This is a genomic window from Pseudomonas sp. xss_4 (assembly GCF_043104125.1).
Lineage (GTDB): Bacteria > Pseudomonadota > Gammaproteobacteria > Pseudomonadales > Pseudomonadaceae > Aquipseudomonas > Aquipseudomonas parafulva_B.
In genome coordinates this window covers 1-114015 of sequence record NZ_JBICKJ010000068.1, presented here as the reverse complement: position 1 = coordinate 114015, position 114015 = coordinate 1, and the positions used below count along the sequence as shown (strand labels likewise).

Below are 114015 nucleotides of genomic sequence, written 5' to 3'. Positions count from 1 at the left end.
CTTGCTCCCGGGAGGACCGCGCTGCAGGCCCCATCCTGGGGCCCAGCGCTTGACAGGCATCCATGCCTGTCACCGCCCTCCGCAAGCCCTGCATTCGGCCTTCTGAAGTCGCGAAGATCAAAAGCCAAAGCAAGATCAAGATCAAGATCAAGATCAAGGTCAAAACCGCTTCAGCAGTCCCTGGTTCTCCTCTATTCAATCGGGCTGAAGCACCGTATCCCTGGCCTCACCAAGCATCGCCGGATAATCCAGCGTGTAATGCAACCCACGGCTCTCCTTGCGCTGCATCGCCGAGCGAATCATCAACTCCGCCACCTGCGCCAAATTGCGCAACTCGATCAAATCCCGACTGACCTTGTAGTTGCTGTAGAACTCATCGATTTCATCCAGCAACAACCGCACGCGATGCTGCGCCCGTTGCAAACGCTTGCTGGTCCGCACGATCCCCACGTAATCCCACATGAAGCGCCGTAGCTCATCCCAGTTATGCGCGATGATCACATCCTCGTCCGAGTCCGTGACCTGGCTGGCGTCCCATCCCGGCAAGGCCTCAGGCATGCCCACATTTTCGAGGTTCGCCTGGATGTCGGCCGCCGCCGCCCGGCCGTAGACGAAGCACTCCAGCAGCGAGTTGCTGGCCATGCGATTGGCGCCATGCAGCCCCGTGAAGCTGGTTTCGCCAATCGCATACAGCCCCGGCACATCCGTGTGTCCTCTGTCGTCCACCATGACGCCACCACAGGTGTAATGCGCTGCCGGCACGACAGGTATTGGCTGGCGCGTGATGTCGATGCCAAAGCTCAGGCACCGCTCGTAAACGGTGGGGAAGTGGCTCTTGATGAACTCGACAGGCTTGTGCGAGATATCCAGGTAGACACAGTCCACCCCCAGGCGCTTCATTTCATGGTCGATCGCCCGCGCCACGATGTCGCGCGGGGCAAGCTCCTCGCGCGGGTCGAAGCGGGGCATGAAGCGCTCGCCGTTGGGCAGGCGAAGCAGGGCGCCTTCGCCACGCAGGGCCTCGGTGATCAAAAAGCTCTTGGCCTGCGGGTGATAAAGGCACGTAGGGTGGAACTGGTTGAATTCAAGGTTTGCGACCCTGCAGCCGGCCCGCCAGGCCATGGCGATACCATCGCCGCACGCGCCATCCGGGTTGCTGGTGTACAAGTACACTTTCGCCGCACCCCCCGTGGCCAGCACCGTGAACCGCGCACCGAACGTGTCCACCTGGCCCGTGTTGCGGTCCAGCACATAGGCGCCCAGGCAGCGCTCACCGTCCAAGCCCAAGCGCCGCTCGGTGATCAGGTCCACGGCCACACGCTGCTCCAGCAGCTCGATGTTCGGGCGCTGCCTGGCCTGGGCCAGCAAGGTGTTGAAGATGGCCGCGCCCGTGGCATCGGCGGCATGGATGATGCGCCGGTGGCTATGGCCACCTTCACGCGTTAGATGAAATTCGAAGCCTGCGTCGACCAGGCCGTGGGGCTCGTCCCGGGTGAACGGCACGCCTTGCTCGATCAGCCACTCGATGGCTTCGCGGCTGTGCTCAACGGTAAAGCGAACGGCGTCTTCGTGGCACAGGCCGCCACCGGCATTGAGGGTGTCCTCTACATGAGACTGAATCGTGTCGGCGCCATCGAGCACCGCCGCTACGCCCCCTTGGGCCCAATAGGTCGAGCCGCTGGCCAGGTCACCTTTGCTCAGCACCGCAATGCGCAGATTCGCAGGCAGGTTCAGGGCCAGGCTAAGGCCCGCTGCGCCGCTGCCGATAACCAAGACATCATGTTGGAATTGTTGGCTCATGTCAGGACACTAGTAATCTTCGGAAGGGGCACGGCACAATAGCCACGCGTCGATGGCATTGTGAAACTATCGTTTACTGGCCGGGTAGCCTTTATAGCAGCCTCGGGTGGCCCTTTTCCATGCCGCTCGCCCGGTAACGGCAGGCATTGTGGGAACTTTCCAGCGTGCCTGGAAATCCTATGAAGGCTGCCCGCACGCCAACAATTTGCCGCGGCGACGCAGGGCGGTAGCTCGACATTGGGCTCACCTGCGTATTCGTAACCTGATTATCGACGTTGTCGGCTGCTGCCGTACCGCGTCTTCCGTGCACGCCGCTCAAGGTCTGCAGGAAACTTGCTTGGAGGGGAGAACTTTTGCGCAAAGCCCGAGTCTATGGTTGCAAGCCTGAGCAATGGCCGCTGCAACACTCCTTCGAGTTCACCGAGGAGTGTTCATGCTAACCCAGGAAGAAGATCAGCAACTGGTCGAGCGCGTACAGCGCGGCGACAGGCGAGCTTTCGATCTATTGGTGCTGAAGTACCAGCACAAGATTCTCGGGTTGATCGTGCGGTTTGTCCATGACACCCACGAAGCCCAGGACGTAGCACAGGAAGCGTTCATCAAGGCGTACCGTGCGCTTGGTAATTTCCGCGGTGACAGTGCGTTTTACACGTGGCTGTACCGCATCGCCATCAACACGGCGAAGAACTACCTGGTGTCCCGTGGAAGACGGCCGCCAGACAGCGATGTGAGCTCCGAGGATGCGGAGTTTTACGACGGCGATCATGGCCTCAAGGATCTTGAGTCCCCGGAGCGCTCGTTGTTGCGGGATGAGATCGAAGGCACTGTCCATCGCACCATTCAGCAACTGCCAGAAGACTTGCGTACGGCGCTGACCCTGCGAGAGTTCGATGGCCTGAGTTACGAAGACATTGCCAGCGTCATGCAATGTCCAGTGGGTACCGTGCGCTCTCGGATCTTCCGCGCTCGGGAGGCCATTGACAAAGCCTTGCAGCCTTTGCTGCAGGAAACCTGAGACAGCGGCTACAGCCAAAAGAGGAACCGCCATGAGTCGTGAAGCTTTGCAGGAATCGCTGTCCGCGGTAATGGATAACGAAGCGGACCAACTGGAATTGCGTCGGGTATTGAACGCCGTCGACGATGCCGAAACCCGTGCCACCTGGTCGCGTTACCAGGTAGCCCGCGCAGCCATGCACAAGGAGCTGCTGCTGCCTAACCTGGACATCGCCTCGGCGGTATCCGCGGCACTGGCCGATGAGGCCGTACCTGCCAAGGCCAAGCAAGGCCCATGGCGCACTGTAAGCCGTGTGGCCGTTGCCGCGTCGGTTACCCTCGCCGTACTGGCAGGTGTGCGCCTGTACAACCAGGACGATATCACCGGTGCTCAGCTGGCTGCCCAGCAGCCTGTTCAGCAGGGTGTGACCGTGCCTCAGGCCCAAGGCCCTGCCGTGCTGGCCGGCTACAGCGAAAGCAGTGATCAGCCGACCGGCCCAATGGCCAACGGCGTGCTGCAGAACCAGGCTGGCTGGGATCAGCGCCTGCCAGGTTACCTGCGTCAACATGCCCAGGAGTCCGCTCTGAAGGGTTCTGAAACCGCTTTGCCTTACGCCCGCGCCGCCAGCCTGGAAAACCGCTAATTAGGGAGGCTCATGCGCGCGCTACCTCTCCTGTCGCTGCTGCTCGGCAGCTGCATGACGGTGCCAGCATTGGCAGCCAATTCTTCGCCAGAGGCGAACGAGTGGCTGAACAAGCTGGCACAGGCCGAGCAACGACAGAGCTACCTGGGCGCCTTCGTTTACGAACGCAACGGCAGCTTTTCAACCCACGATATCTGGCACCGTGTCCAAGAGGGCAAGGTCAGCGAGCGGCTGCTGCAGCTCGATGGCACCGCCCAGGAAATCGTGCGCGTCGATGGCAAGGTACAGTGCGTCAGTGGCGGGCTTGCCGAGGGTATCTCGGCGCCGCCCGACAGTGCGCCACGCCGCCTTGACCCCCTCAAGCTCATGAGTTGGTATGACCTGTCCGTGTCCGGCAAATCTCGCGTTGCAGGCCGGGACGCGGTGGTCGTGTCACTCTCACCGCGTGATCAGCACCGCTACGGTTACGAGCTGCACCTGGACCGTGTGACGGGCTTGCCGCTGCGCTCGCTGATGCTCAACGAGAAAGGTCAGTTGCTGGAGCGCTTCCAGATGACTCGGCTCGAAGCGCGTGTGCCAACCGACGACGATCTGCGCCCCAGTTCCGCCTGCAAGCCCGTGGTGGCGGCAGCCCCTGCCGGCGGGGCTGTGTCTGGGTGGCGTTCCGATTGGCTGCCTTCAGGGTTCGAAGTGGTCAATAGCACCATCCGCCGCGAACCTGGGCAGGGTGGCCCGGTCAGCACCTTGATGTATGACGACGGTCTGGCGCGGTTCTCTGTTTTCATCGAGCCTGTGAAAGGCGAGGCTGGCGCTGATGTGCGTACCCAGTTGGGCCCCACATCGGCGGTATCAAGGCGTCTGAGTACACCCAAGGGCCAGATGATGGTGACCGTCGTTGGCGAGATCCCGCTCGGCACGGCCGAACGCGTCGCCTTGTCGATGCGTCCTCAAGATGCCCAGGCGAGTCATTGATCGAAGGCTGATGGCGAGCGTTCTTGTGCAGAGCGTGGCTTTTTGAAATGAAATTAAAGCATTGTCATTTGCAATCTGACGGCAAATTTTCTATAGGTCAGGCTTCTGGGAGCCTGGCCATTGCTGCGTTGTGCAGGGTCGTTTTTTAATTACCGCTCGTTGTGACGGGAGCCGTATGTCAATACCTCGCTTGAAACCCTATCTATCGTTCTTCGCGGCCGTGCTGATGCTCGGGCAAGTGCTGACGGTCCAGGCTGAAGAAGCCTTGCCGGATTTCACGACACTGGTCGAGCAAGCCTCGCCTGCGGTCGTGAACATCAGTACCAAGCAGAAGCTTCCGGACCGTCGCATCGCTGCGGGCCAGATGCCAGATCTCGAAGGCCTGCCGCCAATGTTCCGCGAATTCTTCGAGCGCAACCTTCCGCAGCAACCGCGTGCGCCGCGTGGTGATCGCCAGCGTGAGGCGCAGTCATTGGGCTCGGGCTTCATCATCTCCAGCGACGGCTATGTGCTGACCAATAACCATGTAATTGCCGACGCCGACGAAATCATCGTGCGCCTGTCCGACCGTAGCGAATTGCAAGCCAAGCTGGTCGGTACCGACCCGCGCACCGACGTCGCGCTGCTGAAGGTGGAAGGCAAGAACCTCCCTACCGTCAAGCTGGGCGATTCGGAAAAGCTCAAGGTCGGCGAATGGGTATTGGCCATCGGCTCGCCGTTCGGCTTCGACCATTCGGTGACCAAAGGTATCGTCAGTGCCAAGGGCCGTACGCTGCCTAACGACACCTACGTACCATTCATCCAGACCGACGTTGCGATCAACCCGGGTAACTCCGGGGGGCCGCTGTTCAACATGAACGGCGAAGTGGTGGGGATCAACTCGCAGATCTTCACGCGCTCCGGTGGCTTCATGGGCCTGTCGTTCGCGATCCCGATCGACGTGGCCATCGACGTCTCGAATCAGTTGAAGAAGGACGGCAAGGTCAGCCGCGGCTGGCTGGGCGTTGTCATCCAGGAGGTCAACAAGGACCTGGCTGAATCCTTCGGTCTGGACAAACCGGCCGGTGCGCTGGTCGCCCAGGTGCTTGAAAACGGCCCGGCTGCCAAAGGTGGCTTGCAGGTCGGGGATGTCATCCTGAGCATGAATGGCCAGCCGATCATCATGTCGGCCGACCTGCCGCACCTGGTAGGTGGCTTGAAGGATGGTGCCAAGGCCAAGTTGGACATCATTCGCAACGGTAAGCGTCAAACCCTCGATGTCAGCGTTGGCGCACTGCCAGACGACGATGCCGACATCGGTGCCGGTGCCGGCGACAGCAATGTCGAGCGCAGCAGCAATCGCCTGGGCGTCTCGGTGGCCGACCTTACTGCCGAGCAGAAGAAGTCCCTGGAGCTCAAGGGCGGCGTGGTCATCAAGGAAGTGCAGGATGGTCCGGCCGCGATGATCGGCCTGCGTCCGGGTGACGTCATCAGTCACCTGAACAACCAGGCCATCGGTTCGGCCAAGGAATTCACGCAGATCGCCAAGGAACTGCCGAAGAACCGCTCTGTGTCCATGCGCGTGTTGCGCCAGGGGCGCGCCAGCTTCATTACCTTCAAGCTCGCCGAGTAAGCGCGGCGGATACGGGAGGAGGGCAGCGACAGCTGCCCTTTTTCATGTGCAGTGAGACTTCCTTGCCAAGCTGCAGGTGACGGCCGGGCAGAGGAATCTCCCACATCCTGGCAGCTTCAGGTACAATTGCCGGCTATTTTTCGGCGGGCGTCCGGCTCGCAGCCTTTTCCGAGTGTTGACCCGTGAGTGATTTGAGTCATATCCGCAATTTCTCCATCATCGCCCACATCGACCATGGCAAGTCGACGCTGGCCGACCGTTTCATTCAACTGTGCGGTGGCCTGACAGCGCGCGAAATGGAAGCCCAGGTGCTCGACTCCATGGACCTGGAGCGCGAACGCGGGATCACCATCAAGGCCCACAGCGTCACGCTCAACTACAAGGCCCAGGACGGCAAGGTCTACCAGCTCAACTTCATCGATACCCCCGGCCACGTCGACTTCACCTATGAAGTCTCGCGCTCGCTGGCGGCGTGCGAAGGGGCGTTGCTGGTGGTCGATGCCGGTCAGGGCGTCGAGGCTCAGTCCGTCGCCAACTGCTACACGGCCATCGAGCAAGGCCTGGAAGTCATGCCGGTCCTGAACAAGATGGACCTGCCACAGGCCGATCCCGATCGCGTCAAGGACGAAATCGAGAAGATCATCGGCATCGATGCCACCGACGCTGTGGCCTGCAGTGCCAAGAGCGGCATGGGGGTGGACGAGGTGCTCGAGCGCCTGGTGCATACCATTCCCGCCCCGACTGGCGATATCGACGCGCCGCTGCAAGCCCTGATCATCGACTCCTGGTTCGATAACTACCTGGGGGTGGTCTCGCTGGTGCGCGTGCGCCACGGTCGCGTCAAGAAAGGCGACAAGATTCTGGTCAAGTCCACCGGCAAGCTGCACCTGGTCGACAGCGTGGGCGTATTCACGCCCAAGCACACCCAGACCGCCGACCTCAAGGCCGGCGAAGTAGGCTTCATCATTGCCAGCATCAAGGACATCCACGGTGCCCCGGTTGGCGATACCCTGACCCTGTCGTCCACTCCGGAAGTCGAAGTGCTGCCTGGGTTCAAGAAGATCCAGCCGCAGGTATACGCCGGCCTGTTCCCGGTCAGTTCCGATGACTTCGAAGACTTCCGCGATGCCCTGCAGAAGCTGACCCTCAACGATTCGTCCCTGCAGTACATGCCCGAAAGCTCCGACGCCCTGGGCTTTGGCTTCCGCTGCGGGTTCCTGGGCATGCTGCACATGGAGATCATCCAGGAGCGCCTGGAGCGCGAGTACGACCTGGACCTGATCACCACCGCGCCCAGCGTGATCTACGAGCTGGAACTCAAGACGGGTGAAACCATTGTCGTCGACAACCCGTCGAAGCTCCCAGACGTCTCGTCGGTCACCGACTTCCGCGAGCCGATCGTGACCGCGACCATCCTGGTGCCGCAAGAACACCTGGGTAACGTGATCACCTTGTGTATCGAGAAGCGTGGCGTTCAGCGCGACATGCAGTTCCTGGGCAGCCAGGTGCAAGTGCGCTACGACATGCCGATGAACGAAGTGGTACTGGACTTCTTCGACCGCTTGAAGTCCACCAGCCGTGGCTATGCTTCGCTGGACTATCACTTCGATCGTTACCAGTCGGCCAACCTGGTCAAGCTGGATGTGTTGATCAACGGCGACAAGGTCGATGCCCTGGCATTGATCGTGCACCGCGACAACGCTGCCTACAAAGGCCGCGCGTTGACCGAGAAAATGAAGGAGCTGATCCCGCGGCAGATGTTCGATGTGGCGATCCAGGCAGCCATTGGTGGCCAGATCATCGCGCGTACCACTGTCAAGGCGCTCAGAAAGAACGTACTGGCCAAATGTTATGGCGGCGACGTCAGCCGTAAGAAGAAGCTGCTCGAGAAGCAGAAGGCCGGTAAGAAACGCATGAAACAGGTGGGCAACGTGGAAATTCCACAAGAAGCCTTCCTCGCCGTGCTCAGGTTGGATAGTTAGGTCCTATGTCGCTAAATTTCCCGCTGTTGCTCGTCATTGCCGTGTTCGTGTGCGGTCTGTTGGGCCTGATCGACCTTTTGTTCCTGGCGCCGCGCCGACGTGCGGCGATCGCCAATTACCAGGGCAGTGTCAGCCAGCCGGAACCGGCGGTGGTCGAGCGCTTGAACAAGGAACCCTTGCTGGTCGAATACGGCAAGTCGTTCTTCCCGGTGCTGTTCATCGTGCTGGTGCTGCGCTCGTTCCTGGTCGAACCGTTCCAGATTCCGTCGGGATCGATGAAACCCACGCTGGAAGTGGGTGACTTCATCCTGGTGAACAAGTTCTCCTACGGCATCCGCTTGCCGGTGATCGACAAGAAAGTCATCGAGGTGGGCGACCCGCAGCGCGGCGACGTCATGGTGTTCCGCTATCCCAGCGACCCGAACGTCAACTACATCAAGCGCGTCGTCGGCTTGCCCGGTGACCAGATCCGCTACACCAACGACAAGCAGTTGTTTGTCAACGGTCAGCGGGTCGCCGAGCAACTGGTGGGTACCGAGCCTGGGACCCTGGGCAGCGCTCAGCTGTACAAGGAGAAGCTCGGTGCTGCAGAGCACCTGATTCGCAAGGAGATGAGCCGTTATCGCATGCCGCCGGACCAGCAATGGACGGTGCCAGCCGGCCATTACTTCATGATGGGCGACAACCGCGACAACTCCAACGACAGCCGCTACTGGGATGACCCCAATATTCCCAAGGAACTGCACGGCATGGTTCCGGACCGCAACATCGTCGGCAAGGCCTTCGCCGTATGGATGAGCTGGCCTGAGCCGAAACTCAGCCACCTGCCTAACTTGTCGCGGGTCGGACTGATCCATTGATACCCTTCGGCGCTGTCCATACAGCGCCGAATGCTTTTCTGACATAGGCTGTGTCTCAGGGATGGGAGATTCGCCGCCCAGCGTGCGGTGACCATGGCCAAACCGTCTTTCAGGATGCTGATTTGAACAACGCGTTTAACAACGATCGGGTGGCCGCATGACTGCTTCCCTTACCCGCCTGGAGCGAAAGCTCGGTTACACCTTCAAGGACCAGGACCAGATGCTCCTGGCGTTGACCCACCGAAGCTATGCCGGACGCAATAACGAGCGTCTGGAATTCCTCGGTGACGCCATTCTCAACTTCGTCGCCGGCGAGGCGCTGTTCGAGCGCTTCCCTCAGGCCCGTGAAGGGCAGCTGTCACGGCTGCGCGCCCGCCTGGTCAAGGGCGAGACCCTGGCCCGTCTGGCCCGCGGGTTCGACCTGGGCGAATACCTGCGCCTGGGTTCCGGCGAGCTCAAGAGCGGGGGCTTTCGCCGCGAGTCCATTCTGGCCGATGCGCTGGAGGCCTTGATCGGGGCCATCTACCTGGACGCCGACATGGACACGGCCCGCGAGCGCGTGCTTGCCTGGCTGGCCAACGAGTTCGAAGGGCTGACCTTGGTCGACACCAACAAAGATCCTAAAACGCGCCTGCAGGAGTTCCTGCAATCGCGCAGTTGCGAGCTGCCGCGTTACGAAGTGGTGGATATCCAGGGCGAACCTCACTGCCGTACGTTCTTCGTCGAATGCGAAGTGGTGCTGCTGAACAACAAGAGTCGTGGTCAGGGTGTCAGCCGGCGTATCGCCGAGCAGGTAGCCGCTGCGTCCGCATTGATCGCCCTGGGCGTGGAGAATGGCAATGACTGAGAACACCATCACCCGTTGCGGCTACGTCGCCATTGTCGGTCGCCCCAACGTCGGCAAGTCCACCCTGTTGAACCACATCCTCGGTCAGAAGCTGGCCATCACCTCGCGCAAGCCACAGACCACGCGCCACAACATGCTCGGCATCAAGACCGAGGGCCAGGTCCAGGCCATCTACGTCGATACCCCCGGCATGCACAAAGCCAACGACAAGGCCCTGAACCGCTACATGAATCGCAACGCCTCGGCGGCCTTGAAGGACGTCGACGTGGTGATCTTCGTGGTGGACCGCACCCGCTGGACGGATGAGGACCAGCTGGTGCTCGAGCGCGTCCAGTACGTGACCGGCCCGGTGATCCTGGCGGTGAACAAGACTGACCGCATCGATGAAAAGGCCGAGCTCATTCCGCACCTTCAGTGGCTGCAAGGCCAGCTGCCCAATGCCGAGATCGTGCCCATTTCCGCACAGCAGGGCCACAACCTCGAGTCGCTCGAAGCGCTGATTGCCAAGCACCTGCCGGAAAACGAGCATTTCTTCCCGGAAGATCAGATCACCGATCGCAGCAGCCGCTTTCTGGCTGCCGAGCTGGTGCGCGAAAAGATCATGCGGCAACTGGGCGCCGAGCTGCCTTACCAGATCACGGTCGAGATCGAGGAGTTCAAGCAGCAGGGGCATGTGTTGCATATCCATGCACTGATCCTGGTCGAACGCGACGGGCAGAAGAAAATCATCATCGGCGACAAGGGTGAGCGCATCAAGCGCATCGGTTCCGACGCGCGCAAGGACATGGAAGTGCTGTTCGACGCCAAGGTGATGCTCAACCTCTGGGTCAAGGTCAAAGGCGGCTGGTCCGACGACGAGCGCGCCCTGCGCTCGCTGGGTTACGGCGACCTCTAAGGCTCACGCGGCCTGATGCGAGTACGCCCCGGTCGGTGCGTCTCGCCAGCGTCTGCCTCACGCGGGCTGGTGAATTTCATGGAACAACCTGTCGGTCAGCCAGCCTACGTGCTGCACAGCCGTGCCTACAAGGAAACCAGCGCGCTGGTGGACTTCTTCACCCCCCAGGGGCGCGTGCGTGCCGTGTTGCGCCGTGCGCGTGGCAAGGGTGGCAGCCTGGTGCGCCCCTTCGTGCCACTGGAGCTTGAGCTGCGCGGGCGAGGGGAGCTGAAGAACGTTGGCAGGCTGGAAACGGTCGGCATGGCACCCTGGCTGCACGGGGACGCTGTCTTCAGCGGTTTGTACCTCAATGAGTTGCTCATGCGCCTGCTACCGGCAGAGGCACCTTCGCCTGGATTGTTCGATCATTACGCGCAAACCTTGCAAGCCCTACTCGCCGGCCGCCCGCTTGAGCCGCTGTTGCGGGCTTTTGAATGGCGGCTGCTCGATGAGCTGGGTTACGCCTTCTCGCTGCACAGGGATGTCGTTGATCAGCCCATTGCCGCCGAGGGGCTGTACCGCCTGCGCGTGGACGCTGGGCTGGAGCGGGTCGAACTGTCCCAGCCTGGGCTGTTCGGTGGCACCGAGTTGCTGGCCCTGGCCGAGGCGGACTGGGAAACGCCAGGTGCTTTGCTGGCGGCCAAGCGCTTGATGCGCCAGGCCTTGGCCGTTCATCTGGGTGGCAAGCCGCTGGTCAGCCGCGAATTGTTTCGCAAGCGCTGATCACGACGTATGCTGTAGGGCTCAATCCAAGGAGAGCCTTTCGTGACTCACAGCAACCGCATGCTTCTCGGCGTGAACATCGACCATGTGGCCACCCTGCGCCAGGCCCGGGGTACGCGCTATCCAGACCCTGTCAAGGCGGCGCTGGATGCTGAAGAGGCGGGTGCCGACGGCATCACCGTGCACCTGCGCGAGGATCGCCGCCACATCCAGGAGCGCGACGTGCTGCTGCTCAAGGATGTATTGCAGACGCGCATGAACTTCGAAATGGGCGTCACCGAAGAGATGATGGCCTTTGCCGAAAAGATCCGTCCTGCACACATCTGCCTGGTACCTGAAACCCGTCAGGAACTCACCACAGAAGGTGGGTTGGATGTGGCAGGCCAGGAAGCGCGGATCAAGGCGGCCGTCGAACGCCTGTCGCGCATCGGCGCAGAAGTGTCGCTGTTCATCGATGCTGACGAACGCCAGATCGAGGCCTCGCACCGGGTGGGCGCGCCGGCCATCGAGCTGCACACCGGCCGTTATGCCGACGCGCAATCACCTACCGAAGTGGCCGAGGAGCTCAAGCGCATTGTCGATGGCGTTGCGTTTGGCATCGGGCAGGGCCTGATCGTCAATGCCGGTCACGGTCTGCACTACCATAACGTCGAGGCCGTGGCGGCCATCAAGGGCATCAACGAACTGAACATCGGCCACGCACTGGTCGCCCACGCATTGTTCGTGGGCTTCAAGGCCGCCGTTTCAGAAATGAAGACGTTGATCCTCGCGGCCTCGCGTTGAGCCAGTGGTTACTTGCGCGCCACCAGCGTGGCGCGACGCGGGGCAGGCAAGCCCTCGATGGTTTTGCCTGAATCGCTGGGGTCGAGGAAATCACTGAGCGACTGGTAGCGCATCCATTCGGTGCTGCGCTGTTCTTCCAGACTCGTGACACTGACATCCACGCAGCGCACATCACTGAACCCAGCCCGGCGCAGCCAGCGCTCCAGGGCTGGGACCGAGGGCAGGAACCACACGTTGCGCATCTGCGCGTAACGGTCTTCGGGCACCAGCACCTGTTGTGTGTCGCCTTCGATCACCAATGTTTCCAACACCAGCTCGCCGCCCTTTACCAGGCAGTCCTTGAGCGCCAGCAGGTGCTCGATAGGCGAGCGACGGTGATAAAACACCCCCATCGAAAACACCGTGTCGAAGCCTTCGAGGCTGGCAGGCAGGTCTTCCAGGGCGAAGGGGAGGTGCCAGGCGGGCAGGTCCGGCAAGTACCGTTGCACCGCCTGGAACTGACAGAAGAACAACCAGTTCGGGTCGATCCCGATGACCATGTCGGCGCCGGCGCCTAGCATGCGCCACTGGTAATAGCCATTACCGCAGCCAACATCCAGTACCCGCTTGCCCTTGAGGTCCAGGTGCGGTGCGACGCGCGACCACTTCCAGTCCGAGCGCCATTCGGTATCGACGTGCACGCCAAACAGATCGAAGGGGCCCTTGCGCCAGGGCGACAGCCCCATCAATGCCTGGCGCATCTGCACACGGCTGGCGTCATCGCAGTCGCAGTCCAGGCGCAATCCATTTACCAGGTCGATTTCGCTCGGTTGCAGCGCCGGAAGCGCATCCAGTGCACCGCGCCAGCGGTCCAGGTCGCCATGACCTTTTTCCAACTTGGCATCGAGTTGCGCCTGCAGGCCTTGCGACCATGCAGCCAGGGGGGTGCCCGCCAGGCGGCGCGCCAGAGGAGAAAGGTCGATCATGGTAGGGCTATCAACGAGGCAAAGTTAAGGCATTGGAACCAGGGCACCACCGTCGAGAACCCTGCATCGAGCAAGCGCTGGCGGTGGGTTTCCAGGGTGTCGGGCTTCATCACGTTATCGATGGCGCTGCGTTTCTGGGCAATTTCCAGTTCGCTGTAGCCGTTGGCACGCTTGAAGTCCAGGTGCAGGTCATTGAGCAGTGCCTGCGCGGTGGTGTCGGCAAAGCACAGCTTTTCCGAAAGAATCAGGGCACCGCCGGGTAGCAGTGACTGGCGGATGCGCGTCAATAGCGCCAGGCGCTGAGGGGGTGCGATGAACTGCAGGGTGAAGTTCATCGCTACCACCGAGGCCGGTTCGAACGCCAAGTTGAGGATGTCCGCTTCCAGCACCTCGACAGGCAACAACTCCTGGAACATCGAATCCTGGGCCGCGAGGTATTCCCGGCAGCGCTCGACCATGGCGGCGGAATTGTCCACGGCGATGACTCGGCAACCTTCCCCGCGCACGTGCCGGCGCAAGGCCTGCGTTACCGCACCGAGCGAGGCGCCCAGGTCATACAGCGCCGTACCGGGCTTGGCGAAGCGCGCGGCCAGTACGCCCACATTTTCGACAATGGTCGGGTAGCCCGGCACGGAGCGCTTGATCATGTCCGGGAACACGCGCACCACATCCTCGTTGAAAACGAAGTCGGGGACCTGCGCCAACGGTTGGGCGAAAAGACGATCGGGATCTGTGGTCACGGCGGGCTCGGGGCTGGGTAAAACGGGGCGCGCATTTTATCGAATGGCGGTTGATCTTGCCATGCCAGCTTGGCGCCGATTGGCCTGAACCATGCGTATGTAAGAGCAGGCACGCCCACGTACGTCAGCGCCGAGCGTTAGCGCACGACGACAGTGCAATCGAAGGTTTGCACAGGCGCCACCTGCGTAGCCCAGGGCTGCTGGTAGACCAGCTTCAATGCCGCCTTGCCGGGTTGATCGGCCTGATAGCGCCACGTCGAGAGGCCTTCGTTGCCGACCACATCCTCCTGATCAGGCGCGCTGTAGACCTCAGGCCCGAGACTGACGAGCACAGGCGTGGCTGCGGCTTCCACGCGCCAGCGGTAGCCAGTGGAAGGGTTGCTGGGTAGGGTCAAGTTCAACACCTGCCCTTTTTCAAGGTAGACCGGGCACTCACTGTCGGCATCCAGAGTGACAGGCTCGAACCCATGTTGGGCGCAGGCGGTTAGCAGGGTCAGCCCCAATGGGGCAAGAAGGCGTGAGGTGGACATAGGGGCTCCACGGGTTGTCGAACGCCCGAGGATAACCGATTAAGCGCCACGGCAGTCATACCAAGTTACGAATGAACCAGGGGCTGTGGCACAGCCCCTGTTCCTGGGCTTTAGAAAAGCACTTTCGCGACATCTGCAAAGCGCTTGGCGAAATGCACCGTCAACCCTTCACGCAGGTATTCGGGCAGCTCCTCGAAATCGCCGCGATTGGGTTCGGGCAGGATCAGCTCGTGGATCTTCTGCCGACGGGCCGCGATGACCTTTTCGCGCACCCCACCGATAGGGAGCACCTGCCCAGTCAAGGTCAGCTCGCCGGTCATGGCCACGCCTTTCTTCGGTGCCTGATCCCTTGCCAAGGACAGCAACGCGCTGGCCATGGTGATGCCGGCGCTCGGACCGTCCTTCGGCGTGGCGCCCTCCGGTACATGCAGGTGAATGAACGCTTCGTTGAAGAACGCCGGGTCGCCGCCAAACTGCTTGAGGTTGGAGCTGACATAGCTGTACGCGATTTCAGCCGATTCCTTCATGACGTCGCCGAGCTTGCCGGTGAGTTTGAAACCGCGGTTTAGCGTATGAATGCGCGTCGCTTCGATCGGCAGGGTCGCACCGCCCATGCTCGTCCAGGCAAGGCCTGTGATCACACCCTTGCCCGCCAGCACCTGCTCGCTGCGGAACACCGGCATGCCCAATGCACCTTCAAGGTCCTTTGGTCCGATCTTGAGCTTAGCGGTAGGGTCTTCAAGCAGCTTCACCACGGCCTTGCGCACGAGTTTGCCCAACTGTTTTTCCAGCTGTCGCACGCCGGCTTCACGGGCATAGCCTTCGATCACCAGGCGCAAGGCGCTGTCGGTGATGCTCAGGCTGCTTTTGGCCACGCCCGCCTTGGCCAGTTGCTTGGGCCAGAGGTGGCGTTTGGCGATCGCCAATTTTTCTTCGGTGATGTACCCGGACAGGCGAATGACCTCCATGCGGTCAAGCAGCGGGCCGGGGATGGAGTCCAGGGTGTTGGCGGTGCATACGAACAGCACTTTGGACAGGTCCAGGCGCAGGTCCAGGTAATGATCGAGGAAGTCGACGTTCTGCTCGGGGTCCAGGGTTTCCAATAGCGCCGAGGCAGGGTCGCCCTGGTAGCTTTGTCCCATCTTGTCGATTTCATCGAGCATGATGACCGGGTTCATCACCTCCACATCCTTCAGGGCTTGTACCAGCTTGCCGGGCTGGGCCCCGATGTAGGTGCGGCGATGCCCCTTGATCTCGGCTTCGTCGCGCATGCCGCCCACGCTGAAGCGATAGAATGGGCGGCCCAACGATTCGGCGATGGACTTGCCTACGCTGGTCTTGCCCACGCCTGGCGGGCCTACCAGCAGCACAATGGAGCCACTGATCTCGCCTTTCCATGCCCCAACGGCCAGAAACTCGAGGATCCGTTCCTTGATATCGTCCAGTCCCGCATGATGCTGGTCGAGCAGCTTGCGAGCGTGCTTGAGGTCGAGCTTGTCATCGCCGTAGATACCCCAGGGCAGGGCTGTCGCCCAATCCAGGTAGTTCCGGGTCACGGCGTATTCGGGCGAACCTGTTTCCAGGATCGCCAGCTTGCCCATCTCTTCATCGATGCGCTTGCGTGCCTGATCCGGCAGGGTCTTGCCTTCGAGTCGCTGCTCGAACTGCTCCAGATCCGCGCTGCGATCATCCTTGGTCAACCCCAGTTCCTGCTGGATGACCTTCAGTTGTTCCTTGAGGAAGAACTCGCGCTGATGCTCGCCGATCTGCCGGTTCACCTCGGCGGAAATTTCATTTTGCAGGCGAGCGACTTCGACTTCCTTGCGCAGCATGGGCAGCACTTTTTCCATGCGCTTGAGCATGGGAACGCAGTCGAGCACCTCCTGAAGCTGGCTGCCGGTCGCCGAGGTCAGTGCGGCGGCGAAGTCGGTCAGCGGGGAGGGGTCGTTGGGACTGAACCGGTTGAGGTAGTTCTTCAACTCTTCGCTGTACAGCGGGTTGAGGGGCAGCAGCTCCTTGATCGCGTTGATCAGGGCCATGCCATAGGCTTTGACCTCGTCGGTGGGGTCGGCCGGTTGGCGCGGGTAATCGACTTCAACCAGGTAGGGCGGACGATGGTGCTTGAGCCAGGTCCGAATACGTACCCGCGTCAAGCCCTGGGCCACGAACTGCAACTTGCCGTTTTCCCGGCTGGCATGGTGCACCTTGACCAGGGTGCCGTACTCCGGGAGGGCCTTGGTGTCGAAATGGCGGTGGTCTTCAGGCGGCGTGTCCATGAAGAACAGCGCCAGGCAGTGGTCGGGAGACTTGGCCACCAAGTCCAGCGTCTCGGCCCACGGCTCTTCGTTGACGATGACCGGTAGCACCTGTGCCGGGAAGAATGGGCGGTTGTGAATGGGGATCACATAGACCTTGTCCGGCAGTTGCTGTCCAGGCAGGGCCAAGGCATGGCCGGTTATCGGCTGGCTACTGGTGTGTTCGACTTCGTTGGAATCGTCGGCGTGTTCAGGGTAATCCTGCTGGTCGCTCATGGGGCACCTGCGTGAATGACTATGGTGCTTAGATGGGGCAAGGCAGGAAGGGTTTCAAGCCGCTGCCGGGCAGTGGCGCGCGCGCATGAAAAAGCGGAGCCCGTCAGGCTCCGCTTTTTGTGACACCGTGCCGGTTACTCGGCGAGTTTGTAGGCGATGATGTAGTCGCCCATCTTGGTGCCCAGCGAGCCGTGACCGCCGGCCACGATCAGCACGTACTGCTTGCCGTCCTTGCCGGTGTAGGTCATTGGAGTGGCCTGGCCGCCTGCTGGCAGGCGGGCTTTCCACAATTCCTTGCCGTTGTTGACGTCATAGGCGCGCAGGTACTGGTCCAGCGTACCGCTCAGGAAGCCTACGCCGCCGGCGGTGACGATCGAGCCGCCCATGCTGGGTACGCCAACCGGCAGGCCGATCGGCACCGGCGTGCTGTCGCGGGTGGTGCCGTTCTTGTGCTTCCAGACCACCTTGTTGGTGAACAGGTCGATGGCCGCTACATAGCCCCAGGCAGGCGCCTGGCACGGCACGCCCAGCGGCGACATGAACGGGTGCATGGTCACGGCATAAGGTGCGCCGGTGTTCGGTTGCACGCCGCTGGTCTCGCTCTCACGCTTGCTACCGTCAGCAACCTGCTCACGGGGGATCATCTTGGAGACGAACGCCATGTAGTTGGGCGATGTGAACAGCAGTTGGCGCACCGGGTCGACCGAGACACTGCCCCAGTTGAACACACCTACGTTGCCTGGGTAGATCAGCGAGCCCTGCTCGGACGGCGGGGTGTACTGGCCTTCGTAGCGCAGTTCGCGGAACTGGATGCGGCACAGCATCTGGTCGAACGGCGTGGCGCCCCACATGGCCTGTTCGGTCAGCTCAGGGCCGAGCAGATTGAGGTCCGAACGGGCCTGAGTTGGCGAGGTGTGATCGCCCTTGACCGCGCCTTGTGGCGTCGGGATTTCACGGATCGGCACGATCGGCGTACCGTCACGACGGTCCAGCACGTACAGGCTGCCCTGCTTGGTCGGCACGATGACCGCTGGCTTGACGCCATCGTCGGTCTTCAGCGATACCAGGGTAGGCTGGCTGCCCACGTCCATGTCCCACAGGTCATGGTGGGTGAACTGGTAGTTCCAGCGTGCCTTGCCGGTCGCCAGGTCCAGTGCGACCACGCCGGCGCTGTATTTCTCGGCGCCTGGCGTACGGTCAGCACCCCATTGGTCCGGCGTCTGGTTGCCCAGTGGCAGGTAGATCATGCCCAGGTCTTCGTCGACGCTGGCAATCGACCACATGTTGGCCGAGTTGCGGCTGTACATCTTGCCCGGTGCCAGTGGTGCGGTGTCGTCGGGGTTGTTGCTGTCCCAGTTCCACACCAGGCGGCCGTCGTGTACGTCGTAGGCGCGGATCACGCCGGACGGCTCGCTGGTCGATTCGTTGTCGGTCACGTGACCGCCAATGATCACCAGATCGCGAGTGATGGCCACAGGCGACGTGGAGTAGTAGCCACCTGGCGTGAATGGCCCAAGGCCGGTGGTCAGGTCGACGCTGCCCTGGTTGGCAAAGCCTTCGCAGACCTTGCCGTTGTCGGCATTGATGGCGATCAGGCGTGCGTCGGCAGTTGGCAGATAAAGACGGCGCGGGCAGGCCTGAGCCACGGCCTTGCCAGCCTCGCTGATAGTAGGCGCAGGGCTACCGTCAAGGCTTACGTAGCGGTTTTCGTCATAGTACGAAACGCCACGGCAAGTCATGTGGGCGAAACCCTTGAAGGTGCCTACCGGGCTTTTGATCTGCGGGTCGTAGCGCCAGATTTCAGCACCGGTATCCGGATCCAAGGCCAGCACGCGGCTGTGCGCGGTGCAGGCATAGAGCATGCCGTTGGCCTTGAGCGGCGTGTTTTCGTTGGTCAGTTCCACCGGGTCGTTGTCACTGGGCAAATCGCCGGTGCGGATACGCCAGGCCTCTTCAAGGCGATGGGCGTTTTGCGCGGTGATCTGGCGCAGCGGTGAGTAACGGTCGCCGTGCTCGGTGCGGCCGTAGGCATGCCACTCGCCGTCGGGCATGGCCGGGGCGGTGCTGGCCATTTCGCTGGTGTCGCGACCCAGTTCGCCATACACCTCACCGGGGTGGGTGAACTGACTGGCGACGGCGCAGGCACCCGAAGCCACCACGGCAACGGTGAGCAGCGCCGTGTTGGCTTTGCTGGCTGGCCCGATCAACGGGCGGCGCGACCAGGGCAGCAACAGCACCACGCCGATGGCGAACCAGAGGGCCAGACGCGGCACCAGTTGCCACCAGTCCAGGCCCACTTCGAGCAGTGCCCAGACCGTACTGCCCAACAATACGACGGCGTAGACACCCAGGCCGATACGGCGCTGGGCCAGCAGCAGGGCGCCAGACACGGCAAAGCCGATGCCGGCGATCAGGTAATACAGCGACCCGCCCACCTGACTCAACTTGATGCCGCCGGCCAGCAGTGCCAGCCCCATCAACAACAGCAGGACGCCGATCAGGCGGGGGAGCCAGCGGCTTCCCGTTTTGGCACCTTCAGTGCTCATCGCATGTTCTCCGTTTGGTATGTGTTTTTAGAAAGTGCTTTGAATCTTCAAGCCGCCGACCAGGGCGTTGTCGACCTGCGACACGCCTCCGGGGTGGCGGATGTATTGCAGGTTAGGTCGCACCGTGAGCCAGTCGGCAAGATGGATGCCGTAATACAGCTCAGCGCTGTATTCGGTGTCCTGTACGGGTAAGAAGCCTGGGTTGTCATAGTCGTAAAGCCCAGCGGCCTTGTTGGCCAGCCGAGCATTCTTGCGATAGGCCGGGTTGACATGCACACGGGCGATTGCAAGGCCGATGTCGTCCTTGGCCCGCCTGTCGAACGGCCCTTTGAATACCAGTCCAGCCTGCACATAGTTGTCGATGGCATTGGTTTTCTTGTCATGCATCGTGGCGTTGGCGAATACGCTCAAACCACGCGAGCCGTCCGATGCCAGCGCAGTCACCTGCTGCTGGGCGCCCAGCCACACGCCGTGCTTGCTTGAGCTGCTGCGGTAGGCGGCACCGCTGATCGCTGCCGCCTGCCCGTCGTTATCCTTGAGTACATCGCTTGCCTTGGCATTACTGTAGTAGTACCCGGCGCGATATTCCCCCTTCATGCCTTTGATGCGCGGGCTCCACACCAGTTCGATTGGCATGACGGCGCCCTGGGTGCCACTGCCGCTGAGTTTGAAGCCGTTGCCCGAATCCAGGTTGGACGGGTTCTGCTCGAATACGCCAACCTGGGCGAAGAGGCTGTCGCTGAGGTTGTAACGCACGCGCAAGGCCCACTGGCTGACGGGCCAGTTGTACCAGATGCCGCCTACCCAGTTGCCCACCTGAGAGCCACAGAAGGCCAGGTTCTGGAAGTCGCAGGGGAAGCTATTGAAGTCTTCGCCTTCGCCAAAGCGGCCAAACTTGACGTCCAGCGCGCCGTCGAAATAGTTCTGCTTGACCCATAGCTGCGTCAGGCGCCAAGTCTGGCCGCGGCCCCATACCTCCTGCGCCGAGGTGAAGCCACCCACGCGGGGGTCATTGATGCGGTCGTTGCTGATGTTCTGGCCGTGGCGCTCGGTGACCGTGAGCTGGAATTCGGCGTCGTGCCAGCCGAAGATCTTTTCCAGGTCCATGTGGCTGCCGAAGGTGAACTGATCACTGTAGCGGGCAGTGCGGTCGTGGTCGTAGCCACCGCGCAGGTTGCTACCCATTTCGCCTGTGTAGCCCAAGGTGAAGTCGTAACCCTGGTCAAGCAAGGCGGTACGGTGCCCGGCCCAGTCACCAAACATCCAGGGAGAGTCACTGGCAAATGGCTCGTTGGCATGGGCTGCGTTGGCCAGGGTCGCCAGGGCGAGGCCGAGGTAGCAGGATTTTGGCAGTTGAAGCATGAGGTAGCGCTATCTTCTGGTTGTTGGAAAAACGGCAAGCGCATCGACAGGCAGCCCTGGCAATGGGTTGACGAAAAAGGGGGTTGGGTGAAGCGATTCAGCTTGCGGCGGGGAGGATATAGGGTAAAGCGCGGGAAAAAAAGACAAAATGTCGCAGTGCATTGTTACCCCTTGAGTAACAGTGCGGCTGAATGGGGCGGATGACGCCCCATGCGTCCCATCATGGCGAGCGGGCTACCTCAGAAGGTGGTGCGCAGGCCGACTTCCACGCTTCGTCCCGGCGCAGGTGCGATATCGCGCAGGATCGAGCTGGCATAACGCACCGTCTGATCCGTCAGGTTCTCGCCACGCACGAATGCCAGCCACTGGCTGTGGCCCACGTCGAAGCGATACCCCACGCTGGCGCCCAGGGTGGTATAGCCATCGGTGCGGGTTTCATTGGCCGGCTTGCGGTGTTGAGCGGCGGCGTGCTCAACGTCCACCCGCGCCTGCCAGCGGTCAAGCTCCCACACCAGCCCGCTGTTCAAGCGCAACGGTGCGATTCGTGGCAGGGGCTCGCCGGAATCGAGGTTCTTGGCACGGGTATAGTCACCCGACAGCTCAAGCGCAAAGCTGCCATAGCGGTTCTGCGCCAACTGCCACCGGTCTTGCGCTTCGATGCCGTAGAAGCGGGCTCGAACACCTTGGTACTGGTATTCGGGAATGCCGTCATGGTCATGATCATGGTCTTCGCCTTCATGCTCATGATCGTGACCTTCGCGCAGGTTGCCGGTGCCGATCAGGCCGATATAGTTGCGAAAATGGCTGTAGAAAACGCCCACGCTGCCTTTGTGCGTGCCGTTGTCAAAGCGCAGTGCCAAGTCCCCCGAGAACGCTTTTTCCTTGCTCAGGCTGGCATCGCCCACTTCATAGGCACCGGTGGCCACATGCGCGCCGTTGGCATAGAGCTCATAAAAGGTGGGCGCCCGCTCGGTGTAGCCCAGGTTGGCGGCGAGCGACCAGATCGAGTCAAGTTGATACACGGCGCCCGACGACAGGCTAAAGGCATTGAAGCTACTGGCGCTGTCGGCTTCTGCAAACTGCGCGTTACCCTTGCCGTCCGGGTCGACGCGGGTGTGTTCCATCCGAGCCCCGAGGCTCAAGTCCAACCGATCAGTGGCGTGCCATTGCTCCAGCAAGAACAGTGCAAAGGTGTCGGTATCGGTATGCGGCACGAACGCTTCTTCGCCCAGGGCTGAGAATTCGTTGCGGCTGACTTGCGCGCCCAGCACGCCTTCGACGGGACCCAGGGGTTGGTGGCGGGCCTCGACACGGGCCTCGTAGCCCTTGTTCTTGAACGTGGTGTGGACTTCGCCTTCTTCGATTTCACGGTGCTGGTAATCGGTATACCCGGCATCGAGCTTCACCGAGCTGAACGGGCCGTCCAGGTCGCGAAACTGCGAGGCGAAAGCATAGTGGTCCTGCTCCATGTCCAGCCGAACGCCGGGCTCGGCCACCGAACCGTAGTTACTGTCATAACGGCTGTAGGACAGGCCAGCATAACCGTGGTCCCAGTGATAGGCACCGCCCAGCGCGCCGCCGTCCTGGCGACCGTCGCTGTTTTCCAGGCGATGCTTGCTGCCTGGGGTGTCGGCATCGCGTACCTGAGCGCTGCGAGCAAAGCCTGGGATGCGCAAGTCATTGTACTGACGGGCATTGGCATCCACGTGCAAAGCGAAGGCGCCGTTGCCGGCCTCCAGCTTGCCGGCACTGCTGCGTGTGGTGTCGGCGCCACCGTAGCGCAACTCGCCGGCTCCCTGGATGCCGTCGATAGGGGTATCAGGAATGCGGTTGTCGAACGTGTTCACCACGCCACCAATGGCATTGCCACCATACAGCAGGGCAGCGGGGCCCCGGACGATCTCGATGCGTTCGACGGTGACGGGGTCAAGGGGCACGGCGTGGTCGTAGGACAACGACGAGGCATCCAGCGCGCCTACGCCATTGCGCAGCAGGCGAATGCGATCCCCGTCCAGGCCTCGGATGATCGGGCGGCTGGCCCCTGGCCCGAACCAAGTGGAGGCCACACCTGGCTGTCGGTTCAGGGTTTCCCCCAGGCTGCTGTGCTGTTGTTGCAGCAGGTCGGTGCCTTCCAGCACCGTGCTGGGGCTGGCCAACTGGGCGCTGCCTAGCGGGTTGGCAGTGATGACTTGGGGCGAAAGTTCAACCCCCTGACTGTAGGAGGTGACCATGCAAAGTGCGAGTGCAAGCGGAGACAGGCGAAGCGGTGAGTGCACCATGAGCTGTAGCGATCCTTGGCAGAGATGTTAATTGTTACAATATAACATCTCTATTTCAGCACAGCCGTGTCCCACGCCGCCAGCCTTATTTGTCCAGCGCAGGGTGCGCGACGATGCCTGCACTGGTGTAAGGTGCGCATCTTTGTACCGGAGCCTTGGCATGAGCACTGCCCAACACAACGCGTTGCACGGCAAGACCCTCGAGCAGATCCTCACCGAGCTGGTCGCCCACTATCAATGGCAGGGGCTGGCCGAGCGCATCGATGTGCGCTGCTTCAAGAGCAACCCGACGGTCAAGTCGAGCCTTACCTTTCTGCGCAAGACCCCATGGGCCCGCGAGAAGGTCGAGCAGCTGTACATCAAGCTGCAGCGCCAGGCCTGACATGCGGCGTCACCCGTGGTTGAGCACCCTGGCCATGCTGGGCTGGCTGGGCCTGAGCGTGCAGGTGTACCTGGTGTTGTGGGGGCGATGGCAGGAGCAGGCGAGCCTGATAGGTGGGCTGATCAACGTGTTCGGCTACTTCACGGTGCTGACCAATACGCTGGTGGCCACTGTCCTGAGCTACGCCGCATTTGGCCGGGAAGGGGCGAGCAAGCGCTTTTTCCTGTCTCCTGTGGTCAGCTCGGCAGTGGCGGCGAGCATCGTGCTGGTGGCGTTGGCGTATAGCCTGTTGTTGCGCCATCTGTGGCAGCCGGAGGGTTGGCAATGGTTGGCAGACGAGCTGTTGCATGACGTCATGCCAGCGCTTTACGTCTTGTATTGGTGGTTCGAGGTGCCCAAGGGGCGGTTACGGCTGCACCACCTTGGGTTATGGGCGTTCTATCCTGCCGTCTATTTCGCCTATGCGTTGTGGCGCGGCAGTGAGATTGGCGTCTACGCCTATCCTTTCATCGACGTCGCCACCTTGGGGTACGGCCAGGTGATGATCAATGCGCTGGGTGTGCTGGCAGGGTTTTGGGCAATCGCCGGGGTGCTGCTCATTCTGGACAGGTGGCGGGCGGGGTGAGCAAGGGCATGCCGTCATTCAAGCTTCTCAGGCTGCCCTGGGGTTTGAGCTTCGCAACGAACATTGCCGAGGCGCCGGACCGGCCGGCCCGGCCCCTTTCAGTCATCGCTCGCTGAACCTTCCGCGCGCCAGTAGGCGGCGGCTTTGAGGGCGTCTTGAGCTACGCCTTTGCTGATCAGCAGCGTCTTGACCTCACGCGTCAGGCTCTTTTCCAGCGCCACCCAGGCGTACAAGGCCCCTTCGGGTAATGGCAAAGCCTCGACCGTGGCCACCAGGTCGTCCCGCCCCCGTACCGACCAGATCACGTCCACCTGCGCCTGGCTCGGCAAGGGCTGACGCTCCTGCTCATCGTGAACCTGGATGACGGCCACCACCCGTCGCCCCGCAGGCAGGGCTTCAAGACGGCGGCCGATGGCGGGCAAGGCGGTTTCATCGCCGATCAGCAGGTAGGCATCGAAAATGTCCGGGACCACCATCGAGGCGCGCGGCCCGGCGATATCCAGGGTTTGCCCCGGTGCCGCTTGCGCCGCCCAGGTCGAAGCAGGGCCATCGCCGTGCAGCACGAAGTCGATGTCCAGTTCGTTGGCCTGCAAGTCGATGCGCCGGGGGGTGTATTCGCGCATGATGGGCCGCTCGCCACCTTCCCGACCCAGTGCCCGGGCATCAATGGCTTGCTGCTGCTCGGCAGTCTCGGCAAACAGCAGCTTGATATGGTCATCCGTGCCTAGGCTGATGAAGCCCTGCAGCTCAGCGCCGCCCAATGTCACGCGCCGCATTCGCGGGGTCAGGTCGGTCACGCGCAGCACGTTCAGGCGGCGCTGGCGAATCTCGTGGTTGACGCGGTGAATGGCTTCACTCATCGACGCTCTCCTGGTCAGGGGCATGGGGGCCGCCAGCAATGGCCTTGGCGGTTACGTTGAGCAGGTCGCGGACTCGCTCGATTTCCTCGGGTGTCCAGCGGCCATGGTGCATGTGCAAGGCGTGGCGCAGATTGCCCACGGCCTCGTGAATCTCAGCAGGGCGGTCGTGACCCCGCAGGGCATGCTTGCTGACTTCGATACGCACGCGTAACCCGTCCAGTGCCACGGCCTGCTCGGTCAAGGCGCTGCGACCCGTGTCGGTAATGGTGTACAGCCGCTTGCTGCCTTGAGGTTGGCCCTGGATGAGTTCGGCCTCCTCCAGAAAGTTGAGCGTGGGATAGATCACGCCTGGGCTTGGCGTATAGCTGCCATCGAAGCGCTTTTCGATTTGCCTGATCAGGTCGTAGCCGTGTCCTGGCTGTTCGCCCAATAATGAGAGCAGCAGTAGTTTCAGATCGCCCGGGGCGAACACCCGAGGGCCGCGTTCGCCGCGGCCGGGTTTGCGTTCGAAGTACTCAGAATCGCGCATGCTGGAAAGTGCCTGTTTAAGATATATCTCAAGATAGTACTCAAGATGTATCTTCGGCAAGCCACAAATGCTGATGATTCTTATCTACCCGTTCGATACATCCTCAGGTGAATCAGCGACGGCGTTTGACCGCTGTGGGGGGATGCATTCGTTAGGGTTGCCAGGCTGCAAGTACGGCATGAGGATCGGCGCCATGCCCTTGAGCACCTGCACCGGTAACGCAGACGTGAACTTGAAGGCCTCCGCCGAGCGCCCAGGCACGAAGGCGGTCAAGGTGCCGAAGTGGTTGTCGCCCAGGAAGAACACGAACGTCGCGGTACGGTTCAGCGACCGTGACCCTATCAGGCGGCCCCCGGCGCCAAAGCTTTCGATGCGGTTGTCGCCCGTTCCGGTCTTGCCGCCCATGACCAGAGGCGTGCCGTCCTTGAGCATGAAGCTGCCGGAGATGCGCCGCGCGGTACCCGCGTCCACCACTTGCGACATGGCGCCCTTGAGGGCTCGCGCCACTTCGACCGGCAGTATCCGCACACCACGGTCCGGGTCGCTGATCAGTTTGGTTTCGTAGGGCGTATCCGCTGCAAAGTGCAGGGTATCGATGCGCAGTGTCGGCAGCCGTACACCGTCGTTCTGGATGATGCCCACCAGTTCGGAAAGCGCGGCAGGCCGGTCACCGGAACTGCCAATAGCAGTCGCCAGCGACGGGACCAGGTGATCGAAGGGATAGCCGACCCGCTTCCAGCGCTGGTGAATGTCGAGAAACGCCTCGATTTCCACCATGGTTCGGATACGGCTGTCCCGTGCGCCCTGGTGACGGCTCTTGAACAGCCAGCTGTAGACCTCCTGGCGCTCGAAGCGGCTGGCGTTGATCATTTCGCTCAAGGTCGATGCCGGATGCTTGAGCAAGTAACCCAGCAGCCACAGGTCCAGCGGGTGGACCTTGGCGATGAAGCCCTGGTCAGGCAGGTTGTAACGCCCCGGGCCGTAGGCATCGTACATCTGTACCAGGCGATCGTCGGTCAGTTTGCTTTGTGCGAGCTTGCTGTCTTTGCTATGGGCCCGTACGAAGGCGTTAAACGTGGCCTGACCGGCCTCGGGGAACAGGTAGCGGTGCACGGCCGCCAGACGTTGGGGTGTCACGCGCATGCTGTCGAGGAAGGTGTCCAGGCGCTGCTGCGAGGTCTTGCGCTGGTACTTGCGCCAGAAACGCATCAGGTAGCTTGTCCCTTCCTTGTCGGCGAACTTTGCCAGGTACTCCTGTCGGCGCGGGTCAGCATCATCCTTGAGCAGCGGCACCGCGTTCAGTGGCTGCTGATAGGTGACGTAGCGCACCACGTCGCGCATCAGGCGGATGAACGGCAGGTTGATCGATTCGCGCAGGGCGTCCTTGAGGGTAGGGTTGCGGCCGTTGTCTTCCTTGCGGAAGTTGTTGAACACGTGCATACCGCCCCCGGTGAAGAACGATTCTCCGGTACTGGCCGAGTACTTGCGCTCAAGGGCGGCATCGAGCATGGCATCCAGGCTCTGGTTTTTGCTGTTTTGCATCAGCCAGCCCAGTGACCAGCGGCTGATGACATCCAGGTCGGCGACCTCGACGTTCTTCAACTCGGCCACAGGCTTGCCGGCGTACTTGTCATGCAGCTCGGCGACGATTTCCAGGTAAGTGGTCAGCACCCGAAGCTTGGCGGTGGACCCCAGTTCCAGCTTGCTGCCTTCGTTGATGTCGAAGGGTTGGTCAGTGCTGTCCGTCTGTACCCGCACGCGTGAGCCATCGGCCGTGCGTTCGAACAGGGTGAAACTGTAGCTGACCTGGTCGGTGGTTTTGGCGGTCAGCAGACGTTCGCCGATCAGGCCGATCTGCGCGGCAAAGGCCGGGTCGGCCAGATGCTTGAGGTACTCGCTGACTTGCAGCTGCAGGTCAGCCTGCAAGGTGCTGGTGGCAGAAAGGTCCAGGCGATCGAGGTCGTACAGCGGGCGGTTGAGCATGGCCGAAAGACGGTTGCGGGCCAGGCTGATGCCCTTGTTGGTGACGATCGGCACGATGGTCGGTTGCGCGACCCAGTCACGGTAGACAGCCTTGCTGGCCAATGCGGCATCGGCCAGCGCCTGAGGGATGATCTGGTTCGCGGCCAGCACCCGGACATGGGCGTCGGTCAGCTCGGCGAGTTCGAGTCGCCCTTTGGAGAGGTAGTGCGAGGGCCGGCGCTGGGCGATCATCAACGACAGCACCTGACGCAGCGCAAGGCCACGGGCCGCCAAGCTCTGTGCGTCCGTGGCGGTGTCATTGAGCGCTTTGTTGACTTGCTCGAAGTCTGCCCCGTACCACACGCGCAGGCCTTCGGCCATACCGTGCACCTCTCCATGACCCGGCACGGCGGACAGCGGCACGCTGTTGAGGTAGTCACGCACGATGCGCTGGCGCGCCTCGGTGGTGTCCGGCCCGCCCTGGTAGGCGCGCACGCTGGCAGAAATCATCTGCCTGATCTTCTCGGCGCCCGACACGGTCAACCCGTCAGGTGAATGGCGATACTTCTCCAGCTGGGTAGCCAGGGTACTGCCACCGGCAGATTGGCCAGGCAGGGCCAGGTAGCGCGCGATCTGGCTGTAGGCCGCCTTGGCGAAACGGGGCCAGTCCACCGCCGGGTTGTTGCGCGGATCACGGGTATCGAGCAGGTCGCGGTTCTCGATGAACAGCAAGCTGTTGACCACCACCGAGGGAATCGAGGCGAAGTCCGGGTACAGGTACTGGGGATACTGATACTGGTACAGCATGTCGCCCCGGCAATCGGTGATCGCCAGGCCTGCCTGGACCTTTTCGATGTAGGGCGCGAACAGCCCATGATCGACGTAGTTGACCAGCGCCGGCGAGAACCGCACTTGTTGGCTGATCAGGTAATCGCGCTTGAGCAGGCGAGGCAGGAACTCGCCGAGCGAGCTGTAGCCCAGGCGCTTGTCGAACGGCCCTTCGCCTGGGTACACGATCGAATCGCTGGGGCCGGGCTGCAGCGAGTAAGTCAAGGTGCTTGCCAGCTTGCTGAACTCGCGCGATTGCAGCTCGGAGGTGCGGAATTCTTCATAGGCCGCGAAGCCGACCGTGCCAGCTGCCACCAGCAGAATCAGGATGATCAGGCGCCACCATAGCCGGCGCTGACGAGGGGACTTGGGTTCTGGCGTCTCGGCAGGCGTTTGTGCGGGGGCTTGCTTGGTGTTTGGTTCCGTTTGCCACAGTGCGCCCATAATCGTCTATCCAACCAGGTATTTTCATCTTGCTTGCCTGGAGCTTAGACGTTGCGCCGGGTATGTGAAAATTTTGTGGAAACTGCGCAATAAAGCGGGTGCGCGGCTTGGCCGCGCTCAAGCATTCAGGCGGCTACCTCGCTGTTGGGCTCGAAGCTGTCCGCCCGGGCCAGATGCCACATACGCGAATAGAATTGCCCATCGACCTCGCCGGTCAGTAGCTCGCCGGGCTTTAGGAACACATGCATTTGCGAGAACAGCTTGATCTCGGTGGCTGAAATGCGGCGTACCAAGTGCTTGGCTTCGAGCTGCGACGGGTGTTCCAGCCCGGCAGCAGCCAGCATTTCGGCCAAGGCACGCAGGGTGTTGCGATGGAAGTTGAGCACCCGTTCGGCTTTGTCCGGCACCACCAGGGCACGCTGGCGCAGCGGATCCTGCGTGGCCACGCCGGTGGGGCACTTGTTGGTGTGGCAACTCTGGGACTGGATGCAGCCGATGGCGAACATGAACCCCCGCGCAGCATTGGCCCAGTCCGCACCGATGGCCAGGACGCTGGCAATGTCGAAGGCGCTGACGATCTTGCCGCTGGCACCGAGCTTGATCTTGTCGCGAAGGTTCAAGCCCACCAAGGTGTTGTGCACGAACAACAGGCCTTCGCGCAGCGGCACACCGATATGGTCGGTGAACTCCACGGGGGCGGCCCCGGTGCCGCCTTCCTTGCCATCGATCACGATGAAGTCGGGCAGGATGCCGGTTTCCAGCATGGCTTTGGCAATGCCCATGAATTCCCACGGGTGACCCAGGCAGAGCTTGAACCCCACCGGTTTGCCGCCCGACAGCTCACGCAGTTGGGCGATGAACTGCATCATTTCGATGGGTGTTGAAAACGCGCTGTGCCGCGACGGCGAGACGCAGTCTTCGCCCAGCAGCACGCCGCGGGTTTCGGCAATTTCCTGGGTAACCTTGTGCTTGGGCAGAATGCCGCCATGCCCAGGCTTTGCGCCCTGGCTCATCTTGACCTCGATCATGCGCACCTGCGGGCTGCGCGCCTGCGCGGCAAATGCCTGCGGATCGAAACGACCGTCCGAGGTACGGCACCCGAAATACCCGCTGCCCAGTTCCCATACCAGGTCGCCGCCGTGCTCGCGATGGTAGGGGCTGATGCTGCCCTCACCGGTGTCGTGGTGAAAGTTGCCCAGCTTCGCGCCTTGGTTCAACGCGCGAATGGCGTTGGCGCTGAGCGAGCCAAAACTCATGGCGGAGATGTTGAAGATCGAGGCTGAGTACGGCTGGCTGCACTGCGGGCCGCCGATGGTGATGCGAAAGCTCGCCGGGTCAGCCAGAGGCGCCGGGCGCATGGAGTGACCGATGAACTCGAAGCCCGACGCGTAGACGTCGATCAGGGTGCCGAACGGCTTGTCCGAGACCTGGTTCTTGGCCCGGGAATAGACCAGCGAGCGCTGGGCACGGGAGAAGGGCAGGGCGTCGCTGTCTGCTTCGAGCAGATACTGGCGGATTTCCGGGCGAATGGTTTCCACCAGGTAGCGAATATTGCCCAGGATCGGGTAGTTGCGACGCACGGCGTGGCGTTTTTGCAACAGGTCGAACAGGCCTATCAGGCTGAGCAAGCCTGTTGTCAGGGTGAACGGCCAAAGCCAGTGGTGATGAATCAATGGCAGGGTGGCCAGGGTAAACACGATGCAGACGGCGAACACCGCATAACGGCTGAGAAGTGACAGGCTCATACAGGGTCCTTGCGATGGCTCGGTCAGGCTCACGGCCTGAGGTGAGCCCCGACCATAGCCAACTTGTCCGTCGCTGCAAAGGCCGTGTCGCGCAGCAGCAGCTGTCGCCACTGCGTTTGCTGCGCTGCGCAAGCTTCGACCAGATAGACGTAGCGCTTGCCCACCCGCGCAGCCACCGGTACGCCGTCGCGGTAGAGCAGGCGGTTGCCGCTGGTGGCCGGTACCTTGGCCCCCGGCAGCAACGTGCCGATCAAGTTCAGCGGATCGCTGGCACTGACCAGCACCAACGTGCCGTCCGCCGCTTGCCGGCGAACCTGGCGCAGCATGGCCACGGCCTCGGGCAAGGCGAACTGCTCGCCGGACAACCCGGCAATGAAGCGCCCACCCCGTATTTCCCCACGCGCCTCCAGGCGCTGGTAGCAGCGCAGCAGGTCACGCCAGGGCGGCAGCACATCGCTCTCACGCGCCAGCAGGCGCCAGCACATCACCCCGTAGCGCTGCAGCAGCAGGCGAGCGATGCTTTCGATGTGCTGATCCTGATCCGGCGCGGCTTCGCTGCGCGGCAGCAGGGCCCAGCGCCCTGCATAAGCCATGCTGTTGGACAAGGGCAGGTGACCGAAGCGCGGCCGACGCGCGGTGCGCCGGGCGGCCGGCGCGATCAGGCTACGCAGCCCGGTGAAGCTGTCGGCATTGGCCAGGCCAGCGCCAACCAGCGCCTGCAAGGCCGTTTCCAGTTCGGCGGGGAGCAGACGGGCCTCTTGGGCCAGCTCGTCGAAAAACAGTGCACCCCGGGTTTTCAGGGCGTCATGCACCCGCTGGGCACGTGGTCCCAAGGTGTCGAGGCACGGGGGTGGGGCCAGGCTTCGCCACAGCTGCAGGTGTTCGCGAGGCAGCAACACCACGGGCGTGCTGGCCACCGTGCTGGCTGACACGGTACTTGCCAACCGGCTCCAGGCGAACTGCCCGCTGCGGCAGGCCTCGTCGAGCCAGCTGGGGCTGTAATCGCGCACGCGTGCAGGCAGCACTTCGGCTTCCCACGCCCCGGCCGCACTTGGAAACCCCTGCAGTTGGGCCAGCACAACAGGCAGCGCCTGCGGCCCTTGCAACCGTTGCCCCGGATCAAGGTGTTGCCAGTGGAACAGGAAACGCATGAAGTCCTGCAGGCTGACCGGCTCGATCTCCCGGCGCAGACGTTTGACGGTATAGCGGTGGATACGCGCCAGCAGGTGGCGTTCGCACCATTGAGTGTCAATTGCATCTGGGCTGAAATGCCCCCTGAGCACATGGCCTTGGGCCTCGAGCCGGGCCAATGCCTGCTCCACATCAGCGATGGACTTGCCCAGCGGCGTCGCAAGCTGGGCAACGGTGGCAGGCCCATGACCGCTGAGCCGGGCACGCAGCAGTTCGGGCAGCGCCAGGTCATGGTCCACTGGCTGATCGAAGCCTGGCAGTGGCTCGACCACGGGCGCCAGGCGGCAATCGGGGTAGACGGCTTTCAACAGCGTCAGGCGCTCACGGGCCAGCCACAACTTCTGCTCGGGCAGGTAGACGGCTCGGCCCCGCTTGGCAAGCTGATCAAGCAGCGTACGCCAGCGTGCGCCTGCCTGAGCTTCGGGCTGGCTGATGGCGCCCAGGCTCATGAGCGCTTCATGCATTTCATCTGCGTTGACCGGCTGCGGCCAGGCCTCGGCTGCCACTGCCGCAATGGCGTCCGCATCCAGCGCACCCAGCTCATCACCTGACTGCACATCCGCCCAGCGGCGATTGAGCACCGCCTGGGTACGGCGCTCTTCGAGCGGGGCGTCATCCAGAAAGGTGTAGGGCCTGGCGTTGAGAATGGCTGACGCCAGCGGCGAGGGCGCCGGCAGGTCGCGCGCCAGCAGGCGCACGGCACCGCTTTCCATGCGCCGCAGCAACGCCAGCCAACCGTCGCAATCCATGGCGTCGTGCAGGCAATCGTCGAGGGTCTGACGAACCAGCGGGTGGTCCGGTACGTGCCGTTCGCCGGACAGATTTTCAAGGCAGGCGATCTGATCGGGAAACACCGAGGCGATCAGGTCTTCGCTCTTCATGCGCTGGATCTGCGGTGCAACCTTGCGACCACCGGCAAAGCGCGGCAAGGCCATGGCCACACCCGCGTTCCAGCGCCAGCGGACACCGAACAGCGGGGCATCGAGCACAGCCTGGATCAGCACCTGCTCGGCGCTGCGGCTGTCGAGGTAGCGCCACACCTCGTCGAGGGCAAAGCTGTGGCTGGTAGACAGCGACAGCACGATGGCATCTTCACTGGCTGCCGCTTGCAGCTCGACATTGAAGGTACGGCAGAACCGCTTGCGCAGGGCCAAACCCCAGGCGCGGTTGATGCGGCTACCGAACGGCGAATGGATGATCAGCTGCGTGCCGCCTGACTCGTCGAAGAAACGCTCCATCACCAGGGTGTCCTGGGAGGGCAGGGCGCTCAATACCTGCTGGGTGCGGGCCAGGTAGTCCAGCAACTGCTCGGCACAGCTGGCGTCCAGTTCGAATGTGGCTTGCAGCCAGGCCAGCACATGCGCCAGCGAGCCATCGGCGTGTTGCAGGCGCTCATCGATCTGCCCTTGCAGCCTGGCCACGGCGGCGCTGAGCTCGCGGCTGCGGCCAGGGGCTTCGCCCAGCCAGAACGGAATCGTGGGGGGCTGGCCGTGGGCGTCTTCGACCCGGACCCGCCCGGCCTCCACGCGCAGGATGCGATAAGACGCGTTGCCTAGCTGGAAGATGTCGCCAGCAATGCTCTCCACGGCAAAGTCTTCGTTGACGCTGCCGATGTTCAGCGCCTGAGGTTCGAGCACGACGGCGTAGTCGGCGTTGTCGGGAATCGTCCCGCCACTGGTCAAGGCGGTGAGTTGGCTGCCACGGCGCCCTCGCACCATGGCGCTGACGGCATCACGGTGCAGGTAGGCGCCGCGCACGCCCTGGCGGCCGTTGTAGCCTTCGGCAAGCATGCCAAGCAAGGCGTGGTAATCTTCGTACGCCAACGTTTCGAACGGCATGGCCTGGCGCAGGCAGTCGAACAGCGCTCGCTCGTGCCAGGGCTGGTTGCTGGCCTCGGCGACGATCTGCTGGGCCAGCACATCCAGCGGGGCCTTCGGTACCTGCACTTCATCCAACTCGCCGCGGCGCACGCAATCGAGCAGCGCCACGCACTCGATCAAGTCGTCTCGCGATGTCGCGAACAGGCGTCCTTTGGGCACCCCGTCCACCTGATGTCCTGCACGCCCCACGCGCTGCAGGAACGCTGCGATCGAGCCGGGTGAGGCGATCTGGCACACCAGGTCGATGTCGCCGATGTCGATGCCAAGTTCCAGCGAGGCCGTGGCCACCAGCACCTGCAGCTCGCCCGCCTTCAGGCGCTGCTCGGCGCTCAGGCGCCTTTCCTTGGAAAGGCTGCCGTGGTGAGCGGCCACCGCAGCCGCGCCCAACCGATCGCTCAAGTGACGGGTGATGCGCTCGGCCAGCCGCCGGGTGTTGACGAACACCAAGGTGGTGCGATGCGCACGGGCCAGTTCGGCCAGACGATCGTACACCAGCCCCCAGGCATCCTGGTCGAGCACCGCCCCCAGTGGCACCGGCGGGATTTCGATGGCCAGGTCACGCTGGCGGGCGTGCCCTACATCGACGATGGCACAGGCGCGCCCGCTGCCCACCAGAAACTGCGCCACCCGCTCGACCGGACGCTGGGTAGCAGACAGGCCGATGCGTCGCAGCGGACTGTCGCACAACGCTTGCAGGCGTTCGAGGGTCAGCGCCAGGTGGCAACCGCGCTTGTTGCCGGCCAGGGCATGGATCTCATCGACGATGACGGTGTGCACCGTACGCAGGCCTTCACGCCCAGAGGCCGAACCCATCAGCACGTACAGGGACTCAGGGGTCGTGACCAGAATATGCGGTGCCTGTTTGCGCATGGCGATGCGTTCTTTCTGGGGCGTATCACCAGTGCGCACCGCCGTGGTGATGGTGGGGGCTGCGTGCCCTTGCGCCTGGAGTGTGCGCTGGATGCCCTCCAGCGGTATTTGCAGGTTCAAGCGGATGTCGTTGGACAGGGCTTTCAAAGGCGATACGTAGACGACCTGCGTGTGGGCGGGCAATGTGCCGCCCTGCTCCAGCCCTTGGCGAAACAGCCGGTCGAGTACCGCCAGAAACGCACTGAGCGTCTTGCCTGAGCCGGTCGGCGCTGCCAGCAGCACGGACTGACCGGCCTGGATGAGCGGCCAGGCCTGAGCCTGGGCATCGGTCACCGATGGATAACGGCCTGAGAACCAGGCCGCAACGCCTGGATGGAACAGCTCGAATACGGGATGGTTGGCGGCAGGAAGCGTCATTGGGAAGGTTATGAAGGGTCCCGGCCGGGTTGGCAAGTGGCCATTCGTCTGCCCAGGTCCAAACCTGGCAGTGGCCTTGTCACGGCTGGGGAGGCATGGGATGCTCGCCGCCCATTTTCAGGGAGATCACCCATGGCCAATACCATCCGCATTGCCGCCGCCTTATTGCTGGACTCGCAAGGTCGCACGCTGCTGGTGCGCAAGCGCGGCACTCAGGCATTCATGCAGCCGGGCGGCAAGATCGATGCCGGAGAAACCCCGGTTCAAGCGTTGGCCCGTGAGCTGCACGAGGAACTGGGCCTGCAGATCGACCCCGCCAAGGCCGTGCGCCTTGGTCAGTTCAGCGCTCCGGCAGCCAATGAGCCAGGGTTCGAGGTGCAGGCCGAGTTGTTCCGGGTGGACTGCGCGGCATCGGTAATGCCGGCGGCCGAAATCGACGAGATCACTTGGTTGGCCGCTGACCAGACGCCAGAAATGCCCCTGGCGCCCCTGACCCGTGACCTGATCCTGCCGCTGTACCGCCAGTTGCTCAGCGCACCGCACTGACCCCGTCGAGGGTGGCGAACGAAGTGTCTTTGGCCGTCAGCAGAAAATCGCGCATATAGGGTGCATCTAGCATGTCGGTGCGCACGGCTGCGTAGAGTGTCGCGAACAGGCCTTTTTCGCCCAGGCGCTTGCCCTTGACGTAACCGCGCGAGCTGTATTCGTGCAAGGCCCAATGGGGCATGCCGCACACGCCGCGGCCGCTGGCCACCAACTGCATCATCATGACCGTAAGCTCCGAGGTGCGTACGGCCGCAGGCTCGATGTCGGCTGGCTCCAGGAAGCGGGTGAAGATGTCCAGACGGTCACGCTCCACCGGATAGGTGATCAGGGTCTGGTCCGCCAGGTCCTGGGGCACCATGTAGGGTTTGCTGGCCAACGGATGTTGGTTGGCCACCGCCAGCATGGCTTCGTAAGTGAACAGGGGAACGTAGGTAATGCCGGCCAGGTCCAGGGGATCGGAGGTCACCACCAGGTCCAGGTCACCACGGGCCAAGGCGGGCAGGGGCGCGAACGCAAAGCCTGAGGCCAGGTCCAGTTCCACTTCAGGCCAGGCATCACGGAACTGATCGATGGTGGGCATCAGCCACTGGAAGCAACTGTGGCATTCGATAGCCATGTGCAAGCGACCGGCAGTGCCGCCGGCCAGTCTGGCGATATCCCGCTCGGCGCCACGCAGCAGGGGGAGCGTGGCGTCGGCCAGTTGCAGCAGGCGCAGCCCTGCGCTGGTGAAGCGAATGGGCTTGCTCTTGCGCACGAACAACGTCAGGCCCAGGCGCTCTTCCAGTTCCTTGAACTGGTGGGACAAGGCCGACTGGGTCAGGTGCAGCCGCTCGGCCGCTTCGACCAGGCTGTCTGCTTCACGCAGGGCATGAAGGGTTTTCAGGTGGCGGATCTCCAGCACAGCTAACTCCGAGGGTAGGGCTGAGGGTAAACATCTTGGAGTTGAGTTTCCCTCATGTTACCGCCGCTGTCGACTGTGCCTTGCCCATTGACTGATCTATTGCGGCGCCTCGGTCCATCAACCCAGACCGTATTTCTTGACCTTGTCGAACAACGTGGTCTTTGCCATGCCCAATTCCTGGCTGGCCTGGCTCAGGTTGCCCCCGGTGCGCTGCAAGGCGTCACTGAGCAGGTTGCGCTCGAAGGCCTCCACGGCCTCGGCAAAGCCCAGCCCTTGGCTGCTGGTGCCCGTGGGGCCTTTCTTGAACGTGGGCAGCCCTAGTGCATAGCGTTCGGCCACATTGCGCAGTTCGCGCACGTTGCCTGGCCAGTCATGGGCCATCAGCCGTGACAGCGTCTGGCTGTCCAGGGTGGGTGTCTCCCGGTCGAACCGCAGCGCCGATTGCTGCAGGAAGTGTTCGAACAGCTGCAGGATGTCTTCGCGGCGTTCGCGCAGTGGGGGCAGTTCGAGGGTCACCACGTTCAGGCGGTAATACAGGTCGCTGCGAAACTGCCCGCTCTGACCCAGGCTGTCGAGGTCGGCCTTGGTCGCCGCGATGAGCCGGCAATCCACTGGAATGCTCTGGTTCGAGCCGAGCCGTTCCAGGGTGCGCTCCTGGAGCACCCGCAACAGTTTGATCTGAAGGTTGATCGGCATGCTTTCCACTTCATCGAGAAACAGCGTGCCGCCGTTGGCGTGCTCGATCTTGCCGATACGCCGTTTGCCAGCACCGGTGAAGGCGTTGGCTTCATGGCCAAATATCTCGCTTTCGAACAGGTTCTCGGGCAGGCCACCGCAATTCAATGCCACGAAGGGCTGGCCCTGGCGACGGCTGAAGTCATGCAGGCAGCGGGCCACCAGTTCCTTGCCGGTGCCTGTCTCACCCTCGATCAGCACATTGGCGGAGGTATCGGCCACGTTGGCGATCAGTTCGCGTAGGTGCTGCATGGCGGGCGAACGACCGATGATGCGCCCCTCCAGGCTGCTCTGCCCGGCAAGCTGGCGGCGCAGCGCCGAGACTTCACGGGACAGGCCGCGTTGCTCGAGCGCACGGCGCACCACATCGACCAGCCGCTCGGGAGAGAAGGGCTTTTCCATGAAGTCATACGCGCCGTTGCGCATGGCGCCGACGGCCATGTCGATATCACCGTGCCCGGTGATCAATACCACCGGCAGGCTGCGGTCGCGCGCCTTGAGACGGTTGAGCAGTTCCAGGCCGTCGATACCCGGCAAGCGAATGTCGCTGACCACGATGCCGGCAAAGTCATCGCCAATGCGCTCGAGCGCCTGTTCGGCACTGCCTACGCCTTCGCAACCGATGTCCTCCAGCGCCAGTGCCTGCTGGCACCCAAGAAGGACATGGGGGTCGTCTTCGACGATCAGAACGGTAAGGGGCGCTTGGGTCATGGAGAGTCTGCCGATTCGCTGGGGGTGGAGGCCAAGGGCAGGATCAGCACGAAAGCTGTACCGCCGCTGGCAGGGTGCTCGACACTGAGGCTGCCCTTGGCGGCCGCAGCAAGGCTAGCCGAGAGGGTCAGGCCCAGGCCAAGGCCATTGTCGCCCGGCTTGGTGGTGAAGAACGGTTCGAAAAGATGCTTGCGTGCCTCTGGATCGATGCCATGGCCGTTGTCGCGCACCTGCAAGCGGTATTTATCCCCCTGCAGTTCGCCTTCGAGCCACAAGGCCGGTTGGGGCTGGACAGCCATGGCATCCAGGGCGTTGCCGATGAGGTTGACCAGGATCTGCTCCAGCCGGGTCTGGTCGATGGCCAACTGCAGGTCCTGGTAATGGCGGTGCACCTGCAGGTGGCTGCTGTTGATCCGTTCTGCCAGCACCTGCAGGCTGGCTTCGACCGCCTTGGCCACCGCGGCCTGGCCGCTGTCGTCACTGCGTCGGGCGAATGAACGCAGGCTGGCGGTGATGCGGCCCATGCGGTCGACCAGGCCATTGATGGTACGCAGATTGGTACTGGCGGTCTCCAGTGCGCCGCGTTCGATGAACCGAACGGTGTTGCCCGACAAGGTACGCAGCGCCGCCAAGGGTTGATTGAGTTCGTGGGCGATACTGGTGGACATCTGTCCGATGGCTGCCAGCTTGCCAGCCTGAACCAGTTCGTCTTGCGCCTGGCGTAGGGTCTGCTCGGCATGACGGCGCTCGCGTATCTGCCCCTTGAGCCGTTCGTTGCTGGCCCGCAGGTCGGCCGTACGCTCGGCGATGCGGCGCTCGAGCTGGCTATTGGCTTGCTCCAGCGCTTCGCGGGCTGCCAGGCGGGTAGCGATGACTTTGCGTCGCTCGTTCCAGGCGATGCCCAGAATGGTCAGCAAGGCAAACGCCACACCGACCAGGATGCCCTGCACCATGGATTCGCGACGCAGATCCTGAAGCGGCGTGAGCAGCGTAAAGTGCCAGGGTGTATCGACCAGACGACGTGTCTGGGCCAGGTAGGCCACCTCATCGGGGTTGCCCTGGGCCGTTTCGCTGTTGGCCGGGAAGGTCAGCTTTTCTACCCCGTCGGCCAGGGTCTCGCGCCCCAGCGGTTGCAGCTCATTGAGCGGCCACCAGTAGTATTGCAGGCTGCGCGCCAGGCGCTCCTTGGTTTGCGGGGTCAGTGGACGCACCGATTTGAGGCGTCGAGCCGGATCGCTGGAAAGAATGATGATCCCGTTCTCGTCGCTGACGAACGCTTCCAGGCGGGCCCGCTGCCAACGTTCCTCCAGGGTATCGAGACGCACCTTGATCACGGCAACGCCGATGATTTTGCCGTGCTCCTCAAGCCCGTGGGCCAAGTAGTAGCCAGCTTCGCCCGTGGTGCTGCCGATGCCGTAGAAGCGCCCGGGTTCGCCACGCACGGCGGTCTGGAAATACGCGCGAAACGACAGGTCCTCGCCCAGGAACGAGTCGGTATCGCGCCAGTTGCTGGTGGCCTGCACCCGCCCTTGGGTATCGAGCACGAAGATCGCGCGGCTGCGGCTGCGCCGGTTGAGGCCTTCGAGGTATTCGTTGACGGTTTGCCGTGAGCCACCATCAGGGTCTGTCAGCAGGTGCGACACGCTGTCTTCGAGTTCCAGCAGGCTGGGAAGGTAGGTGTACTTGCTGATTTCGCTCTCGACCGTACGCGCATGCAATTCCAACTGGCGCTCGCCATTTTCACTGAGCACGCGTATGCCGTTGCTCTCGCTGATCAGGAACCCGGCCATGCCCAGCCCGATCATCAGCAAGATGATCAGCGGAGGTAACAGCAGTTGGCGGACAAGGCGGGCTTTCACGGCAGGCTTGGCAGGTAACAGGAGCGAGGGGTCGCATTTCATCACAGTGACCTCGTCACGGCCAGCGCCCGCTGCCCGGAAGGGCGGCGGGGCCGAGCGGCTCGATGAGGCAGGATCAGTGCTGAAGGATCTTGCTCAGGAAGTGCTGGGTGCGTTCGTGACGGCCTTCGGGGTTGCCGAAGAAGTCTTCCTTCTGGCAATCCTCGATGATGTGCCCCTTGTCCATGAAAATCACGCGGTTGGCCACTTTGCGGGCAAAGCCCATTTCGTGGGTCACGCACATCATGGTCATGCCTTCGTGGGCAAGCTCGACCATCACGTCCAGCACTTCGTTGACCATCTCCGGGTCCAGGGCCGAGGTGGGCTCGTCGAACAGCATGACGATCGGGTCCATGGACAATGCCCGCGCGATGGCGACCCGTTGCTGCTGGCCGCCGGACAACTGCCCGGGGTGCTTTTTGGCATGGGCACTCAAGCCGACGCGGTCGAGCAGGGCCAGGCCCTTCTTGGTGGCTTCGGCTTCACTGCGGCCCAATACCTTGCGCTGGGCAATGGTCAGGTTTTCGGTGATGGTCAGGTGGGGGAACAGCTCGAAATGCTGGAAGACCATGCCCACGCGTGAGCGCAGTTTGGGCAGGTTGGTCTTGGAATCGGCGATCGAAGTGCCGTCGACCACGATGTCACCTTTCTGGAAAGGCTCCAGCGCGTTCACGCATTTGATCAGGGTGGACTTGCCCGACCCCGAAGGCCCGCACACCACCACCACCTCACCTTTCTTGACCTCGGTGCTGCAGTCGGTCAGCACCTGGAAGTCCCCGTACCACTTGTTGACGTTCTTGATGGAAATCATACGGTGATCCTTTTTTGCAGGCGCTTGACCAGCCACGAAGCGGAGAAGCTGATAATGAAGTACACGACGCCGGCGAAGATCAGGAACTCATGGGAGCGCCCGATGATGTCGCCGTTGGAGCGTGCCGAGTTGAGGAAGTCGACCAGGCCTACCGTGTAGACCAGGGACGTGTCCTGGAACAGGATGATGCTTTGCTGCAGCAGCAAGGGCGTCATCTTGCGGAAGGCCTGGGGCAGGATGATCAGGCGCATGGTCTGGCCATAAGTCATGCCCAATGCCTGGGCCGCGCCCATCTGGCCCTTGGAGATCGATTGCACACCGGCACGCACGATTTCGCAGAAATAGGCCGCCTCGAACATCATGAAGGCGACCACGCAGGAGGTGAAGGCCCCCACCGGCGTGTCCTGCCCGGTGATCCAGCGCAGCACGAACGGCACCGCCAGGTAGAACCAGGTGATCACCAGCAACAAGGGGATCGAGCGGAAATAGTTGACGTAGGCGCCGGCCAACCTGGACAGCAGTTTATTCGACGACAGGCGCATCAGCGCCAGCAGGGTGCCCAGCACGATGCCGCCGATGACGCCCATCACCATCAGTTGCAGGGTCATGGCCATGCCATCCCAAAGGGCGGGCAGGGCGGGGATGATTTCGCTGAAATCCAGGTCCATTTACTTGCCCCCTACAGAGATCAGGCCAGGTACCGCCACTTTCTTTTCGACGACGCGCATGAGCAGCATCAGGCCCATGTTGAGGGTGAAGTAGATCAACGTGGCCAAGGTGAACGCTTCAAACAGGTTGGCCGAGAACTCGGCGGTCTGCTTGGTTTGCGCCAGCAGTTCCATCAGGCCGATCAACGAAGCCACCGAGGAGTTCTTGAACACGTTCAAGAATTCGGAGGTGAGTGGCGGGATGATGATGCGGAAGGCCTGTGGTAGCAGCACATTGGTGTAGATCTGCGACAGGCTGAAGCCCATCGCCCGCGCTGCCGATTCCTGGCCACGTGGCAGGGCCTGGATGCCGGTGCGAACCTGCTCGCACACCCGTGCGGCGGTGAACAGGCCCAGGCACACGACCACACTGATCAAGGCCGACGTGGTCGGGTTCAAGTCCTGCTTGAACCATTCCTGCAGCCCCTCTGGCAGCAGGTCCGGCACCAGAAAGTACCAGATGAACAGCTGCACCAGCAAAGGCACGTTGCGGAACAGCTCGACGTAAGCGGTGGCGATACCGGAAACGAGCCGGTTAGGCACGGTACGCATCACGCCCAGGATCGACCCCAGCAGCAAGGCGATGATCCAGGCGGAAATGGCGATGGCGATGGTCCACCCCAGGCCGGTGATGTACCAGTCCAGATAGGTTTCGCTGCCCACGCCAGTGGACTTGAAGAATACGCCCCAGTCCCAGTTGTAATTCATCGGGATTTCCCCTCAGACGATTGTTTCACGGGCACCTTCCAGCTTCCGAGGGCAAACTGCCCTCGGATGAAAGGTTAGACACTAACGGGGAGCCTGCCGGTTTAATTCGCGCCTTGCAGCGCGGCAGGCTCCAGGCTGGGGGTCAGGATTTCTTCTCGTCTGCCGCCTTGTCGGTCGGCTCGGCGATCAGCTTCTTGAGCTCGTCGCTCATCGGGAATTGCAGGTTCAGGCCTTTTGGCGGGATTGGCTGCTGGAACCACTTGTCGTAGCTCTTGTTGACTTCACCGGACTTGAAGTAGCCAACGATCGCATCATCCACGGCCTTCTTGAAGGGCTCATCACCCTTGCGCACCATGCAACCGTAGATTTCATAGGATTGCGGCGTACCGGTGATGACCCAGTCCGACGGCTTGCGAGCCTTGGCCATTTCGCCAGCCAGCAGCGCGTCATCCATCATGAAGGCCACGGCGCGGCCGCTCTCGAGCATGTTGAAGGCTTCACCGTGGTCCTTGGCGGAGATCACGTTCATCTTCATCTGCTTGTCGGCGTTCATGGCCTTGAGAATGCGCTCGGAGGTCGTGCCTGCGGTAGTCACTACGTTCTTGCCAGCCAGGTCTGCGAAGTCCTTGTAGGCCGGCTGACCGTCTTTGACCTTGGTCAGCAGACGGGTGCCAACCTCGAAGATACCCACCGAGAAGCTGACTTGCTGCTGACGCTCGACGTTGTTGGTGGTGGAGCCGCACTCCAGGTCGACGGTGCCGTTCTGCACCAGCGGGATGCGGGTCTGGGAAGTGACCAGGTTATAGCGGACCTTGATGTCGGTACCCAGTTGCTTCTTCAGGGCCTCGACGACGGCCAGCTGGATGTCGTGGGAATAGCCTACAGGCTCTGGCTTGCCGGCCAGGTAGGAAAACGGGATGGAGGAGTCGCGGTGGCCCAAGGTGATGGTGCCTGAATCCTTGATCTTCTTCAGGGTGCCGGTGAGTTCTTCGGCCATGGCCGGCGAAGCGATTACAGCAGCCGCGATGGCGGCGCCCAGCAATTGACGAACGATACGCATCAAATTTTCCTCGACGTGTTTGTTTTTTTTATGGAGCCGTTGGCGGACTCTTTCGTTCAACGGATACGGCAGCTGTTGCATCCGGTTGATGGATATGAGCAGAAGTCGTGCCAAGGTCCGTGAAGCATGTTAGCCCCGCTGAAAGCGAGGGCGTTAGCCTTGTTCGACTAATTCGAGTTTTTCAACAGAGTCGGAAATTCGAATGACCTTCAATTTCATGTTCGGTTATCCGAATGAGTGTTCATGCTTGTGTACCCAGCCATATGTAACACCTGCCCATGACAGCCCGATGTTCTGCTACGCCATTTTCCAGACCAGAGGAAGATTTGTGGCAGATAACGCACTACCTCATCTTTCCGTTGATGCATGTGTGGCGAAGGCGTTGCCGGCTTGGCTGACCAGCGCTGATCCGGACCTGCTGAGCACATTCCACCGGGCGCTCGATCTTGAACAGTTGTCGAGCGAGGCGGTCAGGGCGCGTTTGAAAACGTTGCCTGGGCTAGAGACCTTTGCCCGCCCATTACTTCAGGAGGCGCTGCGAGCCAGGGGCTTGGGTGAGGTGAATGTAGACACCGCCCAGGTGGTGCTGCATGACAAAGTTGCGATACCCAGTGCCGCGCCTCGACTGCAGACACCCATGAGAGCGCTTTACAGCAAAGAGTCGCTGCTGGTGGCCGCGCTGCACAACTTTCATGAAAGCGAGACCTTTCCCGGCCTGCACCGGCGCGCTCACTTGCAAGAGGCAAACGGCACTGTATTGCCGCTCTCCTTCGAAGCGTTTGCTCGGCTCTGCCGGCAGCTGGACCTGGGCGGGCAGTACCAGCAGCAGCTGCGTACGTGCTTGTTCCCCAAGGCGCGCCCCCCAGCACCCGCCGATTTTGGGCAGCGTGCGGTAGAACAGATTTTCGAGGAGCGTCTACGTGCGGCACTCGATGTTGCAGTCAGGATGGCCAGGCTCAAAGGGCAGTTGACCGAGCAAGACTACCTGGCACTTCTGCCACTGATAGCCCAGAAGCCGACCGTACCGGCCGTGACTCAGGGGTTCCAGCCGTTCGAGCTATTTGTCCTAGGCAAGCCCGTTCAGCGTTGCCTGGTCATTGAGCTTCGCGCAGCGGCCAATGGGCCCATGCACGGCTTGATAAGCTGGTTTTCCGATGACCCGGCCGAGCCCATCGGGCGGCATGCGGACTGGGCTGGATTTTACGAGCACCTCGGCAAGCGGCTGCGTGAGCGTCAATATAGACGGTATTTCGTCAGCTTGATCGCCCAGCGCGAGCAGCCTGCGTTCCTGGCCCAGTTGGCGCAATTGAACAAATCCTCTGGTGGATCTACACCGCTCGCCATCGATGGTCGCCATTTCGCAATAAAAGGCTCTGTCTTTGCCTGCCTGCGTAAACGCTTGCTCAATACAATGATCGACGATGCCCGGGTGCTGGCCGTCCCTACGGGCGATTTGACTCAACTTGAGCGGCACGAGCGCATCGACGCCTTGAAAGGGGCAGGGCTCGATGCGCTCACCCTGGCCGCGCAGTTCGTTCCCGGCTTGGGCGAAGTTTTGTTCGTAGCGGCAGCCGTAGACGTCGCGCGCGAAGTCTACGACGGTTACGAGGCTTGGCAGATAGGCGACAGGCAGCAAGCGCTGGCCCATGTGTTCAATGTGGCGCAGGTCGTGGCCACGGGCGCAGTGCTTGGGGCTGCGCAGTCTACGATCGGCGGCGCGCTAGAGCGCATCGGTTTGGTCGACGGCCTCACGCCGGTGAGGGTGGCCAACAGGGGGTTGCGTCTGAAAAAGATGCCGGCGTCGGCCCACAGCCTGGAGCATCCGGGTGAATTGATGCGCAGTTTTGGCGCCGATCTTGAGCAGGTATCCAACCTGGATGCCGACGTGCTGATGCAGGTCACGGGTCTGTCGCCTGAACACTTGCGCAGCTTGCGTTTACACGAGGAGCCGGCGCCAGCACGGCTCAGGGAAGCGCAGGCACGGCACCTGCTGCATAGCCAAGGGCCGACCTCCGAGCTGTTGGTCGAGCAAGCGCTGGCACTTTCAGTGGGCGAGCCAGGCGTTGGCGTGGATACGCTCACTCGCGACTTCACCGGCCTGTCAGTGCCACTGGCGCAAGAAATCGTGGAGTGCGCCACCACCGAACAACTGGCGACGCTGATGAGCGGCAAGGTACCCCTGCCGCTTGCTGAGCGAGCGCGTTGGGCTTTGCGTGAAAGCCGCATCGATCGCGCGTTGTTGGGGCTCGAGCATGAGCATGCCGCCAACCTGGACACACTGCGCCTGGCCCTGGCGCTGATCGATGAAACATCGCCATGGCCCGTGTCAACACGTATCGAGGTGCGTTTGGGGGAGGCTCAGGGCCAGCTAGTGGTCTTCCACGGCCCGGCTGATGCACAGCGCACCGAGGTGATCGTGCAGACCATCGGGGGGTATCAGTTGCAAGCACATCCTATCCAGGCCCGGGACCAAGGGCTGCTGGCATGCCTGCTGCAGACCCTGGATGAAACCCAGAAAACCGCTTTCGGCGGCCCATCGGTTACGACAGCCGAATTAGGGGCAGATCTGCTGCATAGGGCGGCTGCCGACCGTGGGAAGACGGCCCAGTCGCTGGGAATGACGGCGCTGGGTGGTCGCTTCAATCCGCCTCGCCGACTCCAGGATGGCCGTGTCGGTTATCCCCTCAGCGGGCGGGGCGAGAGCAGTCGGCAAGCACTGCGTCGGGGCATACGCCGCATTTACCCGACACTGACCGATGACCAGATGGACGCTTATCTGGCGCAATTGATCGAGCGCGACGTGAACCTTTGGGACCACCTGAGCGATCTCGAAGGGCGACTGGAACGTCTGCGTCAGTCCCTCGCCTCCTGGGAGCGCCAGGGCAATGGCTTCATTGATCGGCGCCGCCGACGCAGGGTGGCCACCCACATTCGTCGCGCTTGGCGACGCAAGACGGTCGCGTCCGAGAATGATGAGTATGTGCTGCGTCTAGAGGGCGAGCAGGTAGGCACGCTACCTGACCTGCCTGGTGACATCGATTTCAATCACGTGCGGCAACTGGCCTTGCGCAACCTGGCGCTTACCTATGTCAGCGATGCCTTTCTCAGACGCTTCCCGCACTTGCAGGTGCTCGATTTGCGCGGCAACCAGTTGACGCAGCTGCCTACAGGACTCAGCGGTCTGGGGCAGTTGCGCACACTGCGCCTTGATGACAATCGGATCGTACTGCAACCCGACAGTGACACGGTGCTGACCGGGCTGACCCACCTTGAACACATCAGCTTGAGCGGTAATCCGATCGGCCGCGTACCGAACCTGTCTGCCCTGCGTCATCTGCGTGCGATTTCACTGCGCAACACGGGCCTGTTGAACTCCCCGCAGCCCCATCAAGTGCTGTGGCGCGGCCTGATGGACATCCGTGAAAACGAGATTCGTGAGGTCAACGAGCACCTGCGCGCGCTTGGAGACCGCATCCAGCAACTGTCCCTGCACGACAATCCGTTGGACGAAGCCAGTCAGCAAGCACTCGCCACTGCAAACGAGGGCTCACGCGCCCCACGCCACCATGCCCGAGTGTCCGTTGACAACGAACTGCGAGACAGCTGGATTGGGCCGGCCAAGCCAGAGATACGCCATCGGTATGAACGCATCTGGAGCGCCTTGCTCGACGATGAGGGGTCGGCCGATCTGTTCCGGTTCCTCGCCGACTTTGCCGAGTCTGACGATTTTGACGAACGGCCGCAGTACTACCGCGCACGTATATGGCACATCCTGGAGTTGTGTGCTGAAAGTACGGATGTCCGCGAATCGGTCTACTTGCAGACCCAAGGTCCGCAAACCTGCGATGACCGTCTGTTGCTGCTGCTCAGTCAACTGGAGGTGAGGGCGCATATCGCCATGCATACGGCTGGGACGAGTGCCGGGCAGACTGAGCGCGAACTCTTGCGACTTGGCCGTTCGCTGTACCGCCTGGACCAGGTGGACAGTATTGCCGCTCGGCACATCGAGCAAATGCGACGCGATCCTTATGCGATGGTGGATGACATCGAAGTGTACCTGGCTTATCGGGTCAATCTGGCGAGTCGCTTGGGGTTGCCGGCTCAGCCGAGCTACATGAACTACCCGGAATTCAGCGACGTCATCAGTCGGCAGGTCAGGCTGGCCGGAGACCGGGTACTGGCGGGTGAAAGTCTGGATGTGCTGGCAGCAGCGCTGGCGCAACGCGAGTTCTGGCAGTCGTTTGTGCGCAGCTATTATCGCGAACGTTTCGAGGCGCTGGCGGCACCGTTTCACGAACGGCTCGAGGCCGCCGAGCGCACCGCCGGCGAGCACGGGGAGCAGGTCTATCTACAGCAAGCTGCTGCCTTGAAGGCTGAACTCGATGCCCAGGAGCAGGCGCTTTACCATGAGCTCGCCATTGAGGCCTACAACCGCCTGTGAGCATGGGCTGACAGGCGGCGCACCTGGGTCAGGCGGCGTGGCTGCGCTGCGTTGCCTTTTTCAGGTACTGGGCGAGGGTGTTCTGTTCCGCCTCCGTGGTAAACAGCCCAAGCTTGGTACGACGCCACAGGATATCTTCAAGGCAGGTTGCCCACTCATGCTCGCACAGGTAATCCACCTCGCGGGCAAAGAGCCCCGCACCAATGGCCTGACCCAGGTCCTGCGGGCCTTCGACGCCTGCCAACAGTGTCCAGACGCGGCTGCCATAGGTGCGTGCCCAGCGCTGGGCAATGGCCGGGGCGAGCCAGGTATGCCGAGCAAGCAAGGCTTCTTCAAGTGCCTGGGGCGTGGTCATGTCCTCGCCGCCCGGCAGGGTTGCTTCGGCCGTCCAACTGCCGCCCATCTGGCTGAAGAATGGCTTGAGTTCGGCCATGGCCGATTCGGCCAGCTTGCGGTAAGTGGTGAGCTTGCCACCGAAGACCGAGAGCAGGGGGGCTTCACCGTGGGCGGCGGACAGTGCCAAGGTGTAGTCACGGGTAACGGCCGACGGGTTGTCCGACTCGTCATTGCACAGGGGGCGAACGCCTGCATAGGTGCTGAAGATGTCACTGCGCTGCAGCTGGTGATTGAAGTGGGCGTTGACCACCTTCAGCAGATAGTCGGTTTCCTGATCGGTGATCGCTACCTTGGCAGGGTCGCCTGTGTATTCACGGTCAGTGGTGCCGATCAGCGTAAAACGATCAAGATACGGGATGCAGAAAACGATGCGCTGGTCTTCGTTCTGCAAAATGTAAGCGTGCTCGCCTTCATACAGCCGGGGGACGATCAGGTGACTCCCCTGAATCAGGCGAATGCCGTAAGGAGCGTCCAGTTTCAGGTCGTTCTTGATGAACTGCGCAACCCATGGGCCGGCGGCGTTCACCAGCCCTTTGGCCCGCACCATCCGGGTGCTGCCGTCGGCGTGCTGCACATCCACTTCCCAGATGGCGCCGACACGCCTGGCGCCCAGGCACAGTGTCTGGGTGTGAATATGCGCGCCATGTTCACGGGCGGCCATGGCGTTGAGGACCACCAGGCGAGCGTCGTCAACCCAGCAGTCGGCATATTCGAAACCGCGGGTGATGGCCGGCTTGAGCGCGGAGCCCGCGCCAAATCGCAGGCTGCGCGAGGCGCCCAGGCGCTTGCGCTTGCCCAGGTGGTCGTACAGGAACAGGCCAGCACGGATCATCCAGGCAGGGCGCAGATGGGGGCGGTGGGGCAGCACGAAGCGCATGGGCTTAACAATGTGCGGTGCCTTGGCCAACAGGACTTCGCGTTCGGCCAGGGCCTCACGTACCAGACGAAACTCGTAATGCTCAAGGTAGCGCAGACCACCGTGAATCAGCTTGCTGCTGGCTGATGAGGTGTGCCGGGCCAGGTCGTCCTTTTCACACAGAAAGACTTTCAGGCCGCGGCCGGCAGCGTCGGCGGCGATGCCCACACCGTTGATGCCACCGCCTATCACCACCAGGTCATAGCAATCGGCGACGGGAGCGCTGGTCGAATCGGGCTGGGACACAGGGAAGGCCTCCTGGAGCAATTTGTATCGAAAGTGAACATTTATGTTCGTTTCCGAAAATACTAGCGCAAGAGGACGCGACTCGCCAGTCCGTATTCATAGAAAATACTGATCAGGTGACAAGCAAATGAACATTAACGAAAAAAGCCAGTGCGGCGCGGGCTTGTGCCGCGCCCACAGTTGCAGCGCCTGTAGAGACAACCTAAACCACTTCGACACGCACCTTGTGTTCATTGAGCAGTTGGACCAGGGCAGGGGTTGGGGTCTGATCGGTCACCAGGCAGTCGACCAGGCTGATGGCGCCCAGGCGCACCATGGCATTGCGCCCGAACTTGCTGGAGTCCGCTGCCAGGATCACCTGCCGAGCATTGGCAATGATCGCCTGGGATACGCGCACTTCCTGATAGTCGAAATCCAGCAGGCTCCCGTCTTCATCGATGCCGCTGATACCGACCAGGGCGTAATCGACCTTGAACTGATTGATGAAGTCGACACTGGCCTGGCCTACGACGCCGCCGTCACGGCGCACGGTACCGCCCGCCACCAGGACCTCGAAGTCATCCTTGGCCGCCAGGATGGAGGCGACGTGCAGGTTGTTGGTGATGACCTTCAGTTGGCTGTGGTTGAGCAAGGCACGCGCGATGGATTCGGTGGTGGTGCCGATATTGATGAACAGTGAGGCATGATCGGGCACCTGCCGAGCGACAGCCTCGGCGATGCGCTGCTTTTCATCACGCATCTGGTCGGCGCGCATGGCATACGCCGTGTTCTCGACGCTTGAATCGTAGGCTGCGCCCCCGTGGTAACGGCGCAACAGGTCGAGCTCTGCCAGTTGATTGATGTCGCGGCGGATCGTTTGCGGGGTAACGACGAACAGCTGCGCCATTTCCTCGATACTGACGTAGCCGCGGTCGCGGACCAGTTCGAGGATTTGTTGTTGGCGTGGAGGCAAATTCATGGACGTCCTTCGGAGCAGCCTGACAAATGCTGCAATGATGCCGTAGGACGGGGATGACGACCAGCGTGGCGTCCGAAGGGTGGATCCGGCGCAGGCCATGGAGCGGACTGCGCCGTTGCCTACGGTGATCAGGCGTCGTGTTCTTCCCAATCGCGGGTGCGATCGACGGCTTTTTTCCAGCCACCGTACAACTTCTCTTTCTGCGCTTCATCCAGTTGCGGGCTGAACTCCCGCTCGATGATCGCCTTGTTGCGCAATTCGTCCAGGCTGCTCCAGAAACCGCAAGCCAGGCCCGCCAGGTAGGCTGCACCCAGCGCCGTGGTCTCGCGCATCTTGGGGCGCTCGACGCACGTGCCGAGGATATCGGCCTGGAACTGCATCAGGAAGTTGTTGGCCACCGCGCCGCCGTCAACCCGCAGTTCGGACAGGCGTTGGCCGCAGTCCTGCTGCATTGCATCGAGCACGTCGCGGGTCTGGTAGGCGATGGACTCCAGTGCTGCGCGGATGATGTGATCCACCTTGACGCCGCGGGTCAGGCCAAACAGCGCGCCGCGGGCATAAGGGTCCCAGTAGGGGGCGCCAAGGCCGGTAAAGGCAGGCACCAGGTAGACGCCATTGCTGTCCTTGACCTTGCTGGCGAAGTACTCGGTATCCAACGCGTCATTGACGATCTTCAGTTCATCGCGCAGCCACTGGACCGTCGAGCCGCCGTTGAACACGGCCCCCTCCAGGGCATAGGCCACTTCACCGCGCGGGCCACAGGCGATGGTGGTCAACAGGCCATGGGAGGAAGTGACGGCCTTGTCGCCCGTGTTCATCAGCAGGAAACAACCAGTGCCATAGGTGTTCTTCGCCTGCCCCGGTTCCACGCACATCTGCCCGAACAGGGCCGATTGCTGGTCCCCGGCGATGCCGGCGATGGCGATGCCACTTTTGGTATGCCCATAGACCTCGGAAGAGGAGCGCACCTCTGGCAGCATTTGCGCAGGGATGCCCAGGATGTCGAGCAGCTTTTCATCCCACTGCAGCGTGTGGATGTTGAACATGAGGGTTCGCGAGGCGTTGGTGTAGTCGGTGACATGCACCTTGCCGCCGGAAAACTTCCAGATCAGCCAGGTATCGACGGTGCCGAACAGCAGCTCGCCACGCTCGGCGCGTTCCCGGGCGCCGTCGACATTGTCCAGGATCCACTTGAGCTTGGTACCGGAAAAGTACGGGTCGGTGACCAGACCCGTGGTTTCACGAATGTAGTCCTCAAAGCCGTCGCGCTTGAGCTGGGCGCAGATTTCGGTGCTGCGCCGGCATTGCCAGACGATGGCGTTGTATACCGGGCGGCCGGTTTCCTTGTCCCAGACGACGGTCGTTTCGCGCTGGTTGGTGATGCCCAGGGCCGCGACCTGGGCATGGCTGATGCCAGCTTGGGCCAGTGCTTCGACCATGGTCGCACTCTGGGTGGCGAAGATTTCCATGGGGTCGTGCTCGACCCAACCTGCCTGCGGATAATGCTGGACGAACTCACGCTGGGAGGTGCCGACCACATTGGCGTCGCGGTCGAAGATGATCGCACGCGAACTGGTGGTGCCCTGGTCCAGGGCGATGATGTACTGCTTGTCCTGAGTGTCTGTCATGGTGTTGGCCTTGCAAAATAGGGGTCGTGGCGGGTCTGTCTGCCGTGCTCAGTTGACTTGCGTATCGCCTTGGCGACCATCGCTTGCCGCAGGCGTGGACGTTGGAGCTGCGGGCAAATTGCGGGCAATCAAGCCACGATAGGTGGCAGCACCCAGGCAGGCGCCGATGATAGGGCCGAATATCGGCACCAGGAAGTAAGGCACATCTCGGCCGCCGGTAAAGGCGATTTCGCCCCAGCCTGCCAGGAACGTCATGATTTTCGGGCCCAGGTCGCGTGCCGGGTTCATGGCAAAGCCGGTCAAGGGCCCCATGGCACTGCCAATCACCGCGATCAGCAGGCCGATCAGCAGCGGCGCCATCGGGCCGCGGGGTAGGCCGTTGTTATCGTCGGTCAGGGCCATGATGACGGCCATGAGGATCGCCGTGATCACCACCTCCACCAGCAGCGCTTGCGCCGTAGACAAGGAAGGATGGGGATAGGTCGAGAAAACCGCTGCCAGGTCCAGGCTGGATTCACTACCGCGCAGCATGGCGTGCGCTTGTTCGAAATCGAAGAACAGGCTGCTATAGAGGGTGTAGACCAGCGCCGCGCCGCAGAAGGCACCACACACTTGGGCAAGCATGTAGAAAGGCAGCTTGCGCCGCTCGAAGCCGGCGAACAGGGTCAGCGCGATGCTGACGGCAGGGTTCAGGTGTGCACCGGAGATCCCGGCGGTGAGGTAGATGCTCATGCTGACTCCCACCCCCCAAATGATGCTGATTTCCCAGAGTCCGAAGCTTGCGCCTGCGACTTTGAGCGCGGCGACGCAGCCGGTACCGAAGAAGATCAGCAGCGCAGTACCGAGGAATTCGGCCAGGCACTGACTGGACAGCGTGGGTTGGCCTTGGGCAATTGTCATGTATGACCTCGTTGTTTTTGTTGTGAGTCGCGCGGGGCTCGACAGCAAGGCCCGGACCTTCCGGATGGTCCTGGGCGGATATGAGGTGCACCGTGAAGGTGCACCCCCGGCATTCAGAAACGAAAAAATATAGACAAGAAACGCTGATGTCAAAGGTCGAAAGTGAACGGTCAGTCACGTTTTGGGCAACGGCCACCAGCGTGATGCCCCATCGTAGAGCGGGGCGCACGGGCTTCTTGGCTGGAATGTGGGAATTGACCTAAAGTAGCTGCCGATCTGTCTTACACCGGAACTTCGTATGACGCCCGCTCTGGACCTGCTGAAAAAGCATCACGCGCACTATCACGTTCACAGCTACGAGCATGACCCCAAGACAGCGTCCTATGGACTGGAAGCTGCAGATAAGCTCGGCCTGGACCCGCAGCAGGTATTCAAGACGCTGCTGGCTTGTAGCGAGAAAGGGGAGTTGCTGGTAGCGGTGGTGCCTGTGGTGGGTACCCTTGATCTCAAGGCCTTGGCGCATGCGGCGGGGGTGAAAAAGTGCGAGATGGCCGACCCTGTCAAGGCGCAGCGGGCAACAGGCTATCTGGTAGGTGGGATCAGCCCGCTAGGGCAAAAGAAACGTCTGCGCACCTTCATCGACGAGGCGGCGCAGCGTTTTGCGACTATCCATGTGAGCGCCGGACGACGTGGGCTGGAGGTGGAACTGGCGGCAACGACCCTGGCCGAGCATACCCAGGCCACCTTTGCCAGTATTGGCAGAACGTGATGCCCATTCATCCTTGCTACCTGCTCGGGTTGAGCCGGTAGCGGGCCCGCTCAAGACGTAGCCCGGGCCTGGCGTCAGTTCGGCCCACTGTGGCGACGAACGCCTGTTGCCTGCTGCACCGTCTGGGTTGCAATGCTGCCTGGCACCGGAAACACCACCAAGTGATCGGCTTTTACTGCGATGCCCACCTCTTCTCCTGGCTGACGATCCACATGGCTGGTGAAGATCGCTTCGAGCTGGCTGCCGGTGGGGAGTTGCAGGCGGTACAAGGTCGAGGCGCCGAGAAAACTCTTGCCCACGATCACTGCGCGCAACGGGCTGTCGGGGGCATGCACGATGTCATCCGGACGTAGCAACACATCCACCGAGCTGCCGGCAGCCATGCGATAGGCGCGGTTGCCTCGCAGCTCGCCCAGCTCGGTGCTGACGGCTTCCACACTGGTCATCTGGCCACGGATAAAATAGCCCTGGCCGATGAAACTGGCCACGAAAGGTGTCTGCGGTTCATGGTACAGGTTGTAGGGTGTATCCCACTGCTCAAGCCGGCCTTCCTTGAACACCCCAACCTGATCGCTGACCGCGAAGGCTTCTTCCTGATCATGGGTGACCAGGATGGCGCTGGTACCGCGCTGCTTGAGGATATCCCGCACCTCGTGGCTGAGCCTGCGACGAAGCTCCACGTCAAGGTTGGAAAACGGCTCGTCCAGAAGCAGCAATTGCGGCTCTGGCGCCAACGCCCGTGCCAGTGCCACCCGCTGCTGCTGGCCGCCGGACAGCTCGTGAGGGTAACGGCCACCAAGCCCACCCAGCTTGACCAGGTCCAGCATCTCGTCGATGACCGCCGCCTGGCGCGGGTGCTTGGCGATGCCGAAGGCGATGTTCTGCGCCACCGTCAGATGGGGGAACAGGGCATAGTCCTGAAACACCATGCCGATGCGGCGCTTCTCCGGCGCCAGGGTGAAACCGGCCTTGGAAATGACGTTGCCGGCCAGTTGGATTTCGCCTTCGTGCACCGGCTCGAAACCTGCGATGGCTCGCAAGGTCGTGGTCTTGCCGCAGCCGGACGAGCCCAGCAGGCAGCCAATGTCGCCTGCATTCAGATGCAGGTTCAGGTTCTGGACGATGCGCTGGTCGCCATAGCCGCAGGCAAGGTTGCGCAGGTTGAGCAGTAGAGGTTGACTCATGCGTGGTGGTAAGCCGGTTCGACAAGAAATTCCAGGAGTGCCTTTTGTGCATGCAGACGGTTCTCAGCTTGATCCCAGGCGACCGAACGGGGGTCATCGAGCAGATCATGGCTGATTTCCTCGCCACGGTGGGCGGGCAGACAATGCATGAACAAGACGTCGGGTGCTGCCAGGTCGAGCATGTCGCGGGTGACCTGGTACGGCGCGAAATGCGCCAGGCGACGAGCAGTTTCCTCCTCCTGGCCCATGGAAGTCCAGACGTCGGTGGTCACCAAGTGAGCACCTTTTACCGCTTCACGGGGATCGCGCACGATCTGCACGTGCTCAGCGCCGATGGCCAGGAACCGTGGGTCGGGCTCATATCCCTCGGGGCAGGCGATGCGCAGCTGGAAACCGAATTGCCGGGCCGCTTCGATGTACGAGTTGCACATGTTGAAGCCGTCGCCGATCCACGCGACGGTCTTGCCCTCGATTGCCCCACGGTGCTCGAGGAACGTCTGCATGTCGGCCAGAAGCTGACAGGGGTGCGACTCGTCCGACAGGGCGTTGATCACCGGTACGCGGGACTTGGCGGCAAAGTCAGTCAGGGTGCTGTGGGCGTGGGTCCGTATCATCACCACGTCGAGCATGCTCGACAGGACGATGGCGCTGTCGCCGATCGGCTCGCCCCGGCCCAGTTGGGTATCGCGCGGGGACAGGAAAATGGCCTGGCCGCCAAGCTGAATCATCCCGGCTTCGAACGACACGCGGGTGCGGGTCGACGATTTTTCGAAGATCATGCCCAGCACACGGCTCTTCAGCGGCTCGAACAGCACGCCCCGCTTGCGCAGGTCCTTCAGCTCGATGCCGCGGCGGATCACCCCGAGCAATTCGTCGGTGGTGAAGTCCAGCAGGGAGAGAAAGTGCCTAGCGCTCATGATTGACTACCTTATCTGCAACAGTATGCAGGCCGACCGTGCGGTTTTTTTTGACAACGGCGGTGACCTGCGGCGTAAGCCGCACGGGGCGGACGAATAGGGAAAGGCGCAATACTATAATTAAATGTCGCCTGAAACCAAGGGGTGAAACCGCTTGGCACCCCCGGCGATGTTGCAAGGGGTTTCGCAGGGCACTGTATCGCTGTGTTTTATTTGCTACGGCTGTTTGTACACGGCTTGAGGGCACATTGGCAAACGGGCAGGGCCTGCTGTATGAGTGATAAAGACCAATTCACACCGCGAAGCACGCTGGCTCCTGTACAAGGCTGAGTTCATAGTCGAGCCATCAAGACAATGAGGCATGCGGCCATGACCCGTACCCTGCACCACCGTGCTTGCCACCTGTGTGAAGCCATTTGTGGTTTGAACATCGTGCTGAGCCACTCGCCTGGCGAACCTGCCCGGATCGAGTCCATCAAAGGCGATCCTCAGGACCCCTTCAGCCGCGGCCATGTCTGCCCCAAGGCGGTGGCACTGCAGGATATCCAGAATGATCCTGACCGGCTGCGCCAACCCCACCGGCGCGTGGGCGACCAGTGGCAGGCGATTGGCTGGGAGGAGGCATTTGAGCTGGCCGCCGAGCGCCTTTGGCGCGTGCAGCAGGCCCACGGCAATAATGCGGTTGCCGTGTATCAAGGCAACCCGAGTGTGCACAACTATGGGTTGATGACCCATGGCAACTACTTTTTAGGGCTGTTGAAGACCCGCAATCGCTATTCCGCCACATCTGTGGACCAACTGCCCCAGCACCTGGTCAGCCACCTGATGTATGGCCATGGGCTGCTCCTGCCGATTCCGGACATCGACCACACCGATTTCATGCTGGTGCTAGGCGGCAACCCCTTGGCCTCGAACGGCAGCATCATGACGGTTCCCGATGTGGAAAAACGTCTCAAGGCCTTGCAGGCCAGGGGCGGACGTCTGGTGGTGATCGATCCGCGGCGCACTGAAACTGCGGTCATCGCAGACAACCATTTATTCATTCGGCCGGGCGGCGACGCGGCCTTGTTGTGTGGGCTGCTCAACACCCTGTTCGAGGAGGGCCTGACACGCGGCTCGCATCTGCCGATGACAGGGCTGGCCGATGTCCGCGCCGCCCTGACCCCCATGACGGCCGAGGCCATGAGCGGCCTGTGCGGCATCCCGGCGCAGGCCATTCGCCAGTTGGCGCGTGATTTCGCCGCCGCCGACAAGGCGGTGTGTTACGGGCGTATGGGGGTATCGACCCAAGTGTTCGGCACGCTCTGTCACTGGCTGGTGCAACTGATCAACCTGGTCACCGGTAACCTTGATCGCAAGGGCGGGACACTGTGTACCGAACCTGCGGTGGACGTGGTGGCGAGCACCTCGGGTGGCCACTTCAACGCCTGGCAGAGTCGGGTCTCGGGCCTGCCAGAGTACGCCGGAGAACTGCCGGTGGCGGCGCTTGCCGAGGAGATGCTGACCCCAGGTGAGGGGCAGGTCCGCGCCCTGGTCACGGTCGCGGGCAATCCCGTGCTGTCGACGCCCAACGGGCGGCAATTGGACAGGGCACTGTCGGCGCTCGACTTCATGCTCTGTATCGACCTGTACATCAACGAAACCACGCGCCATGCCGATCTGATCCTGCCATCGACTTCAGCCCTGGAAAACGATCACTACGACACCACCTTCAACCTGCTGGCGGTCCGCAATGTGAGCCGGTTCAACCGAGCGATTCTGCCCAAGCCCGAGGGCGCCCTGCACGACTGGGAAATCTTCGTCGGCCTGGCCAAGGCGTATGCGCGCCGTGCCGGACGTGAACTGCCGCCGACCGTAGCGCCGGCGCAGATGATCGACAAAGCCCTGCGCAGCGGGCGTTATGGACAGGCGACGCCCTGGCAGCTGTCACTCGAAACCCTCGATGCACACCCTCATGGGTTGGACCTGGGCCCCTTGCAGGCCAACCTTGCCCATCGCCTGGGCACGGCGAGCAAAACCGTCGAGGCAGCGCCGCGTGTGCTGCTCGATGACCTGCAGCGCCTGGCCCGGCAGGCGCCGCCAGAAACCGGGCAACTGCTGCTCATAGGGCGGCGTCACGTACGCAGCAACAACTCCTGGATGCACAACTATCACAGGCTGGTCAAAGGGAAACCGCGCCATCACTTGTTGATGCACCCCGATGACCTGCGCCAGCGCCAACTGCAGGATGGCCAGCAGGTCAGGGTCAGCTCGCGAGCAGGGGCGGTGCAGGTGCAGGTACAGGCGTGCGAAAGCATGATGCCAGGGGTGGTAAGCCTGCCCCATGGCTTCGGGCATGGTCGTCACGGTGTGCGCCTTCAGACCGCCCAAGCACAGCCCGGCGTCAGCGCCAACGATCTCACTGACGAGCTGCTGCGCGACTCGGTCTGCGGCAATGCTGCGCTCAATGGCGTTCCAGTGCACGTGGAAGCCGCTTGAGCTTTGGCAAGGCCGAGCATGCAGCTCGGCTTTCCGTTACAATGCGTCACCGTGCCGACGCCCGTGTCGGAAAGTCAAGCCGAGGTGCTACATGGATATCATCGAAACGATCAAAGAGCAGATTGCCAACAACACCATTCTGCTTTACATGAAGGGCTCGCCGAATGCGCCGCAGTGCGGCTTTTCGGCCCGTGCCTCCCAGGCAGTGATGGGTTGCGGCGAGAAGTTCGCCTACGTCGACATCCTGCAGAACCCGGAAATTCGCGCCAACCTCCCCAAATATGCCAACTGGCCAACCTTCCCCCAGCTGTGGGTCGGTGGTGAGCTGGTCGGCGGTAGCGACATCGTGCTGGAAATGTTCGAAAAGGGTGAGCTGCAAACCCTGATCAAGGATGCCGCCGCCAAGGCGAAAGCTGCCGAAGCGTAAGAAATGCGCTCCAAAAAAAACCCGCCATTGGCGGGTTTTTTTGTGTTGGCGTCTTATTCTTCGCCCATCTGCGACTGCAGGTAATTTTCGATACCAATCTTGTCGATCAAGCCCAGCTGGGTTTCCAGCCAGTCGATGTGCTCTTCTTCAGACTCCAGAATATCTTCCAGCACGTCACGCGAACCAAAGTCACCCGCTGTTTCGCAGTGGGCAATGGCCGCCTTCAGGTCGATCAGGCCTTTCTGCTCGATTCGCAGGTCGCACTCGAGCATCTCTTTGGTGTGCTCGCCGATCAGCAGCTTGCCCAGGTCCTGAACATTGGGAATACCTTCGAGAAACAGAATACGCTTGATCAGTTTGTCAGCGTGCTTCATTTCGTCGATCGATTCTTTGTACTCGTGCTTGCCGAGTTTGTTCAGGCCCCAATCTTCGTACATGCGCGCATGCAGGAAATACTGGTTGATTGCGACCAGCTCGTTTCCGAGGATCTTGTTGAGATGCTGGATGACGCTGATGTCGCCTTTCATTGGGGTTCCTGCCCTTTCGAAGTGTGCCAATACAGGGAAGTTTGAGCCTGATGCCCAGGCCTGTCAAACCTAAGTAATTGAATAATAAATGAAAATTAATAGGAATAAGAATGTTTGTGAACCGCGTTGGCGCGCTAACTCGTTGAATTAAGGCGAAAAAAAACCGGACGCATGGTCCGGTTTTCGTCATTCTGGGTATCAGGCAGTGGTGAATTCTACCGGATAGGGCAGGGCGGCCTGGCTGACCTGAAGTTTGGTCAGTGTTTCGCGCACCACTTCCTTGGCCAGGCAGGCGCACTTGCCACACTGGCTGGCGACACCGGTGGCGGCTCGGACTTCCTTGTAGCTGCAGCATCCTTCATAGATCGCATCGCGGATCTGTCCGTCGGTGACGCCGACACAAAGACACACATACATAGGGCTGACCATCGCTGGCGGGTTCGATGGGTTGGAGCTTAATGTGAATGAGAATGCTTGTCAAAGTGGTTTCAGAAGGCATTCGCCCCGAGTGACCAACGGTCGCGCGCTCAGCATTCGGCCTGCCACCGTAACCTGTGTATGATGGTCAACCTTTGTTGCATGTCGGGTCGGCGACTCGGCCCGGCAATGGTTCTTCACTCACATCAGGAGATAACAATGAGCGTACTCGTTGGCAAGAAAGCCCCCGATTTCACCGTACCTGCCGTACTGGGCAGCGGCGAGATCGTCGACAGCTTCAACCTGGCCTCGGCCATCAAGGGCAAGTACGGCCTGGTGTTCTTCTACCCGCTGGACTTCACCTTCGTCTGCCCGTCCGAGCTGATTGCTCTGGACAATCGCATTCCTGACTTCCAGGCGCGCAACGTGGAAGTGATCGGCGTATCGATCGATTCGCACTTCACCCACAACGCATGGCGCAACACCCCCGTCAACAACGGCGGCATCGGCCCGGTCAAGTACACCCTGGCTGCCGACATGACCCACGAAATCTGCAAGGCCTACGACGTAGAGTCCGAAGGCGGCGTGGCCTTCCGTGGCGCCTTCCTGATCGACACCAACGGTGTCGTGCGCTCGCAGATCATCAACGACCTGCCGCTGGGCCGTAACATGGACGAGCTGCTGCGCCTGGTCGACGCCCTGCAGTTCCACGAAGAGCACGGCGAAGTCTGCCCTGCCAACTGGAAAAAAGGCGACAAGGGCATGAACGCATCGCCAGAAGGCGTTGCTGCCTACCTGAGCGAGAACGCCGGCAAGCTGTAAGCCCGCGTCGAGCAAAAAAAACCGGCCTTCATGGCCGGTTTTTTTTGCCAGCCGCACGGGCTGGCTTTAGCGCTGAAACGCGCGGATCAATCCTGTCGCCAGCCGCCCATGTCTTTCCAGCGGTTGACGATACCGCAGAACAGCTCAGCCGTTTTTTCGGTGTCGTAGCGTGCCGAGTGCGCCTCGCGACCATCGAAATCGATGTCAGCGCTCTGGCAGGCGCGAGCCAGCACGGTCTGCCCATAGGCGAGCCCTGCCAGGGTGGCCGTGTCGAAGCTCGAGAACGGGTGGAACGGGTTACGCTTGAGGTCGTTGCGCGCTACCGCCGCGTTAAGGAAACCCAGGTCGAAACTGCTGTTGTGGCCCACCAGGATGGCGCGCTTGCAACCATTGGCCTTGAGCGCCTTGCGGATGCCTCGGAAGATATCCGTCAGGGCCGTTTCCTCGCTCACCGCCATGCGCAGCGGGTGGTCGAGTTTGATGCCGGTGAACTCCAGCGCCGCGGCCTCGATGTTGGCGCCTTCGAAGGGCTCTACCCGGTGAAAATAGGTATGTTCGGGGAACAGAAAACCCTTTTCGTCCATGCCAATGGTGACGGCAGCAATTTCCAGCAAGGCGTCGGTGGCGCTATTGAAACCACCCGTCTCCACATCCACCACCACGGGCAGGTAACCCCGAAAGCGTTCGGCCATCGGGTGACGGTGACCACCGCTGCCAGAGGATTCAAGTTCATCTTCGTACAGGTCTTCGCTCACGCGTGTTCCTCCAGCAGGCGCCAGCGCAGTGTTTCCCCGGCGCGAAGCGGAATCACGGTTTGCTCACCGAAGGGCAGGCTTTCTGGGGCCGTCCATTGATCACGAACCAGGGTGATGGTGTCGGTGTTGGCTGGCAAGCCGTAGAAAGCAGGACCGTGCAGGCTGGCAAAGCCTTCGAGCTTGTCCAGAGCGTTGCGCTGTTCGAACGCCTCTGCATAGAGCTCGATGGCCGCATAGGCGGTGTAGCAGCCAGCGCATCCACACGCCGCTTCCTTGGCGTGGCGGGCGTGGGGAGCCGAGTCGGTGCCGAGGAAGAACTTCGGGTTGCCGCTGGTGGCGGCGTCGAGCAACGCCACCTGATGCGTGTTGCGCTTGAGGATGGGTAGGCAATAGAAATGCGGCCGTATGCCGCCCACCAGCATATGGTTGCGGTTGTACAGCAAGTGCTGCGCGGTGATGGTGGCGCCAACGTTGGCCGAAGCCTCGGTCACGAACTGGGCCGCATCGCTGGTGGTAATGTGCTCGAAGACCACCTTGAGCGAGGGGAAGCGCTCGACCAGGCGGCGCATATGCTCGTCGATGAAGCGCTTTTCACGGTCGAACACGTCGATCTCGCTGCGCGTGACTTCGCCGTGTACCAGCAATGGCATGCCGACTTCAGCCAGCGCCTCGATAGCCGGGAAAATATTGTCGATGCTGGTCACGCCAGAATCGGAATTGGTGGTGGCGCCTGCCGGGTAGAGCTTGGCGGCGTGCACGATACCGCTGGCCTTGGCATCTCGGATGTCTTGTGGGGTGGTGCGGTCGGTGAGATACAGTACCATCAACGGCTCAAACCGACTGCCAGCCGGGCGAGCAGCCAGAATACGGTCACGATAGGCCCCGGCTTCGGCGGCATTGCGCACCGGCGGCACCAGGTTGGGCATGATGATGGCACGGGCGAAGGTGCGCGCCACATCACTAACGGTGTGAGGCAGGACGGCACCATCACGCAGATGGATGTGCCAGTCGTCGGGGCGCAGGAGGGTCAGGCGATCGGACATTGAGGATTCCAGGCGGGTCGAACTCAAGCCGTAATGCTACCGGAAAAGCCCCTCCAGAGCACAGGTATCAAGTTTTCCCGCGGCCGCCCGATAGTGTAAAGGTGAGTGTCGAATTATGTGGAGCCCGCCGTGCGCCAGCGTTACCTAGCCCTGTTTATCGTGTTTGCCAGCGTGCCGGCCGGTGCCTTGACGTTTCAGACACGCATGGAGCGCATTGCCTGGACGGTGGAGGGTGACGCGTTCGAATGCCGGCTGACCCAGCCGATAGACGGTTTCGGAAGCGGTGAGTTCGTACGCCGTGCCGGTGAGCAACCGGTGTTCCGCCTGCGCTCACAAACCAATGCGATGGGTGCCGGCGGTGCCACCTTGCTGGCTGCTGCAGCGCCCTGGCAACCTGGGCGCGGGGACATCAACCTGGGCAATGTGCGCATGGCACGTACCGGCGTGCTGTTCAACTCCTCCCAAGGCCAGGCCAGCCGCTTGATCAACGGCCTGCTCGATGGCCGCAGCGCCGTGGTGCGCAACTTCGCCGGGGAGGGCGGGCGGGCAATGGAAGTGCGCGTGCTGCCGGTCAGTTTCGCCAAGGCCTACAGTGACTACCAGGCCTGCGCCAGCAAGCTGTTGCCGATGAACTACGACCAGGTGCGTCAGACCCAGGTGGGCTTCCCCGGTGGCGGCATCGTGCTGGATCAGGCGGCCAAGGCCCGCCTCGATGTGCTGCTCGAATACATGAAGGCCGACCCCAGCGTCAATCAGGTGGCCTTGGACGGGCATTCCGACAACAGCGGCAATCGGTTGACCAACCGCGACCTGTCCCGCCGGCGGGCACTGGCGGTCGCCGATTACCTCATGGCCCACGGCGTGCCTGAAAGCCAGATAACCGTGCGTTTCCACGGCGAGCGTTATCCGCTGGTCAAGAACAACAGCGCCGGCAATCGCGCCCGTAACCGGCGGGTCAACATCGAACTTGAGCGAGGCCCTGCCCAGGCGCAGCCCACGCAAAAGGCGGTCGAGGCCCCCGCTGCCTCCGCTGCCCCGGCGCAGGCTGCAAGTGCCACCAAGCCGGTCCCGGACAAACCCGCCACTGCCAAGTAGCGGCCGTCGCGCCATCGACAATTCTTGTCGCTTTGTCGTCAGAAGCTGTCGCGCCTCTATAAATTGAGCCTCAACGCCGTTAGAATCGGGCCTTTTCCGTACAACCCCGTGGAGTGATGGCATGGCGGACGTAAAAAAGGTCGTACTGGCGTATTCCGGCGGCCTTGATACTTCGGTGATTCTCAAGTGGCTGCAAGATACCTACAACTGCGAAGTGGTGACGTTCACCGCCGACCTGGGGCAGGGTGAAGAGGTCGAGCCGGCGCGTGCCAAGGCTCAGGCAATGGGCGTCAAAGAAATCTACATCGACGATTTGCGCGAAGAATTCGTGCGCGATTTCGTATTCCCGATGTTCCGCGCCAACACCGTGTATGAGGGCGAGTACCTGCTGGGTACTTCCATTGCCCGTCCGCTGATCGCCAAGCGTCTGATCGAAATCGCCAACGAAACCGGTGCCGACGCCATCTCCCACGGCGCTACCGGCAAAGGCAACGACCAGGTTCGTTTCGAACTGGGCGCCTATGCCCTCAAGCCCGGCGTCAAGGTCATCGCGCCATGGCGTGAATGGGATCTGCTCTCGCGCGAGAAACTGATGGACTACGCCGAGAAGCACGGTATCCCGATCGAGCGTCATGGCAAGAAGAAGTCGCCGTACTCGATGGACGCCAACCTGCTGCACATCTCCTATGAAGGCGGTGTGCTGGAAGATACCTGGACCGAGCATGAAGAAGACATGTGGCGTTGGAGCGTTTCGCCCGAAAACGCCCCAGACCAGGCAACCTACCTTGAGCTGACCTACCGCAACGGCGACATCGTCGCAATTGACGGCGTAGAGAAGAGCCCGGCCACCGTGCTGGCCGATCTGAACCGTATCGGCGGCGCCAACGGCATCGGTCGACTGGACATCGTCGAAAACCGCTACGTGGGCATGAAGTCGCGTGGCTGCTACGAGACCCCTGGCGGCACCATTATGCTCAAGGCGCACCGCGCCATCGAGTCGATCACCCTGGACCGCGAAGTCGCTCACCTCAAAGACGAGCTGATGCCCAAGTACGCCAGCCTGATCTACACCGGTTACTGGTGGAGCCCGGAGCGGGTCATGCTCCAGCAGATGATCGACGCGTCCCAGGTCAATGTGAACGGTGTCGTACGCCTGAAGCTCTACAAGGGCAACGTTACCGTGGTCGGCCGCAAATCCGACGATTCGCTGTTCGATGCCAACATCGCCACCTTCGAAGAAGACGGCGGTGCCTACAACCAGGAAGACGCGGCGGGCTTCATCAAGCTCAATGCGCTGCGTATGCGTATCGCTGCGAACAAGGGCCGCTCGTTGCTCTGATTCAGCACGCCGTTCTGCAAATACCCGGCCTAGTGCCGGGTTTTTTGCCTTTACTCGAGGGGGCTGACTGAAAGCCGGACACATTGTCCTCTTGGCACATTGCAGAACTGCCAGGTGCGAGCCGGCTCTGGCGCTTGGGCGAGCGCTTGCAACACCTCCTTTTCCATTAACTGATTTGCCTCTGGCCCGCTGAACATGAAGGTCACCGGCTCGCCGTGCACGATTGCGCTTGCGGTTGGCAGGGTCGTGGACGTGATCTTCCGCGCGCTCTGCGCACTGTCCACGGATTCGATACGCGATCCAGCAGGCGTATAGAAAGACTTGTAATTGAAGTTCAGCGTCAAGAAGAACAGGGCGGTCAGGAAGAAGGGAAAACCAACCAGGAACCATGTATACAGCGTCTGGCTGGCTTCGCTGAGAAAGGGCAAGGTAGCCAGGGCGGAGGCTTCGATTATGCCCGCAAAGATAGCGACGATTGTCAGCGGAGCAACGGGTTGTGCTTGATTCATGGAGCCTTCTCCTGCGCTTTCGTACATCTATAACCTAGGTCCTTGCTCAGCTAAACCCTGCACTGTTTCCCATGCCGGGCCTGCGCCTGCCAAGCGCTTCAAGCGTCACGACAACGGTGTCAGTGTTTGATGTAAAAGTTGTCGGGAGTTGCCCTCTAAGGGAGTTCTTATCCGCTTTTATTAATTAGCTTGTAACAACTCTTCATCTTGTGTGTAGGAAACTTCCGTAAGTTTAGTAAGCCGTGTCTGTACGTCCGTTTCTAGGCGAAAACGCCGCGCCATGAGTTCTTCTCTCGGTTATCGTGGCCTGCCAATGCAACAGCAATGAATGGATATCGCATGAACAAAGTGCTTATCGTAGATGATCACCCTGTGATACGTCTGGCCGTACGCATGCTGATGGAGCGGCATGGGTACGATGTCGTCGCTGAAACGGACAACGGAGTGGCCGCGCTGCAACTGACACGGCAACATCTTCCCGATATCGTCGTGCTGGACATCGGCATACCCAAGCTCGACGGCCTCGAAGTCATAGCCCGCATGGCCAGTTCAAGCCCATGCAGCAAAGTACTGGTACTGACCTCCCAGGCGCCCGGCAACTTCTCGATGCGGTGCATGCAGGCAGGGGCGGCAGGGTACGTGTGCAAGCAACAGGAACTGACCGAACTGCTCAGCGCGATCAAGGCGGTGTTGTCGGGCTATAGCTACTTCCCCAACCAGGCGCTGCACGCCTCGCGAGGGCGCAGCGGCGGCAGTGAAGCGGAAATGGTCAACCGCCTTTCGGCAAGGGAGATGACAGTGCTTCAGCAATTGGCGCGGGGCCGGTCGAATAAGGAAATCGCCGACAGCATGTACCTGAGCAACAAGACGGTCAGTACTTACAAATCTCGGTTGCTGCTCAAGCTCAACGCGCGGTCATTGGTGGACTTGATCGAACTGGCACAGCGACACGGGTTGAACTGATGGTATGCAGAGCCTCCTGCAGGAGGGCTCTGCACCGAATTCGAGGCCTGAACGGAGAAGGAGCGGGTCTTTCGGAGGCCCGCCAGCCAGCACCTCCTAGAGATCGTAATCGAAATCGGCCAGTTGCCTTTGCAGTCGACGTTCTTCCAGCAGATTGTCGATGGTGCGACGCTTGCTCAGATTGGTTTTCGCCGGTTCTACTTGCGGCTCGACTTCTTCTTCAGCGGTCACAAAATCATCTTCAATCGTGAGGTCGTCTTTATCAGTGCTCATGAGTCGCTCCACGGCAAGGGCCAATGGCCGACCTTATAACCATAAAGTGGGCGCTGGTAAAAAAGATTTTTTCAATCGAAGCGCAATCTTTCTACTATTGCCTCAATCATCACTGGTCTTGTGCTTGAATTCACACAGGTCCTCGATTCGGCAGCTGCCGCACCTGGGCTTGCGGGCCTGACATACATAGCGTCCGTGCAGGATCAACCAATGGTGTGCGTCGAGCAAGTAATCCTTGGGGACGAACTTGAGCAGCTTTTTTTCCACCTCCAGCACCGTCTTGCCCGGAGCAATGCCCGTGCGATTGCTGACGCGGAAGATATGGGTATCCACTGCCATCGCCGGTTGGCGAAATGCCGTATTGAGCACTACGTTGGCTGTCTTGCGGCCAACGCCCGGCAAGGCTTCGAGGGCCTCGCGCGTGTCCGGCACCTGCCCGTCATGCCGCTCAATGAGTAGGCGACAGGCCTCGATGACGTTCTTGGCCTTGCTGTTGTAGAGCCCAATGGTCTTGATGTACTGGCTCAGTCCGTCGACTCCGAGCGCGTAGATAGCCTCAGGGGTGTTGGCAACTGGAAAAAGCCGCGCTGTGGCCTTGTTCACACCTACATCGGTGGATTGCGCGGAAAGGGTCACGGCTACCAACAGCTCGAAGGGTGTGGTGTAAGCCAGCTCGGTTTTGGGTGTCGGGTTGTCTTCGTGCAGTCGACGGAAGATTTCTCGACGTTTGACGGCATTCATGAATTCGTAGCGTTCCTGGAGAACGTGAGCAAGGCAGGCAAGGCGCAGCAGCCCGTGGCTGCGCGCCATCGTCGCAAGGCGGGGCCTGATGCAGGTCCCGCTTGTGGGTCACTTGATGCGCTGACCGGGCTTGGCGCCGCTGTCGGGGCTGAGCAGGTAGATTTCTTCACCGCCAGGGCCGGCGGCCATCACCATTCCCTCGGAAACCCCAAAGCGCATTTTACGTGGCTTGAGGTTGGCGACCATCATGGTCAGCCGGCCTTCGAGCTGAGCGGGGTCAGGGTAGGCTGACTTGATGCCGGAGAAGACGTTGCGGCGCTCATCACCGATGTCCAGGGTCAACTGCAGCAGCTTGTCAGCACCCGGTACGGCCTCGGCCTTGACGATCAGTGCCACGCGCAGGTCGACAGCGGCAAAGGTGTCGAAGTCGACTTCCGCCGACAGCGGGTCCTTGTGCAGCTCGCCATTACCCACAGGTGCCTTGGGCTCCTCGGCGGCCAACAGGTCCTCCTTGCTGGCCGCGATCATGTCTTGCACCTTGGCAGGTTCAATGCGGCTGAGCAGGGCCTTGAACGGGTTGAGTGAGTGATTTTCCAGGCGCGAACGGTGATCGTCCCAGGTCAAGGGGGCCACATTCAGGAAGGCCTCGGCATCGGCCGCAAGCACTGGCAGCACAGGCTTGAGGAAGATCACCAACTGACGGAACAGGTTGATGCCCTGGGCGCAGATGGCTTGCACCTCGTCTTGCCTGCCTTCCTGCTTGGCCAGCGACCAAGGCGCTTTTTCGGCAATCCAGGCATTGGCGCGGTCGGCCAGTGCCATGATCTCACGCATGGCGCGTGCGAAGTCTCGGCCCTCGTAGGCCTCGGCAATGGACGGTGCAGCTGCCAGGAAGGCTTCGGTCAGCTCTGGAGCTGCATCACCGGCCACCATCACGCCGTCGTTGCCTTTATGGATGAACCCGGCACACCGGCTGGCGATGTTGACCACCTTGCCCACCAGGTCGGAGTTGACCTTCTGCACAAAGTCCTCAAGATTCAGGTCCAGGTCATCGACCCCGCGACCGAGTTTGGCGGCATAGTAGTAACGCAGGTATTCGGGTTGCAAATGGTCGAGGTAGGTACGGGCCTTGATAAACGTGCCCCGCGACTTGGACATCTTCGCACCGTTGACGGTGAGGTAGCCGTGCACGTTGACCGCGGTCGGCTTGCGCAAGCCAGCGCCTTCGAGCATGGCGGGCCAGAACAGGGCGTGGAAATTGACGATGTCCTTGCCGATGAAGTGGTAAAGCTCAGCGCTGGAGCCCTGGTTCCAGAAGGCATCGAAGTTCAGGTCCGGGCGACGCGCGCACAGGTTCTTGAAGCTCGCCATGTAGCCGATCGGCGCGTCCAGCCAGACGTAGAAGTACTTGCCAGGCTCGCCAGGGATCTCGAAACCGAAATAAGGCGCGTCCCGGGAGATGTCCCACTCCTGCAGACCGGCATCCAGCCATTCGGCGAGCTTGTTGGCCACGGCGTCCTGCAACGTGCCGCTGCGCGTCCACTGCTGGAGCATGGCCTGGAAGTCGGGCAGCTTGAAGAAGAAGTGCTGGGAGTCGCGCAGCACCGGTGTAGCCCCTGAAATAGCAGACTTGGGGTCTTTCAATTCGGTCGGTGCATAGGTCGCGCCGCATTTTTCGCAGTTGTCGCCATACTGGTCTTCGGCCGCGCACTTCGGGCACGTGCCCTTGATGAAGCGGTCTGCCAGGAACATGCCCTTTTCAGGGTCGAAGTATTGGGTCACCGAGCGAGTGGAGATATGCCCCGCCTCGCGCAGCCGGGTATAGATCATGCCCGACAGCTCGCGGTTTTCTTCGCTGTGGGTGGAGTGGAAATTATCGAAGTCCACCAGGAAATCGGCAAAGTCGGCGCTGTGCTCGGCCTGTACGTTGGCGATCAGTTGCTCTGGCGTGATGCCTTCCTTTTCGGCTCGCAGCATGATGGCCGAGCCGTGCGCATCATCGGCACAGACATAGATGCACTGATTGCCGCGCAGCTTTTGAAAGCGGACCCACATGTCTGTCTGGATGTACTCGAGCATATGGCCAAGATGGATGGATCCATTGGCATAGGGCAGGGCGCTGGTGACGAGAATCTGACGTGGCTCGGACATGGTGGCTCGGCTACTTATCTGGCGACGGGTGAAAATGAGGATGATCGGCCACTATAAAGGGCTGACGAATATATTTCACCCCGCGCACGCATCTGCTGACGATTGACGGGTTAGGATAGGCGCTTGTTTTACATTCAGTTTGCCAATGGGAGTGTCCATGAGTGCCCTCAATCGCGCCGCCATCGAAGGCGTGCTTCGCCAGTACACCGACCCCTATCTCGACCAGGATCCGGTCACTGCCGGTTGCGTGAGTGCCATCGAAATCCAGGATGGGTGTGTCAGCGTACAGATGCAGCTCGGCTATGCCGCAGGCCTGTTCAAGCAGGGCTGGGCGCAGGTGCTGGAAACGGCGATCGGTAACCTTGAGGGTGTGACCCGCGCACAGGTGAGCATCGAGTGCTTGATCGCGGCCCACAAGGGCCAGGCCCAAGTGCCCGGCATGGCCAACGTCAAGAACGTCATCGCCGTGGCATCGGGCAAGGGCGGCGTGGGCAAATCCACCACCGCCGCCAACCTGGCGCTTGCACTGGCCCGTGAGGGTGCGCGCGTAGGCATCCTCGATGCGGATATCTACGGCCCCAGCCAAGGCGTGATGTTCGGCATCGCCGAAGGTACGCGGCCGCAGATTCGTGATCAGAAATGGTTCGTGCCTATCCAGGCCCATGGGGTCGAAGTGATGTCGATGGCATTCCTGACCGATGACAATACCCCGATGGTGTGGCGCGGCCCCATGGTCTCGGGGGCGCTGCTGCAGTTGGTAACCCAGACAGCCTGGAATGATCTCGATTACCTGGTCATCGACATGCCGCCTGGCACCGGCGACATCCAGCTGACGCTGGCGCAAAAAGTGCCGGTGGCAGGTTCGGTCATCGTGACCACGCCCCAGGACCTGGCGCTGCTCGATGCCAGAAAAGGCGTGGAAATGTTCCGCAAGGTCAACATCCCGGTGTTGGGCGTGGTCGAGAACATGGCCGTACACATCTGTTCGAACTGCGGCCACGCTGAGCACCTGTTCGGCGAGGGTGGCGGTGAGAAACTCGCCAGCCAGTACGGCGTCGATCTGCTGGCGTCGTTGCCGCTTTCGATGTTGATCCGCGAGCAGGCCGACAACGGCAAGCCTACGGCCATCGCCGAGCCTGAGAGCCAGATCGCCATGGTGTACCAGGAGCTGGCGCGCAAGGTGGGGGCGCGTATCGTACTGCGTGAGGCGGCAGCGCCAGCGATGCCGAGCATCACCATCAGCGAAGACTAGTCGGCTGTAGTACCGCAGCCTTTCAGATCAAGACCAGAGGGCGGCTCGGTGAGCCGCTCGTGCTGACAGGTCGTGCTCAGAGGAGGCCAGGCGCGTATCTGTTCAACGGGCGATCCTTGACCATGGTCAGCGCGCCCTGGCGCCTGCTGACTGAGTAGCAGGCATAAAAAAACCCGCCGAAGCGGGTTTTTTTGAAAGCTAGAAAGCTAGATCGACTTAGGCGATCTGAACTTCTTCAGCCTGCATGCCTTTCTGGCCGCGGGTAGCGACGAAAGTAACAGCCTGGCCTTCTTTCAGGGTTTTGAAGCCGTCAGCTTGGATGGCTTTGAAGTGCACGAACAGGTCGTCGCCCGACTGAGGGGTGATGAAGCCGTAGCCTTTCTCATCGTTGAACCACTTGACGGTACCGCTTTGACGATTGGACATTTTTCTGTCTCCTTGGACAATTTGATTTCGGTCAGGAAAAACCCTGCCCGGGACTGAGCGCAAAGAGAGCAGAAAATTCAGCGATGGGCCGATCAGGATCGTGCATCAAACTAGAGATTCTCGGTGTCACGTGCAGCACAGTGGCAACACCTTACCCCACTTTGCCCAAGCTGCCAATGGCCAGACGCCGCTTTCCCCGAAAAGAGATCGACGGCGGCTGCAAGCCACGCCTCGCGGGCACTGTAGCCGCGGCGGGCGGCAAACGCTGGATGGAACTTTGAAGACCGCGCCGGGACCGGTAAGATGCGCGTCTATCTTTACCTTGCAGACTCTTCAGGACATCCCGCCATGAGCATCAAATCGGACAAGTGGATTCGCCGCATGGCGCAGGAACACGGCATGATCGAGCCGTTCGTGGAGCGCCAGGTGCGTGGCGAACAGGATAACCGGGTCATCTCTTTCGGCGTTTCAAGCTACGGCTACGACGTGCGCTGCGCCGACGAATTCAAGGTCTTCACCAATATCAACTCGGCCACCGTCGACCCGAAGAACTTCGATGCCGGCAGCTTCGTCGACATCAAGAGCGACGTGTGCATCATCCCGCCCAACTCCTTTGCACTGGCGCGCACCGTGGAGTACTTCCGCATCCCGCGCGACGTGCTGACCATCTGCCTGGGCAAGAGCACCTATGCGCGTTGCGGCATCATCGTCAACGTGACCCCGCTCGAGCCCGAATGGGAAGGCCACGTGACGCTGGAGTTCTCCAACACCACCACGTTGCCGGCCAAGATCTACGCCAACGAAGGGGTGGCGCAGATGCTGTTCCTGCAATCGGACGAGCCTTGTGAAGTGTCCTACCGGGACCGCGGCGGCAAGTACCAGGGCCAACGTGGCGTCACCCTGCCACGCACCTGACCGACAGGCGTCGGGAATTTCATCGGCTTTTGACGCTCCAAGTGGTAACCCTGCCGATTTGCATAAAGCGGGTCGGCTGTTGTCAGGAGGTGCCAATGAAACTCCACCCAACGATCAGTGCGAAGTTGGCTGGCTTGCAGCCCAATCACATCGGGCTGCTGTCCTGGTCGCTGTTGGCTGACCCATTGCCGCTGCATGCCGGCGGTGTGCCAGGGCAGCCTGACCCGGACACGCCGCAGCCTGGCCAGCCGGGTGATACGCCCATGGAGCCCGGCGAGCCCACCCTTCCCGATGAGCCGCCTCCAGCGCCTGTGGCCTGATTCATTTCATAGCGGCCACACCCGGCCGGCACCGGCCAGATAGACCTGGCTGGTGCCGGCGGGCTCGATCTCCCAACCGCCTGTGAATTCTCCGAAAGCTGGCAGCAGGCTGACTTTTTCGTCGATCAGAAAGCAAGGTAGGCGCAGCCGCTGGCGAGCCCTGCCGCGCAGCACGAAGACCGGGTGGACGTGCCCTGAAAGCACCGTGAGTGCCGGATGCGCCTTGGGTTCGTGTTGCAGGGCGAACGGCCCCACTACATAAGGTTCGTCTACCACGTCGATCCCCAGCTCAACAGGTGGATCGCCTGCGTTGCGGTCATGGTTGCCGCGTATCAGCACGATGCTCAACTCCGGATGACGCTCTCGCCAGGCTTGCACCCGGGCCAGCGTAGCCGGCGCCCGCGCAGTCCGGGCATGCAGGAAATCACCCAGTACGATCAGTTGCTCGCAGTCATGCTCGGCCAGCAGTGTGTCGAGCCGGGCCAACGTGGCTTCGGTAGTGCCTCTGGGAACGGGTTGGTGCAAGGCCCTGTAGCTCGCCGCCTTGCCGATGTGCACATCGGCCAGCAGCAACGTCTTGCGGGCTGGCCAATACACGGCTTTGTCCGGCAGCAGCCAGAGTTTCTGCCCGGCCAGTTCGATGGCGCAATGTGTCGTCATGTGGGGATCGCCAGGCCGTCGATGGCCAGCGATATGACCGCTACCCCATGAATGCGTCTGATCGTTATCTGGTTCAACCTGCAATGCTCTCCAATTCCGCTACCATCCGCGCGATGCGGTCTGCCAGTTTTTCCGTGCTGAGGGTTTCACGCAGCCCTTCGACCAGTAGCGCGAACGCCAGCGGCCCGGTGCGCTCCATCACACGCAAGTCCAGCCTGAGGTCGGTCAGTTTCAGCAACTGGGCCCGAAGCCGATCGATTTCCAACTCCTCGCTAAGTACCTCATCACGTGCCTGGCCCAGCAGCAGGTTGCCTGCGTCGTGCTTGCGGAACACCTCGTAGAACAACCCGCTCGAGGCCTGGATCTGGCGCATGCTCTTTTGCGCCGCAGGATAGCCACCGAACACCAGCCCAGCGATCTGGGCGATTTCCCGGAACCGGCGCAGCGCCATTTCTCCGGCATTGAGGCTGGCAAGCACATCCTCCAGGAGATCCTCGGTACTCAACGCACGGGGCAGGTAGCTGGCCCACTCCACCGGCCCAGGGCTTAGCAGCTCGAAGCCGTAGTCGTTGACGGCGATGGAAACCGACAGCGGTTGCTCACGGCTGACACGCCAGGCGATCAGGTTGGCCAACCCCATGTTGGCCATGCGCCCGGCAAACGGGTACACGAACAGGTGCCAGCCCTGCCTGGATTTGAATGTCTCTGCCAGCAGCGTCCCTATCGTCGGCAGCGCCGACCACTGGGCTTGTACCGTGAGCAACGGCCTTACTGCGCGCATTTCAGGGCTGTCGAAGCGACCGTGCGCTGCGGCGTCAAGTTGCTGGACCACAGCGTCTGCCAGTTCGCTGGAAAGCGGCATGCGCCCGCCGTTCCAGCGGGCCACCGCCGCCTTGCGCGCATTGCTGCGGCGCACATAGGCGGTCATGTTTTCCACGCGAACCAGCTCCAGCACGCGGCCGGCGAAGACGAATGTGTCCCCGGGCCTCAAGCGTGAGATGAACGCTTCTTCCACGCTGCCCAGGTGCTTGCCGCCACCGCCTTTGCTCCAGTACTTCAGGTGCAGCGAGGCGTCACTGACGATGGTGCCGATGCCCATGCGATGGCGGCGCGCCAGGCGCTCACTGGCGACCCGGTATAAGCCGTCTGGGTGCATTTCAACACGTTGATAATCGGGGTAGGCGCTGAGCGAGCTGCCGCCATGGCAAACGAAGTCCAGTGCCCATTGCCACTGGCTGTCACGCAGGTCGGCGAAGGCCCAGGTGCTGCGCACTTCAGCGAGCAGTTGCTGCGGCTCGAACCCGCTGCCCAGGGCCATGCTGACCAGGTGCTGGACCAGTACATCCATGCACAGGCGCGGTGACCGGCGTCCCTCCAGGTGGCCGGCCGCCAGGGCCTGGCGCATGGCGGCGGCTTCCACCAGCTCCAGGCTGTGGGTGGGCACCAGGGTGATACGCGAGCGCCGTCCAGGCGCATGCCCGGAGCGTCCTGCGCGCTGCATCAACCGGGCGATTCCTTTGGCCGAACCGATCTGCAGGACGCGCTCGACCGGCAGAAAGTCCACGCCCAGGTCCAGGCTCGATGTACAGACGACGGCTTTGAGCGTGCCCTCCTTGAGGCTGCGTTCGACCCAGTCGCGGGTGTCACGTGCCAGGCTGGCGTGATGTAGCGCGATCAGGCCCGCCCAGTCGGGGCGCTCTTCGAGCAGGGCCTGGTACCAGAGCTCGGCCTGCGCCCGGGTGTTGGTGAACACCAGGCAACTGCTGCTGGCGTCGATTTCCCGGCTCACCTGCTTCAACATCTTCAGGCCGATGTGCCCTGCCCATGGGAAGCGCTCGATGTGCTCAGGCACCAGGGTATCGACCTGCAGCACCTTGTCCTGGCGCCCGCGGACCAGCTGACCACCTTGGGGCAGCAACACGTCCAAGGCATGCTGCAGGTTGCCGAGGGTGGCCGACAGCCCCCAGGTCGGCAGGCCAGGGTGCCAACGCCGAAGGCGGGCCAACGCCAGTTGCAGCTGAACCCCCCGCTTGTTGCCGAGCAGTTCGTGCCACTCATCCACCACCACCATGCGCAGCGTCGCGAAGTCATTGCTGGCCTGTGCCCTTGTCAGTAGCAGGGTCAGGCTTTCAGGTGTGGTGACCAGCACGCTGGGCATGCGCCGGGCCTGGCGTGCGCGCTCGGCGCTGCCGGTATCGCCGCTGCGCACGCCAACGCTCCAGGGCAAGCCCATCTCGTCGATGGGCGCCTGCAGCGCTCGTGCCGTATCGGCGGCCAGGGCGCGCATGGGGGTGATCCAGATGACCTGGAGCGGCGCCGCGTGGCGCCCCTGGGCCTGGGCCTTGAACGCCCGCAGTGCCGCCAGCCAGACCGCATACGTCTTGCCAGCGCCAGTGTTGGCATAGAGCAGGCCCGACTCCCCACGCTCGACGGCGGCCCACACCTTGCGCTGGAAAGCGAACGGCTTCCAGCCGCGTTGAGCGAACCAGGCATTGGCAAGATCGGTGGCGGTGGGCATCAAGCGGGCAGTCCCTCGAAGGCTGTGCTTCTAGAGACCACCGCTGCAAGGCATTGGTTTACTTGTCAGTTGGCCAACAGATTGCCGCTGCGGCACACCTGCTCGCCGGCAACATGGGCGATCACCATGCCTGCCGTGGCCATGCGCCGCACGCTGCGCGCATACAGCAGGCCAGGCTGGCTGTTGCGCAAGGGCATGACGCGATCACTGAGCGGGTCGATGACCTCGGCAATCAGTTGCCCTGCCTCCAGGTACTGACCTGGCTTGGCGTGGTAAACCAGCAACCCGCCCGCAGCGGCCGTGATCGGCTCCACGGCAGCCAGTGGCGTGGCTGGCCAGCGCAAGGGCGGCAGGGCAGGGGCATGGCCCTGTATCACGCCGGCATGGGTCAGGAAGTCGAGAATGGCCTGGCAGTCCTGGCGCGCCAAGTCGTGGCTCACATCCGCCTGGCCGCGCAATTCGAGGGTGACTGAACACGTGCCCGCCGGGATGGGGAAGCGTTTGCCAAAGCGCTGTTGCAGTTGCCACCACAGCAGGCTGAAGCACTCGTCGAAAGACTGCCCGCCCGAATCGGTCGCCAACAGACTGGCCTGGGCACCCAGGTAACGGGCCAAGGGCTCGAACTGCGGCCAGGCGTCCGGGGTGGTATAGAGATGTTCGACAGCGTCGAAGTCGCAGTGCAGGTCCAGGACCAGGTCGGCATCGCACGCCAGGCGCTGCAGGATCAGGCGCTGCGCTTGCAGTGGAGTACGCGCCGGATGAGCATCCAGGCCGCGGCGCAGGTATTCGCGGATCAGGGCCTGATTGTGGAGCGGGTCTTGGGTCAGGTGGGCCTCGACCTGATCACCGATGCTGTCTGACAGGTCGACGAAATTGCGGTTGAAGTTCTCGCCACTTTGCAACTCGAACCGGCCCAGCGGGGCGTCGAGCAGCACCTGCTCAAGGCCTACCGGGTTGGCAACCGGCACCAGGATGACCTCGCACTGCAGGCGGCCTTGCTGGTCCAGTTCCAGCAAGTGGCGCTTGAGGTGCCAGGCCACTAGCATGCCGGGCAATTCGTCAGCATGCAGCGAGGCCTGGATGTACACCTTGCGGCCACCGCGTGGCCCGAAGTGGAAGCTGTGCAGTTGGCGGGTTACCCCCGGAACAGGGGAGAGGATGTCGTGGGTCGAGTGGTGCATGATGGTCCTGAATACGGGGCTGGAACGGTCTGGAGCACGGGCTGAGCCTTCAGATGAAAGCACAATTTCGCTGCCAGCGCCTCACGCCAGCCCCTCACAGCTGCCTGTGATCCCTGATCAGGCCAGCAAGGCCTGTAAGGTCGCCAGGTCGTCGGCCTCCTCGACAGGCTTGTCCAGGCGCCAGCGCAACATGCGTGGAAAGCGCACGGCGATGCCGCTCTTGTGGCGCTTGGACAGAGCAATGCCTTCAAAGCCCAACTCGAACACCAGCGTGGGCGTTACGCTGCGCACGGGGCCGAAGGTTTCCTGGGTGGTCTTGCGCACGATGGCATCGACCTTGCGCATCTCCTCGTCGGTCAGGCCGGAATAGGCCTTGGCGAAGGGGATCAACGTGCGGTCCGGGGTGCCGGCAGGGCCGTCCCAGACTGCGAAGGTGTAGTCGCTGTACAGGCTGGCGCGCCGTCCGTGGCCACGCTGGGCGTAGATCAGCACGGCGTCGACGCTGAACGGATCGATCTTCCACTTCCACCAGGTGCCCATGTCCTTGGTGCGGCCAACGCCATACAGTGCCTCGCGCTGCTTGAGCATCATGCCTTCCACGCCCAGGCTGCGTGACTGCTCCCGCTGCCGGGCAAGGTCCGCCCAGTCGGGCCCTTGCAGCAGCGGGGAGAGCAGCACAGGCGCAAGTGGGCAGGCTTCAAGCACACGTTCGAGCTGCGCGCGCCGCTCATGCTGCGGGCGACTGCGCCAGTCCTCGCCTTGCCATTCCAGCAAGTCATAGGCCTGCAACACCACTGGGGCATCACTCAACAGTTTCTTGCCCAAGGTCTTGCGACCCAGGCGTTGCTGCAGCAGGGCGAAGGGCTGAACGGACGCCTCTGCCTTGGCATCGCTCGCTTTCCAGACCAGGATCTCGCCATCGAGCACCACGCCATCGGGCAGGGTCTGGGCCAGGCTCTGCAACTCGGGAAAACGTTCGGTGACCAGCTCCTCACCGCGCGACCATACCCACAGCTGCCCGTCGCGCTTGACCACCTGTGCCCGGATGCCATCCCACTTCCATTCGATTTGCCACGCGCTGGGCGGCCCGAGCAGCGTATCGAACTGTTCGACCGGGGCCTGTAGGGGGTGCGCGAGAAAGAAGGGATAGGGCTGCCCGCCACGCTGACTATGCTCGTCGGCAGATTCGGGCGCTATCAGTTGAAGGTAGCGCTCGGCGGTTGGCCGGTGGCTGATGTCGGTATACCCGACCAACCGCTGGGCTACCCGTTTGGCGTCCAGCTCCGCCAACTGAGCCAGGGCGCGTGTGACCAGCAGTTTCGATACGCCGACGCGGAAACTGCCGGTGATCAGCTTCAGGCACAGCATCAGGCTGGGGCGATCCAGCCGTGCCCACAGAGGTGGCAGACGTTGCTGAAGTTCCTCCGGGGGCAGGCCGCGCAACGGCAGCAGGTAGGTTTCGACCCAATGCGCCAGACTTTCGTCATCGCCCTGCTGGGTGTCGGGCAGCAACAGCGAAATGGTCTCGGCCAGATCGCCCACCGCCTGGTAGCTTTCCTCGAACAGCCAGTCCGGCAACCCTGCCATCGCGCCGGCCAGTTCGCGCAATACTCGGGTGGGCACCAGTTGACGCGGGCGCCCACCCGCCAGGAAATACACGGCCCAGGCGGCGTCGTGGGCCGGTGCGCTGGCGAAGTATTCACGCAGGGCCTGAAGCTTGGCATTGCTGGAGGTGGTGCCATCGAGGCGCAAGTACAATTCGGCAAAGGCTTTCATGCGCCCTTCTCCCCGGCTGCGGCGTCATCTTCCTCACCGTATTCGGTGACGAATGCGCGGGCGTCGAGCCCCTGTTCATTCAGGTAGCGCACCAGCACGCCTACCGACCCGTGGGTGACCATGACCCGTTCGGCGCCCGTCTGGCCGATGGCCCACAGCAGCCCAGGCCAATCGGCGTGGTCCGAGAGCACGAAGCCTTTGTCCACACCGCGTCTGCGCCGGGTGCCGCGCAGCAGCATCCAGCCACTGGCGAACGCGTCGCTGTAATCGCCGAAGCGCCGCATCCAGCTGCTGCCCCCAGCGGACGGCGGGGCCATCACCAGGGCCGTGCGCAACAGCGGGTCGTTGCGTGCAATGTCGCCGGCATAGCGGGTTTCGGGCAGGTACACCCCCGCTTCGCGATACACCCTGTTCAGCGGCTCGACGGCACCGTGCACCAGGATCGCGCCAATGCTGGGGTCCAGGCCATGCAGGATGCGCTGCGCCTTGCCGAAGGCGTAGCAGAACAGCACGCTGGCCTTGCCCTGTTCGCTGTTGGCCCGCCACCAGGCATTGATGCCGGCGAACACATCCGCCTGGGTCGGCCAGCGGTAGATGGGCAGGCCAAACGTCGATTCGGTGATGAAGGTATGGCAGCGCACTGGTTCGAAGGGCGCGCAGGTGCCGTCTGGCTCGACCTTGTAGTCGCCCGAGGCCACCCAGACCTCGCCCTGGTATTCCAGGCGCACCTGTGCCGATCCCAGCACATGCCCGGCAGGGTGCAGGCTCAGGGTCACGCCGTGGTGCAACAGCCGCTCGCCGTAAGGCAGGGTCTGCAAGTTGATGTCCATGCCCAGGCGGCTGCGCAGGATACCGGCGCCGGGGTCTGCGGTGAGGTAGTGGCGATTGCCGGAACGCGAGTGGTCACCGTGGCCGTGGGTGATCACGGCGCGGTCTACCGGCCGCCAGGGATCGATGTAGAAATCGCCGGGCGGACAGTACAGGCCTTCGGGTCGAGCGATGACGAGGTCCATGGCACACGCACTGGTAGGGAGTTACCAGTTAGGAGCCGCAGCGGCCAAGGGAAGTTCGACCGGTGGTCTGTTCATCCCTTGACCGTCGCAGCTGCTGCACGCCGCGGACCTTTTCTACTTGCCCGGTACCAGGGTCAGGCGCTGGGTGCCATAGGCACGTGCGAAGTGCTGGGGCGCAAGCGGCATGACCGCGAAGCGGCCCTTGAACCAGGCATCGAGGCCATCTCCATGATGCGGGCTGGCCGGGTTGCCGGACTGGCCGCTGCTGGTCAGCACCTGCAGGGGTTCAGCCTGGCTGAAGTCCACGATCAGCCGCGCCGATGCCGGCAGGCGGGTGACGAAGTCGCCTCCCCAGGCGTAGGGGGTAAAGGCGAGCGTGCTGAAGTCGCCGCCTGCAGGCTGTGCAGGACGGCCGATGGCATCACCCAGCCCGTGGTAGGCCGGTGCAGGCCATTGGTATTGGTGCAGTTTGCCCCATTGCCAGGCGCTGCGATCGGCGCCCAGTTGGGCGATGCCCGTGTCCATTGCCGCAACCAGGCTGCGGGCCAGGATGGCGGGTTTGTCTTCCTTCTGGGGCGTACCGCGGTCGTCCCAGAACGGGCTGTCATCCCGGCCCAGCAGGTGATCGGCCTGTGCCGAGAACGACAGGCGTGCATTGCTCACGAATGCCTGCCAGGCCGCCCCGGACTCCGGCCCCAGTTCATCGAGGAACGTCTGACGGGCGGCGGCCTGGAGGAACAGGGCGTACAGCGCAGCATCGGACGACACCGGGCTCAAGCGGCCATCGAATGCCTTGAGCCTGGCCAGCGCCGTACGGGCCTTGTCGCGCTGATCGGCGGGCAAGGCATTGATGGCCTGCTGCAGCGGGCCTGCCATGCCTGGCGCGTCGAACATCTGCTTGAGCTTGCCGGCCAACAAGGTGACCTGATCGTTCTGCAACGCCATCAGGCTACGGCCATCAAGGCGGCCATTGCCAGCGAGTTGGCCCAGGCGCTCGGCACGCTCCGGGTAGTACCAGCTGCTCGACAGCTGCATGCCGTAGCCGCGCGGCAGGCTGCGCTGGTTGGCGTGGCCGATCCAGCCAGCAGTCGGGTCCTGGTCGTACGGGTGCAGCATGGGGTCGGCATAGCCATCCCAGTCATAGCGCCCATCCCATCCCGGCGAAGGCAACAGGCCTTGGCCTTCTCGGCGGTTGGGGTAGCGCCCGCTCACCTGCCAGCCAATGTGCGAAGGTTCGGCAAAGACGAAGTTCAGCGCAGCAGCCGTGACATCACGGGTGCTGTCGAACGCGCGCTCCACGGTCTTGGCACGGGTCAGGTCGAACAGTGCATCAAGGCTGCGATCACCTTTGAACTGCGGCAAGTTCAGGGCAATGCCCAGGCTGGCATTGCCTGGCTGGCCGAGTAGCGTGCCATGACGCGTGTCATGCATCACTTCGCGCTGTGGGCGCTCGCCGCGCACCAGGAAGGTCTCGGTGTGTGCCCTGGCTGCAACCCATTTGCCGTCCGCCAGGTAACTGACCTGGTTGCCTTGGTGGCGCAGCTTTTCCAGGAACAGGTCCTGGTTGTCGGCCATCACCGCGCTGCTGGTCCATCCCAGCTGGCCGTTGTAGCCAGCCAGCACGATCGGCAGGCCCGGCAGCGACAGGCCGGCCACCTGGTACTTGCTGGTGTGGATCTGTACCGGGCTCAGCGCCCAGACTGCACGGCTGTCGCTGGCCAGCAGGCTCTTGCCGCTGCGGCTGCGTTGCGGGCCGATGGCCAGGTTGGTTGAACCGGGGCTGCCCAGCAGGTCAAGGCCGACCAGTTTCTGGCTGGCAGCTGCCAGGGCAGACAACCCCGGCAACTGACTGGCAAGGTCCAGGCCCTTGAGCTTGGCTGCTTCGCCTTCGGCCAGCGGTTCGTCGGCGGCGCCGGGCAGCAGCCAGGCCAGCTTGTCACTGCCGACTTTCTGCGCCAGGGTCAAGGCGCTGATCTCTTCTTGCAGGTTGACCGACTGGCTGAAGGCATACAACGCGAATATCAGCGCGGAGTCTTCAGGCTTCCAGTATTCGGGGCGGTAGCCGCTGTTGGCCAGGTCCGCCGGCAGCTTGTCGCGGTAGCGGAACAGGTAGGCGTTGACCCCGCGCGCATAGACGTCGAAGAAGCGCTTGAGCCGTGGCGATGCGTCGGCGTACAGCTGTGCCGCGCTTTGCTTGAGGTTGGCGGCGCGCATCAAACGGTCGATATCCAGTGCATCGCGGCCGGCCACTTCAGCCAGCCGCCCCTGGGCCAGCAACCGCATGGCAACCATCTGCTCGATCCGATCCCCGGCATGCACGTAGCCCAAGGTGAACAGCGCATCATGGAATGTGCTGCTCTCGATCAGCGGAGCGCCCATGGCATTGCGCCTGACCGACACGTTCTGGGCCAGGCCCTTGAGCGGCTGCACGCCGCTGGCCGGCGGCAGGCTGTCCTGTTGGGCAGTGGTCTGGCAACCGGCCAGGCCAAGTGAACCGAGCAGCAGGGCAGCCGTTGCAGCGCGCGGGCGGAAAAAGAAAAGGGCGGGGGCGGCCATGGCAAGGCTCCTGCAAGGCGTAGCGGGGATGGAAAGGCGCTAAGGTAGTGAGCAGGCCGCCTGGGTGCAAGGCCTGCCCTGGCTTTATTTCGGCACATCGGCCCAGCGCTGGATGAGTGGCAAGACCCTGTCGGCCATTTGCCAATCCCCGGCCGTGACGCCGGGGTATCCAGGGGCGCGTTGCAGCGGGTCAAACTTCGAAATGCACAGCCATGGCGTCTGAAAAGTGCGTGCAGTTGATGCGGGTGTACCGAACGTAGTTGCGCGTGATCGCAAAGGATTCGCCAGGCATCAGTAGTACATCGTGCTGTTCGAGTTGGCGCAAGAAAGGATGCAGGTTGGCAATATCGGGGTGATGGACCCACAGGAACATGCCGCCGTGCGGCGTGATGTCGAAGCGCCAGCCACGGTCTGTCAGCGTGCGCTGGGTCTGAACCTGCTGTCGAATCAGGCGTTGCTGCAAGTCGCTCATGTGCCTGGCGTAGGTGCCGTCGGTGAGGATCGTATTGACGAAGCGCTCGCAGAATGCAGGCACGGCCACGCAGGTGAGCAGTTTCAGGCGCATGAGCGGTTCGACCAGTGCAGCCGGGCAGGCGATGTAACCCACGCGCAGGGAGGCGGACAGGCACTTGGAGAAGCTGCCGATATAGATGACCTGCTGCAGGTTATCCAAGCCGGCGAAGGTCTGGCGCACACCCGGGCTGAAGTCGCCGTACACGTCGTCTTCGACGACGTAGAAGCCGTGTTCGATCGCCAGTCTCAGCACGCCGAAGGCGTTGTGCGGGCTGACGTTGCTACCGGTGGGGTTGTGGAATGTGCTGTTGCAGAAGAAGACCTTGACCTTGTGCTGGGCCAGGTGCCGCTGCATGTCTTCAAGGTCGGGACCGTCTTGCAGCCGACGGATGCCGACCACGTGCCCCCCGGCCAGCTCGATCAGCTTGACCAGGTTGCCGTTGCAAGGCTCGTCAACGAACACGTGATCGCCAGGGGCGATCAGCAGGCGGGCCACCAGGTCCAGGGCCTGGGTGGCGCCCAAGGTGCTGATTAATTGCTGCGGGCCTACATCGATCTGGGTCATGCGCCGCAGGTGCACGCACAACTGCTTGCGCATGGGCAGGTAACCCTGGATGTCGCCATAGTCGGCCAGTGAGCTTTGCTCCAGGCGCGCCGTACGCCGCACGGCCTTGGCCAGCAGCTCGGTGTCGCGCCAGGCAGGGGGCAGCCAGCCGCAGCCGAGCTTGGTGTAGTGCTGGCCGCCTTGCAGCAGCTTGAACAGCGCGTCCCCGGCCATATGCCTGGGCGCCTCGTCCTTGGCTGGCGGCCGAGTGGTACCGGCCACGAAGTAGCCACGCCCTGGCACGGCCGTCAACAACCCTTCACTGACCAGGCGCCCATAGCTGGACACGACCTCGTGATAGGTCGCACCCGTACTCGCCGTGAGCTTGCGAATCGATGGCATGCGTTGCCCGGGCAGCCATTCGCTGGTAGCAAGACGCTGCCGGAGTTGATGGAGGAGAGTGTCAGCACGCATCGACTGGCCCGTCAGTGTTAGAAAAAACAGCCTAACAGTTAGCTGGAAACCGCGTCGACTGTTCGCCCGTGGTCAGCCGATCAGTGAGAAGCTTTGGCGCATTCATTTACTGCGCCTTCAGCGAGCACGCCATGAGCGAAACCCTGCCAGCACGCACCTACCTGTATTTCATCGCACAATCGGTCAACCTCACCACGGCTGTGATGTCCGTGACCATGGCAGCCCTTGTCGGTGCTGCCCTGGCACCCGATCCTGCGTGGGCGACGGTGCCCTACGGGTTTCAGTTTCTCTGCGTGATGCTGGCGACTTACCCGGTGTCGTGGCTGATGGAGCGCATCGGTCGTCGCCGCGCATTCATGCTGGGGGCTCTGCCCTTGGCCGTATCCGGCGTCAGCGGGTTCCTGGCCGTGCAGCACCAGCACTTTTTCGCCTTGATATTCAGCCACTGTGCCTTGGGGGTGTACATCGCGTTCGCCAACTTCAACCGGTTTGCCGCTACCGACAACCTGACACAACACCTCAAGGCGCGGGCGCTTTCACTGGTGGTGGCAGGCGGCGTGATCGCGGCCGTGGCGGGGCCGGCCTTGACCGGGTGGCTCAGGGATGTGGGCGGGTATCCACTGTTCTCGCTGTGCTATGCCGCCTTTATTGGTCTGGCGCTCGTGTCGTGGTTGATAGCCCTGTGCTTGCCCAAGGAGATGCCGGTGAATCGCCCGCAGCAGGGCCTGCAAGCGTCCGAGACGGTGCGACCTGCGCCACGCAGGGTGTTGGTGTTGGCAATGAGCGTGGCGGCGCTTGGATACGGCATCATGAACCTGTTGATGATCCAGGCTTCGCTGCACATGAAAGGTATGCACCAGGACTTCGCCGACGTGCGCATGGCCATCCAGTGGCATGTCGTGGCGATGTTTGCGCCGTCGTTCTTCACAGGCAGCATCATTCAACGATTGGGCATCAAGGTAACGATCTGCGCAGGGTTGGGCCTGTTCGTGGTGAGCACGGCCTTGAACATGGGGTCCAGCAGTTATGCAGTGATGACCGCGGCCCTGATCGCCCTGGGCCTGGGTTGGAACCTGACCTATGTGGGCGGGGGCGCGCTGCTGGCGCAGGCATTGCAGGACAGCCCGTGCGCGATGCGCCTGCAGGGCAAGAATGACCTGGCCATTGCCGTGTGTGCCACGCTCGGGGCCTTTACGCCTTCCTTGTTACTGGACACGGCAGGCTGGAAGGGCACCAACGGTCTGTGCATGGTGCTGTGCCTGGGGCTGTTGCTGGCCACCGCGCTACGGTTGCCAGCCAAGCCGGGCACCTCGGCGCCCAAGCTGCAGACCGCGCCGCGCCCGCGCTAACGGACAGGCGCGGTGCCGTCGAACGGCGGGGCGGCGGTCAGGCGCCGTGGCACTTCTTGAATTTCTTCTCGCTGCCGCACGGGCACGGGTCGTTGCGGCCAACATCCTTGAGGGCGTTGCGCACCGGCTCCTGGTGACCGTGGTTGCAGTGCGGCCCATGGACATGGCCGTGATCATGGTGATGATCGTGGTCGTGGTCGCAGTCAGGGCCGTGAACGTGAGGCTGTTGGGACATTGCAGGGTTACTCCAGGTAATGATCGCCGGGCATTATCTCACCACCGCGCAACAAGTGCAGGTTCCGATGGATCAACAGGCCGGTGCGCAGTTCGGCCTTGAGCGTGTATTTCAAAGGCTGGTGGCTCTTGAGCATCTTGGCCAGTGGCTTGAGGCGCTGCCACAGGTTGGTACGGGCGGTGATCTTGAAGGTGCGCTGGTCGTGTCCGCCAACGCTGCGCCACAGGCTGGCTTCGTCCTCTGCCAGCAGCACATCGTTCAACCGCAGGGCATAGGACAGGTTGCGGATGAACAGGCGACTGTCGTTGGGGTTTTCCACCCGCACATGGAGCACGAATTCCTGTTGCAGCAGGCGGGCCTTGACCGTTTCCACCCTGACCAGGTGGATCTCCGGTTGCCGCCAGGGCTCACCGCCCCAACTGACGCAGCCGCCCAGAAGCATCACCAGCAAGGCAGGCAGCAGGACACGCAGGCGGGTCATCATGCTCAGCCACCCACATAGCTGGCGCAGCATTTCTTGAATTTCTGCCCGCTTTGGCAAGGGCAGGGATCGTTGCGCGTGGCGTTCAGGCCCACGGTGGGGTCGATGAAATACCAGCGGCCTTCGTGCTGCACGAAGGCCGAGCGTTCGCGGTGCTGATGATCGCCGTCCTGGTCATGCCAGCGGGCAGTGAAGGTCACGAAGCCGTGCTCGGGCTGGCCACCGATCAGCTCGGCGTCCTCCACCTCCAAGCCCAGCCAGGTGCTCTGGGCACTCCAGGCGGCCATGGCGGCGCGATCCAAGCCCGCCTGCTGGGCTGGCATGGTGGTCGCCACCAAGTAATCGACCAGCCCCAGCACATAGGCGCTGTAACGTGAGCGCATCAGCGCCTGGGCATCCGGTGCCGGCGTGCCGGCGTGGTAATGCCCGCAGCAGGCGTCGAGCAAGTTGCCACTGCCACATGGGCAGACCGAAACACTCATCATCACCACCAGTATTTGCCGAAGTTTTCAGGGTTGGCCCAGAACCGGGCGTTCAGCCAGTCAGGGACCTGCTTGTAGTCATGTAGATCATAGGTGAACAGGCTTAACACCTGCTGGTCGCGCTGAAACTTCTCGCTGGCCGACAGGGCCAGGGCGAAGAAGTCCGTGTCCTGCCAGCCGCAGGCCGTCAGGTCGGCCAGCACTGCGACTCGACTGGCGTTGAGATTGCGGATGCCACCAAGCAGTTCCAACCCGTTGCGCTTGGGCAGGTGCTCCAGGCAATCGACCAGAAGCGCCAGGTCGAAGCGCTGTGCTGCCAGTTCAGCCGGCAGCGGGCCCGGCGGTGCGCTCGCCAGGCTCGCCTCAGGGTGGGCCAGCAGGAAGGCATCAAGTGCCGGGAACCGCGTGCCCACCAGCAACAGGCGTTGCGGGGTGACGCGCTCGAGCAAGGCAGCGAGCGCCTGCTGCGGCGTGCGTTGGGAAAAACCGTCGGTCATTGCCAGTCCTCATCAAGATTAGCCAAGACTATCGGGCCAGCGCCTGTTGGCATAGGGCCGTGGCATGCGGTCATGGCAAATGGCTGGCAGGCTGAGCAAGCAGCGTCTTTACTGCCCTGATCGGCCACGATGCCGATTCCCCCTATAAAGAGGCTATGAAATGGGCATAGTACGCACAGCTGTACCCCTGGTTCTGCTCACCAGTGTGTTGACTGGTTGCGCGGGTTTGCAAAAGACCGACTGGCCCAAATGTGCGGCGGTCGGCGGTGTGGGCGGCGCGGCACTTGGCGCTATCGAAAGCTCGAGTTGGGCAGGCTGGGGTGCGCTGCTCGGGGGCGGCCTTGCGGCGGGGTATTGCTGGGCCCATGGGGATGGTGACGAAGACGGCGATGGTGTACCGGACAGCCGCGACAAGTGCCCAGGGACACCGCGAGGCGTACAGGTCGATGCCAACGGTTGCCCGCCGCCTGCGCCGCAGGCCGAGGCTGTTGTCGTCGAAGAAGTGGTGGTCGAGAAAGAAGAGGTGATTGTCATCCGCGACGTGCATTTCGAATTCGACTCTGCACGGCTGACCGCCGCCGACAAGCAGCGCCTCAATACCATCGCTACACGCCTGAAGCAGGAAGCGCCTTCGGCCCGCTTGAGCGTGAGCGGCCACACCGACAGCGTAGGCGCCGACAGCTACAACCAGAAACTCTCCGAGCGCCGTGCCCATTCGGTCACCGACTATCTGGTTGAAAGCGGCATCCCGCGCAACAGCTTCGTGTCTGTGGTCGGGGCTGGCGAATCCCAACCTGTGGCCGACAACGCCACCGCCGAGGGGCGTGCCATGAACCGTCGTACGGAAATCAAGATCCAACGGTGAGGCAATGGCGCCCGCGCACCGTTACAGCGCGGGCGCTCTGCAATCGCCTTGGGCGGTAATGGCCGGAGGACTAGACCTTGCCAAGCAGGATATGCGCTGGCGCGGTTCCCGACCGAGCAGTTACTGTGAAACGGTCGCGTTGGCCATCCCGGCAGTACGCCATACGGTGGGGCAGAGCATGAAATTCATCTTGAGCCTGGGCAAGCTCCTGACCATAGTCTTCTGGGGCGTAGTGCTGTACAACCAGATGGTGCCGCAACCTGTGCCGTTGAACCTGTTGATCAACGCCACGGGCTTGATGTTGGCGCTGCTGCACCTGCTCGAAATGCTGGTGTTCAATGCCAGTCTGCGCGGCCGTAGCCATCGCTGGTTCGACCGTCTGCAGATCCTGTTGACGGGCATTTTCCACATCATGTCCATCCCCCGCGCGCAAGAGGCGCCACGAAATGCGTAATCTGATGTTGTTCGCCCTGCTGGCCGCGCCGCTTGCGCAGGCACAGAACCTGGAAGTACCCGCCAATTCCATGCTGCGCCTGCCAACCAAGTCGGCCGAGGTGCACCTGGAGCAGCTCAGGGTGGCAGACGATGCCACCTTGCTGCTTCCCGCCACGCTCGCCTCGCTGACGGTCGATCGGCTGGAGCTGGGCCGTGATGCCCGTATCGCCGTGGCACCGGCCGATACCCCGCTCCTGATCGAGGCCGCCAGTGCCAGCCTGGGTGCTGGCAGTGAGTTCAGTGCGCCGGGCGCGCCTGGGACCTATGAACGTGCCGCGCGTTCAGGGCGCGGGCTTGACCTCAAGCTTGCCCAGCTAGAGGGCGAACAACTGTCCATCGATGCCCGCGGTGGCGCGGGTGCGCCAGGGTTCGCCGGGCTCGATGGCGCCAACGGCCAGGCCGGTGGCTGCACCTGGGGTCGTGCCAGCCGTGGTTTCAACGGGGATGATGGCGGCAATGGCCACGACGGTGCGCCGGGTGGTCGAATTCGCCTGAGCGTACCCGAGGCTTTCCCGGCCGATCGCATCAGGGTGCGCCTTGACGGGGGCGCGCCGGGTAAGCCTGGTGCCGCAGGCCAGGCGGGCAAGGGCGGTGCGAGCAAGGATTGCCTGGTCTACCGCACCTCGCCGGGCCACAGTGGCCGCGCCGGGCAACCGGGTCAGCCCGGCCTTGCCGGGGCTGCTGGCGAGCTGATCCTGCAGCGACTCTGAACGCTGCGGGTACGCTCAGAACATCAGGCGGGCACTGGCCACGGCGACCACGGCCAGGCCCAGCAGCAGGTTCACCCCCACCATCCGGCGGATGCGCCCCAGCACGGCCGCTGCCCCCGGCCAATCCTCGGCCTGGACCGCCGTTTTCATTTGCGCAAGCAGCAACGCCTGGATACGCATGAACAGGGCGAACATGACGATACCGCCCCCGATCATCACCTGGACATACCGCGGCGCGGTTTCGAAGCCATTGAAGCGCAGGTGGATCATGCCCACGCCGCTTATCGCCAAAATCGCCACGGCCACCCAGATCCAGCCGAAGAAGCGTCGGAAAACTTCCACCCATAACCGTAGCCTGGCAGGCCCGTCCAGCGCTGCAACCGTTGCCGGGCGCAGCACCATCCAGGCGAAGAACATGCCCCCCACCCAGACCAGGGCGGCCAGAACGTGCAGGGTGTAGGGCAGGGCAAAGGCAGTCATCCGGATCTCCATGCGGCATAAACAGCGTGAGCGGGGTATGATAGCCGCCCTATGCGCGATACTGAAAATATATCCAGCCCTTCGGGCGCCTGCACACCATGATCAGCACTGAACTCAAAGCCACCATCCAGGGTGCCTATACGCGATTTCTCGAAGCCAAGAGCCTCAAGCCGCGTTACGGCCAGCGCCTGATGATCGCCGAGGTAGCCAAGGTCCTCGGGGACATTCCCTGCGACGACGAAGGCCGCCGTGCCGGCGAGCCCGCCGTCGTGGCGGTGGAGGCGGGCACCGGTACCGGCAAGACGGTTGCCTACAGCCTGGCGGCCATTCCGGCGGCCAAGGCGGCAGGCAAGCGTCTGGTCATCGCCACTGCGACCGTGGCGCTGCAGGAGCAGATCGTCTTCAAGGACCTGCCTGACCTGATGCGCAACAGCGGGCTGAATTTCAGCTTTGCCCTGGCCAAGGGGCGGGGCCGCTACCTGTGCCTGTCCAAGCTCGACATCCTGGTCCAGGAAGGCCACGCCCAGACCTCCCAGGCGCAGTTGCTGGAGGAAGAAGGTTTTCGCATCGACGTGGACGAGCGCAGCCTGAAGCTGTTCAACAGCATGATCGAAAAGCTGGCCGGCAACCGTTGGGACGGTGATCGCGACAGTTGGCCAGACAGCCTCGAAGACGAGGACTGGGCACGGCTGACCACCGACCACAGCCAATGCACCGGCCGCCACTGTCCCAATTTCCAGCAGTGCGTGTTCTACAAGGCCCGTGAAGGCATGGGCAAGGTAGACGTAATCGTCACCAACCACGACATGGTGCTGGCCGACCTGGCGTTGGGCGGCGGTGCGGTGCTCCCGGCCCCCCGGGACACCATGTACGTGTTCGACGAAGGGCATCACCTGCCAGACAAAGCCATCGGCCACTTCGCCCATTATTCACGGTTGCGTTCAACCGCCGACTGGCTAGAGCAAACCGCCAAGAACCTGACCAAGCTGCTGGCCCAGCACCCCCTGCCGGGCGATCTGGGCAAGCTGATCGAACAGGTGCCCGAGCTTGCCCGCGAAATCCGCACCCAGCAGCAGTTCATGTTCACGCTCTGCGAGCAGGTGGCCGATTTTCGTCCAGGCGAAGACAACGAAGGGCGTGAACGCCCCCGCTACCGTTTTCCAGGTGGCGTGGTGCCCGATGAAATCCGCGAGGTCGGCGTCGAGCTGAAAAAAGGCTTTGCCCGCCTGAACGATGTGTTCACCCGCCTGACCGACCTGCTCAAGGAAGGCATGGGCGGCGAGGTCAGCATTGGCATCGCCAGCCACCAGGCCGAGGAGTGGTACCCGCTGTTCGGTAGCCTGCAGACCCGTGCCCAGGGCAACTGGGAATTGTGGACGGCGTTCACCGCCGAAGACCCCGAGGACAGTCCGCCCATGGCCCGCTGGCTGACCTTGGCCGAGAGTGGGGCACTGTTCGATATCGAGGTCAATGCCAGCCCCATTTTGGCGGCCGAGATGCTGCGGCGCAGCTTGTGGAACGTGGCACACGGCGCATTGGTCACTTCTGCGACCCTGACAGCGCTGGGCAAGTTCGACCGCTTCCGCATGCGTTCGGGGTTGCCCCGCGATGCGGTTTCCTGCGTGGTGCCCAGCCCGTTCGTGCACGGTGATGCAGGCCTGCTGCGGGTGCCCGACCTCAAGGCCGACCCCCGTGACGCCGCCGGCCACACCGCGGCCATCATTCGCGAGTTGCCGGGCATCGTCGAAGATGCCCGCGGCGCGCTGGTGTTGTTCTCGTCACGCAAGCAGATGCAGGACGTGTTCGATGGCCTGGACCGGGACTGGCGCAAGCTGGTGCTGATCCAGGGCAACTTGTCCAAGCAGGAAACCCTGAACAAGCACAAGGCCCGCGTCGACGACGGCCAGCACAGCGTGCTGTTCGGCCTGGCCAGCTTCGCCGAGGGCGTCGACTTGCCGGGGGCCTATTGCGAGCACGTGGTCATCGCCAAGATCCCGTTCGCCGTGCCTGACGACCCTGTCGAGGCGGCCTTGGCAGAGTGGATCGAAGCGCGAGGCGGCAATCCGTTCATGGAAATTGCCGTGCCTGATGCCTCGTTGCGCCTGATCCAGGCATGTGGCCGACTGTTGCGCACCGAGCAGGACCGCGGTGTCATCACCTTGCTGGACCGGCGCCTGGTCACCCAGCGCTACGGCAAGGCTATTCTCAATGCGCTGCCGCCATTTCGGCGGGAGATTTCCTGACGGCCGGAGCGCTTGCGCCGGCACGTTGTCCAACCTCAGTCGTGGGCCATGAGGGCCCTGAAGGAGAGACCCCGCCCTATGGTTCGCCGTACCTTGCCCGCTGTCATCGCCCTGCTGTTGAGTCCGCCGTTGCTGGCGGGGCAGCAGACGTTGTTCAGCTTCGTGCGCCCGGCCTCGGTGGTCAATGTCGCAACCGTGGATGCCGGCATGCCCCAGTACAACGCCGAGCAGACCGCCCAGGGCGAGGTGTTGCGACGCGTGGTGTTCAACGCCGCCGAGCGGCCGACCTTGCGCATGAGCCCGCAAAGCGGCACCTGGGACTGGTCTAGCGGCCGCTTCCTGACCCTGCGCCTGCAAAACGCGATGGCCTGGGCGCTGACCTTGGATGTGACGGTGCAGGGCAATGACGGCCGTACGCTGACCAGCCGTATCGACTTGCCGGCAGGGCCTGCGCAAACAGTGATGGTGCCGTTGACAGCGCGTTCGCCCCTGCAGCAAGGGCTGCGTGCAGGCCCGCCCATGCCGTGGAGCTTCGGCGGCCAGCGCGTGCTACTCGGCAGCAGCACGGGCGCGGTGGACTTGGCACAGGTCGCGGCGGTCAGCCTGAGCATCCCTGGTCCCAAGGCAGCCCAGAGCCTGCTGATCGAGCGCGTGGGCATCCAGGATGACGACCAGACGTGGCAGGCGGCCTACCGCGAACTCATCGACGCCTACGGCCAGTCAACGCGCAGCACCTGGCCTGAGAAAGTAACCAGTGATGAGCAGCTCAAGGCGAGCGCCGGGCGTGAACAGCAGCAGATCAAGGGGTGGTTGGCCGAGCGTGAAAAGCAGCCGCTGGACACCTATGGCGGCTTGACGGCAGGCACGCCCTTCGAGGCTACCGGGTTCTTCCGTACCGAAAAACGCGAGGGTCGTTGGTACCTGGTGACGCCGCTGGGGCACCCGTTCTATTCCCTGGGCGTCAATGCCGTGGCCGCAGATGGCGGGCGCACTTATGTGGCGGGGCGCGAGGGGATGTTCAAGGCGCTGCCGCAACAGGGCGAGCCCCTGTCCGCCTTCTATGGCCAGGGCAATAACGATGACGGCAATGCCTCGTCCCAGGGGCGCGCCTTCAAGAAGGGGCAGTGGTTCGATTTCTATGCCGCCAATCTCGAACGCACCTACGGAGCACCGTGCCAGGGGGCCGACCCGCAGGCGCCAGCGCAGCCGGCCAATTGCCCTCCTGCCAAGTTGGACAGCGCCCGCTGGCAGCGCCATACACTCGACCGGCTGCAGGCCTGGGGCTTCAACACATTGGGCAACTGGAGCGATGCGGCCTTGGGCGAGCACCAGCGCGTGCCTTACACCTTGCCGCTGTCCATCGTGGGCGATTACGCGAGCATCAGCACCGGCATGGACTGGTGGGGCCGCATGCCCGATCCCTTCGACCCACGCTTTGCGATGGCCACCGAACGGGCCGTGGCCATCGCCGCCCGCGACCATCGCGATGACCCTTGGCTGATTGGTTATTTTGCCGACAACGAGCTGGCCTGGGCGGCCCCGGGCGATGACCCGAAAGCGCGCTATGGGCTGGCCTACGGTACCTTGCGCCTGACCACCGACGTACCGGCCAAGCGCGCATTCCTCAAGCAGCTGCGTGACAAGTACCGAAATCAGGAAGGCTTGTCCAAGGCCTGGGGCATCGAGCTGTCGGCTTGGGAGTTGATGGAAGACCCCGGTTTCGAGGCCCCACTGCCCAGCCCGGAACACCCGGAAATCGAACGCGACTACCAGTATTTCCAGCAGGTGTTCGCCCAGACCTATTTCAAGACCCTCTCCGACTCGCTCAAGTGGCATGCGCCGAATCACCTCTTGCTGGGTGGGCGGTTTGCCGTGAGTACGCCCGAAGCGGTCAAGGCCTGCGCCGAGTTCTGCGATGTGCTCAGCTTCAATTTCTATACCCTCAAGCCTCAGGACGGCTATGACTTCGCGCGCCTGGCGGAGCTGGACAAGCCGGTGCTGGTGTCCGAGTTCCAATTCGGCTCGCGCGATCGCGGGCCGTTCTGGCCGGGGCCGGTGGAGGTCGCACGCGAGGAAGACCGCGGGCCTGCCTATGGCAACTTCCTCAAGGCGGCGCTCGCCCAGCCCACGATCGTCGGCGCCCATTGGTTCCAGTACCTTGACCAGCCTGCCAGCGGCCGATTGCTGGACGCAGAGAACGGGCACCTGGGTTTGGTTGCCATCACCGACATCGCCTACCCAGGCTTCGTCCAGGCCGTGCGCAAGAGCAATCTCGAAGCAATGGACCAGTTGCGCGCGCACAGCCAAGCGCCAGCGTCGCCGTGACGAGCGATGGGCGCCTGTAGGCAAAAGGCCGAACTACTGAAACAATGCAGGCCCTTTTGCCAACATGCCGCATGGAGAACACAGGGTGCAGATTCAGGGTCATTTTGAGCTGAAATTCGAAGCAGTGCGCGAAGCCTTCGCGGCGCTGTTCGATGATCCCCAGGAACGCGGGGCTGCGCTGTGCATTCAGGTGGGCGGTGAAACGGTAGTGGACTTGTGGGCGGGCACCGCCGACAAGGATGGCCAGCAGCCCTGGCACAGCGACACCATCGCCAACCTGTTTTCCTGCACCAAACCCTTTGCCGCCGTCACCGCCTTGCAACTGGTGGGCGAGGGCAAACTCGAACTGGATGCCCCGGTGGCGCGTTATTGGCCTGAGTTCGGTCAGGCGGGCAAAGCGGCTATCACGCTACGACAATTGCTCAGCCACCGTGCCGGTCTGCCTGCGATTCGCGAGCTGCTGCCAGCCGAGGCCCTTTACGACTGGCAGGCAATGGTCGATGCCCTGGCCGCGCAAACACCGTGGTGGACACCGGGTAGCGAGCACGGCTACGCCGCTATCACCTTTGGTTGGCTGATCGGTGAGTTGATTCGTCGCGCAGATGGGCGCGGCCCAGGCGACTCCATCGTGGCGCGTACGGCGCGGCCGCTGGGGTTGGACTTCCATGTGGGGCTGGCCGACGAGGAGTTTCATCGGGTGGCCCATATTGCACGCGGCAAGGGCAACCCTGGTGACGCTGCTGCCCAGCGCCTGCTGCAGGTGACGCTGCGTGAGCCCGAGGCGCTGTCTACAAGGGCGTTTACCAACCCACCCGCCATTCTGACCAGTACCAACAAACCTGAGTGGCGGCGCATGCAGCAACCCGCAGCCAATGGCCATGGCAATGCCCGCAGCCTGGCTGGGTTCTATGCAGGCCTGCTCGAAGGCAGCCTGCTGGAGTCGGAACTGCTGGAGGTGTTCACTCGCCAACACAGCCTGGGCCAGGACCGGACCTTGCTGACCCAGACGCGCTTCGGGCTGGGCTGCATGCTCGACCAGCCTGATGTGGCCAATGCCACCTTCGGCTTGGGCGCTCGCGCCTTCGGTCACCCCGGTGCCGGGGGCTCGGTCGGGTTTGCCGATCCGGAGCGAGATGTGGCTTTTGGCTTTGTCGTCAATACCTTGGGCCCCTACGTGCTGATGGACCCTCGCGCCCAGAAACTGGTGCGCGTACTTGGGCAATGCCTTTGATCGGTTAGTGCGGGTATTGCCCAGCCTCTTTGACTATCCTCAATGCCGACGCCTCAAGAGTGTGGGCAAAATTTCTTTCCAATTCATGGTGTATCGCTGATGTCTTCACATAAAACCTTAGCACTCGCCCTGTGCCTGACCGCTGTCACCGGCTGCGCCAGCCATCCCGAGGGTTCTGCCAAGAGCGCCAGTTCAAGCTGGTGGCCATTCGGCTCGGACAAGGTCGCCGAACAGGAAGTGAAGGCAGCAGTCACGGAAAAGGTCGCCCAGGCCGACGCCAAATCCGAAAGCAGCAGCCGCTGGTGGTGGCCGTTTGGCGGTGAGCAGAAGCAGGCCCAAGGGCCGGTGGTGCCGAAGATCGACCAACAGGCCACCCAGGCCTGGTTGGATGAGTACGAACCCAAGCTGCGCGAGGCCATCAAGGACAGCAAGCTGGAGCTCGAGCGGCGCGACAACGTGCTGGCAGTCACCTTGCCAGTAGACGGCGCGTACAACCCTGACCGTCCGAACATGTTGTTGCCCGTCACCCTGGGCCCCATCACCCGCGTGGCCAAGACGGTCGAAGGCGACCCCAAGACGGCCGTGCTGGTGCTGGGCCACGCCGACACCAGTGGCGTGGTGGCTGCCAACCAGAAGCTGAGCCTTGAGCGGGCTGCCTCGGTATCGGCCATCTTCCGCCTGAGCGGGTTGCAACGTGATCGCCTGATCCTCAAGGGCATGGGCTCGGTGATGCCTCGCGCCGCCAACGACAGTGCCGAAGGCCGTGCGCTGAACCGCCGCGTGGAAATGCTGCTGACCCCACAGAACACCATGGTCGCGCTGCTGAGCAAGTATCAACAGGCCACGCCAACGCCGTCGCCGGCTGCCATGGTAGCCGTGCAGGATGCCAAGGCACCTGTGACCAAGGCTACAGCCGCCAAGGCCCAGCCAAGCAAAGCTGCAGCCAAGCCAGCCGGCAAAACCGCTGCCAAGAAGCCTGCCGCCAAAGCCAAGTCCCCGACCAAGACGGCGACCAAAAAAGCGGCGGCCGCCAAACCTGCCGCCAAGAAAGCTGCCACTGACAAGAAGGTAGCTGCCAACAGCCCTGCGAAGGCCAACTGATCGTCAAGGAACGCAGCAATGACCCAATCCCTGGCCGATATGCGCCGCGATTACACCCGCGACGGCCTGACCGAGGCTCAGGCCCCGGCCGAGCCGTTCGCCTTGTTTCACCAATGGTTCGGCGATGCCGTGCAAACAGAGCAGGCGCCGGTGGAAGCTAACGCCATGACCCTGGCCACGGTGGACGCCGATGGGCGACCGCACTGCCGTGTGCTGTTGCTCAAGGGGCTGGACGAGCAGGGCTTCACGTTCTTCACCAACTACGACAGCGCCAAGGGTAGGCAGCTGCAGGCCAACCCGTTCGCCGCCATGACCTTTTTCTGGCCGGCGCTCGAACGGCAAGTGCGTATCGAGGGCCGTGTCGAGAAGGTCTCGGCCAAGGAATCGGACGATTACTACCAGGTCAGGCCGTTGGGCAGCCGCCTGGGCGCCTGGGCATCGCCCCAGAGCCAGGTGATCGCTGGGCGCGAGGCGCTCGAAACCTTGGTCAAGGCGACCGAGGCGCGTTTCTCCGACACCCAGCCTCATTGCCCCGAGCATTGGGGTGGCTATCGCCTGCTGCCAGAGCGCATCGAGTTCTGGCAAGGGCGCGCCAGTCGCCTGCATGACCGCCTGAACTACCGCAAGGCGGCCCAAGGCTGGCATCGCGAGCGTCTCGCGCCTTGATACACGGGGCTACGAGATAGCCCCATCGGCTCTGTTCTTCAGCGCGAATAAGCCGCCGCCTCCTGCGCAAGCCACTGAGCCAGTGCCTTGCGCCCCATCTTCGACTGACGCGCATGTTGCAACCGCTGCAGCATGTACGCCTGCTTGTGCGGGTCGCCACCTGCCAGTGACAGCGCCAGGTCACGGTCCATCCATCGCCGCATGCGCACGTACAGCCAGGCGTGGAAACCCAACCCGGCGAGGGTGGCGACCACGACGATGAAGTAATCCATGGTTATCCTTGGTCTGATGGGTAAGCGCCCTGCCTGACCGCGTTGGCTGTACGCTGGCTGAATGAAAGCAATTTTATGCAGTGAGTACCGTGACAGCCGTCAATGTGCAGCGTCTAATGAGTACCTGACTTATGGAGATTCTACCCATGCGTAAATCCGCTTTGCTGGTTGCGACCTTCACAGCCACCGCGCTGCTACTCGGTGGCTGTGCGTCAAACTTGAGCGGCGACAGCTATTCGCGCGATGAGGCCCGCCGTGTGCAAACCGTGCGCATGGGCACCATCGAATCGCTGCGCCCTGTGAAGATCGAAGGTACCAAGACGCCGATTGGCGGAGGCGCTGGTGCCGTAGTGGGTGGCCTGGCGGGCAGCGCCGTCGGTGGCGGGCGTGGCAGCATCGTCGCTGCCGTGATTGGTGCCGTTGCCGGTGGCCTGGCCGGTTCGGCCGCCGAAGAGGGCATCACCCGTACCCAGGGTGTGGAGATCACGGTGCGCGAAGACGACGGCAGCATGCGCGCCTATGTGCAGTCCGTGCAGGAAAACGAGATTTTCCGAGTGGGCGACCGTGTGCGCATCATGACGGTCGATGGCACCAGCCGCGTCTCGCACTGATCAACGCCCTAAAAAAAACCCGATCAGGCTTCTGGCCTGGTCGGGTTTTTTGTACCAGCATTTCAGGGCTTGTTACTGGGCCAGCATGGCCTTGGCCACCGCTTCAGCAACCCGAATGCCATCAACCCCTGCAGACAGAATGCCACCTGCATAACCGGCCCCTTCGCCGGCAGGGAACAGCCCCTTTACGTTCAGGCTCTGGAAATCTTCGCCCCGCGTGATGCGAAGCGGCGAAGAGGTGCGGGTCTCGATCCCGGTCAACACCGCGTCATGCAGGTTATAGCCCTTGATTTGCCGATCAAAGGCTGGCAAGGCCTCGCGTATTGCCTCAATGGCGAAGGCCGGCAGGCTTGGCGCCAGGTCACCCAGGGTCACGCCAGGCTTGTAGGACGGCTCGACACTGCCCAGTGCGGTCGAAGGCTTGCCAGCCACGAAATCGCCCACCAGCTGCGCCGGTGCCTGGTAGTTGCTCCCGCCCATGACGTAGGCGTGCGCTTCCAGGCGCTCTTGCAACTCGATGCCGGCCAGCGGGCCGCCGGGGTAGTCCCGTTCCGGGTCGATGCCGACGACGATGCCGGAGTTGGCATTGCGTTCGTTGCGTGAGTACTGGCTCATGCCATTGGTGACGACGCGACCGGGTTCACTGGTGGCGGCCACTACCGTGCCGCCTGGGCACATGCAGAAGCTGTAGACCGACCGCCCGTTCTTGGCGTGATACACCAGCTTGTAGTCCGCCGCACCCAGCTTGGGGTGACCTGCATACTTGCCCAGGCGCGCCTTGTCGATGAGCGATTGCGGGTGCTCGATGCGGAAACCGACGGAAAACGGTTTGGCTTCCATGTACACACCCTGCGTATGCAACATGCGGAAGGTGTCCCGGGCGCTATGGCCCAATGCCAGAACCACATGCCGTGAAAGCAGCTGCTCCCCACTTTCAAGCACCACGCCCTGAACCTGACCTTCTTCGATCAGCAGGTCGGTGACCTTTTGTTCGAAACGAACCTCGGCCCCCAGGGCGATCATTTCCTGGCGCATCTGCTCGACCATGCCGGTGAGGCGGAAGGTGCCGATGTGCGGCTTGTTGATGTACAAGATCTCGTCAGGCGCGCCGGCCTTGACGAACTCCTCCAACACCTTGCGGCCGTGATGCTGCGGGTCCTTGATCTGGCTGTACAGCTTGCCGTCGGAGAATGTCCCGGCGCCGCCTTCGCCGAACTGCACGTTGGACTCGGGGTTGAGCACGCTCTTGCGCCACAGGCCCCAGGTGTCCTTGGTGCGCTGGCGCACTTCCTTGCCGCGTTCGAGGATGATCGGCTTGAAGCCCATCTGCGCCAGCAGCAAACCGGCGAAAATTCCGCACGGGCCCAGGCCCACCACGATGGGTCTTGCGCCCAGGCCCTCAGGAGCATGGGCGACATACTTGTAGGTCACGTCCGGCGCGGGCCCGACGTTATGGTCGTCGGCGAACCTGCGCAGCAACTCTTCTTCGTTGCTGGCATGCAGGTCGATGGTGTAGATGAACAGCAGTTCGGTGTTCTTCTTGCGCGCATCGTAGCTGCGCTTGAACAGGTTGAAGCTGATCAGCTGCTCGTCGCGGATGCCCAGGCGCTGGACGATGGCCTCGCGCAGTGCTTCATCGGGATGGTCCAGGGGCAGCTTGAGTTCGGTGATTCGTAGCATGGCAGGGTCCAGTATCCCGGCCATGGGCGGCCGGCGGCTTAACACAAACCGCCAAGTATAAAGCTTTAGCCGCCTCGACTGGCAGGATTAAGCCGCCCGGTCATCAGTCATCGCGCGCGCCACCGTAATAACCGCAGCCTTGCAGGGTCGTGCCATCAATGCGCAGCTCGGCGCGCAGATGGTTGAACGCGCCCGTGGCCGGGTCCATGCAGCGCTGTGGCGCCAGCCAGAGTTCGACGCGCTGCCCATTGGCTTCGCTGGTCAGGGTCAAGCCGCCACCGGGTACCTGCTCCTCCAGAAAGGGCAGGGCAAGCGGGGGTTGGTCGGCACGGTTGAGCACCATGCCCCGGCTATTGGCCTTGACGTCCCAGTCAGGCTTGTGGCCACCGGCTCGCAGGGTAAGCTGCTTGAAGTTGGGGTCGATGCACCCATTGCTGGCGTGTTCCAGGCGGTACAGGCGGCGCAGGTCCAGTTGCCCATCGGTATTGGCCTGCTTGCTGCCTGTAAGCCGGCCACGCACGTCGGCGAACAGGGTGTCGTTGGCACCTGTTGCAAGGTTCGCTGCTTCCTGCAGGATACCCGTGGCGGCGGCATCGTTGATGACGAAGCTGCGGGGTTCGTTGCAGGGCTTGAATAGCAACTGCCCACCGGCAGCGTGAACCTGGCCTTGCATGCGGGTGCTGCCGATATCAGGGTCGGCGGGTTTTTCGGCCAGGAGCTGGCAGCCCGCGAACAGGGGCAACAAGGCGGTCAGTAGCAGGGAAGGGGTCAGGCGCATGACGGGCTCCGGTGTTCGAGAGGCCGTCACGTTACTGAGGCAGGCAGGGGCAATACAAGCCCGGCGAAGATAAATAGACGGCTGCCACCTGCGCGCAGTCCGTGCTGTTTGATCGTGAACCGGGGGTGCAAGCGTGCAGTGTCAAGATAACGGGGCCCTGGCAGGCCCCGCTGGCATCAACCGCCTAGATAGGCGTCACGCACTTTTGGATCGGTCAGCAGCCCTTCGCCCGTACCCTGCATCACCACATGCCCATTCTCCAACACATAGGCCCGGTCGGCGATCTTCAGTGCCTGGTTGGCGTTCTGTTCTACCAGGAACACTGTCACGCCATCACGGCGCAGTTGTTCGATGATGTCGAAGATCTGCTGGATGATGATCGGTGCCAGGCCCAGGGAGGGTTCGTCGAGCAGCAGCAACTTGGGTTTGCTCATCAGGGCACGCCCGATGGCCAGCATCTGCTGTTCGCCCCCGGACATGGTGCCGCCGCGCTGGGCATACCGCTCCTTCAGGCGCGGAAACAGCTGCAGCACTTTGTCCAACTGCGCCTGATAGTCGCCCTTGTCGGTGAAGAACCCGCCCATGGCCAGGTTCTCCTCGACGGTCAGCCGGGCGAACACCCGGCGGCCTTCGGGCACCACGGCAATGCTCTTGCGCATGATGTGCGAGGAGGGCTGGCCGACCAGTTCCTCGCCCAGGTACTTGATGCTGCCGCTGTGGGCTTGGGGTGAACCGCACAGGGTCATGAGCAAAGTGGATTTGCCGGCGCCGTTGGCGCCGATCAGGGTGACGATTTCGCCCTGGTTGATCTCCACGTTGACGCTGTGCAGCGCCTGTATCTTGCCGTAGAAAGTGGAAACGTTCTCGAACTTCAGCATTTACGCTTCCCCCAGGTAGGCTTTGATCACTTCAGGGTTGTCGCGGATTTCCTGGGGCGTGCCGTGGGCCAGGGGCGTGCCCTGGTTGATGACCACAATGTGATCGGAAATGCTCATCACCAGCTTCATGTCATGCTCGATCAGCAGCACGGTCACGTTGTGTGATTCACGCAAATAGGCAATCAATGCCTTGAGGTCCTCGGTCTCTTTCGGGTTCAACCCGGCAGCCGGCTCGTCGAGCATGATGATCCGCGGGCGGGTCATCATGCAGCGGGCGATTTCCAGGCGCCGTTGCTGGCCGTAGGCGAGGGTGCCGGCGGTGCGATTGGCGAATTCGGTCAGGTTGACCTTGTCCAGCCAGTACTGCGCCCGCTCCATGGCTTCCTTTTCACTGCGGCGGAACCCCGGGGTCTTGAATAGCCCGGCGAAGAAGTTGGTGTTCAAGTGCCGGTGCTGGGCGATCAGCAGGTTTTCGAGCGCCGTCATTTCCTTGAACAGGCGCACGTTCTGGAAGGTGCGTACCACTCCCTTGCGCGCGATCTGGTGCCCGGCCAGGCCTTGGATGGGCTCGCCATCGAGCAGGATGGTGCCGCCGCTGGGCCGGTAGAAACCGGTCAGGCAGTTGAACACCGTGGTCTTGCCGGCGCCGTTCGGACCGATCAGCGCCACCACTTGTTTTTCCTTGACGGTCAGGCCTACGCCATTGACCGCCAACAAGCCGCCGAAGCGCATGCTAAGGCCGCTGACTTGCAGAATTTCGCGGCTCATCGACGCAGCTCCATGTGGGGACGTTGCATTGGCAGCAGACCTTGCGGACGCCAGATCATCATCAGCACCATCAGCGCACCGAACATCAGCATCCGGTATTCACTGAATTCGCGCATCAGCTCCGGCAGCAGGATCATGACGATGGCAGCGAGGATCACGCCGAGCTGCGAGCCCATGCCGCCGAGCACCACAATGGCCAGGATGATGGCCGACTCGATGAACGTGAACGATTCTGGCGTCACCAGCCCTTGGCGAGCGGCAAAGAAGCTGCCGGCAAAGCCTGCGAAGCAGGCACCCAGGGTGAAGGCCGAGAGTTTGATCACGGTGGGGTTCAGGCCCAGGGCACGGCAGGCGATCTCGTCTTCGCGCAACGCTTCCCAGGCACGGCCGATGGGCATGCGCAACAAGCGGTTGATCACGAACAGCGCAAGCAGTGCCAGCAACAGTGCAACCAGGTACAGGAAGATGACCTTGTTGATCGAGTTGTAGGGCAGGCCGAAATACTCGTGGAAGGTCTGCATGCCCTCGGCGGCGCGTCGCTCGAAGGTAAGGCCGAAGAATTCGGGCTTGGGAATGTTGCTGATGCCGTTGGGGCCACCGGTCCAGTCGGTGAGGTTACGCAGGAACAGGCGAATGATCTCGCCGAAGCCCAGCGTCACGATCGCCAGGTAGTCACCCCGCAGGCGCAACACCGGAAAACCGAGCAGGAAGCCAAAGGTGGCGGCCATCAGTCCGGCAATCGGCAGGCAGACCCAGAAACTCCACCCCAGATAGTGCGACAGCATGGCGTAGCTGTAGGCACCCACGGCGTAGAAGCCCACATACCCCAGGTCCAGCAACCCGGCCAGGCCGACCACGATGTTCAGGCCAAGGCCGAGCAACACGTAGATCAGGATCAGGGTGGCGATGTCGACCGCGCCGCGCGATCCGAAGAAGGGCCAGATCAGGGCCACCACGACCAGCCCAAGAATCACCCAGCGCTGGGTTTTGGGAAGGGTCAGGTAGTTGCTTAGCGCAGGTGGGATCAGCTTGCGGTCCGAGCGACGGCTCATCACCGAGCTCCACTGCCGGTCGAACAGCACCCGCAGGAACATCAGCACCGAGCACACGGCGATGATGCTGATAGTGAACGAGCCCTGGCTATGCACCACCAGGCTGATGCCGTCGATGCTCAGCTTCAGGCCGAGCACCGGGAAGGCCACGGCCCATACCAGCAAGGCGCTGAAAAACGCCGGTTTGAGATTCTTGTTCATACTTTTTCAACCTCCGGGCGGCCCAGGATGCCGGTCGGCCGGAACAACAGGACGAGAACCAACAAGCCGAATGCCACGACGTCCTTGTACTGGTCGCCGAAGATGTCGGCGCCGAACGCTTCGGCCACACCCAGCACCAGCCCACCGAGCATGGCGCCCGGAATGCTGCCGATACCGCCTAGCACCGCGGCGGTAAAGGCCTTCAGGCCAACCAGGAAGCCGGCGTTAGGGTTGATGACCCCGTATTGCATGCTCAGCAGCACGGCCGCGACGGCCGCCAGGGCAGCACCGATGACGAAGGTGAGGGCGATGATGTTGTTGGTGTTGATGCCCAGCAAGTTGGCCATCTTGATGTCCTCGGCGCAGGCGCGACACGCGCGGCCCAATCGCGAACGGGAGATGAACAGGGTCAGCAGGGTCATGGCCACCAGTGTTACCACGAACACCAGTACTTGCATGTAGGACACCAGGACTTCTTCTGCGCCGCCTGGTCCGAACGAGAAGCTGCCCGGAATCAGGTTGGGAATGGACTTGTCCTTGGAGTCTTGGGACAACAGCACGGTGTTCTGCAGGAAAATCGACATACCGATGGCAGAAATCAGCGGAATCAGCCGGTTACTGTTGCGCAGTGGGCGGTAGGCAACCCGTTCGATGCTGTAGCCATAGGCACTGGTCACGAAAATGGTCGCGACGAAGGCAACGGTCATCAGGATTGGCAGCGAATGAATACCCATCATGGCCAGACCCGCCAGGGCGATGAACGCCACATACGAGCCGATCATGTAGACCTCGCCATGGGCGAAGTTGATCATGCCGATGATGCCGTACACCATCGTGTAGCCGATGGCGATCAAGGCATAGGTGCTGCCGATGGTCAATCCATTAACCAGTTGTTGGAAGAAATGGTAGATCTCAGGCATTACAGCGCTCCTAAAAACCTGATTTGCATTTCGCTGGCCGGGGTACGGCCAGGAAACCGCGGGTGACGGTTTTAAGATTTTCAGGTGGGCCCGTCCCCGGATCGCGGGGGCGGGCCCATGAACCTCGTAAAACAAAGCCCACTGCTCGCACAGTGGGCTTCTCGGTCAGCTATTAGTCACGCTTGTTACTGAGGGGAGACTTCAGTCTTCGGTTTGCCGAAGTGCCATTCGTAAACCACGAACTTGAAGTCTTTGAGGTCACCCTTGTCGTCATAGGCCAGGGTGCCGGTAGGGGTCTTGAACGAGCCACTGTGGATAGCCTCGGCCACCTTGTCAGTGTCCTCGGATTTCGCGGCTTTGATGCCTTGGGCGATCAGCTCGACGGCCGAGTAGGCAGGGAAGACGAACGGGCCGCTCGGGTCCTTGCCGTCAGCCTTGATCGCGTCGACGATCTTCTTGTTCTCAGGGTCGGCATCGAACGACTTGGGCAGGGTGACCAGCAGGCCTTCGGAGGCATTCTGGGCGATTTGCGAAATGGAGTCGTTACCCACGCCTTCCGGGCCCATGAACTTGGCTTTCAGGCCTTTTTCCTGCGCTTGACGCAGGATCAGGCCCAGCTCTGGGTGGTAGCCGCCGTAGTACACGAAATCGACGTTGTTCTGCTTGAGCTTCTGGATGATGGACGAGAAGTCCTTGTCGCCGGCGTTGAGGCCTTCGAACACGGCAACCTTGGTGCCTTTTTGCTCCAGGGTCTGCTTGACGGCCGTGGCGATGCCTTCACCGTACTGCTGTTTGTCGTGCAGTACCGCGACTACCTTGGGCTTGACGTGGTCGGCGATGTAGTTGCCGGCGGCAGGGCCTTGGGCGCTGTCCAGGCCGATGGTGCGGAAGATCAGCTTGTAGCCGCGGGAGGTGATTTCCGGGGACGTTGCCGCCGGGGTGATCATGATCACGCCTTCGTCTTCGTAGATGTCGGACGCTGGCTGGGTGGAGCTGGAGCACAGGTGGCCGATGACGAACTTGACGCCGTCGTTGACCACTTTGTTGGCGACGGCCACGGCCTGTTTAGGGTCGCAGGCGTCGTCGTATTCCTTGGCTTCGAGCATCTTGCCATCGACACCGCCTGCGGCGTTGATGTCCTTGATGGCTTGCTTGGCACCGATGAACTGCATGTCGCCATACTGGGTCACGGGGCCGGTCTTGGGCCCGGCGATCCCGATCTTGATGGTGTCGGCGGCAAACGAATGGCTGGCTACCCCGGCCAGAACCATTGCAGCGAACAGCTTGGAAATCTTGATCATAGTGCTCCACTCATTCTGTTGTAATTCTTATAGTCCTGGCGGCCAGGGCTACAGACCAGGCGGGTTGCGGCGTGGTCATGCCAACGCGCAAGCCCACCTTCCCCGGAACATGTCCCGGAACTGTACCGGTACAGTGTAGAGCGCTGTCTGCGCGCTTGAAAAGCGGGCAAAAAGCGCCTGGTTTCACGGTTGTCGCTTGCTTGACACTAAAGTACAAAAAGGCGCCATCAGATGGCCTATATTGGCAGTCGCACCTCGAAAAGACGCGGCCTGCCAGCCAATTGCATATTTGAAACCAGGTTTTTCTGCAAAAATGCCGGCCCTTTCAAAGCCAGATTTCCAGCGGATATTCCCATGACTGATCGAACAAGCACCCTCTATGCCAAATTGCTCGGAGAGACCGCCACCATCGAGTGGAAAGCCCTGGAAAGATTCTGGGCAAAAGGTGACCTGATTTGGGTCGATCCCGCCCTGGATCTGATCACCGTGGCCACGGCAATGGCCGAAAACCGCAGTGATCTCTTCGATAAGTGGCGCACTGATGGCACTGTCGGCCCGGTGACGGCAGAACAGGCCAGTGAACTGCAAACCCGCGATCCAGAGATCTGGGCGGTGGTTGTGGCGCCGTTCATCGTCATTCAAGTCAGGCAGTGAATAGCAGCCTTGTGCTTTTTTGGTGCGCGAAAACGCGCAGGCGCCTCTTTTGGGTGCTCGTCATTGCTCAATTGAGGTAGAGGTAAGTAACAATTCGGCGTGGCGGTAACAGTTTACGGCATGCGTAAAGGTGGTCGTCGCCGCAGTCACGCAGCGCGGCGTTGCCCCAGCCCCTTTTTCAGCCAGGAGTACCTGATGAGCAACGCATTACCTTCACTTGGTTTCGCTGGTGTCGGTCTGATGGGCCTGCCGATGTGCAAGCGCCTGCTGGCGGCCGGCTATCGGCTGTGGGTATGGAACCGCAGCCCGGAAAAATGCCAGGCGCTGGTTGCCGCAGGCGCACGACTGGCCGCAAGCCCCGCCGAGCTTGCACGGCAGGTGGACATGGTATTGCTATGCCTGGCCGATACCGCCGTGGTGCGCGAGGTGGTATTTGGCGATCAGGGCGTTGCTGCAGGCGGGCGGCAGGGCCAGCTACTGGTGGATTTTTCCAGCCTGGAGCCTGGCGCTACCCGGGAAATGGCAGCCCAACTGGGCGCCTTGTGTGGGATGGCCTGGCTGGATGCCCCGGTGTCCGGCGGCACGGCGGGCGCGCAGGCAGGTACACTGGCCATCATGGTGGGCGGGGAGGAGGCTGACCTGGCGCGTGCTCGCCCAGTGCTGGAGGTACTTGGTCAGCGGGTGACGCACATGGGGGGCGTTGGCGCGGGCCAAGTGACCAAGGCCTGCAACCAGATGATCGTGGCGTGCAATGCCCTGGTCATTGCCGAGGTCATCGCGCTGGCCGAGCGTTCCGGGGTGGACGCCGGGTTGATCGCCCAGGCCCTGGCAGGCGGATTTGCTGATTCCAAGCCTTTGCAGATATTGGCCCCGCAGATGGCAGAAAGCCGTTTCGCTCCCATAAAGTGGCATGTGCGAACGCTGCTCAAGGACCTGGATGGTGCCGTGAAGTTTTCACGCGAACAGGGCGCGGCGACACCGCTGACGGGTCTGGCTGCCCAATTGATGCGCTTGCACGGCAGTCAGGGTTACCTGGACCAGGACCCTTCGACCTTGGTCGAGCAGTATCGAATCAAACGCCAGGACTAGGTGCTGCCCAAGCGCGCGGTAGGGAAACCGCGCGAGGTTGGGACGGTCTGACCTGCAGCGGCCTCATCCCAAGACGGGTAAGGCCGCTGCAGGTCAGGCGGGCCCGCTGCGGTCAGCCTGCGACCAGTACGCGGATCGCTTCAAGGCGCAGCGCTGCTTTGGCCAACATGGCCAGGCCCTCTTCGCGCTGCTTGCGCAACGCGTCGATTTCACTGTCCCTCACGCTTGGGTTGACCGCTTGCAGTGCCACCAGGCGTGCGAGCTCTTCGTCGGCCTCGGCGGCCAGGCGTCGTTGGGCTTCGGCCACCCGTTGCTCGTGTAGCGGGACGATCTTTTCTTCGCCGCTGCCGATACGCTTTGCAAGCACGTCGCGCTGTGCCTGGACGAACTTGTTGGCACTGGCACGGGGTACGCTTTCGAGCTGATCGTTCAGGGTCTCGAATGCTACCCGCGACGCCAGGTCATTGCCGTTGGCATCGAGCAGGCAGCGCAGGGCGGCTGGCGGCAGGTACCGGCCCAGTTGCAAGCTGCGCGGCGCGACCACCTCGCTGACGAACAGCAACTCGAGCAGCACGGTCCCAGGCTTGAGCGCCTTGTTCTTGATCAGCGCCACAGCGGTATTGCCCATCGAGCCGGACAGCACCAGGTCCATGCCGCCTTGCACCATCGGGTGCTCCCAGGTCAGGAACTGCATGTCTTCACGCGACAGCGCCTGGCCGCGGTCATAGGTAATGGTCACACCTTCGTCATCGCCCAAAGGGAAGCTGGCATCGAGCATCTTCTCGCTGGGCTTTAGGATCAGCGCGTTTTCCGAATGGTCTTCACTGTCGATACCGAACGCATCGAACAGGGTTTCCATGTAGATCGGCAGGGCGAACTGATCGTCCTGCTCGAGGATGGCCTCCACCAGCGCTTCACCCTCTCCGGCGCCGCCGGAATTGAGTTCGAGCAAGCGGTCACGGCCGGTATGCAGCTCGGCTTCGAGCCGCTCACGTTCGCTTCGCGCTTCGTTGACCAGGCTGTCCCAGGCCTTGCTGTCATCACTGTCCAGCAGTGCCAGCAGGCGGGGGCCGAACTGATGCTGCAGGGCGTTACCGGTGGGGCAGGTGTTGAGGAAGGCGTTGAGCCCTTCGTGGTACCACTGGAACAGGTGCGCTTGCGGCGTGCCTTGCAGGTACGGCACGTGCAACTCGATGGTGTGCTTCTGGCCGATACGGTCCAGACGGCCGATACGTTGTTCGAGCAGGTCGGGGTGGGCAGGCAAGTCGAACATCACCAGGTGATGAGCGAACTGGAAGTTGCGCCCCTCGCTGCCGATTTCCGAGCAGATCAGCACCTGGGCGCCGAATTCTTCATCGGCGAAGTAGGCCGCCGCGCGGTCGCGCTCCAGGATGCTCATGCCCTCGTGGAAGACCGAAGCCGGAATCCCGGAACGCACGCGCAGGGCGTCTTCCAGGTCCATGGCGGTTTCGGCATGGGCGCAAATGACCAGCACCTTGGTGCGCTTGAGCATTTTCAAGGTGTCGATCAGCCAGTCGACCCGCGGGTCGAAGCGCCACCAGCGCTCTTCCTGCGCCTGGTCCACTTGGGACTGGAACGCGACCTCAGGGTAGAGCTCGGCGTGTTCGCCCTCAGGCAAGCTGGCGTATTGCTCTGGGTTAGGCAGTGGGTGAGGGTGCAACTGACGCTCAGGGAACCCCTGGATGGCGGCACGGGTGTTGCGGAACAGCACTCGGCCCGTGCCATGACGATCGAGCAGCTCGCGGATCAGTCGGGCGCTGGCCTGGCTGTCCCCGTCATTGACCGCCGCGAGCAGCGCGTCTCCCTCGGCCCCGAGGAAACCCTGGATGGTGGCGTGGGCCTTCGGCGACAAGCGCCCCTCGTCCAGCAGTTCCTGCACTGCCTCGGCCACTGGCCGGTAGTGCTCGCTTTCGGCGCGGAAGGCCGCCAGGTCATGGAAACGGTTGGGGTCGAGCAGGCGCAGCCGCGCGAAATGGCTGTCCTGGCCCAACTGTTCAGGGGTTGCGGTGAGCAGCAGCACGCCGGGAATGACCTGGGCGAGCTGTTCGACCAACGCATATTCGGCACTGGCGTGTTCCTCGTGCCAGACCAGGTGATGGGCCTCATCGACCACCATCAGGTCCCAGCCCGCCGCGAACAGCGCGTCCTGGGCCTTCTCGTCGTCGACCAGCCACTCCAGCGCGACCAGCGCGAGCTGGGCGTCCTCGAAGGGGTTGCTGGCATCACTTTCAATGAACCGTTCGGCATCGAACAGGGCGACCTGCAGGTTAAAGCGCCGGCGCATCTCCACCAGCCATTGATGCTGGAGGTTCTCGGGCACCAGGATCAGCACCCGGCTGGCGCGGCCGGTCAGCAGTTGGCGATGAATCACCAGGCCTGCCTCGATGGTCTTGCCCAGGCCCACCTCGTCGGCGAGCAGTACGCGAGGTGCGCTGCGGTCGGCCACTTCGCGGGCGATGTGCAACTGGTGAGCGATGGGCTGGGCACGGCAGCCGCCCAGGCCCCACAGCGTGGACTGCATCTGCTTGCTGGTATGCTGCAGGGTGTTGTAGCGCAGGCTGAACCAGGACAGCGGGTCGATCTGACCGGCGAACAGGCGGTCGCTGGCCAGGCGGAACTGGATGAAGTTCGACAGCTGGGTCTCCGGCATCGTGCGGGGCTGATTCTGCCCGTCGAGCCCGTGATAGACCATCAGGCCGTCGATGTCCTCGACTTCCCGCACGGTCAACTTCCAACCTTCGAAGTGAGTGATCTGGTCACCTGGCGAGAAGCGCACGCGTGTCAGCGGCGCATTGCGCAGGGAATATTGGCGGGTATCGCCAGTGGCCGGGTAGAGGACGGTCAGGAGGCGGCCATCCTGCGCCAGGATGGTACCCAGGCCGAGCTCTGCCTCGCTGTCGCTGATCCAGCGTTGCCCCGGTTGATACTGCTGCGCCATACTGCCTGCACTCCCGCGATGAAAAAGCCGATTATGTTAACGGATCGGCCGGGCAGACCAAAGTGCCGAGTGCACCTGAGGGTGCCGAACGGTCTCGGCCGGTGCATCAGTCTAGCCGTTTCGTCGCTTCCTGCCGTGCCGACGAGGGTTCTGCATCCCATGCCTGCCAAGCCTCTTTGCGTTGTCTTGAGCCTCACGGTCGGCGGTTTGCTCCTGGCAGGATGCAAGCCGAAGACCTTCGAAAGGTTGCCGCCTATCCCCCTGGAGCAGTTGGAGGTGCTGGGCGTACAGGCACCGCTCAAGAGTGTGCACTACCGCGACAGGGACGGCGAAGGGCTGTTGGTCTTGAGCCGTGTCGATGGCCAGGCCAGCGACCCTGAAAGTGAGCAGGAAGTGGACAAGGTTGTGCTCAAGGCCACCTTGTACGGCCGAAGCAAAGCGCAGGAAGCCTTCCAGGCGCGCTGGCAGATCGATCAGCAAGCCACGTGTCCGGGTTTGGACCTGGATGTGGATTTCTACACCGATGTCAGCGGCGTGGCCGACCTCGACCAGAACGGTGCGGCCGAGGTGACGGTGGCCAGCCATGCGTTCTGCGGAGGAGGTGTCGAGCCCCATGACATCGCCATCGAGATGCGGGACGGGCAAACGGTCTACAGCATCACGGGCCAGTCGCTGATCACCCCGGCAGGCGAAGACCCGATCGGCGGCGAGCGCCAGGACAGTGCCTCGCTCAAGGCCGCCCCGGCCTGGGTTCGGGCCCATATGGATGCAGTGTGGCAGCAGGTCTACCAGCGTCCCTGGAGCGAAACCGCCTTGCAGGACCAGGATGAGGCGGCGGACGAACCGGGCTAAATGTTGTCCATGACTTCAAGGCAGCAGCAGGGCTGCCGATACAGGGGGACAGGAGAACCGCCATGCTGCCACCGATCATTCCGCTCAGCGCTGCCCCGGTCACCTCGCAGCAGGACCCGGTCAAACCGACCCCGGATATAAAGCCGGTAGTGCCGGCGCAGCCTGCGTCCGGTGAAAGTGCAATCGACCTAAAGCGCCAGCGTGACCCGCAGGACCAGCAGTTGCTGCTGCGCGAGGAGCAGCGCCGACAGCAGCAACGCCAGGGTAAAGGCAAAGGTCACGATGAGCGATTCGACGCGTTGCCGGGCAATGAGGTCAACGCCGACAATACCGTGCCAGTGGTGCCCTTGATGGGCGAGCCCGTGCGCCAGGGGCTGCTGGTGGACATCGAAGTATGAAACGGGACTGGCAAGCGCCTGGTTCTGGCCCCATCATGCAGTATCCGTAGCGTGTAGAGCCCAGTATGAGCCAAGACAATCTCATTGATTTCGATGCCGAACGTGCACGCCGCGTGCATGACATCAAGGAAAAGCGCCTGAACGAGATGCGCGATGCCTTCGAGCAGGCACTGCCCTTGAATGCTGCCAAGAAGAAGTCCAAGCGCAAGCCCAAGAAGCGCTGATGCTTGACGCAGGTCAACCCTGCACCCGCCCCGCGCGCCCGTCCCCGGGCGTCATTGACCCTGGTCAATTTTCTCCCGTCTGGCATTGGTTACTGTTCTCCCATCGGACAACGGCAAACAAATGGAGAGGTCGGCATGTTCTTCGACAACGTGGTTATCGCAGGGGTGGTAACGGTGGGGTTGATGGTGGCTTTCTTCGCCGGTCTAGGCATTTTCATCTGGAAGGACTCGAGCAAGCGCAAGCGCCCTTGACCTTCTCGATTCACGAGCACGCAAGGCATTTAGGGCGACTTCGGTCGCCCATTTTTTTGCCTGGCATTTGTTCCGGCGACGTGGGCCGTTACGCGCGGGCGTGGCTGGCAGCGGCAAGCATTTGCGTTTGATGACTGCGCAGCGCGTTCCATTCATCGTGAGGTGGGCATGACCATTACATCCCAGGATATCTGCAATGCAGCCGAGCAGCTCAAGGGCTTCGTCGGCTTTCACGGTAAACGTGGCCTCTATATCATGCGTTTCTCCGAGGATGCCTTCGGCATGGATATCGCCGACGACAGCATCATGCCGTGCAACGAGTTCGTATGGCGACCTGAGCAGGGGCATCGCATGGCCTTGTGTCGCGAGCGGCTGGGCCTGTTGCTGGAGCAACGCATGGATGAGCGGCTGAATGTGAGTGAGCCGCTGAGGGCTTACCTACGTCGGCAGGACCTGCCGGAGATTGTGGCCGAGCGGCGCTTGCACCCGGCAGGCGTCATCGCGCCAGGGATATGAAGGCGGGGGGCTCGGCAGAAGGCGTCACGCTGGTATCGGCTCGATGAGTGGCCATGACGCGATCCCGACCGTTGCGCTTGGCTACATACAAAGCGGTGTCCGCCTGGCGTAACCAGCCGTCCGGCGTCTCCAGCGAGGGGTCGAACGGGCACAGGCCAATGCTCAAGCTGATGCGCAGGTGCGGCGTCTGCGGGTCGCGGTAGGCCGCCACGCGCTCGCGCAGGCGCTCCATGGCCTGGCAGGCCTGGGCTTCGGTGGTACTCGGCAGTATCACGCAAAACTCGTCCCCCCCGTAGCGACCGGCCTTGTCGCCCTCGCGCAGGGCGCCGAGCAACTCGATGCTCACCTGGCGCAGCACCTGATCGCCCACTACATGGCCAAAGGTGTCGTTGATGGTCTTGAAATGATCGATGTCGATCAGGGCAACTACCGCTTCACCGCGCTGTTTCCTGCACCCGTGAAAACGCCTCGCCAGAAGGTCTTTCCAGGCGCCGTGGTTGAGCAGCCCGGTCAGGCTATCGGTCAGGCTGAGGGTGTTGAGTCGGCGTTTGTGCTCGGCCAGCTTGATCGCCAGTCGATAGCAGACCCACCCTAGCGCCGCCGGGTACAACGTCAGCATCGGCAGGCAGGCATAGACCTGAAAGGCGGTGGCGTCGGGTTGAAATCCCGCCCCCAGCAAGACGCAGGCCGTAAGCATGCCTGCCACTTGCGCCATGCCTGCGCGAATAGCCAAGGCCTTGCCGCCGGCTGCGACGTTGTTCATGGTGATCATCGATAGAACGGTAACCGTCGGCAGCGGATTGAACTGCATGGCACCGGCCCAGAACCCACCCATCAGCGAGTCAAGATAAAAGTTACGTTGTTCGGCCTGGTAGGGCGCTTTGGACCGGGCCGCCCACAGATAGGCCAAATGTGGCCAAAGCAAACCATTGAACAGCATCAATGCCCAAACCCAGGCGGGGGGAGACAGGGGTTCCACTGCGGCCATTACCGCGAAAAGCCCCACACCCTTGCCCAGTACCCGTGGCAGATAAATCCGTTTGGCAAACGAAAGGCCCTTGCCGGTGCGTGTGTCCATGGGTGTGATCTCTGTCGGAGCGCTTATCGCTTAACGTGCGCGAGTATTCTGGGCCATGGGCGGTGCACGAGACATGGCCTTGCAAGCCAAATCACGGGTGATGCGAGCAGTGGAGGCAAGTATGCCTGACTGGGATCTGAAAGAAGATGGCAAAGCTGGGCGGCGTTATTGGCACGCCTTGGCCCAGCTTCCTTGTAGAAGAAGAGGGGATGTTACCCGTACGCCGTGAGGCTACGTTTCACTTTTGCTGACCGTCTTGAGGCGTTTGCGAGCGATTTTCATCTTTGAGTAACTGTGACGGCGACTTGCCGCTGTCGCTGCGCACCTGGGCATGGCTGATCAGACCAAAGATGAAACTGCCGCCGATGATGTTGCCGGCCAGCGTAGGCAAGGCAAAGTGCAGCAGGAAGTTACTCCAGGTCTCTTCACCTGCCCAGACCAGATACGAGACTTCTACCGACCCCACCACGATATGAGTGAAGTCGCCCAATGCCATGAGGTAGGTGATGACCAGGATGATCCAGATCTTGGCGTGCTCCATGGAGGGGATCATCCAGACCATGGTGGCGATCATCCAGCCGGACACGATGCCTTTGGCAAACATCTGGCTGACGTCGTTTTCCATCACCTTGCGCCCCACTTCCAGGAACGCGATGTCCGTCTTGGTATCGAAGATGGGCAGTTCGAGCATTACCCAGGCCACCAGCAAGGTACCGGCCAGGTTGCCGGCCAGGACCACGCCCCAGAGACGCAACAGGCGACCGAAGTTGCCTAGCGTTGGCGTCGTCATCACCGGCAGGACGGCGGTCAGAGTGTTCTCGGTGAACAACTGCTGCCGTGCGATGATGACGGCTAGGAAGCCGGCGCTGTAGCCGATACTGGCGATGACTTGCGCGCTCTCGCCGTCCGGCAGACGCGAGTACAGAAGACCCATGGCCATCAGTGACAGCCCCATGGACAAACCTGCGGCAAGGGCTGACCACCAGAGCGCAGCCAATGTTCGTTCCAGTTCCTGATCGCCCTGCAACCGGATGGTCTCGTGCAGCACTGCCGCACGTGGCGGTTGGTTGGAGCTGACCTCCTGTTGTTCGTCTGCAGACAGGCCCGGGGTTTTCTCGCTTTGCGCCTCGCTCATTACCGCTACGCTCCGTGGTGGGTTTATCTACAGATTCACCGCGGCCTCATTAAGTTGCGCGGAGTGGGGCGGTACACGCGCAAAAGTTTTTAAATCAAAGGGTTGACTCCAGATTCAAAGCGCGTATTATTCGCCACCTCGCAGCGAGTAACGCAGCGGGAAAGTCGGTCGGCGGTTGAAGTTTCAAGTCTTCGAGTAAGGCGCTTCAAAAAACTTCAACATAAACGCTTGACAGGCAGTGAGGAAAGCGTAGAATGCGCGCCTCGGTTGAGGCGAAACGC

The 114015-nt window shown here is 62.2% G+C and carries 99 protein-coding genes; 41 read left to right on the top strand and 58 right to left on the bottom strand.

Going from position 1 to position 114015, the window contains the following annotated elements:
- Window positions 1–195: 195 nt before the first annotated feature.
- Complete coding sequence (nadB, locus tag ACF8GB_RS13480) at window positions 196–1800, bottom strand: L-aspartate oxidase (protein ID WP_392527159.1); 1605 nt, start codon at window positions 1798–1800, stop codon at window positions 196–198.
- 433 nt (window positions 1801–2233) lie between these two features.
- Between nadB and rpoE the strand changes: the two genes are divergently transcribed.
- From rpoE to pdxJ, 10 genes are all read left to right on the top strand, one after another.
- Complete coding sequence (rpoE, locus tag ACF8GB_RS13475) at window positions 2234–2815, top strand: RNA polymerase sigma factor RpoE (protein ID WP_003252049.1); 582 nt, start codon at window positions 2234–2236, stop codon at window positions 2813–2815.
- A gap of 31 nt (window positions 2816–2846) precedes the next feature.
- Window positions 2847–3437: a sigma-E factor negative regulatory protein gene (locus tag ACF8GB_RS13470; protein ID WP_023535291.1), complete on the top strand. Its 591-nt coding sequence runs from the start codon at window positions 2847–2849 to the stop codon at window positions 3435–3437.
- 12 nt (window positions 3438–3449) lie between these two features.
- The gene (locus ACF8GB_RS13465; protein WP_058639318.1) at window positions 3450–4409 is read left to right on the top strand and encodes a MucB/RseB C-terminal domain-containing protein; all 960 of its coding nucleotides are present in this window, start codon (window positions 3450–3452) and stop codon (window positions 4407–4409) included.
- 226 nt (window positions 4410–4635) lie between these two features.
- Window positions 4636–6021, top strand: a complete 1386-nt coding sequence (locus tag ACF8GB_RS13460) for a DegQ family serine endoprotease (RefSeq protein WP_372239223.1) — start codon at window positions 4636–4638, stop codon at window positions 6019–6021.
- A 182-nt stretch (window positions 6022–6203) separates the two neighbouring features.
- A complete protein-coding gene (gene lepA, locus ACF8GB_RS13455; protein ID WP_058639316.1) occupies window positions 6204–8003 on the top strand; it encodes a translation elongation factor 4 in 1800 nt (599 codons plus the stop codon).
- Window positions 8004–8008: 5 nt separating this feature from the next.
- Window positions 8009–8863 (top strand): signal peptidase I, encoded by an 855-nt coding sequence (gene lepB, locus ACF8GB_RS13450; RefSeq protein WP_058605209.1) that lies wholly within the window; start codon window positions 8009–8011, stop codon window positions 8861–8863.
- Window positions 8864–9020: 157 nt separating this feature from the next.
- A complete protein-coding gene (gene rnc / locus ACF8GB_RS13445) occupies window positions 9021–9710 on the top strand; it encodes a ribonuclease III (protein WP_023535270.1) in 690 nt (229 codons plus the stop codon).
- Complete coding sequence (era, locus tag ACF8GB_RS13440) at window positions 9703–10605, top strand: GTPase Era (protein WP_058639315.1); 903 nt, start codon at window positions 9703–9705, stop codon at window positions 10603–10605. Before rnc ends, era begins: the two co-directional genes overlap by 8 nt.
- A gap of 78 nt (window positions 10606–10683) precedes the next feature.
- Window positions 10684–11367, top strand: coding sequence for a DNA repair protein RecO (gene recO, locus ACF8GB_RS13435; protein ID WP_058639314.1), 684 nt, complete (start codon window positions 10684–10686; stop codon window positions 11365–11367).
- 60 nt (window positions 11368–11427) lie between these two features.
- The gene (pdxJ, locus tag ACF8GB_RS13430; protein WP_230377170.1) at window positions 11428–12150 is read left to right on the top strand and encodes a pyridoxine 5'-phosphate synthase; all 723 of its coding nucleotides are present in this window, start codon (window positions 11428–11430) and stop codon (window positions 12148–12150) included.
- Window positions 12151–12158: 8 nt separating this feature from the next.
- On the opposite strand, the gene cmoB is transcribed toward pdxJ, so the two are convergent.
- From cmoB to ACF8GB_RS13395, 7 genes are all read right to left on the bottom strand, one after another.
- Window positions 12159–13115, bottom strand: a complete 957-nt coding sequence (gene cmoB, locus ACF8GB_RS13425; RefSeq protein ID WP_058639312.1) for a tRNA 5-methoxyuridine(34)/uridine 5-oxyacetic acid(34) synthase CmoB — start codon at window positions 13113–13115, stop codon at window positions 12159–12161.
- Window positions 13112–13855, bottom strand: coding sequence for a carboxy-S-adenosyl-L-methionine synthase CmoA (cmoA, locus tag ACF8GB_RS13420; RefSeq protein WP_058639311.1), 744 nt, complete (start codon window positions 13853–13855; stop codon window positions 13112–13114). Before cmoA ends, cmoB begins: the two co-directional genes overlap by 4 nt.
- Window positions 13856–13992: 137 nt before the next feature.
- Window positions 13993–14385: a protease inhibitor I42 family protein gene (locus ACF8GB_RS13415; protein ID WP_058639310.1), complete on the bottom strand. Its 393-nt coding sequence runs from the start codon at window positions 14383–14385 to the stop codon at window positions 13993–13995.
- Window positions 14386–14495: 110 nt separating this feature from the next.
- Window positions 14496–16916: an endopeptidase La gene (gene lon / locus ACF8GB_RS13410; RefSeq protein WP_058605200.1), complete on the bottom strand. Its 2421-nt coding sequence runs from the start codon at window positions 16914–16916 to the stop codon at window positions 14496–14498.
- 134 nt (window positions 16917–17050) lie between these two features.
- Window positions 17051–19462, bottom strand: coding sequence for a glucose/quinate/shikimate family membrane-bound PQQ-dependent dehydrogenase (locus tag ACF8GB_RS13405; RefSeq protein WP_058639309.1), 2412 nt, complete (start codon window positions 19460–19462; stop codon window positions 17051–17053).
- A gap of 27 nt (window positions 19463–19489) precedes the next feature.
- A complete protein-coding gene (locus tag ACF8GB_RS13400) occupies window positions 19490–20824 on the bottom strand; it encodes a carbohydrate porin (RefSeq protein ID WP_058639308.1) in 1335 nt (444 codons plus the stop codon).
- 239 nt (window positions 20825–21063) lie between these two features.
- Window positions 21064–23103, bottom strand: a complete 2040-nt coding sequence (locus tag ACF8GB_RS13395) for a TonB-dependent receptor (RefSeq protein WP_078478087.1) — start codon at window positions 23101–23103, stop codon at window positions 21064–21066.
- Window positions 23104–23263: 160 nt separating this feature from the next.
- On the opposite strand from ACF8GB_RS13395, the gene ACF8GB_RS13390 reads away from it, so the two are divergent.
- A complete protein-coding gene (locus ACF8GB_RS13390; protein ID WP_027915371.1) occupies window positions 23264–23485 on the top strand; it encodes a VF530 family DNA-binding protein in 222 nt (73 codons plus the stop codon).
- 1 nt (window position 23486) lies between these two features.
- Window positions 23487–24110 (top strand): Pr6Pr family membrane protein, encoded by a 624-nt coding sequence (locus ACF8GB_RS13385; RefSeq protein ID WP_058605196.1) that lies wholly within the window; start codon window positions 23487–23489, stop codon window positions 24108–24110.
- A 98-nt stretch (window positions 24111–24208) separates the two neighbouring features.
- Here the strand turns inward: ACF8GB_RS13385 and ACF8GB_RS13380 are convergent, their stop codons facing one another.
- The 5 genes from ACF8GB_RS13380 to ACF8GB_RS13360 all read right to left on the bottom strand — a co-directional run bounded on the left by ACF8GB_RS13380 (window position 24209) and on the right by ACF8GB_RS13360 (window position 34836).
- A complete protein-coding gene (locus ACF8GB_RS13380; protein WP_078478088.1) occupies window positions 24209–24970 on the bottom strand; it encodes a siderophore-interacting protein in 762 nt (253 codons plus the stop codon).
- Window positions 24963–25499 (bottom strand): PadR family transcriptional regulator, encoded by a 537-nt coding sequence (locus ACF8GB_RS13375; RefSeq protein WP_058605194.1) that lies wholly within the window; start codon window positions 25497–25499, stop codon window positions 24963–24965. The genes ACF8GB_RS13380 and ACF8GB_RS13375 overlap by 8 nt, the downstream gene beginning before the upstream one ends.
- A gap of 84 nt (window positions 25500–25583) precedes the next feature.
- Entirely contained in the window at window positions 25584–28733 is a 3150-nt protein-coding gene (locus tag ACF8GB_RS13370; RefSeq protein ID WP_392527156.1) for a transglycosylase domain-containing protein, read from the bottom strand.
- A gap of 125 nt (window positions 28734–28858) precedes the next feature.
- The gene (locus ACF8GB_RS13365; RefSeq protein ID WP_392475567.1) at window positions 28859–30478 is read right to left on the bottom strand and encodes an FMN-binding glutamate synthase family protein; all 1620 of its coding nucleotides are present in this window, start codon (window positions 30476–30478) and stop codon (window positions 28859–28861) included.
- 29 nt (window positions 30479–30507) lie between these two features.
- A complete protein-coding gene (locus tag ACF8GB_RS13360; RefSeq protein ID WP_392527155.1) occupies window positions 30508–34836 on the bottom strand; it encodes a DNA glycosylase AlkZ-like family protein in 4329 nt (1442 codons plus the stop codon).
- Between the two features lie 132 nt (window positions 34837–34968).
- Here ACF8GB_RS13360 and ACF8GB_RS13355 point away from each other — a divergent pair, with 132 nt between their 5' ends.
- The gene (locus ACF8GB_RS13355) at window positions 34969–35382 is read left to right on the top strand and encodes an NUDIX domain-containing protein (protein WP_196121821.1); all 414 of its coding nucleotides are present in this window, start codon (window positions 34969–34971) and stop codon (window positions 35380–35382) included.
- Here ACF8GB_RS13355 and metR read toward each other — a convergent pair.
- From metR to ACF8GB_RS13320, 7 genes are all read right to left on the bottom strand, one after another.
- Window positions 35366–36283, bottom strand: a complete 918-nt coding sequence (gene metR / locus ACF8GB_RS13350) for a transcriptional regulator MetR (protein ID WP_023535218.1) — start codon at window positions 36281–36283, stop codon at window positions 35366–35368. The genes ACF8GB_RS13355 and metR overlap by 17 nt on opposite strands.
- Before the next feature lie 117 nt (window positions 36284–36400).
- Window positions 36401–37729 (bottom strand): sigma-54-dependent transcriptional regulator, encoded by a 1329-nt coding sequence (locus ACF8GB_RS13345; RefSeq protein WP_392527154.1) that lies wholly within the window; start codon window positions 37727–37729, stop codon window positions 36401–36403.
- A complete protein-coding gene (locus ACF8GB_RS13340) occupies window positions 37726–39630 on the bottom strand; it encodes an ATP-binding protein (protein WP_058639300.1) in 1905 nt (634 codons plus the stop codon). The genes ACF8GB_RS13345 and ACF8GB_RS13340 overlap by 4 nt, the downstream gene beginning before the upstream one ends.
- Before the next feature lie 73 nt (window positions 39631–39703).
- Window positions 39704–40438 (bottom strand): amino acid ABC transporter ATP-binding protein, encoded by a 735-nt coding sequence (locus tag ACF8GB_RS13335; protein WP_058605188.1) that lies wholly within the window; start codon window positions 40436–40438, stop codon window positions 39704–39706.
- Window positions 40435–41106, bottom strand: coding sequence for an amino acid ABC transporter permease (locus tag ACF8GB_RS13330; protein WP_023535230.1), 672 nt, complete (start codon window positions 41104–41106; stop codon window positions 40435–40437). The genes ACF8GB_RS13335 and ACF8GB_RS13330 overlap by 4 nt, the downstream gene beginning before the upstream one ends.
- Entirely contained in the window at window positions 41107–41853 is a 747-nt protein-coding gene (locus ACF8GB_RS13325; RefSeq protein ID WP_058605186.1) for an amino acid ABC transporter permease, read from the bottom strand. It abuts the gene before it with no gap.
- 142 nt (window positions 41854–41995) lie between these two features.
- Window positions 41996–42913, bottom strand: a complete 918-nt coding sequence (locus ACF8GB_RS13320) for a glutamate/aspartate ABC transporter substrate-binding protein (protein ID WP_058639693.1) — start codon at window positions 42911–42913, stop codon at window positions 41996–41998.
- A 370-nt stretch (window positions 42914–43283) separates the two neighbouring features.
- On the opposite strand from ACF8GB_RS13320, the gene ACF8GB_RS13315 reads away from it, so the two are divergent.
- Entirely contained in the window at window positions 43284–47354 is a 4071-nt protein-coding gene (locus ACF8GB_RS13315; RefSeq protein WP_392527153.1) for an NEL-type E3 ubiquitin ligase domain-containing protein, read from the top strand.
- 28 nt (window positions 47355–47382) lie between these two features.
- On the opposite strand, the gene glpD is transcribed toward ACF8GB_RS13315, so the two are convergent.
- From glpD to ACF8GB_RS13295, 4 genes are all read right to left on the bottom strand, one after another.
- The gene (gene glpD / locus ACF8GB_RS13310) at window positions 47383–48912 is read right to left on the bottom strand and encodes a glycerol-3-phosphate dehydrogenase (protein ID WP_058639695.1); all 1530 of its coding nucleotides are present in this window, start codon (window positions 48910–48912) and stop codon (window positions 47383–47385) included.
- Between the two features lie 202 nt (window positions 48913–49114).
- Window positions 49115–49870 (bottom strand): DeoR/GlpR family transcriptional regulator, encoded by a 756-nt coding sequence (locus tag ACF8GB_RS13305; RefSeq protein ID WP_058639696.1) that lies wholly within the window; start codon window positions 49868–49870, stop codon window positions 49115–49117.
- Between the two features lie 128 nt (window positions 49871–49998).
- Window positions 49999–51498, bottom strand: coding sequence for a glycerol kinase GlpK (gene glpK, locus ACF8GB_RS13300; RefSeq protein ID WP_058639697.1), 1500 nt, complete (start codon window positions 51496–51498; stop codon window positions 49999–50001).
- A gap of 48 nt (window positions 51499–51546) precedes the next feature.
- Window positions 51547–52398, bottom strand: coding sequence for an MIP/aquaporin family protein (locus tag ACF8GB_RS13295; RefSeq protein WP_058639698.1), 852 nt, complete (start codon window positions 52396–52398; stop codon window positions 51547–51549).
- A 298-nt stretch (window positions 52399–52696) separates the two neighbouring features.
- Here ACF8GB_RS13295 and ybaK point away from each other — a divergent pair, with 298 nt between their 5' ends.
- On the top strand, window positions 52697–53167 hold the full coding sequence (gene ybaK / locus ACF8GB_RS13290; RefSeq protein WP_058605180.1) for a Cys-tRNA(Pro) deacylase: 471 nt from the start codon (window positions 52697–52699) through the stop codon (window positions 53165–53167).
- A 74-nt stretch (window positions 53168–53241) separates the two neighbouring features.
- Here ybaK and ACF8GB_RS13285 read toward each other — a convergent pair whose 3' ends face one another.
- Entirely contained in the window at window positions 53242–54351 is a 1110-nt protein-coding gene (locus tag ACF8GB_RS13285) for an ABC transporter ATP-binding protein (RefSeq protein ID WP_058605179.1), read from the bottom strand.
- Window positions 54348–55268 carry an ornithine carbamoyltransferase gene (gene argF / locus ACF8GB_RS13280; protein WP_058605178.1) on the bottom strand — a complete coding sequence of 307 codons (921 nt, stop codon included), beginning with the start codon at window positions 55266–55268 and terminating at the stop codon, window positions 54348–54350. Before argF ends, ACF8GB_RS13285 begins: the two co-directional genes overlap by 4 nt.
- 369 nt (window positions 55269–55637) lie before the next feature.
- On the opposite strand from argF, the gene ACF8GB_RS13275 reads away from it, so the two are divergent.
- Entirely contained in the window at window positions 55638–57746 is a 2109-nt protein-coding gene (locus ACF8GB_RS13275) for a molybdopterin-dependent oxidoreductase (protein WP_078478097.1), read from the top strand.
- 91 nt (window positions 57747–57837) lie between these two features.
- Window positions 57838–58173: a Grx4 family monothiol glutaredoxin gene (gene grxD, locus ACF8GB_RS13270; protein WP_023535214.1), complete on the top strand. Its 336-nt coding sequence runs from the start codon at window positions 57838–57840 to the stop codon at window positions 58171–58173.
- A 53-nt stretch (window positions 58174–58226) separates the two neighbouring features.
- Here the strand turns inward: grxD and bfr are convergent, their stop codons facing one another.
- Together bfr and ACF8GB_RS13260 are read right to left on the bottom strand one after the other, a co-directional pair.
- Window positions 58227–58700 (bottom strand): bacterioferritin, encoded by a 474-nt coding sequence (bfr, locus tag ACF8GB_RS13265; protein ID WP_058605176.1) that lies wholly within the window; start codon window positions 58698–58700, stop codon window positions 58227–58229.
- 198 nt (window positions 58701–58898) lie between these two features.
- Window positions 58899–59117: a bacterioferritin-associated ferredoxin gene (locus ACF8GB_RS13260; RefSeq protein WP_100850995.1), complete on the bottom strand. Its 219-nt coding sequence runs from the start codon at window positions 59115–59117 to the stop codon at window positions 58899–58901.
- 219 nt (window positions 59118–59336) lie between these two features.
- On the opposite strand from ACF8GB_RS13260, the gene ACF8GB_RS13255 reads away from it, so the two are divergent.
- The gene (locus ACF8GB_RS13255) at window positions 59337–59939 is read left to right on the top strand and encodes a peroxiredoxin (protein ID WP_023535284.1); all 603 of its coding nucleotides are present in this window, start codon (window positions 59337–59339) and stop codon (window positions 59937–59939) included.
- 86 nt (window positions 59940–60025) lie between these two features.
- On the opposite strand, the gene rnt is transcribed toward ACF8GB_RS13255, so the two are convergent.
- Both rnt and pyrC read right to left on the bottom strand, forming a co-directional pair.
- Window positions 60026–60694, bottom strand: a complete 669-nt coding sequence (gene rnt / locus ACF8GB_RS13250) for a ribonuclease T (RefSeq protein WP_027915348.1) — start codon at window positions 60692–60694, stop codon at window positions 60026–60028.
- Window positions 60691–61737: a dihydroorotase gene (pyrC, locus tag ACF8GB_RS13245; RefSeq protein WP_058639703.1), complete on the bottom strand. Its 1047-nt coding sequence runs from the start codon at window positions 61735–61737 to the stop codon at window positions 60691–60693. Before pyrC ends, rnt begins: the two co-directional genes overlap by 4 nt.
- Before the next feature lie 129 nt (window positions 61738–61866).
- On the opposite strand from pyrC, the gene ACF8GB_RS13240 reads away from it, so the two are divergent.
- Window positions 61867–62832, top strand: a complete 966-nt coding sequence (locus ACF8GB_RS13240) for an OmpA family protein (RefSeq protein ID WP_197843663.1) — start codon at window positions 61867–61869, stop codon at window positions 62830–62832.
- A 121-nt stretch (window positions 62833–62953) separates the two neighbouring features.
- On the top strand, window positions 62954–64171 hold the full coding sequence (locus tag ACF8GB_RS13235; protein WP_058606061.1) for an argininosuccinate synthase: 1218 nt from the start codon (window positions 62954–62956) through the stop codon (window positions 64169–64171).
- A 50-nt stretch (window positions 64172–64221) separates the two neighbouring features.
- On the opposite strand, the gene ACF8GB_RS13230 is transcribed toward ACF8GB_RS13235, so the two are convergent.
- Window positions 64222–64680 carry a hypothetical protein gene (locus ACF8GB_RS13230; protein ID WP_058637950.1) on the bottom strand — a complete coding sequence of 153 codons (459 nt, stop codon included), beginning with the start codon at window positions 64678–64680 and terminating at the stop codon, window positions 64222–64224.
- A gap of 339 nt (window positions 64681–65019) precedes the next feature.
- Between ACF8GB_RS13230 and ACF8GB_RS13225 the strand changes: the two genes are divergently transcribed.
- Window positions 65020–65643: a response regulator transcription factor gene (locus ACF8GB_RS13225; protein WP_058637951.1), complete on the top strand. Its 624-nt coding sequence runs from the start codon at window positions 65020–65022 to the stop codon at window positions 65641–65643.
- Window positions 65644–65739: 96 nt separating this feature from the next.
- Here the strand turns inward: ACF8GB_RS13225 and ACF8GB_RS13220 are convergent, their stop codons facing one another.
- The 3 genes from ACF8GB_RS13220 to metG all read right to left on the bottom strand — a co-directional run bounded on the left by ACF8GB_RS13220 (window position 65740) and on the right by metG (window position 68808).
- Window positions 65740–65916 (bottom strand): PA3496 family putative envelope integrity protein, encoded by a 177-nt coding sequence (locus tag ACF8GB_RS13220; RefSeq protein ID WP_178091282.1) that lies wholly within the window; start codon window positions 65914–65916, stop codon window positions 65740–65742.
- Between the two features lie 102 nt (window positions 65917–66018).
- Entirely contained in the window at window positions 66019–66657 is a 639-nt protein-coding gene (gene nth / locus ACF8GB_RS13215; RefSeq protein ID WP_058637978.1) for an endonuclease III, read from the bottom strand.
- A gap of 108 nt (window positions 66658–66765) precedes the next feature.
- Window positions 66766–68808: a methionine--tRNA ligase gene (gene metG / locus ACF8GB_RS13210; RefSeq protein WP_058637952.1), complete on the bottom strand. Its 2043-nt coding sequence runs from the start codon at window positions 68806–68808 to the stop codon at window positions 66766–66768.
- A gap of 157 nt (window positions 68809–68965) precedes the next feature.
- Here metG and apbC point away from each other — a divergent pair, with 157 nt between their 5' ends.
- The gene (gene apbC, locus ACF8GB_RS13205; RefSeq protein WP_326383890.1) at window positions 68966–70060 is read left to right on the top strand and encodes an iron-sulfur cluster carrier protein ApbC; all 1095 of its coding nucleotides are present in this window, start codon (window positions 68966–68968) and stop codon (window positions 70058–70060) included.
- Window positions 70061–70276: 216 nt separating this feature from the next.
- Here the strand turns inward: apbC and ACF8GB_RS13200 are convergent, their stop codons facing one another.
- On the bottom strand, window positions 70277–70486 hold the full coding sequence (locus tag ACF8GB_RS13200; protein ID WP_016488765.1) for a cold-shock protein: 210 nt from the start codon (window positions 70484–70486) through the stop codon (window positions 70277–70279).
- A gap of 348 nt (window positions 70487–70834) precedes the next feature.
- Between ACF8GB_RS13200 and dcd the strand changes: the two genes are divergently transcribed.
- A complete protein-coding gene (gene dcd, locus ACF8GB_RS13195; protein ID WP_023535255.1) occupies window positions 70835–71401 on the top strand; it encodes a dCTP deaminase in 567 nt (188 codons plus the stop codon).
- 95 nt (window positions 71402–71496) lie between these two features.
- A complete protein-coding gene (locus tag ACF8GB_RS13190) occupies window positions 71497–71721 on the top strand; it encodes a hypothetical protein (RefSeq protein WP_058606055.1) in 225 nt (74 codons plus the stop codon).
- 6 nt (window positions 71722–71727) lie between these two features.
- Here ACF8GB_RS13190 and pdeM read toward each other — a convergent pair whose 3' ends face one another.
- From pdeM to ACF8GB_RS13155, 7 genes are all read right to left on the bottom strand, one after another.
- Window positions 71728–72381: a ligase-associated DNA damage response endonuclease PdeM gene (gene pdeM, locus ACF8GB_RS13185; protein ID WP_078478100.1), complete on the bottom strand. Its 654-nt coding sequence runs from the start codon at window positions 72379–72381 to the stop codon at window positions 71728–71730.
- A 73-nt stretch (window positions 72382–72454) separates the two neighbouring features.
- Window positions 72455–74899, bottom strand: coding sequence for a ligase-associated DNA damage response DEXH box helicase (locus ACF8GB_RS13180; RefSeq protein WP_392527150.1), 2445 nt, complete (start codon window positions 74897–74899; stop codon window positions 72455–72457).
- Window positions 74900–74964: 65 nt separating this feature from the next.
- Window positions 74965–76080 (bottom strand): succinylglutamate desuccinylase/aspartoacylase family protein, encoded by a 1116-nt coding sequence (locus ACF8GB_RS13175; RefSeq protein ID WP_145256615.1) that lies wholly within the window; start codon window positions 76078–76080, stop codon window positions 74965–74967.
- A 117-nt stretch (window positions 76081–76197) separates the two neighbouring features.
- On the bottom strand, window positions 76198–77856 hold the full coding sequence (locus tag ACF8GB_RS13170) for an ATP-dependent DNA ligase (RefSeq protein ID WP_392527149.1): 1659 nt from the start codon (window positions 77854–77856) through the stop codon (window positions 76198–76200).
- Window positions 77853–78869 carry a ligase-associated DNA damage response exonuclease gene (locus tag ACF8GB_RS13165; protein ID WP_392527148.1) on the bottom strand — a complete coding sequence of 339 codons (1017 nt, stop codon included), beginning with the start codon at window positions 78867–78869 and terminating at the stop codon, window positions 77853–77855. The genes ACF8GB_RS13170 and ACF8GB_RS13165 overlap by 4 nt, the downstream gene beginning before the upstream one ends.
- A gap of 114 nt (window positions 78870–78983) precedes the next feature.
- A complete protein-coding gene (locus tag ACF8GB_RS13160) occupies window positions 78984–81425 on the bottom strand; it encodes a penicillin acylase family protein (protein WP_392527147.1) in 2442 nt (813 codons plus the stop codon).
- Between the two features lie 190 nt (window positions 81426–81615).
- Window positions 81616–82956, bottom strand: a complete 1341-nt coding sequence (locus ACF8GB_RS13155; RefSeq protein WP_392527146.1) for a PLP-dependent aminotransferase family protein — start codon at window positions 82954–82956, stop codon at window positions 81616–81618.
- 131 nt (window positions 82957–83087) lie between these two features.
- Between ACF8GB_RS13155 and ACF8GB_RS13150 the strand changes: the two genes are divergently transcribed.
- Window positions 83088–84305 (top strand): MFS transporter, encoded by a 1218-nt coding sequence (locus tag ACF8GB_RS13150; RefSeq protein WP_392527145.1) that lies wholly within the window; start codon window positions 83088–83090, stop codon window positions 84303–84305.
- A gap of 37 nt (window positions 84306–84342) precedes the next feature.
- Here the strand turns inward: ACF8GB_RS13150 and ACF8GB_RS13145 are convergent, their stop codons facing one another.
- Genes ACF8GB_RS13145 through ACF8GB_RS13130 form a run of 4 tightly spaced genes read right to left on the bottom strand, consistent with a single transcriptional unit; the run spans window position 84343 to window position 86000 of the window.
- Entirely contained in the window at window positions 84343–84540 is a 198-nt protein-coding gene (locus ACF8GB_RS13145) for an SEC-C metal-binding domain-containing protein (RefSeq protein ID WP_023535239.1), read from the bottom strand.
- A 7-nt stretch (window positions 84541–84547) separates the two neighbouring features.
- Window positions 84548–85024, bottom strand: coding sequence for an LEA type 2 family protein (locus ACF8GB_RS13140; protein ID WP_078478105.1), 477 nt, complete (start codon window positions 85022–85024; stop codon window positions 84548–84550).
- Between the two features lie 2 nt (window positions 85025–85026).
- Entirely contained in the window at window positions 85027–85503 is a 477-nt protein-coding gene (locus tag ACF8GB_RS13135; protein WP_392527143.1) for a YchJ family protein, read from the bottom strand.
- A gap of 2 nt (window positions 85504–85505) precedes the next feature.
- On the bottom strand, window positions 85506–86000 hold the full coding sequence (locus tag ACF8GB_RS13130) for a DUF6231 family protein (RefSeq protein ID WP_058637963.1): 495 nt from the start codon (window positions 85998–86000) through the stop codon (window positions 85506–85508).
- A 160-nt stretch (window positions 86001–86160) separates the two neighbouring features.
- Here ACF8GB_RS13130 and ACF8GB_RS13125 point away from each other — a divergent pair, with 160 nt between their 5' ends.
- From ACF8GB_RS13125 to ACF8GB_RS13115, 3 genes are all read left to right on the top strand, one after another.
- Window positions 86161–86865, top strand: coding sequence for an OmpA family protein (locus ACF8GB_RS13125; protein ID WP_392527142.1), 705 nt, complete (start codon window positions 86161–86163; stop codon window positions 86863–86865).
- Window positions 86866–87043: 178 nt separating this feature from the next.
- Window positions 87044–87319 (top strand): DUF1145 domain-containing protein, encoded by a 276-nt coding sequence (locus ACF8GB_RS13120; protein ID WP_058606062.1) that lies wholly within the window; start codon window positions 87044–87046, stop codon window positions 87317–87319.
- On the top strand, window positions 87312–88070 hold the full coding sequence (locus ACF8GB_RS13115) for a collagen-like protein (RefSeq protein WP_392527141.1): 759 nt from the start codon (window positions 87312–87314) through the stop codon (window positions 88068–88070). The genes ACF8GB_RS13120 and ACF8GB_RS13115 overlap by 8 nt, the downstream gene beginning before the upstream one ends.
- A 15-nt stretch (window positions 88071–88085) precedes the next feature.
- Here the strand turns inward: ACF8GB_RS13115 and ACF8GB_RS13110 are convergent, their stop codons facing one another.
- Window positions 88086–88550 (bottom strand): CopD family protein, encoded by a 465-nt coding sequence (locus tag ACF8GB_RS13110; RefSeq protein ID WP_058637966.1) that lies wholly within the window; start codon window positions 88548–88550, stop codon window positions 88086–88088.
- Between the two features lie 98 nt (window positions 88551–88648).
- Between ACF8GB_RS13110 and dinG the strand changes: the two genes are divergently transcribed.
- From dinG to pdxH, 5 genes are all read left to right on the top strand, one after another.
- On the top strand, window positions 88649–90793 hold the full coding sequence (gene dinG / locus ACF8GB_RS13105; protein WP_023535209.1) for an ATP-dependent DNA helicase DinG: 2145 nt from the start codon (window positions 88649–88651) through the stop codon (window positions 90791–90793).
- Window positions 90794–90871: 78 nt separating this feature from the next.
- A complete protein-coding gene (locus ACF8GB_RS13100; RefSeq protein ID WP_392527140.1) occupies window positions 90872–93118 on the top strand; it encodes a beta-galactosidase in 2247 nt (748 codons plus the stop codon).
- Between the two features lie 85 nt (window positions 93119–93203).
- Entirely contained in the window at window positions 93204–94349 is a 1146-nt protein-coding gene (locus tag ACF8GB_RS13095; protein ID WP_325943400.1) for a serine hydrolase domain-containing protein, read from the top strand.
- A gap of 99 nt (window positions 94350–94448) precedes the next feature.
- Window positions 94449–95450, top strand: coding sequence for an OmpA family protein (locus ACF8GB_RS13090; RefSeq protein WP_392527139.1), 1002 nt, complete (start codon window positions 94449–94451; stop codon window positions 95448–95450).
- An 18-nt stretch (window positions 95451–95468) separates the two neighbouring features.
- On the top strand, window positions 95469–96116 hold the full coding sequence (pdxH, locus tag ACF8GB_RS13085) for a pyridoxamine 5'-phosphate oxidase (protein ID WP_058606037.1): 648 nt from the start codon (window positions 95469–95471) through the stop codon (window positions 96114–96116).
- Window positions 96117–96154: 38 nt separating this feature from the next.
- Here the strand turns inward: pdxH and ACF8GB_RS13080 are convergent, their stop codons facing one another.
- A complete protein-coding gene (locus ACF8GB_RS13080; protein WP_058637969.1) occupies window positions 96155–96388 on the bottom strand; it encodes a hypothetical protein in 234 nt (77 codons plus the stop codon).
- A 146-nt stretch (window positions 96389–96534) separates the two neighbouring features.
- On the opposite strand from ACF8GB_RS13080, the gene ACF8GB_RS13075 reads away from it, so the two are divergent.
- Window positions 96535–96999 carry a glycine zipper 2TM domain-containing protein gene (locus ACF8GB_RS13075; RefSeq protein ID WP_023535237.1) on the top strand — a complete coding sequence of 155 codons (465 nt, stop codon included), beginning with the start codon at window positions 96535–96537 and terminating at the stop codon, window positions 96997–96999.
- Between the two features lie 72 nt (window positions 97000–97071).
- On the opposite strand, the gene ACF8GB_RS13070 is transcribed toward ACF8GB_RS13075, so the two are convergent.
- From ACF8GB_RS13070 to ACF8GB_RS13040, 7 genes are all read right to left on the bottom strand, one after another.
- On the bottom strand, window positions 97072–98679 hold the full coding sequence (locus ACF8GB_RS13070; RefSeq protein ID WP_392527138.1) for an NAD(P)/FAD-dependent oxidoreductase: 1608 nt from the start codon (window positions 98677–98679) through the stop codon (window positions 97072–97074).
- A 103-nt stretch (window positions 98680–98782) separates the two neighbouring features.
- Window positions 98783–99457 (bottom strand): COG3650 family protein, encoded by a 675-nt coding sequence (locus tag ACF8GB_RS13065; protein ID WP_058606034.1) that lies wholly within the window; start codon window positions 99455–99457, stop codon window positions 98783–98785.
- Window positions 99458–99633: 176 nt separating this feature from the next.
- Window positions 99634–100335, bottom strand: coding sequence for an ABC transporter ATP-binding protein (locus tag ACF8GB_RS13060; RefSeq protein WP_023535231.1), 702 nt, complete (start codon window positions 100333–100335; stop codon window positions 99634–99636).
- A complete protein-coding gene (livG, locus tag ACF8GB_RS13055) occupies window positions 100336–101103 on the bottom strand; it encodes a high-affinity branched-chain amino acid ABC transporter ATP-binding protein LivG (RefSeq protein ID WP_023535212.1) in 768 nt (255 codons plus the stop codon). It lies immediately after the preceding gene.
- A complete protein-coding gene (locus tag ACF8GB_RS13050) occupies window positions 101100–102356 on the bottom strand; it encodes a high-affinity branched-chain amino acid ABC transporter permease LivM (protein WP_058606033.1) in 1257 nt (418 codons plus the stop codon). The genes livG and ACF8GB_RS13050 overlap by 4 nt, the downstream gene beginning before the upstream one ends.
- Window positions 102353–103276 carry a high-affinity branched-chain amino acid ABC transporter permease LivH gene (livH, locus tag ACF8GB_RS13045; protein WP_023535272.1) on the bottom strand — a complete coding sequence of 308 codons (924 nt, stop codon included), beginning with the start codon at window positions 103274–103276 and terminating at the stop codon, window positions 102353–102355. Before livH ends, ACF8GB_RS13050 begins: the two co-directional genes overlap by 4 nt.
- Window positions 103277–103461: 185 nt before the next feature.
- Window positions 103462–104577: a branched-chain amino acid ABC transporter substrate-binding protein gene (locus ACF8GB_RS13040; RefSeq protein ID WP_058637971.1), complete on the bottom strand. Its 1116-nt coding sequence runs from the start codon at window positions 104575–104577 to the stop codon at window positions 103462–103464.
- Window positions 104578–104931: 354 nt separating this feature from the next.
- Between ACF8GB_RS13040 and ACF8GB_RS13035 the strand changes: the two genes are divergently transcribed.
- Window positions 104932–105231 (top strand): DUF2288 domain-containing protein, encoded by a 300-nt coding sequence (locus ACF8GB_RS13035; RefSeq protein ID WP_058637980.1) that lies wholly within the window; start codon window positions 104932–104934, stop codon window positions 105229–105231.
- 195 nt (window positions 105232–105426) lie between these two features.
- Window positions 105427–106320 carry an NAD(P)-dependent oxidoreductase gene (locus ACF8GB_RS13030; protein WP_058637972.1) on the top strand — a complete coding sequence of 298 codons (894 nt, stop codon included), beginning with the start codon at window positions 105427–105429 and terminating at the stop codon, window positions 106318–106320.
- A 112-nt stretch (window positions 106321–106432) separates the two neighbouring features.
- On the opposite strand, the gene rapA is transcribed toward ACF8GB_RS13030, so the two are convergent.
- Complete coding sequence (gene rapA, locus ACF8GB_RS13025; protein WP_145256575.1) at window positions 106433–109279, bottom strand: RNA polymerase-associated protein RapA; 2847 nt, start codon at window positions 109277–109279, stop codon at window positions 106433–106435.
- A gap of 159 nt (window positions 109280–109438) precedes the next feature.
- Between rapA and ACF8GB_RS13020 the strand changes: the two genes are divergently transcribed.
- The 5 genes from ACF8GB_RS13020 (at window position 109439) to ACF8GB_RS13000 (ending at window position 111521) form a co-directional block, all read left to right on the top strand.
- Complete coding sequence (locus ACF8GB_RS13020; protein WP_197844798.1) at window positions 109439–110131, top strand: M949_RS01915 family surface polysaccharide biosynthesis protein; 693 nt, start codon at window positions 109439–109441, stop codon at window positions 110129–110131.
- Between the two features lie 62 nt (window positions 110132–110193).
- On the top strand, window positions 110194–110529 hold the full coding sequence (locus ACF8GB_RS13015; RefSeq protein WP_058637975.1) for a hypothetical protein: 336 nt from the start codon (window positions 110194–110196) through the stop codon (window positions 110527–110529).
- Between the two features lie 65 nt (window positions 110530–110594).
- On the top strand, window positions 110595–110753 hold the full coding sequence (locus ACF8GB_RS13010) for a hypothetical protein (RefSeq protein WP_088523537.1): 159 nt from the start codon (window positions 110595–110597) through the stop codon (window positions 110751–110753).
- 135 nt (window positions 110754–110888) lie between these two features.
- Window positions 110889–111005 (top strand): cytochrome c oxidase subunit CcoM, encoded by a 117-nt coding sequence (gene ccoM / locus ACF8GB_RS13005; RefSeq protein ID WP_023535213.1) that lies wholly within the window; start codon window positions 110889–110891, stop codon window positions 111003–111005.
- A gap of 168 nt (window positions 111006–111173) precedes the next feature.
- A complete protein-coding gene (locus ACF8GB_RS13000) occupies window positions 111174–111521 on the top strand; it encodes a DUF2025 family protein (RefSeq protein ID WP_196126846.1) in 348 nt (115 codons plus the stop codon).
- On the opposite strand, the gene ACF8GB_RS12995 is transcribed toward ACF8GB_RS13000, so the two are convergent.
- Both ACF8GB_RS12995 and ACF8GB_RS12990 read right to left on the bottom strand, forming a co-directional pair.
- Window positions 111502–112599, bottom strand: a complete 1098-nt coding sequence (locus ACF8GB_RS12995; protein ID WP_196126845.1) for a diguanylate cyclase — start codon at window positions 112597–112599, stop codon at window positions 111502–111504. The two genes, ACF8GB_RS13000 and ACF8GB_RS12995, sit on opposite strands and share 20 nt — an antisense overlap.
- Before the next feature lie 238 nt (window positions 112600–112837).
- Window positions 112838–113734, bottom strand: a complete 897-nt coding sequence (locus ACF8GB_RS12990) for a formate/nitrite transporter family protein (RefSeq protein ID WP_196126844.1) — start codon at window positions 113732–113734, stop codon at window positions 112838–112840.
- Window positions 113735–114015 lie beyond the last annotated feature (281 nt).

What these genes read in the sequence shown, in the direction of transcription:
- nadB (WP_392527159.1), bottom strand. Translation starts at nt 1,800, where the DNA reads ATGAGCCAACAATTCCAACATGATGTCTTGGTTATCGGCAGCGGCGCA.
- rpoE (WP_003252049.1), top strand. Translation starts at nt 2,234, where the DNA reads ATGCTAACCCAGGAAGAAGATCAGCAACTGGTCGAGCGCGTACAGCGC.
- ACF8GB_RS13470 (WP_023535291.1), top strand. Translation starts at nt 2,847, where the DNA reads ATGAGTCGTGAAGCTTTGCAGGAATCGCTGTCCGCGGTAATGGATAAC.
- ACF8GB_RS13465 (WP_058639318.1), top strand. Translation starts at nt 3,450, where the DNA reads ATGCGCGCGCTACCTCTCCTGTCGCTGCTGCTCGGCAGCTGCATGACG.
- ACF8GB_RS13460 (WP_372239223.1), top strand. Translation starts at nt 4,636, where the DNA reads ATGCTCGGGCAAGTGCTGACGGTCCAGGCTGAAGAAGCCTTGCCGGAT.
- lepB (WP_058605209.1), top strand. Translation starts at nt 8,009, where the DNA reads ATGTCGCTAAATTTCCCGCTGTTGCTCGTCATTGCCGTGTTCGTGTGC.
- rnc (WP_023535270.1), top strand. Translation starts at nt 9,021, where the DNA reads ATGACTGCTTCCCTTACCCGCCTGGAGCGAAAGCTCGGTTACACCTTC.
- era (WP_058639315.1), top strand. Translation starts at nt 9,703, where the DNA reads ATGACTGAGAACACCATCACCCGTTGCGGCTACGTCGCCATTGTCGGT.
- recO (WP_058639314.1), top strand. Translation starts at nt 10,684, where the DNA reads ATGGAACAACCTGTCGGTCAGCCAGCCTACGTGCTGCACAGCCGTGCC.
- pdxJ (WP_230377170.1), top strand. Translation starts at nt 11,428, where the DNA reads ATGCTTCTCGGCGTGAACATCGACCATGTGGCCACCCTGCGCCAGGCC.
- cmoB (WP_058639312.1), bottom strand. Translation starts at nt 13,115, where the DNA reads ATGATCGACCTTTCTCCTCTGGCGCGCCGCCTGGCGGGCACCCCCCTG.
- ACF8GB_RS13415 (WP_058639310.1), bottom strand. Translation starts at nt 14,385, where the DNA reads ATGTCCACCTCACGCCTTCTTGCCCCATTGGGGCTGACCCTGCTAACC.
- lon (WP_058605200.1), bottom strand. Translation starts at nt 16,916, where the DNA reads ATGAGCGACCAGCAGGATTACCCTGAACACGCCGACGATTCCAACGAA.
- ACF8GB_RS13405 (WP_058639309.1), bottom strand. Translation starts at nt 19,462, where the DNA reads ATGAGCACTGAAGGTGCCAAAACGGGAAGCCGCTGGCTCCCCCGCCTG.
- ACF8GB_RS13400 (WP_058639308.1), bottom strand. Translation starts at nt 20,824, where the DNA reads ATGCTTCAACTGCCAAAATCCTGCTACCTCGGCCTCGCCCTGGCGACC.
- ACF8GB_RS13395 (WP_078478087.1), bottom strand. Translation starts at nt 23,103, where the DNA reads ATGGTGCACTCACCGCTTCGCCTGTCTCCGCTTGCACTCGCACTTTGC.
- ACF8GB_RS13390 (WP_027915371.1), top strand. Translation starts at nt 23,264, where the DNA reads ATGAGCACTGCCCAACACAACGCGTTGCACGGCAAGACCCTCGAGCAG.
- ACF8GB_RS13385 (WP_058605196.1), top strand. Translation starts at nt 23,487, where the DNA reads ATGCGGCGTCACCCGTGGTTGAGCACCCTGGCCATGCTGGGCTGGCTG.
- ACF8GB_RS13380 (WP_078478088.1), bottom strand. Translation starts at nt 24,970, where the DNA reads ATGAGTGAAGCCATTCACCGCGTCAACCACGAGATTCGCCAGCGCCGC.
- ACF8GB_RS13375 (WP_058605194.1), bottom strand. Translation starts at nt 25,499, where the DNA reads ATGCGCGATTCTGAGTACTTCGAACGCAAACCCGGCCGCGGCGAACGC.
- ACF8GB_RS13370 (WP_392527156.1), bottom strand. Translation starts at nt 28,733, where the DNA reads ATGGGCGCACTGTGGCAAACGGAACCAAACACCAAGCAAGCCCCCGCA.
- ACF8GB_RS13365 (WP_392475567.1), bottom strand. Translation starts at nt 30,478, where the DNA reads ATGAGCCTGTCACTTCTCAGCCGTTATGCGGTGTTCGCCGTCTGCATC.
- ACF8GB_RS13360 (WP_392527155.1), bottom strand. Translation starts at nt 34,836, where the DNA reads ATGACGCTTCCTGCCGCCAACCATCCCGTATTCGAGCTGTTCCATCCA.
- ACF8GB_RS13355 (WP_196121821.1), top strand. Translation starts at nt 34,969, where the DNA reads ATGGCCAATACCATCCGCATTGCCGCCGCCTTATTGCTGGACTCGCAA.
- ACF8GB_RS13345 (WP_392527154.1), bottom strand. Translation starts at nt 37,729, where the DNA reads ATGACCCAAGCGCCCCTTACCGTTCTGATCGTCGAAGACGACCCCCAT.
- ACF8GB_RS13340 (WP_058639300.1), bottom strand. Translation starts at nt 39,630, where the DNA reads ATGAAATGCGACCCCTCGCTCCTGTTACCTGCCAAGCCTGCCGTGAAA.
- ACF8GB_RS13335 (WP_058605188.1), bottom strand. Translation starts at nt 40,438, where the DNA reads ATGATTTCCATCAAGAACGTCAACAAGTGGTACGGGGACTTCCAGGTG.
- ACF8GB_RS13330 (WP_023535230.1), bottom strand. Translation starts at nt 41,106, where the DNA reads ATGGACCTGGATTTCAGCGAAATCATCCCCGCCCTGCCCGCCCTTTGG.
- ACF8GB_RS13325 (WP_058605186.1), bottom strand. Translation starts at nt 41,853, where the DNA reads ATGAATTACAACTGGGACTGGGGCGTATTCTTCAAGTCCACTGGCGTG.
- ACF8GB_RS13320 (WP_058639693.1), bottom strand. Translation starts at nt 42,913, where the DNA reads ATGCGTATCGTTCGTCAATTGCTGGGCGCCGCCATCGCGGCTGCTGTA.
- ACF8GB_RS13305 (WP_058639696.1), bottom strand. Translation starts at nt 49,870, where the DNA reads ATGAATTTGCCTCCACGCCAACAACAAATCCTCGAACTGGTCCGCGAC.
- glpK (WP_058639697.1), bottom strand. Translation starts at nt 51,498, where the DNA reads ATGACAGACACTCAGGACAAGCAGTACATCATCGCCCTGGACCAGGGC.
- ACF8GB_RS13295 (WP_058639698.1), bottom strand. Translation starts at nt 52,398, where the DNA reads ATGACAATTGCCCAAGGCCAACCCACGCTGTCCAGTCAGTGCCTGGCC.
- ybaK (WP_058605180.1), top strand. Translation starts at nt 52,697, where the DNA reads ATGACGCCCGCTCTGGACCTGCTGAAAAAGCATCACGCGCACTATCAC.
- ACF8GB_RS13285 (WP_058605179.1), bottom strand. Translation starts at nt 54,351, where the DNA reads ATGAGTCAACCTCTACTGCTCAACCTGCGCAACCTTGCCTGCGGCTAT.
- argF (WP_058605178.1), bottom strand. Translation starts at nt 55,268, where the DNA reads ATGAGCGCTAGGCACTTTCTCTCCCTGCTGGACTTCACCACCGACGAA.
- ACF8GB_RS13275 (WP_078478097.1), top strand. Translation starts at nt 55,638, where the DNA reads ATGACCCGTACCCTGCACCACCGTGCTTGCCACCTGTGTGAAGCCATT.
- grxD (WP_023535214.1), top strand. Translation starts at nt 57,838, where the DNA reads ATGGATATCATCGAAACGATCAAAGAGCAGATTGCCAACAACACCATT.
- bfr (WP_058605176.1), bottom strand. Translation starts at nt 58,700, where the DNA reads ATGAAAGGCGACATCAGCGTCATCCAGCATCTCAACAAGATCCTCGGA.
- ACF8GB_RS13260 (WP_100850995.1), bottom strand. Translation starts at nt 59,117, where the DNA reads ATGTATGTGTGTCTTTGTGTCGGCGTCACCGACGGACAGATCCGCGAT.
- ACF8GB_RS13255 (WP_023535284.1), top strand. Translation starts at nt 59,337, where the DNA reads ATGAGCGTACTCGTTGGCAAGAAAGCCCCCGATTTCACCGTACCTGCC.
- pyrC (WP_058639703.1), bottom strand. Translation starts at nt 61,737, where the DNA reads ATGTCCGATCGCCTGACCCTCCTGCGCCCCGACGACTGGCACATCCAT.
- ACF8GB_RS13235 (WP_058606061.1), top strand. Translation starts at nt 62,954, where the DNA reads ATGGCGGACGTAAAAAAGGTCGTACTGGCGTATTCCGGCGGCCTTGAT.
- ACF8GB_RS13230 (WP_058637950.1), bottom strand. Translation starts at nt 64,680, where the DNA reads ATGAATCAAGCACAACCCGTTGCTCCGCTGACAATCGTCGCTATCTTT.
- ACF8GB_RS13225 (WP_058637951.1), top strand. Translation starts at nt 65,020, where the DNA reads ATGAACAAAGTGCTTATCGTAGATGATCACCCTGTGATACGTCTGGCC.
- ACF8GB_RS13220 (WP_178091282.1), bottom strand. Translation starts at nt 65,916, where the DNA reads ATGAGCACTGATAAAGACGACCTCACGATTGAAGATGATTTTGTGACC.
- nth (WP_058637978.1), bottom strand. Translation starts at nt 66,657, where the DNA reads ATGAATGCCGTCAAACGTCGAGAAATCTTCCGTCGACTGCACGAAGAC.
- metG (WP_058637952.1), bottom strand. Translation starts at nt 68,808, where the DNA reads ATGTCCGAGCCACGTCAGATTCTCGTCACCAGCGCCCTGCCCTATGCC.
- apbC (WP_326383890.1), top strand. Translation starts at nt 68,966, where the DNA reads ATGAGTGCCCTCAATCGCGCCGCCATCGAAGGCGTGCTTCGCCAGTAC.
- ACF8GB_RS13200 (WP_016488765.1), bottom strand. Translation starts at nt 70,486, where the DNA reads ATGTCCAATCGTCAAAGCGGTACCGTCAAGTGGTTCAACGATGAGAAA.
- dcd (WP_023535255.1), top strand. Translation starts at nt 70,835, where the DNA reads ATGAGCATCAAATCGGACAAGTGGATTCGCCGCATGGCGCAGGAACAC.
- ACF8GB_RS13190 (WP_058606055.1), top strand. Translation starts at nt 71,497, where the DNA reads ATGAAACTCCACCCAACGATCAGTGCGAAGTTGGCTGGCTTGCAGCCC.
- pdeM (WP_078478100.1), bottom strand. Translation starts at nt 72,381, where the DNA reads ATGACGACACATTGCGCCATCGAACTGGCCGGGCAGAAACTCTGGCTG.
- ACF8GB_RS13180 (WP_392527150.1), bottom strand. Translation starts at nt 74,899, where the DNA reads ATGCCCACCGCCACCGATCTTGCCAATGCCTGGTTCGCTCAACGCGGC.
- ACF8GB_RS13175 (WP_145256615.1), bottom strand. Translation starts at nt 76,080, where the DNA reads ATGCACCACTCGACCCACGACATCCTCTCCCCTGTTCCGGGGGTAACC.
- ACF8GB_RS13170 (WP_392527149.1), bottom strand. Translation starts at nt 77,856, where the DNA reads ATGAAAGCCTTTGCCGAATTGTACTTGCGCCTCGATGGCACCACCTCC.
- ACF8GB_RS13165 (WP_392527148.1), bottom strand. Translation starts at nt 78,869, where the DNA reads ATGGACCTCGTCATCGCTCGACCCGAAGGCCTGTACTGTCCGCCCGGC.
- ACF8GB_RS13160 (WP_392527147.1), bottom strand. Translation starts at nt 81,425, where the DNA reads ATGGCCGCCCCCGCCCTTTTCTTTTTCCGCCCGCGCGCTGCAACGGCT.
- ACF8GB_RS13155 (WP_392527146.1), bottom strand. Translation starts at nt 82,956, where the DNA reads ATGCGTGCTGACACTCTCCTCCATCAACTCCGGCAGCGTCTTGCTACC.
- ACF8GB_RS13150 (WP_392527145.1), top strand. Translation starts at nt 83,088, where the DNA reads ATGAGCGAAACCCTGCCAGCACGCACCTACCTGTATTTCATCGCACAA.
- ACF8GB_RS13145 (WP_023535239.1), bottom strand. Translation starts at nt 84,540, where the DNA reads ATGTCCCAACAGCCTCACGTTCACGGCCCTGACTGCGACCACGACCAC.
- ACF8GB_RS13140 (WP_078478105.1), bottom strand. Translation starts at nt 85,024, where the DNA reads ATGATGACCCGCCTGCGTGTCCTGCTGCCTGCCTTGCTGGTGATGCTT.
- ACF8GB_RS13135 (WP_392527143.1), bottom strand. Translation starts at nt 85,503, where the DNA reads ATGAGTGTTTCGGTCTGCCCATGTGGCAGTGGCAACTTGCTCGACGCC.
- ACF8GB_RS13130 (WP_058637963.1), bottom strand. Translation starts at nt 86,000, where the DNA reads ATGACCGACGGTTTTTCCCAACGCACGCCGCAGCAGGCGCTCGCTGCC.
- ACF8GB_RS13125 (WP_392527142.1), top strand. Translation starts at nt 86,161, where the DNA reads ATGGGCATAGTACGCACAGCTGTACCCCTGGTTCTGCTCACCAGTGTG.
- ACF8GB_RS13120 (WP_058606062.1), top strand. Translation starts at nt 87,044, where the DNA reads ATGAAATTCATCTTGAGCCTGGGCAAGCTCCTGACCATAGTCTTCTGG.
- ACF8GB_RS13115 (WP_392527141.1), top strand. Translation starts at nt 87,312, where the DNA reads ATGCGTAATCTGATGTTGTTCGCCCTGCTGGCCGCGCCGCTTGCGCAG.
- ACF8GB_RS13110 (WP_058637966.1), bottom strand. Translation starts at nt 88,550, where the DNA reads ATGACTGCCTTTGCCCTGCCCTACACCCTGCACGTTCTGGCCGCCCTG.
- dinG (WP_023535209.1), top strand. Translation starts at nt 88,649, where the DNA reads ATGATCAGCACTGAACTCAAAGCCACCATCCAGGGTGCCTATACGCGA.
- ACF8GB_RS13100 (WP_392527140.1), top strand. Translation starts at nt 90,872, where the DNA reads ATGGTTCGCCGTACCTTGCCCGCTGTCATCGCCCTGCTGTTGAGTCCG.
- ACF8GB_RS13090 (WP_392527139.1), top strand. Translation starts at nt 94,449, where the DNA reads ATGTCTTCACATAAAACCTTAGCACTCGCCCTGTGCCTGACCGCTGTC.
- pdxH (WP_058606037.1), top strand. Translation starts at nt 95,469, where the DNA reads ATGACCCAATCCCTGGCCGATATGCGCCGCGATTACACCCGCGACGGC.
- ACF8GB_RS13080 (WP_058637969.1), bottom strand. Translation starts at nt 96,388, where the DNA reads ATGGATTACTTCATCGTCGTGGTCGCCACCCTCGCCGGGTTGGGTTTC.
- ACF8GB_RS13075 (WP_023535237.1), top strand. Translation starts at nt 96,535, where the DNA reads ATGCGTAAATCCGCTTTGCTGGTTGCGACCTTCACAGCCACCGCGCTG.
- ACF8GB_RS13070 (WP_392527138.1), bottom strand. Translation starts at nt 98,679, where the DNA reads ATGCTACGAATCACCGAACTCAAGCTGCCCCTGGACCATCCCGATGAA.
- ACF8GB_RS13065 (WP_058606034.1), bottom strand. Translation starts at nt 99,457, where the DNA reads ATGCGCCTGACCCCTTCCCTGCTACTGACCGCCTTGTTGCCCCTGTTC.
- ACF8GB_RS13060 (WP_023535231.1), bottom strand. Translation starts at nt 100,335, where the DNA reads ATGCTGAAGTTCGAGAACGTTTCCACTTTCTACGGCAAGATACAGGCG.
- livG (WP_023535212.1), bottom strand. Translation starts at nt 101,103, where the DNA reads ATGAGCCGCGAAATTCTGCAAGTCAGCGGCCTTAGCATGCGCTTCGGC.
- ACF8GB_RS13050 (WP_058606033.1), bottom strand. Translation starts at nt 102,356, where the DNA reads ATGAACAAGAATCTCAAACCGGCGTTTTTCAGCGCCTTGCTGGTATGG.
- livH (WP_023535272.1), bottom strand. Translation starts at nt 103,276, where the DNA reads ATGCCTGAGATCTACCATTTCTTCCAACAACTGGTTAATGGATTGACC.
- ACF8GB_RS13040 (WP_058637971.1), bottom strand. Translation starts at nt 104,577, where the DNA reads ATGATCAAGATTTCCAAGCTGTTCGCTGCAATGGTTCTGGCCGGGGTA.
- ACF8GB_RS13035 (WP_058637980.1), top strand. Translation starts at nt 104,932, where the DNA reads ATGACTGATCGAACAAGCACCCTCTATGCCAAATTGCTCGGAGAGACC.
- ACF8GB_RS13030 (WP_058637972.1), top strand. Translation starts at nt 105,427, where the DNA reads ATGAGCAACGCATTACCTTCACTTGGTTTCGCTGGTGTCGGTCTGATG.
- rapA (WP_145256575.1), bottom strand. Translation starts at nt 109,279, where the DNA reads ATGGCGCAGCAGTATCAACCGGGGCAACGCTGGATCAGCGACAGCGAG.
- ACF8GB_RS13020 (WP_197844798.1), top strand. Translation starts at nt 109,439, where the DNA reads ATGCCTGCCAAGCCTCTTTGCGTTGTCTTGAGCCTCACGGTCGGCGGT.
- ACF8GB_RS13015 (WP_058637975.1), top strand. Translation starts at nt 110,194, where the DNA reads ATGCTGCCACCGATCATTCCGCTCAGCGCTGCCCCGGTCACCTCGCAG.
- ACF8GB_RS13010 (WP_088523537.1), top strand. Translation starts at nt 110,595, where the DNA reads ATGAGCCAAGACAATCTCATTGATTTCGATGCCGAACGTGCACGCCGC.
- ccoM (WP_023535213.1), top strand. Translation starts at nt 110,889, where the DNA reads ATGTTCTTCGACAACGTGGTTATCGCAGGGGTGGTAACGGTGGGGTTG.
- ACF8GB_RS13000 (WP_196126846.1), top strand. Translation starts at nt 111,174, where the DNA reads ATGACCATTACATCCCAGGATATCTGCAATGCAGCCGAGCAGCTCAAG.
- ACF8GB_RS12995 (WP_196126845.1), bottom strand. Translation starts at nt 112,599, where the DNA reads ATGGACACACGCACCGGCAAGGGCCTTTCGTTTGCCAAACGGATTTAT.
- ACF8GB_RS12990 (WP_196126844.1), bottom strand. Translation starts at nt 113,734, where the DNA reads ATGAGCGAGGCGCAAAGCGAGAAAACCCCGGGCCTGTCTGCAGACGAA.